Source organism: Sphaerospermopsis sp. LEGE 08334 (genome assembly GCF_015207205.1).
GTDB lineage: Bacteria > Cyanobacteriota > Cyanobacteriia > Cyanobacteriales > Nostocaceae > Sphaerospermopsis.
Genome location: NZ_JADEXH010000020.1, coordinates 1 through 97,602, shown reverse-complemented (window position 1 = coordinate 97,602; position 97,602 = coordinate 1). Strand labels below are relative to the sequence as shown.

Below are 97,602 nucleotides of genomic sequence, written 5' to 3'. Positions count from 1 at the left end.
GGGGTGGGGTGTATTTCATCTGCTTGGGAAAAGCTATAGTCAATTCTTCTCGTTTTAATAAAAAACTATTTCAGACAATACCCGACTTGATCCGACCTGAATACCCGACTTTTCCGACTGTCACACAGCAGAAAATGGTAGTAACTTTAGATAAGAGCAGCAAATACTACTCTAGTCAATAATCGAAACCTTACCAAATAATTAATGGTTAAGTATTTTGATGATGCAAGTATGCAAGGAAACACACTTAAAGAGCTAAGGGTAAGAGATTTTTCTTGCCCTGAACTCTGACCATTAAAGGAAAAAACTTCCCCTTGTCCTGCTTCAAATACCAGCGTAATAGTCCTAATATATATAAATTCATTGGGTATGTCCGTTTACACTTCTTCCTTATTATCGGCCATTGACTATCAAAATATAAACTCCGATTTTTGGCAGTTATGGCAAGAATATCAAGACTATTTACATCGTTGTTGCGTCAAGTGGATGGGTAATGCTATTGATGCGGAAGATGTGCTGAGTCAAGCAATGTTGAAAGCCTGGGATAAGCTACGTAATTCTACGGTGGAAATTAAAAGTTTTAAAAGTTGGGTGACTAAGCTAACTTATAATCTCTGTGTGGATATCCATAGAGAACGTCGTCGGGGTGGAAAGCAGGTTGAAAGTTTGGATACTATAGGTGTTGAATATCAAGAGGAAATAGGTAGTCAGGAAGAAAATCCAGTTCTTGTTGCGTAGCAACAAGAACTGGAAAATTTTTTTGCCATTTTTATAGATGAATTACCTGCTAGACTGCGGGAAACGTTTATTTTGCATTTTAAAGACGAACTTTCATATCAAGAAATTGCTGAGAAACTGAGTATTTCTTATGATAATGTGCGTAAGCGTATTTCTCAAGCGCGGAAGATTTTACAACAGCGATATGATCAGGATTTTATTGGGGTAGAGGATGGATATTCGACAGATTTAGACAAGTGTAAATCTCCGACTTCTTCCCAGTCTCCAAAAAGGCGGAAATCCGAGAATACTGTTCAAACAGAAACCCCTAGTGGTGAGACTTTGGTGTTATCTAATGAATTAGAAACTGTGCAGATAGTGGATAAGGAAGAACCAGAACAAGCGGTTACTGTTTCGCAACTTGTTGTAGTGGATAGTCAATCTGATGGAGAGGTTGAAGACAAATCTGATTTAAATCAGGAGTATTTACAAAAAAATGTAGTTAAGCAGATTGGGTTATTCTTGAATAAGAAAATAGCTTTACTGGATATTTTTGGGTTTTGCGGAATTGGAAAAAATAGATTATCTAATAATTTTAATGGCAGACAAGATGCCTACCCTACAATAATTAATATGTTGTTTTATTTATTTTATTTTCAAGTATTATGGCAATTATGGGCTGATAGTGGAGATTTTCACAACAAGATCCCCGACTTCTTCAAGAAGTCGGGGATTTCAATCTCCACAAACTAAATCCATGCATTACTCACCAGATAATTCTGTGGGCATATTTTCCATTTCCACGTCTTTTCCTACGGGATAAATATTAATTTTATTTTTGCCACCCGTTCAAATTTTAACTCGCGGTTATTTTGACATAACCGATAAAACTGTTCGTCTGTAAAGTGAACAGTGTCTAGATTTAGGTTTAATGAACTTGTAACCATAGAGTTAATCTGAATATTTTTTTACCTCATCTTAAGCTGTTACGCAGCTTAATTTAATATTTTGTAGTCTAGAGAGCTTGCAGTAACGTTTTTTGGCAAAAAAAGTAAATGCGTAACAGCTTAACACTTTTTATGAGATTGAACAATAAAAGAGCGGACAGAAAGAAAAGTTTGATTGAGTCTAGGGAATTTAAAAAATTTGTTTTGCTGAATAATTCACAATTTTGATTTTAGAAACGTCTTACATATACAAGATAAAAAACTTGAGATACTGCAAAAAGCAAGGAGAAAATTATGGGTTGGTTTAGCACTCTAGTAAAAGTTGTTCATACTGCATCAGGTTTGTATTTACAAAATTTTGGAGACAATCTATCTGCAAACGATTCTGGTGGGAGTGGGACATCGCAAGTAACAACACAAATTGGAGCTTTGTCATTTATAAAAAATGTGCAGACAGGAGAGGCAACTGTTACAAACAATGAAAATAAAAGTTATTACATTTACTTTTCAAGGTTAGGTAATGATAATACTTTGGAATGTAAGCACTTAATTATTGAACCTAAACAAACCCTTGATGTTCATCAGCAAATGAAGGAATTCGCTGACGGACACATAAATTATACACCTGTAGAATTAAGTGGTAGTAGCAATGATTCAACGGTTTCCTTCTATGCAGAATATATATTGACTAATAATACAAAATTTTCGGACACTGAGCATATAGACTATACCTATGAACTCACAATGAGTCAAGATAAAAGTGAAATGATTTTCACTGCATCTGAAGAATTTCAGAACTTTGAAATATTATTTATGGATAGGAATGGAATAATATTCAACCTGAGAGATCCGAAAATAGATCAAATCCGAGATCAGATATATGAGGCAAGAGTCAGTATGCCTTCTGGATGTGACATCAGCTATCCATTTAGAGATGTGAAAATCTTAATGACAATATCTGGAGAACACTTAGAGGGATTTAAAAAAGTTCTAAAAAAAGGTGTGAAGGAAGTTGCCTAACAATAGACATATCCCTTGCGTAACTTCCATATTGTCTGATCAGTATCACGGAAAAACACTGTGCAGCGAAGGTTAGTTCGTGATTTTTTGTAATACCTGAAATTTACTACTAACAAATAAGAATGAGCAAAGTCAGCGTTCATAACGAGTGGGATACACTTGAAGAAATTATTGTCGGACGTGCAACTAACGCACAAATTCCTAGTCCCGACTTAGGACTATTTGCCATTGACTACAAAGACTATGGCAGTATTGAAAATATCCCATCTGGTCGCTATAGCGATCGCATTATCGAAGAAACAGAAGAAGATTTGGACGTACTCGTGCAAACACTTCAAAAACTCGGCGTTACTGTTCAGCGTCCTGAAATAGCCGATCATTCTGTCAAGTTTCGTACTCCTGATTGGGAAACAAATAGTCAGTATAACTACTGTCCTAGAGATTTAATGCTGACAATTGGAACATGGATTATTGAAACTCCAATGGTCTTTCGTTCCCGCTTCTTTGAAACTCTATCTTACAAATCAATTCTCATAGATTATTTGCAAAGTGGAGCGAAATGGATTTCATCACCCAAACCTCGATTAGCTGACGATATTTATAATCTTGATGACCCTAATTCTTTTGCCATCAAAAACCATGAACCTGTATTTGATGCTGCTAATATTTTACGGATGGGGCGAGATTTAATTTATTTGGTATCTGATAGCGGAAATCCATTAGGAGCGCAATGGCTTCAGACAGTTTTGGGTGATGAGTATAGAGTACACACCTATAACAACCTATATTCTGGAGTTCATTTAGATTCTACTTTTGCCCTCATTCGCCCTGGTTTAGTAGTAGTTAATGCTGAAAGAGTTGGCGAACAAAACCTGCCTGAACTGTTCAAAAATTGGGATATTATCTATTTAGATAATATTGTTGATATTGGTTATCAAGCCAATACAGCATTAAGCAGTAAATGGGTAGGCATGAACCTATTGATGGTAAATCCTAATTTAGCAATTGTTGATCAAAACCAAATTCCCCTGATCAAAGAGCTTGAGAAACATGGCATAGATGTAATTCCTTTGCAAATTCGCCACGCCCGAACATTAGGCGGGGGTTTTCACTGTGTAACACTGGATATCCGGCGCACAGGTTCTTTAGAAGATTACTATCAATAAAATATCAAAAGAAAGAAAAATGACAAATTTTCAAGCATTACCTATACCTAAAGAAAAACTTTTTGTCTGGGCTTTTATTCCCTATAAAATTACACCCCAAGGATTAATTGGAGAATTTTATGATAATGAAGGTTATCGTCAAGAACTAGCAAACGTTTTTCACGAACTTGGCATTAAATGGAAATGGCAGCCAATTACCCTAGAAAATATGCAATCAGTAGTTAAGGAAGTATTAGCTTCTAATAAAAACTATACTCCTGTTGTGCTGAATTATTGCGATGGCTTTGATGAAGTTGATGGTTATCCTGGTCTTTCTGTAATCAAGTTATTGGAAGAGAAAGGGATTATTTTTACAGGTGCGGATTCTAACTTTGAACATCAGACCATCTCCAAAATTAGAATGAAAAAGGCTTTGCTTAAAGCGGGTGTATCTACTGCACCTCATGAGGTTATTTCTGATGTTAACAACATTGGGGGAATTTGTGAAAAACTGGGAACACCTCTAATTGTTAAACCTGCTATCTCTACTGGAGGAATAGGATTGTCTAGTAAGTCCGTTGTTAATAGTGATGAAGAAATTTATCAGCAAATACAATATTTGTTAAAAGAACAAAAAGAATCTCTATTTACTCTCGAAAATGTTTTTGTGGAACGCTTTATCAATGGGCGAGAATTTACTGTTTTTATTGTTGGTTCTTCTCAACAGCCTGAAAAACTAAAAATTTATCCACCTTTAGAGTTTATTTTTAACTCTAATTTATCTGAATTTGAAAAGTTTAAATCTCACAAAGTTCATCTTGAAGTAGAAAACTTTTTATTGGGAGAATTAGTTGATTATTCTTTGTCTGACAAAATTTGCGAACTTAGTAAACTTGCTTACTGTGCAGTCGGTGGCAATGGATATGGACGGGTGGACATACGGATGGATGACAAATCTCAAGAACTTTTTGTACTTGAAGTGAACGCCAATTGTGCTATATCTTCTCAGCCTATCTCGCCATTATTTCAATATGGTGAAACATCTGTTGGCACGATCATACATCTTGCTAACATTCCGTTTGTGCAGTTGATGTCAGAGATTCTTAGAGCCGCTTTTTCTAAACAGTCTATCTTCTTTCCGAAGATACTCCAAGTAATATAAAACTATATAGTTTTTATTGTCATATAGTTTTTAAACAAATTAAATCACTCTAATACATTGTAAAAAAGGAAGCAAGTTTTATGTTGATCACTGATAACGTACAAAATGAATCTCAAGTTACTAATCTCAATAGTTCAATTGAAACTTTAGATTCTCAATCAATACAACTTTCTCAAACTATCAAGGAAATTGAAAAATGTATGAAATCATTAGAGGAAAATGCCTCAAAATTTCCTTGGGAAAATCGAGTCTGTTATGCTGAATGGTTAGCACAATGTTATTATCAAACTTCCTATACCCCTCGTATGGAAGCTCTGGCACTTTCTCGATACAGTACTAATAGTAAATTATTTCCTTTCTTTATTGAGAGTCTTAAAGGGGAGCTAGGTCATGAAAACTTAGCACTCAGAGACTTACAGTCATTAGGTTATTCTATTGATTCATTTCCAGAACTACCAGCTACATCCAGCTATTACCACAGTATTTTCTACTTGATGGATTACGAAAGTAGCTTATCTATTTTAGGATACAGGATTCCCTTAGAAGGTTTCGCTAGTCAGGATAGTGAGATTCTTTTTTACGAAAAAATGCGAGATATATATGGTGAATCGTCAACATCCTTTCTTAAAGTTCATGCTTTAGAAGATGTTTCTCACCACAAGCAAGGTTTAAAAATGCTTGAGATGTGTGATACCAAAGACCTAATGGCTATCTGTAAAGCCTGTCAACAACTTGCTTATGTTGATGAAGTAATTTTAGAGGCAATCAAAAAGAAACACCTCTAAAATCTGCTAGTCTAATAGTTCTAAATCAGGGACTGTGGTATCTCAGCCAGAGGAAAATAACCAGCTAAGATACTACAGTTTTATTCTGTACTGGTAATGCTACCTTAGCTGACTTGAGGAAATTCTAGTGTATTAGAGCAAGTCACCTTTTAATTTTAAAATTAATGAATCTAATTTGGTTTCTCAAACAACTCAACAAATATCTTGCTTCCTACCGATGGTTAGCTATTCTTCTTATCGCTCGTGGTCTTTTTGAGGCGGCTTTTGAATCCTCAATTAGAATGAGTTTAAAGTTTATTATTGATGGGGCTATCATTCCTCAAAATTACAATCTTTTAATTTTAATTCTGTTATTATTAGGATTGGGAGCAATTTTATTTGTTTTTGTCGGATTGATCGGCGATTTTTGGGCGACAAAATTTAATATTTTTGTGATCAACAATATCCGCAATTCTATGTTTTATCGCCTCCAAAATCTATCTATGGAATTTTTTGGACGACGTTCACCCGGCGATATTGTTAACTGTTTTATAGCTGATACGGAAAAGGTAGAAAATAGTTTACAGTTCGGGTTAATTATGATTTTAGAACTGGGTAGCATCCTATTTTCTGCTATTTTTATGTTTTCCCTCAATTGGCAATTAGGTATAATTAGTTTGATTGGTTTAACTTTTTGTGTTTTTGCTCCCGCAAAAATTGGTGGTATTGCTACTAATCAAACTTATGAATTAAGAGATACTCAAGGTCAAATTGCTAATACAATTCAAGAAAATATTATCTCTCAAAATGTTATTAAATTGTTTGGACTACAACAACGTAATATTCAGGATTTTTCTCGGCAATTACAAGATTTAAAAAAGGTTTATGTAAAAGCTAAATTTTCCTCTTATTTAGTGCAAAGGATTCCTACTTTAGTATTTGTCTTTGTCCAAATCGCTATTATTACTATAGGGGCAATAATGACCTACAAAAACATAATTACCGTGGGAACTCTTGTCTCTTTCCAAGTTTTATTAGTAGGTTTAAATCTGAATATCCTCAGCTTTACTTTTTCCCTTCCTTATATCATCGAAGGAATAGCGGGAATGCAACGCATCTCTGTTTTATTATCTGAAGTTCCCCAAGTCCAAGACGCACCAAAAGCCATTGAACTACCTCATTTTTCCGATACAATTAAATTTAACAATGTTACCTTTAATTATTCATCAGAGAGAAGAGGAATCAACAATCTATCCCTAACCATCAATAAAAATGATTTTATAGTATTTGTAGGACATTCTGGTGCTGGTAAAAGTACCATTGTTAATCTCTTAACCCGACTTTACGACCCAGAACAAGGTAATATTCTTGTTGATAATATTGAATTACGTTCCTGCACTCAAAAATCTTTACGGGAACAAATAGGACTGGTTTCTCAAGAGGTGATTTTATTTAACACTTCCATCCGTGAAAATATTAGAATGGGTTATTTAGAAGCCACTGATAAAGAAGTAGAAACCGCCGCTCAAGATGCAGAAATTCATGATTTTATTCTCACCTTACCCCAAGGTTATGATACCCCAGTAGGTGACAGAGGCGGACAATTATCAGGAGGACAACGCCAAAGAATTGCTTTAGCTAGAGCATTAATCAGAAAACCTGCTATTTTGATATTAGATGAAGCTACATCTGCTCTTGATTTAGCCACAGAAGCAGATATTCTCAACACAATAGATCATATTTCTAAAAAATGTACAGTGATTATGATTACCCACCGTATTACCCATGCTTTACGTGCTAATCAGATTTTTGTATTAGAAAATGGTAGCATTGTGGCATCGGGTAATCATCAAGATTTATTGCAACAAAATGGAGTTTATGCACAACTTTGGCAACAAAGTCATCAAGCACATAATTAACACATAATTGAATATATGGTGTAGATATTTCCCTATATTTACCCCCTAATCTTTCACCTCGCGCACACTCATCGAAAAGCCATCACCTAATTTCATAGCGATCAAGTTATAGCATTTCTTTTGCATATTGGTTTCCAAAAAAAAATCTTGTTCGAGTCTTTCTCCTGTTTCCACTACCTGTACTAACTGTTCAAAAAATCTGGGAATGAGTTGATTTAAGAATTGCTTTTGCATGAAATTATTAGTCAATTCTTCTCGTTTTTTACCCAAGATTTTCGCATAGACAGGATTAACTAATAAATAGCGAAAGTCTTTGATTTCTCCATTTACCATATCCCTCACAGCTTGCATAGCAGCAATTCCATCTCTGGAACTATTCAATAAACTGGCAAGAAGGGCGCGAGATTGATAGAGAATTTCTGCGGTTTGTTGATGTTTCTCAATTTCTTGGCGTAGCTGGCGTTTTTGCTGTTGCAAAGTCAGATGAGTTTGAATGCGGACAATAATTTCTTCCGTTTGAAATGGTTTGGTAATATAATCAACTCCCCCGACTTGAAAGGCTTTGACTTTATCAAAAACTTCGTTTAATGCACTGAGGAAAATAATCGGAATATCTGAAGTTTCTTCCTCAGATTTGAGAATTGAGCAGACTTGATAACCATCAATATCTGGCATTATTATATCAAGTAAAATCACATCTGGGGGGTTGTTGCGGACAGTTCTTAATGCCATGTTACCGTTGGTGACACTGCGAACTTTATACCCCTGTTTAGTTAAAATATCGGATAAAAAATACAGATTTTCGATGATATCATCAACAATTAAAATATTGCCTTTGGGGTCTTCAGTTTGATAAGTTTCCTTTTCGACAATGTTTATATAAGATTGAGTAGAGGCGGCGTTTCGTTGTAAAAGTAAATGGCGAAAGTTACTCTTGGTGACTTTTTCTCCCATTAAGTCGGAAAGGCGTTTCCATAATAATGAGGCTAAATCTTTAATATGCCCCACACTTATGTATAAACTATCTGCAACAGCGTTATAGGTTTCATTTTCCCAAGCAGCTTTGAGGATTCCTTTCTCTGGGAAGGTTAGTTTTTTACCTGTTTTGGATTCTAGGGTTGAGTCTACCCATTGGATTGCTTCTTCAAGATTCATCAGTAGTTAAATGTCATTTTTTAGGGTTTTTGATCATGCTATTTTGTAATTTATTTTACAGATAGATTTGCAATTAGCGATCGCAGCTACCTCTAGTAAGTGTTCATATATGTAAATGTTGGCTACTTTTTCAGTTATATTGACCGTACTTTCTCTTCATTTCTTTCCAAAGTCAAATAGATTTATCTATAGGATTTGTATATCATTACCATTAACTATTCATATTATACATTTCTTTCATCAGACGCTTTACCACTTACTTTTCTGATGAATTATATCCAGCTTTGGTCTCACTATAAATACATTTAAAAGTATTTTAGATAAAACCAGACTTGATCCGACCTCAAGATCCGACTTTTCCGACTAGCACGTAGGATAAAAGGGTATTAAATTTAAATGCAATGACTAAATACTGCTCTAGTCAATGATCAAAACCTGACCAGAATAACTTATGGTTAAGTATTTTGAGAATGGAACTAAGTAAGGAAAAAGACTTCCAGAGACAGGGGTAAGATATTTTTCTTGCCCTGAACTCTGATCATTAGGTATCTTCAGTAATTAAATGTGCATAACCACCAAACCCTTGTAGAGACGTTATATAGAACGTCTCTACAATTATTTTCGGAGAGGTCTATAGGAATAATATAGGAATAATATTTGATATCTGAAATTGTTTGCGTAGTCAGATAAAACGCAAAAGGTAAGATGTAAAAGGGTTTCAGAGAATTTAGGTGTACAGATTTTTCTTAAAAATCAAATATGAGTCCTATATTGGTGATTTACAGAGTCAAGGATGCTAAATCTTTAAAATGATCTGCGATTCTGATTTTTGGTGGTAGCTTCATTTCCTGATCTTCTCTCTTTGTTTTAATTAAGAATACCACTTCACCCTATTTTATTGATTCTTCTGGAAATGAATGTTAGAATATCTAACATGGGCTGTTTCTGGCTTTCGAGTTGTTTTTTTGGAAGATTATAACTCTACTACATCAGCCCTCTTTTCATACTCTTTTTTGGACCCCGCTATTGATTTGTAAATCCAATTATCAACATGAAATATTGGCGTGAAACTATAGCTGTAACTCAGCGCATCTTAATCGAACTGTTACGACGCAGACGCAGCTTAATTTTTTGGAGTATTTTCCCTATCTCAATTTTAATTCTTAACGGATTTATTTTGGCAGAACAGGCAAAATTAACAATGGCTCAAGCTTTAGAAAATGCTGCACCTTCAACTTTGGTAGGTGCTGCACTATTTTTTAGTTGTTTGGGTGGAAGTGTCGCTACTGTAGTCGCAGAAAGAGAACAGCAAACCCTGAAACGGTTGTTTATTTCTCCATTAAGTGGTACATCTTATTTTTTGGGAATTTTTCTCGCTCATAGCTGTATTGGTATTGGACAAACTCTTTTAGTGTATACTATTGCTGCTTTTTGGGGTGCTACTTTTCAAGGTTCGATTTTCTTAGGAATTATCATCATTTTATTAAGCATCATTGCTTATGTTGGCTTGGGATTTATTTTAGGTACACAATTAGCTAGACGCATTGAAGATGTTAATGCTTTGGTGGCAGCTTTTGGTGTACCTTTATTAATTTTAGGGGGCGCATTTTTACCCACTTCTTTATTTCCGAAAACTCTGTTAGATATTGCGAAATTTAATCCCATTTATCACATGAATGAAGCTCTTTTAGGAGTGTGGGCTAAGGGGGCAAATTTTCATGATATCATTTTACATTTGTGGTTTTTATTCTGGTTTGCTATGATTATGTTAGCCTGTGGATGGGTATCTTATCAACGGATGTTGAGAGTGGAAAGGAGACTTTAAAGCAATTGATAATTGATAATTGACAATTGTTTCATTCAATGTTTTTTGAAGAAAAAAAAGAAAAAAATCCGCTATCTAATCTATAAGTATATACAACAACATATTTAAATTCAAAATATGCTCAGAATTAAAAATGTAAATAAGTCCTACAAAAGCCGAAAAGTGCTGCAAAATTTAACATTCAGTATTCAGCCTGGAGAAGTTTATGGTTTACTAGGTGCAAATGGAGCAGGTAAAACAACAACAATCAATATTATTTGTAATTTACTAAATGTTGATAGTGGTTATATTACAATCAATCATCAACCGATTTCCGAAACAACCAAAAAATTAATTGGTATTGCACCTCAAGAAAACCTCTTATATAAAACCCTTTCCTGTGCAGAAAATCTCAAATTTTTCGCTGATATTTACGGTTTAGATCGAGAAACCAAACAACAACAAATAGAAGCAACTCTCAAAGCTGTAAACTTATTAGATAGAGCTAAAAGTCCTGTAGAAACTCTTAGCGGCGGAATGCAAAGACGGTTAAATATTGCTGTTGCTTTGGTACATCAACCCCAGTTAGTCATTCTTGATGAACCAACTACAGGTTTAGATATTGAAGCACGATATGAAATTTGGGAATTAATTCGTAATCTTAAAAATCAAGGAATGACAATTTTATTAACTACCCATTTATTAGATGAAGCAGAAAGACTTTGTAACCGTATTGGCATTTTAAAAGATGGTAAAATCTTAGCAGAGGGTAGTTTATCTGAGTTAAAAACTTTAATTCCCGGACAAGAAATTGTCATGTTACAAACAACACAAGAAGAAGAGGCGATCGCCCTCGCTCAAGAATATGGTTTCATCCCCAGGCGTTATGGTAGCGATTTAGGTTTTTTACTACCAGAAGTATTAGAATTAAAAGAAATCCTTGCTAAATTTGATAGTATACCCATTGATTCTATTTCCCGTCAACCTGTACGATTAGAGCATATTTATGTAGAAATAACCAAAAGTGACTGGTGACTGGTGACTGGTGACAGGTGACAGTTAAGAGGGAATAGGGAATAGGGAATATATAATCATTATTTACCAATCACCAATCACCAATTACCAATTACCAATTACCAATCATGGATATTTTAGAAACACTTAAAGCCGACTATCAAAGATTTCCAGTTAATCAAACTTACAGCATTTATGCAAAGGATGTTTATTTTCAAGATGCTGTATTTAAATTTCGGGGTTTAGAAATTTATAAATGGATGATTAAATTCATTCAAACATTTTTTCTCAATCTCAAAATGGATTTACATAATATTCAACAACAAGAAAACACAATTAAAACCGAGTGGACACTTAGCTGGGATGCTGCATTACCCTGGAAACCAAGGATATCTATTTCTGGTTGGAGTGAACTCCGTCTCAATAATGAAGGTTTAATAATTTCCCACATTGACTATTGGCACTGTTCCCAATTAGATGTACTAAAGCAACACCTATTTTCCAGAAACAAAGGATAATGTAAATAAATGTAAACAAAATTCAGGTAGGACATAATCATCCATGCGAGTAATTTTAATGACTGGTAAGGGTGGAGTGGGTAAAACCTCCGTCGCAGCAGCAACCGGACTTCGTTGTGCAGAACTCGGTTATAAAACATTAGTTTTAAGTACAGATCCTGCTCACTCCCTAGCAGACAGTTTTGATATAGAATTAGGACACGACGCAAAACAAGTGCGCCCAAATTTGTGGGGTGCAGAACTCGATGCACTACAAGAATTAGAAGGTAACTGGGGTGCGGTAAAACGTTACATTACCCAAGTTTTGCAAGCACGGGGTTTAGAAGGAATACAAGCGGAAGAACTGGCAATTTTACCAGGAATGGATGAAATTTTCGGTTTAGTGAGAATGAAACGTCATTATGATGAAGGAGAATTTGACGTTTTAATTATTGATTCTGCCCCCACAGGTACTGCATTACGTCTTCTAAGTTTACCAGAAGTTGGTGGTTGGTATATGCGGCGTTTTTATAAACCTTTTCAAAACATCTCTGTAGCACTCAGACCACTGGTAGAACCAATTTTTAAACCCATTGCTGGTTTTTCTTTACCAGATAAAGAAGTAATGGATGCACCCTATGAATTTTATGAACAAATAGAAGCACTAGAAAAAGTATTAACTGACAATACACAAACCTCAGTTAGACTTGTCACCAACCCAGAAAAAATGGTGATTAAAGAATCGCTCCGCGCTCATGCTTATCTGAGTTTATATAATGTAGCCACAGATTTAGTTGTAGCTAATCGTATTATTCCCAAAGAAGTTGAAGATCCATTTTTCCAACGTTGGAAAGAAAATCAAGAACAATACCGCCAAGAAATTCATGAAAACTTCCTCCCTTTACCTGTGAAGGAAGTACCATTATTTTCTGAAGAAATGTGTGGTTTAGCTGCATTAGAGAGACTGAAAGAAACTCTCTATAAAGATGAAGATCCAACTCAGGTTTATTATAAAGAAACCACTATCAGAGTTGTGCAGGAAAACAACCAATACAGCTTGGAACTTTATTTACCGAATATTCCTAAAAGCCAGATTCAACTGAGCAAAACCGGGGATGAATTAAACATTACCATTGGTAATCATCGCCGTAACTTAGTTTTACCCCAGGCTTTAGCCGCATTGCAACCAGCAGGGGCAAAAATGGATGATGATTATCTGAAAATACGCTTTGCTGATAATGTGAGAGTTTAGGAGATAGTTGATAGTTGATAGTTGATAGTTGATAGTTGATGGTTGATAGTTGATATTTAATATTTATTAACTGTCACTTGTCACCTCTCACCTGTCACCTATTCCTTAACGATAATTATGCGAAAGTTCAGCTTAAATTTAATTAAAAAGAAGAATATAGGAATAATATTTGAATTTTGAACAAAACTCAGTACACCTAAGTCTTATAAAACCCTTTTGCCTCTTGCCTGCCTACACAGATAATTTCAGATATCAAACAGGATTCCTATAGACTATAATTAATGTATAAATGGTTGTATGAAAAATGGTTTCCATCCCTCCACTAGACCTGCGAACAGGCATGGCTCAAGAAAGGTTACTGCGTAGGATTACAAATCGTATCCGTCAATCATTGGAACTAGAAGACATTATTACAGCAACCACAGCCGAGGTGCGTTCTTTGTTGGGAACTGACCGAGTAATGATTTATCAATTTCATGACGATGGTAGTGGTCAAGTTATTGCTGAATCTATTTATGAAAATCGTTTACCGTCATTGTTGGGTTTGAACTTTCCTGCTGATGATATTCCTCCTCATGCACGAGAATTATTTATTAAGTCGCGGGTGCGTTCTGTAGTCAATATTGAATCTAAAGAAATTGGCCAAAGTCCTGTGCGTAACCTAGAAACAGGAGAAATGATTTCTGAGGATCTTCTTTATCGTCCTGTAGATTCATGTCATATAGAATATTTGACAGCTATGGGGGTAAAATCTTCAGTAGTAGCACCAATTATTTATCAAAATCAACTGTGGGGATTATTAACATCTCATCATTCTCAAGCACGTGAAGTAGCAGAATATGAACTAGATGCAATGCAGATGGTAGTTGAGCAATTATCAGTTGCGATCGCTCAAAGTAATCTTCTCACCCAAGCCCGTGCCAAAGCAGAAAGAGAAGCTATTATTAATCGTATTGCTACACTGCTGCATTCCCTACCAACCATTGTTTTACAACCAGCATTAGAAGCTACAGTTGCTGCATTTAACGGTATTGGTGGTAGATTATGTATTAGACATAATGCCTTTGACTTACAACATAGTCACTTTAAATCTTTAACAGAATGTTTAATTCCTGGTAGTAACTCTCTCCAGCTTTATGTATGTGGAGAGCAACCAGTTATTCCCAACCCAAATATATATCCATTGCTAGAACAGTATAGCGTTTGGCAGGAACATTATAAATCTGGAGAATATGAAATTTGGGCAATTAATGATATTTACCAAGATTCTAATTTACGAATTATTCAACTAGCATTTAAACCCACAAAAATTCGCAGTATTTTAATGATTCCCCTGCACTATCGACAAGAATTAGTGGGATATTTAAGCATTTTTCGCAATGAAATAGAAACAGAAACCCTGTGGGCGGGTAAATTTGATCCAGACAATAGACAACTTTATCCCCGTTTATCGTTTGACTTATGGCGTGAATCTAAAAAATCCCAAGCACAAAAATGGACAGATGAAGAAATTGAACTAGCTGGAGAAATTCGCAAACACTTTGCTTCAGCGATTCAACAATATGAACTTTACCAACAAGTCCAAAGTTTCAATGAAAATTTAGAAAAACAAGTCCATAAACGGACATTAGAAATGCAAAGAACAGCAGAACAACAAAAAGCTGTCTTTGGAGTCATCAATAATATTCGGGAATCACTTGATATTGAAACTATTTTTAAAACCACAACTAAGGAAGTTTGTCAATTAATTAAAGCAGACAGAGTTTCTGTTTATAAATTTACAGAAGATTGGGGTGGAGAATTTGTTGGTGACTTTGAAGCTACTAATCCCAACTGGTTTAATGAAACTAAACTAGGAATTAATACAATTTGGAATGATACTTACTTACAAGATACTCAAGGTAGAAGATACCGCAACAATGAAACCCTCGCTGTAGATGATATCTACAAAATGGGATTTACCCCCTGTCATATTGATAATCTTGAACAGTTCCAAATTCACGCTTTTGTATTAGCTCCGATATTTATTAGACAACAACTCTGGGGTTTACTTTGCACCTATCAACACAGTGGTCCCCGGCAATGGAAAACTTCAGAAGTTAATTTTATTAGTCAAATAGCCTCACAGTTGGGAGTAGCTATTCAACAAGCTGAATTATTAGTAAAAACTCAGCAGCAAGCGGATCAACTTACACAAACATTGCATGAATTAAAAGCCACTCAAACCCAACTAATTCAAACAGAAAAAATGTCATCTTTAGGGCAACTTGTAGCTGGTGTTGCTCATGAAATCAATAACCCAGTTAACTTTATTTCTGGAAATCTCATCCATATCAATGAATATGCTGAAGATTTGCTGAATATGCTGGATATATATCAGCAGAAATATCCTGAACCCTGCGAAGAAATTATAGAACTAGCAGCAGAACTAGATTTAGAATTTCTCCTAGAAGATTTACCCAAAACCTTATCTTCTATGAAAATAGGGGTAGATAGAATCCGGCAAATAGTCTTATCTTTGCGGAATTTTTCACGTCTTGATGAGGCAGAAATGAAAGAGGTGAATATTCATGAAGGCATTGATAGCACATTATTAATTTTGCAGCATCGTTTAAAAGCCAGACCTGAATCTCCTGGTATTGAAGTTATTAAAGAATATGGTGATTTACCATTGGTAGAATGTTTTGCCGGACAACTCAATCAAGTCTTTATGAATGTTTTGAGTAATGCTATTGATGCTTTAGAAATTTACATAAAACATACAGCAGAAAGTCCCAAAGAAAATCCCAAGTCAGGAAAAATTACTATTTCTACTACTGTGGGAGTAATGAATGACAATGAAAAAAGTGCAGTCATTCAGATTAGAGATAATGGACCAGGAATGCCAGAAACTATCAGACAAAGAATATTTGATCCATTTTTCACCACTAAACCCATAGGAAAAGGTACAGGTTTAGGTTTATCAATTAGTTATCAAATTGTCGTTGAAAAACACGGTGGGATTTTCAAATGTGATTCCCAACCAGATGTAGGTACAGAATTTTGGATTGAAATTCCTATTAAACATATTAGTCATTAGTCATTAGTCATTAGTTATTAGTTATTAGTTATTAGTTATTAGTTATTAGTTTTCTCGTTCCCATACTCTGTATGGGAATGAATTTTAAAGGCTCTCCCTTGAGTATTAAAAATAGTAGAGGTAGAGCCTCTATATAGTGATTCCCAGTTGGAAACTGGGAACGAGATAACGAGATAACGAGATAAACCCAATCACCAATCACCTATTAATTTCTCAACTGCACAGGCATAGCTAAATAGGTCATTTTTAACCCACCTAAAGGAGTAAAAATAACTGGGGTTAAACTTTGATTTAAGTGCATTTGAATTTCTGTAGAAGGTAATTCTTTTAAACCTTCCATGAGATATTTGACATTAAAAGCAATGTCTATATCTTCCCCAGAAATTTGCGCCGGCATTGACTCTGTACCACTTCCCACGTCTTGCGCTTCACATGATAATGTTATTTCTTGATTTTCGTTATCAATGCTGATTTTGACAATATTATTTTTCTGATCCGCTAATACTGCAATTCTTTCCAAAGTGCTGATAAATTGCTTGCGTTCTAATACTACTTGGCGTTCAAATTGACGGGGAATTAATTGCCGATAGGCGGGATATTGTCCTTCTAAAGTGCGGCTAGTTAAACGTTGATTTTGCCAAGCAAATACTATTTGACCTTGATCTAAATATAAGGATACAGATTCTTCTGAAGAACTATGAGCCAACATCCGTTGTAATTCTCTTAATGCTCTTGCTGGTACTGTAACTTCTAACTGTTCGCTACCTTCTAAGGGACGCTCGTTAGCGGTTTCTAGCACTGCTAAACGGTGTCCATCTGTAGCTGCAAATTCTAAACTGTCTTGTTTAACGGTTAAATGTAAACCTGTGAGGACTTGCTTGGTTTCGTCGGTGCTGGTAGCAAAGAGAGAACCTTTTAAACCTTCAATTAATGCAGCGGTGGTGAGTTGAATTGGTTCTGAGACTTCAATTACAGGTAATTCGGGAAATTCTTCTGCACCCATAGCGCGGACTTGATATTTACCGCTTTTGGGTTTGAGGGTGACTACTATACCTTCTCCGGTGTTGTCTGCTGACTCATCATCTAGGGTAATTTCCCCTTCTGGTAAACGAGAGGTGATATCTAAAAGTAGTTTAGCAGGAAGAGCGATCGCACCCCCTTCAATTACTTCTGCACTAAAACTGGTACGGATACCCAGACTCAAATCAAACGCTGTTAAACTGACTTGGTTGGTTTCCGCATCCGCTTGTAAAAGCACGTTAGCAAGAATAGGGTGAGTCGGTCTTGATGGTACTGCACGACTGACGAGGGAAAGATTGGTACTGAGGTCACTTTGAGAGCAAACTAATTTCATAGCGCAGGGAATAGGGAATAGGGAATGGGGAATAGGGTTGAGTTTGAGGAGATATATTTGTTCTCATCACACTGACAACCGCTATCAATATGGATTTAACAAGCGAAAAACAATGGTAACAAATTTTTGACATGGAAGATATAACTGCTAAAAAGCTGATTACTGATAGCTGATTGCTGATTGCCATATCTGTGGAAAAGCTGTGGAAAAGCTCGCCTATTTTTCCACAAGGTAATTATACTTAATGTATTTTCTTGACAAAATTATTAAGTTTTCCACAACTTTTTCCCCAAATGGTCATATTTTTTCCACAATCGCAGTGAAATTTAACAATTTTTTATACTTGGCTTAATATTAGGTGACAGGTGACAGGTGACAGGTGACAGTGAATGGAGATGGGGAGATGGGGAGATGAAGAAAGCGTGTCATTTTTATGATTTTTACCAAGATTGTTGGAAATTATGCACCCAAATCAATGCCAAATACAAGATACTACTTTTAATAACGACTATTCATATTAATGCGATCGCTCAACTGTCGTAAGGTTTGCATTAAACTTTTATCCGTCTCCTGAAGTTGGGTAATTTTATCACAACTATACATCACCGTTGTATGGTCTTTCCCGCCAAATTCCTCCCCAATTCTTGGTAAACTTAATCCTGTATATTGACGCATTAAATACATTCCAATTTGTCTAGCCCAGCTAATTTCCCGACGGCGAGAACTACCTTTTAAATCTTCACTTGAAAGATTAAAAAACTCAGCTACCACATTTAAAATAACTTCCGGTGTAGCTTCCGGTTTTTGGCTAGAAGTGCTTAAAACTGGGGTGATATTTTCCACAGTCATAGGTAAACCCCAAATAGAAATATAAGCCAAAGCCCGAATTAACGCCCCTTCCAATTCTCTAATATTAGAAGTATAATTATAAGCAATATATTCAACTACATCTCTAGGTAAACGAATATTTTCATATTCAGCTTTTTTCTGTAAAATTGCCATGCGCGTTTCTAAATCCGGTGGTTGAATATCCGCAATTAAACCCATAGAAAACCGCGAACAAAGACGCTCTTGTAAACTCGGAATTTGATAAGGAGGACGATCCGAAGCAATGACAATTTGCTTTCCTGCCTCATGTAAAGTATTAAAAGTATGAAAAAATTCCTCTTGAGTATATTCCTTACCTTCTAAAAATTGAATATCATCAACTAATAAAATATCAGCAGCGCGGTAATGTTCCCGAAAACTCTGCATACTATCATTACGAATTGCAGTAATTAAATCATTAGTAAACTGCTCGGTTGAAACATAAAATATTTTAGAATCAGGATAAATTTCCCAACGATAATTACCAATAGCTTGCATTAAATGAGTTTTTCCCAAACCCACACCACCGCATAAAAATAAAGGATTAAATTCCCTTCCTGGATATTCTGCCACTGCCAAAGAAGCAGCATGAGCCATTCTATTATTAGCGCCAACCACAAATCTAGAAAAAACGTACTTAGAATTTAACTCTGTACTTTTTTGTTGATTTTTGGGAACATTTGATTGAATAGTATTAACTGCTGGAACTTCCCAATTAACATCTTGTTGATTTAATGCAGAAACTTCATCACCTTGAACAGCAGTAATGTAAATTTCTACAGGATAACCTAAAATATCCTGCACCACACGCGCAATAGTATTGATGTAATACTTTTGCAACCAGTTTCTAGCAAATAAATTAGGAGTAGATATAACTAAGCAATTATTTTCTAGCTGTACTGCACTAGCAGTTTTAATCCAAGTTTCAAAGGTAGGACGAGATAACTCTAACTGTAAACGCTCTAACACCTGATGCCACAGATTGTCTAGGGTAAATTCCATCATCTACTACCTTTGCTGCTAATTGCCACAATAGAAGAAGATATGAGCAAACAATTATTGTCCGCATTCAGCTATCAGCAGTCAGAAATCAGCTAAAACTAAGTTTGTGACTGAGTTTTTAGCTTTTTGAATCAAGTAGACTGATACGAAAAGCAATCTGTAATTTAGTCTATCAACGCTGATCATTTATTTATGAATGCTGATAGCTGTTTACTGACGGCTGAATGCTTATTATTTAACTTTAAACTGTAACCATTCTGGTTGAACCCAGGTAGCTAATATCCTAGCACCTAGCGACTAACACGGAGAAAAAATAACATCATGAAGACAAATCATTATCATCTAGCTTCCAAACATATTGATACCAGTGATTTTATCCACCACAGGAAAGCAAAAACCAGAGTTTGGATGTTAATAACTGGGTTAGCCGCAGTAGTTCTTAGTGGCTGCTCTAACTTAAATAGTAGAACCTTAGAAGCACAACAAGGCACAAATCAAGTAGAAAAAACTACAAACACAAATGTGGGAATTGTGCCTCCTGCTATTATCGCATCTTCCGGCGACCCTAATTTTGTTGTTAAAGTAGTACAAAAAGTAGGTGGTGCGGTAGTTCGCATTGATTCCGCTAAAACAGTCACATCTCAAATACCAGCAGAATTTTCCGATCCATTTTTCCGCAGATTTTTTGGTGATAGAATACCCCAGCCAAGGGAAAGAGTAGAAAGGGGTAGTGGTTCTGGATTTATTATTAATTCCTCTGGACAAATTTTAACTAATTCTCATGTCGTAGATGGAGCAGATGAAGTTACGGTAACACTCAAAGATGGGCGAACTTTTGAGGGTAAAGTATTAGGAGAAGACCCAGTTACAGATGTGGCAGTCATTCAAATTGATGCTAATAATTTACCAGCTATAGCTTTAGGTAATTCTAATATATTACAACCAGGTGAAGCGGTAATTGCTATTGGTAATCCTTTAGGTTTAAATAATACAGTTACTTCAGGAATTTTGAGTGCTACAGATCGTTCTAGTAGTGATATTGGTGCTAGTGATAAACGAGTAGATTATTTACAAACAGATGCAGCAATTAATCCTGGTAATTCTGGTGGTCCACTGCTCAATGCTCGTGGTGAAGTCATAGGAATGAATACAGCGATTATTCAAGGCGCTCAAGGTTTAGGCTTTGCCATTCCTATTAATACGGTGCAAAAAATTTCTCAAGAATTAATTAGCAAAGGTAGGGTAGATCATCCTTATTTGGGTGTACAAATGGTGGCGCTGACACCAGAAGTTAAGGAAAGAATAAATACTAGATTTGGTGATAGAGTTTTAGTTGCAGAAAAAGGAGTTTTATTAGTTAGAATTGTTCCAGAATCACCAGCAGCAATTGGTGGACTCAGAGCAGGGGATGTGATTAAAAGTATTAATAATCAACCTGTAACTAAAGTGGAAGAAGTGCAAAAATTAGTAGAAAATAGTCAAGTTGGTAGTCCTCTACAGGTTCAAGTAGAACGCAATGGAACAACTGTTCAATTAATAGTTAAACCTGCACCTTTACCAATTAAAGGTGATAGGTAATAGGTGACAGGTGACAGGTGACAGTAATAAGAGTAGGGGTAATTCATGAATTACCCCTACACAAGAATCAAGTTTTTAGTCTGATTTTACAGGAGTTGGCAAAATGACCGATAAATCATCAATTATTCAATTAGGTAATCCTAAATTACGTGAAAAAGCAGCTTGGGTTGAAAATGTTGAAGATGATAAAATTCAAAAACTCATTGATGATTTAATAGCTACAGTTACTCAAGCTAACGGTGTGGGAATTGCTGCACCCCAGGTAGCTGAATCACTACGTTTATTAATTGTTGCTTCTCGTCCAAATGCGAGATATCCAGATGCACCAGAAATGCAACCAACAGCAATGATTAATCCGCAAATTATTAGTCATTCAAACGAGGTTTGTAAAGGTTGGGAAGGTTGTTTAAGTGTTCCCGGAATTAGGGGTTTAGTTCCCAGATATCAAACAATTAAAATTGAATATACTGATAGAAATGGAAATTTACAACAACAAGAATTAACTGATTTTGTAGCACGTATTTTTCAACATGAGTATGATCATTTAGAAGGAAAGGTATTTTTAGATAGGGTAGAATCTACGGAAGAATTAATGACTGAATTTGAATATCAACAGAGGATAGTTAAAGCAGATAATAGCTTAATGCTCAATACAAACCCTACTACATAAGGTTGAGTCTGAATTATGAAAACATCTACCATTAGCCAGAGGATTTTATGAAAGAAATTAGAGTAAATTAAGAAGCTTATTGTAAGCATTCAGCCGTCAGCTAACAGCCATCAGCAAAATTTACCAAAAATCCAAATAACTGGAGCATATAAATTTTGCCAAAATATAAGTAGGGAACTAAAATTTATAATTTTCCCACCAATTTATATGTGAAGGGTATTAAAAGCTGATTACTGATTACTGATAGCTGATAGCTAAATGCTGACCGCTTATTTAAGATTCTCTAATTTATTGGAGGTGGATTTAATATGGCAAAAATTACTGATTTTTTAGGAGATGCTGGCGCTCCTGGAATTATCGCTGGAATTGGTGCGGTTTTGCTTGCACCTGTAGTAATTCCTGTTGTTGCTGGAGTTGGTAAACCCCTAGTTAAATCAATAGTTAAAGGTGGTCTTGTTGCTTATGAAAAAAGCAAGGGAGCTTTTGCCGAATTGGGTGAAAATTGGGAAGATATCATCGCTGAAGCTAGAGCAGAAATAGCAGAAGAACAACACACACTAGCATTTGAAACTGCTTCGGAAAATCAACATAATTCCTAATAATTCGTAATTCGTAATTCGTAATTGAATTATGAAGTAAGAATTCAGGAGTCAGGAGTCAGGAGTCAGGAGTCAGAAGTCAGAAGTTGTTATTTTGGATTTTGGATGCAAAGATTTTGAATTGTATTGATAAACTCTAATCTAAAATCTAAAATCTAAAATTTTCCTCCTCATCTACCTGTTCCCTATTCCCTGACTCTGATAAAAATTTATAAATCAAGTTGGACGCTATATGTTAAAAATTACAGATAAAGCAAATTTAAATAAATCCTTTAATCCCATTGCTACAAAAATTATCAGTGATACTCCAGGAAGACTGCGGTTGAGAATTGCACCGGAAAATCGTGAAGTTGAGAAAATGCAACATATCGCCAATTTTTTAACAGCACAACCTCACATTAGTCAGGTGAGAACTAATATTCATCATGGTAGTATTTTGATTCATCATGATAATCAAACTGGTACTTTATCAGAAATTTTGGAAACACTGAAAGATATAGGCATAATTTTTGCAGATATTACCCAAGGTCAAACTGAAGCAGCATCGGGAATATCTCATGCAGTGATTGATTTAAACCAACGAGTTGAACGTGCTACAAATGGTACTGTAGATTTGCGTTTTCTGTTTCCCTTGGGACTTGGTACTTTAGCAGTGAGACAGTTAATAATTAAGGGTTTGCAATTAGAAGTAATTCCTTGGTATGTTTTAGCTTGGTACGCTTTTGATAGTTTCTTGAAATTAAATACAGGTGATAGGTGAAGACAATTTTAGATTTTAGATTTTAGATTTTAGATTGGAGTTCAATACTTTTCGGTTAAGCCCAAAACAATGAAACAACGTAGGTTGGGTTGAGGAACGAAACCCAACATTTACAAGGGTTTGTTGGGTTTCACTTTGTTCAACCCAACCTACAAAAATCCTTAACCGAACAGTATTAGATTGGAGTTTATCAATACAATCCAAAATCCAAAATCCAAAATCCAAAATATAATCCCTGTTCCCTGTTTCCTTCTATGAGCAAAAATGCTGAAATTTGGTGCTGTAAAAGTTTATCCTGAATTTTAGCACCTTTGCCAACAGAAATTATGAAAAAGCTGATTAATCAACCAGAAGCATTTGTTAGGGAAAGTTTAGCAGGTATGGCTGCTGCTCATACTGGTTTAATTAAGGTAAATTTGGAGCCAACTTTTGTGTATCGAGCAGATGCACCTGTACAGGGTAAAGTAGCAATTATTTCTGGTGGTGGTAGCGGACATGAACCAATGCACGCGGGTTTTGTGGGGATGGGAATGCTTGATGCTGCTTGTCCTGGTGAGGTTTTCACGTCTCCTACTCCTGATCAAATGTTAGCCGCCGCAGAGCAGGTTGATGGGGGTGCGGGTATTCTTTATATTGTGAAAAATTACAGTGGCGATGTAATGAATTTTGAAATGGCTACGGAGTTAGCTAGAAGTGAGGGTATCCGTACATTAAATATTATTATTGATGATGATGTGGCGGTGAAAGATAGTTTATATACCCAAGGAAGAAGGGGTGTGGGAACAACGGTACTGGCAGAAAAAATTTGTGGTGCGGCGGCAGAAAAAGGTTATGATTTGCAGCAGGTTGCCGATTTATGCAAAAAGGTAAATTTGCATGGTCGTAGTGTGGGGGTAGCGTTAAGTTCTTGTACTGTTCCTGCTAAGGGTACACCAACTTTTGCTTTGGGGGATGATGAGATAGAATTAGGTATTGGCATTCATGGAGAACCAGGAAGAGAAAGGGTTTCTATGATGTCAGGGGATGAAATTACTGAAGTTTTATGGCGTTGGCTTTGCCCGCCGCAGGCATCGCTTTTTGATGATACTGCCTATTGTCGCACGGTGCGGGAGTGGGACGAAACCAAGGAAGAATGGCAGGATGTGGAACTGTTAAATAAACCGTTGCAAAAAGGCGATCGCCTCTTAGCTTTTGTTAATAGTATGGGTGGGACTCCCATTTCTGAACTTTATCTTGTCTACCGCAAACTAGCAGAACTTTGTCAGATGGAAGGACTGGAAATAGTGCGTAATCTAATTGGACCATACATGACATCATTAGAAATGCAAGGTTGCTCCATTACTCTGCTGAAGTTAGACGAGGAAATGTTACAGCTATGGGATGCACCAGTTAAAACCGCAAGTTTACGCTGGGGAGTTTGAAATGGTTACTCAGGTGCAAATTGTTCAATGGTTATATGTATTTGTTTCTGTTATTGAGAAACATAAAGAAGAATTGACGGAATTAGATGCAGCCATTGGTGATGCTGATCATGGTATCAATATGGATAGAGGTTTTAAAAAGATCAGCAGTATCTTACCGAGTATTGAAGGGAAGGACATCAGCAGTATTTTGAAAACTGTCAGCATGACTTTAATATCTAGTGTGGGGGGTGCAAGTGGTCCTTTATATGGAACGTGGTTTTTAAGAGCGAGTGCTGTAACTGCGGGTAAGCAAGAATTGACAGTCAAGGATATGTTAGATGTACTCCAAGCAGGTTTAGCAGGAGTGATTGAACGTGGTAAGGCACAGTTAGGAGATAAAACAATGGTAGATGTGTTATCCCCGGCTGTAATTGCTTTTGAACAAGCGGTTAATGAAGGTAAGGGTAGTGTGGAAGCTTTGCGGATGGCTGTAACTGCGGCGGAACAAGGGTTAAAGGATACTATACCGATGTTAGCAAAGAAAGGCAGAGCAAGTTATTTAGGCGATCGCAGTATCGGACATCAAGATCCGGGAGGAACTTCTGCTTATTGGATGTTGCGGAGTTTGTTGGAAGTGGTGGAAGGTTCGAGGGCTAAAAAATAAAGTTAGTGCCATTATTGGCATTTTTCTCTTGACCTTTAAAATATATATGCTATGATAAAAATCGCTTTTGTTAAGGACGTATAGCTCAGTTGGTTAGAGTACATCGTTGACATCGATGGGGTCACTGGTTCGAATCCAGTTACGTCCATGTTTTTTATTTTACTTTAATTATATCTGCCCTTTGCTAGATTATTTTTCCGCTTTGACAAATTAATGATCCTTTTAGTTCGGTTAATCAATCTGTCAAGTAGTCAAATAATTTGGCAATTTGGCAATCAACCCCCACCATGAACACAATCATATTTCACCTCGCCTTCCCTGTCACCAACATCGCCCAAACCAAAGAATTTTATGTTGATGGTTTAGGCTGCATCCCCGGAAGAGAAAGCCCCCATGCTTTAATTCTCAACCTTTATGGACATCAATTAGTTGCCCACATCACTAAAGAACCTTTAACACCCCAAAAAGGCATTTATCCCCGACATTTCGGTTTAATTTTCACCCAAGAAAAAGACTGGCAAGAATTACTAGAAAAAGCAAAAATTAAACAATTAACTTTTAGAGAACAACCTAAAAGCCGTTTCGTTGGTTCTCCCCTAGAACATCACACTTTCTTTTTAGAAGATCCTTTTTATAATTTGATGGAATTTAAATATTATCGTTATCCAGAAGCAATTTTTGGCAGTTCTGAATATACAGAAATTGGTGATAGGTAATTAGTGATTGGTGATAGGTAAAAATAACCAGTGACTAAGGGAGCATCCCAAATGTGTACATTTATTTTGAGCTAACGGAAAAAATGATCCAAGGGACTGATATGATTGAACCGCAAAGGACGCAAAGGACACAAAGGTAAGAGAGTTTAAGAGATGTTTTGGTGTTGCTGCGGTTATTTTTTATTGCATTGGTATGCTCCCGTGACTAATGACTAATGACTAATGACTAATTGGTTCATCTAATGCTGCTGCTACTACTTCAAAAGTCCTTTTATCTGTTAACATCCAAGGATGCAGAGCAACTGTTAAAATAACTTCTTTACCAACAGGTATTCTTGAACTATCCGCAGGTACAATCATTAAATCATAAGGTGTCCAAATAGATGTAAAATTTAACTTCTTCAACATTTCTATATCAGAATTTAAGTCATTTAAAAAATCACTATTAGGTTGCATTTGTAAAGCACCCTTTAACCAAGTTAAATATGCAATATTTGTTCCATTATGAGGTGAGGAAATGGTAATAAACCTCTTTACCTTTTCTATTCCTCCCAATCTTTGAATATAATAACGGCTCACTATTCCCCCCATACTAAAACCCACTATATCTAATGGTTGTTCTGGTGTAAAGTTAATGTTTACATAATCTGCTACTTGTTGTGCTAATTTGCCTAAAAGCTCAGAACCGTTATTAGGAATTAAATCAAGTGTACAAACTACCCTACCTTGCTTTCCCAGGTAACGCGCCATTTTGTTGAAAACCGCCCCAGTATCGTTAATTCCGTGTACTAATAAAACAGGATTGTGCTTTTGTGTTTTGATTTCCATAGTGATACTTTTGAAATAAATCTGTAAAAAATTGTCAGTATTCATCAAATCTGATTTGATGTGATTATGTAAAAAATATAAACAAGTATCAGAGCTATCAACCCAAAAGCTATGACAGTTTTTGCAATTAACCAATGTTGTTAAATTTTGTTAAGGAATATCTCAGAATCTTGCTTATAGATACGGTAAGATTTAATAATGATTTCGCTGGTATTCATAAGTCGCTAATGGTTGTAATGAAGTCATAACAATTGGCCTATAGAATGACTACAAGGCGATTTAGTAAAAATCCCTAAAGTTATTACAGCTTATTACCGCAATGATTATGGCAACAAAATGTAAAATTATGTTGAAATAATTTACAATTACGGTGATATGACAAAAATTTAAAAACAGGAGAAATTGTCATGTTTGGATTTATCAAAAATTTAATCGGTGGTATTCTTGGTTTCATCGGTGGGTTATTTGGCAAAAAAGATGAATACTACTTGGAACTAAAAGAAGAAGTTGGAGAAACTACACCAGCAGCAGCACCCGTAGCACCAGCAGCAGCAGCAAAAGTAGAACCCGCTCAAGCGCCAACCCCCAAAGCAGAACCCGCTCAAGCACCAACCCCCAAAGCAGAACCCGCGAAACCCGCAGTAGCAACTGAAACAAATTTTGCAACCAAATATTTAATGGGACAATCTTTTGGTGGTCGTCGTCGTCCAGGTGCGAACATGAATATTTTTCTGGATATGGCCCGTCAAGTAAAAACTCCTGAATAAGTAAAGTTTGGATTTTAGATTTTGGATTTTAGATTTTGGATTAATTAACTTGTTTAATATAGAATATATTGCTCGTAGTGAGGACTTTAGTCCTCAAAATCAGGGCTAAAGCCCCAACTGCAAACACAAAGACAAATCCTATCTTTAATCCAAAATCTCAAACTTACTGATTTATTAATTACTTGAACAGTTTTTCACAAACACAATTCCACTGTATAACTGAAAAGCTGCATCCCAATTAGTATTTTCCCTCCTAAATAATTGAATATGAGAGGGAATTTGATTTAGCACTTCTGTTTGATCTAAAACTGTTTCTCCAAAAGGTTGAAAATCTGACGAAGTTTTAACTTGAGGTATTTTTTGCTCAACCCAACTCATCAAACTATTCCAATTAATTCTAATTGTGTTTTGTGTAGCTTGGGGAGTGATTTCTAAACCTTTTTGAAATTCATAGCCATTGTCATAAATTCTTAAAATACTACGTCTTGCTGGTAGGTGTAAATCACAAAATTGGTAATAGTCTTGAGTTTGGGTTTTCCGTTCTAATTTACCACGAATATTAATATCTACTACCTGTTCAAAAATAGGTAAAAGTCCCACAACTTTGGCTGTGACTTCTGACCAATCAAAACTCAAAGAACCAAGTTGATTTTCTGAACTGACACATACAACTTTTGGGTTAGGTGATGATTCAGAAAAATATTGGACTTGATGTACTTGAATTTGTTGAATTTGGGATATTTTTAACCAAAAACAGGGAATCCCAGCTTGTTGTAATTGTTTGCCATAAAATTGCATTTCGCCTATTTTTCCTGTGCGGTATACTCGCCAACTACGACTAGGTAACATGAGTCTAGCTGAGTAAGTATCAATTTGCATAATTTGGGCAAATTTGGGTGCAGCTACGGTTTTTAGTTGATTATTAATCGGTTCTAAAACTAAAATTCCCGGTTCATGATTACTTGGTTCTGCTATTGCTTGAGCAATGGCTTTTTGTCTTTCTGTTTGTTCAAAATCTTTGATTCTTTGTATACCTTGACGTGCTTGGGAAATGATTTTATTATTGATGGTCACTTTCAAAAGTTGACGATAAATTTTTTCTGCTTCCTGTCGCTTTCCATAAACTTCCTGTAACCGTGCAAAATAAAATTGCACCCCAGGATCTTCCGGTGATTGTTTGAGTAATGGTTTAATTAATGTAACTGCGGTTTGGTAGTCTTTGCGTTCAAAGGCGGCGATCACTTCTTCCAACATGACTTTATATAAACTTAAATGAATTTCTCACCCCTAGAAGTAAAGACGCAAACAGCGTTATCTTTATCTTGGTGCGTGAGATATATCATTTATACCCACATTCCGCAAATTACATTCACTTCCGAATAATTATCACAAAAGACATATCCGGTAATTAGGGTTTGCATAACCAGAAACCCGTTCTAGGGACAATTCATGAATTGTCCCTACCATTATTTTCACCAGATGTCTAAAGTATTGCGGTTTATGCTTCACAAGCAGCGGCAATCAAGGATAATGCTACAATTGGGGCAGTGACAGCGCGGAGAATGCGACAACCCAGGGAAACAGGCTGAAATTTGGCTTTTATAGCCATTTCAATTTCCTTATCTGTCCATCCTCCTTCTGGTCCTGTGGCAATGACAATTTCACCTATATTTTCACCTATATTTTCACCTACAATTTCACCAGAGAGGTTATTTAGGACTTTTATTAAATGTGGATAATTTCCCCGCGCTTCACAAATATAACGCTTATAACGCTGATTTGCTGCACGTTCATTTAAAGCAGTGTTAAAAGCTACAGGTTCTAAAATGATAGGGACAAAAGCACGCTCTGACTGTTCCGCAGCTTCAGCAGCTATGCGCTGCCAACGTTCTAATTTTTGGGGACTGGGATTTAATAAGGTGCGATCGCTCAAAACTGGTACAATACAAGTTACACCTAACTCCGTACAACAACGGACAACATCATCAAAACCATTTCCTTTTGGTAAAGCTACCATCAAAGTAATAGATATCGGTAACTCGGTTTTCACTTCCAGTAATTCTAAAATCTCTCCTGTTTCTCCTGTTAACTGGGTTAACCACCATTTACCCATACCATCCATTGCGATAAATTTATCCCCATCTTGTAATCGCAAAACTCGCAATAAATAATGTTGTTGTTGGGGTGTTAATAAAATTTTTGTCTCTTGAAGTTGGGAAATTTGAATTGTGATCCTTTGCATTTTTAATTATATTTTATTGAGGTATAGATTTGAGTAGGATGAAACTAATCTGGAAAATAAAAAACCTTTTGTTTCTAAATCTTATAGTAATTGTAGTATTTTTAATAGGATTAATAGCTGTATTTCCTAAACCAGTCATAGCTGAGGAAAATACACCAGAATGGAGCTATGCAGGTGCAGCAAATCCTACTCATTGGGGAGAAATCAGTCCTGATTTTGCGCTTTGTGAACTAGGGAAAAATCAATCTCCTATCAATATAAATAATGCAGTAGAAGCAACTCCTGTACAAATAGAGTTTAACTATCAACCCACACCTTTATTAGTTGTTAATAATGGTTATACTGTCCAAGTCAATTACCACCCAGGTAGCACTATGAAAATTAACGATGAGGAATATGAACTCATCCAGTTTCATTTTCATATACCCAGTGAACATACTATTAATAATAAAGCATCTGCTCTGGAAATGCACTTAGTACATCGCAATGCTAAAAACCAATTAGCAGTTGTGGGAGTGATGATGAATAAAGGTTCAGCTAATCCCTTCATCGATCAGATTTGGCAGCATATTCCCGCAGTGGGAAAAATCAATGACATTGAAAATTATACGATTAACGCTGCTAATTTACTACCTAAAAATAAAGCTTTTTTCAGTTATATCGGTTCACTAACTACACCACCATGCAGCGAAAATGTAAAATGGAATGTACTGACACAAGCAACTCAAGTTTCTGAAAAACAAATTGCAGCTTTCCAAAAGTTATATCAAGTAAATGCTCGTCCAGTACAACCAATAAACACTAGAAAAATAGAATTTCACCCCTCATAGGTTAATTTTTATTTGTTGATTTTATTTGTGGATTTTTAGGGTTAATAATTCAGGAGTCAGGCGGGAAATTCCCACCTGTTCAGAAATCAGAATGTGTGAGTAATGTGTGAGTAATCTGGAGATGATTAAAATTTTCTTAACCAAAGTAATTAGGTTCGTTCCCAGGTTTCCATTTAATATTACAACCCACACTGGGAATTTGTTCACTGGTGACAGCTTGATCAACTAAAACGGCTTCAATTGCTGCGCGTAAATCTGCACCTGTGACTGGTTTATTATTACTAGGACGGCTATCATCTAATTGTCCGCGATAAACTAATTTTCTTTCTTGATCAAATAGGAAAAAATCAGGTGTACAAGCTGCTGTGTAAGCTTTTGCTGTTTCCTGGGTTTCGTCGTAGCACAAAGGAAACTTAAATCCCAACTCTGTGGACATTTCTTTTAATGATTCAGGTGCATCATTTGGGTAGTTTTGAGCATCGTTAGCACTAATAGCAACTATTCCCAAATCACTATTAAAGTAATCTTTTCCTAAATTGGCTAATTCTGTTTGAATATGCTTTACAAATGGACAATGCCGACAAATAAACATCACTAATAATGCTTTTTTATCGGCAAGATTAGCCAGTGAAATATTTTCTCCAGATACTACTTCTGGTAGATGAAATTCTGGTGCTTTAGTACCTAGTGGTAACATTGTTGAAGCAGTTAAAACCATAGATTCCCCTTTGCTTAATGCTGACAACATACCATAAATTTTTTTCCCATATTCCCAAATTAAAAAGACGAGAATTTTCCCGTCTCTCTAGTTTATCAATTGTTATTTATGTAAGCAGATTTTAATTATTTTCTACAGGCTTCTCAAAATTCCTAACACACCATGTCCTGTGAATACTTCTAATGCTATCAGTGAAATGAAACCAATCATTGCTAAACGACCATTGAGTAATTCTGCATAAGGTGTAAAACCTGTGCGATCGCCTTGTTCGTCTATATATACTTTTGGTTCAACTGCAAAGTTATTCATTTTGCCTTGATCATCAACCATAGAACCGTTTGTAGCCATTATGTTATCTCCTTAACTTTTCTCTATGTTAAGAACTGTAACAGATAAATTAATTTTTGTAAAGTATCTGAATATCTGGGATATATGTATGATCATCCAGAGAGTTTGATTTCTCTCCCTTCTCATCAATCAACTTGCTAACTGGTTAATTGCTATCTTTATTAAAAACCTTAATTTTGAGTAGTTATGGATAAATTTAGAGTAGAAGTTATTGCCAAAACACCAAACCCCCAACAAGTCATTTATGCTGCGATGCACCAAGACTATACAGACGGGTTTGTATATGATCAGCGAGACAAATGGCCTACCGAGTCCAAATGTGGTGAAATCATTGTTAAGCAACTCCTAGCAGGAGAAAGAGGACATTACGGACCATTAGAACATCCACAAATAGTCTTTAACTGTGGTTTCTTTCCCCATAGTGTGATGCAGCAAGCACGCACTCACAGAGTAGGTGTATCATTTGATGTACAGTGTTTGGCTTATGATACTGAAATTACTTTTGTGAACTGTGAAGGGGAAAGTAATCAGAAACTCAAAAAAACTATTGGTGAATTATACGACTTGTGGACAAATGGAGAAAAAGCAGTTCGTCACAGGTCTATTAAGGGTAGAAATGGAGAACCACCAGGTGAATATCACCGTGACTGTAAACAACGCATCCGTAAAATGCGTTTGCGAGTCCTAAACGAAGAAACTGGATTATTTGAATTTGGTAACATTAAAGACGTGATGTGTAGCGGTATTCAACCCGTATACAGAGTAACTTTAGAAGACGGCAAAACCTTAGATTGTACTGTTAATCACCGCCTATTTACCTCAGAAGGTTGGTTAACAATGGGTGATGCAGTTGGTTTAGTTACTCAAGATGATGGTACTGTCATCAAAATGACACAGCCTTGTTATTTAATGTGTAATGGCTTGACAGTAGAATTTTCTCAACCATACCAACCCATATTACCCCCTTCCCGATCTAAGATCACCTATAATTCTTCTCTTCTTCCTTCGTGTCCTTCGTACCTTCGTGGTTCATTCAATAAGTATTCTTGTGATGACAAGGGAGTAGAACCCCAAAACTGGCAAGAAAAACCAAAACCACCCAGCAGAAAGCTTAAAGCACATCCAGTCAAAGTAAAAAGTGTAGAATACCTGGGTCTGCAAATGACTTATGATTTAGAAGTTGAAGGTAATTGGCATAATTTTATTGCCAATGGTATTGTGGTTCATAATTCTTTTAGGTACACCGGAAACCAATTTATTGAAGTGGTGGAAGGTAAAAAAGACATAGAAGATGTTTTCTACCTGCGTCCTGTGGGGTATTACACAGATAGACAAGGTAAAAAATATTATTATTCACCAGAAAAAAGAGCAGCAGATTTACAATGGTGTTTAGAAGCTGCAAAACAATACAAAATTGATTTTGAAGCGGGAATGTCTGAGGAACATATCAGGGGTAAAATGCCTTTTGATTATCGTCAGCATTTTGTTGTGAGTTTTAATGTTAGGTCTTTCTTACATTTTTGTGATTTGAGAAATAAGAAAGATGCACAGTTAGAAATTCAAAAGTTATGCGAATTAATGTGGCCGCATTTTGAAGAATGGATTCCTGGAATAGCAGAATGGTACAAAAAATCTCGCTTGGGTAAAGGCAGATTAGCACCTTAAAATCAAAGATGGATAGATCCCCGACTTCTTCAAGAATTCGGGTATCTGATTATTTACTAACTATAGCAACTAAAATCCTAACCAAATCAGTTAATTCTTCAGGAACTCGATACAATTTTAAATCCTCAATTATTTCTTTTTCTTGACGTTTGTAAATAGCAAAACGCCAATCTTCACCTGTAGTTACAGCACCATAAAGTATAGGGTTTTCAGAATTTATCCATTGATCAAGTGCAATCAATTCTACAGCTAATTGTGTAAAACCTTTACTCAAATCAGCTTGTTTAGCTTCAATAACTAATAAACCTTTCCCTTTATTAATGTAATAATCTAAACTACCTTTTAATTGATCGCTAACATTAATCGGATATTCAATATTCAATTGAGTTTCTGTGATTTCACAAACCTCTAAAAGAATAGGTGATATTATGACTTGTTTTCTTGCATCTTCTGTTAATAATTTAACTCGGCGTAAATTACGATCAATAACTCGTTCTAATTCTGGAAGATGATCAATATTAAATTCTACCTTTGGTAGTTGTAACCTTTGACGTTGATAAACACAACCCAGTTCAGCAAGAATATCTTCTGGAGAAAATGGTAAATCAAAGTATTTACTAAATGTATAACTTTGTCCAGGTTGAATAATTCGCGGGCGATTCATAATATCATGTTTGTTGATTATGATTTATTATTCAATTTTCAACAGACTGCAAATATTCTAACAATAATGTCAAACCCTAGCCAGAGTTACAACATCTAACTGATCTTGATACTTACCCTGACGTGACGCATAACTAACCCCACAGGGTTCACCTTCTAAAAACATTAACTGGACAATACCTTCATTAGCATAAATACGACAGTCAGCACTGGAAGCATTGGAAAATTCCAGAGTTAAATAACCACGCCATGCTGCTTCAGCGGGAGTAAGATTTGCAATAATGCCGCAACGCGCATAAGTGCTTTTGCCAATACATATTACTGTAATATTATCTGGTATTTCCAGCTTTTCCAGAGCCACACCAAGTCCATAGGAATGTGCAGGAAGGATGAAATAACTACCATTTTCGTCAGTGTGTAGTTTTGTGGGTTCTAAATTTTCAGGATTAAAATTCTTAGGATCAACTACAGTACCGGGAATATGTCTAAAAATACGGAAATCATTGGGCGATAGCCTGATATCATAACCAAAGCTACTCAAACCATAGGAAATTACAGGTAAATCTTCAGCATGGCGTATTAAACTAGGTTCAAAAGGCGAAATCATACCTTTTTGAGCCATTTCGGTAATCCAGATATCGTTTTTAATCATAAGCTTCACGAATAATTCAAACTAAGTTAATAGAATATCGTGAATTGGTATCTTCTTTCCGTCTGATGATTTCTGATGATTATGGATATTTTTGGTAAAATTAATACATTCTCATACTTAATTAAATGTTATTCGCTAAAGCATAAAGAAAAATTATATGTCTATGGTGTAGCACATAACTTGTTCAATTAAGACTAATTAACCACAACCTCTGGCTCATAGTTACAAGCATTGAGGATGAATATTGAATTAAAACGAGCGCGGCAGGGTTCGAACCTGCGGCCGATTGCTTAGAAGGCAATTGCTCTATCCACTGAGCTACGCGCCCAAAACCAAAGTTTTTGTTTTTCAACAGATTACCATAAACCATTATATATATTTTTTCTAGTAAAAAGCAAGAGCAAATTAAAAATTTCCCAATATCAAGACAGATATCCAAGTAATGAATCAGTCGATGTAAACTAAGAAACGAAACAAAGGGGATATTTCCGATATATTGTGATGTCAAGGGGGAATTTACTCATAAATGCCGATAAACTCTAAAGCGTATGCTAGTAAAGTATTTGGCAACAGCCTAATTCTCCTACATCATATTATAAATAATTATACTTTTGGTAATGAAGCCCAAATTTATGATACATCCCCAGTCAAAACAGCCCCTGTGAGGAGTTAGTTGCTAGTGCCATGTTTATTCTTAAACGCCAGGATGTTGAAATATCTACCGTTCAGCACCCAACGCGGGATCAGAAGGTGCCGATCCTCCATTATCAGGGGCAAACCTTTCGCCTGATAAGTGTTTTTAAAGCTAGTCAAGAGGTTGAAGCTAAAACTCTGTGGCGATCGCTGACTGACAATAGAGGTAAAGCCTGTGTCTTACTGGAAGAACCGGAACGCTTTAGCGTCTGGGGCAAAATTCGCTGGGAACAGCTAGACAGTGATACAGGTAGCCATAGCAATATTGAGATTTTGACATTGGCGAGTATTTTGCTCCTGCAAGCCGTTTATATGGATATTGAAGATTTATTAGGTAATCGACAAGCAGGTTTATTTGAAAAAGATATCACAGGGATATTACAGCAAAAACAATTTCCCCAAGTATCTTCCCCAGAGTCAGCCAAAGCTCTGCTAACTGTTGAACCCTCACAAATGCCCAAACTGCCTCTTTGGCAAGAAACTCATGTAATTATTCTCCTGGAAGAACTGCACCGACTAGGAAAAACATATTTTGGTGATACAAACTTTGCTCATCAATTAGAGGATAGGCTACAAGATATGCCAGAAGAAGAACTATTAATATTTATCGGTTGGTTAAATCAATCTCCACTGAGTAAACTTTGGCAGTAGGATGGATATTATTTGCTCACAAGTTATTTCAGTATTACCCAACTTCAGGTATCGCATTGAGCAATTAATACTATCTCAAGTACACAAGACTTTAATTATGTCAAAAATAGTAGTAAAGTGCATTTACCTAGTGAAAACCTATGAGTAAATCCTACGACGATTCTTACAAAGCGAAAACCATTTTCACGACTCAAAGAATCACTTTGATTAGTATTGGCTGGGCAATGTTAGCCCTGTTATACTTCTTGTTGTTCAGCGCCAAAATACCTGGTGGTCCCAACGGCGAAGAAATTCGTGAAGCTTGGTATTTACTAGGAACCAATATCTTTGAAGCTTCAGCTTACTTGGGTTCTGCTGTTCTCTGTTGGCGAAACTGGCAAAGTACCCAAATTATCGGCAGCCGAAAGGTTTGGCTGTTTATCGGCTTAGGTATGCTGGCTTATTTTATCGGTGGGATAGTTTTTGGCTATATAGAAATAGGTTTAGGCGAAGAACCGGATGTGTCTATAGCAGATGTGTTTTTTGTCATGACTTATATCTTCCTGGGTGCAGGTATGGCTCTAGCTTTGTTCTCCCGACGCATCAACTTAGAAAAATGGCAATGGTTAATTGTGTTTGCTGTTGGTGCATTAGGAAGTTTTGTGGCTTGGTTCATTTCTCAGCAAAATGCAACACCATCCGCTCAAACAAGTGGTATTTTGATGCAAATAAAACTGATTTTAGATTGGTTTTATGTAATTAGTGATGTGTTGTTGTTAATTATCGCTACAATCATGTTGTTAGCGTTTTGGGGCGGGAAAGTTTCCCTTTCTTGGAGAATGATTGCAGCCGCAGCATTTTCGCTCTACATTGCAGATATGTGGTTTAAATATGCCACTAACTATCTTCCAAATTATCAAAGTGGAGACATACTAGAAGTGTTCTGGGTGTTTAGTGGAGTGTTATTTGGTATGGGCGCTGCTCTGGAATACGAAGCATCATTGAGCCTCAAGCGGCGTACCAGTGGACGCAAACGCAGTTAACAAATTTTGGTGTCTACCGTGAGAAAATTAACAGATTCAGACAAACAAGAAATTCTCAAGCTATATAGAGAAACTGCCGAAACTACCTCGACTTTGGCAGAACGCTATGGAGTAAGCAACTCAACCATTAGCCGACTGCTTAAAAGTACCTTACCCGAAGAAGATTACGAATATCTTGTTTCTTTAAAACGCGCTGCCAGAACCCCTGAAGGCAGAGCGCAGGTAAGTTACGAGCAGTTACCCCTGTTGAGTCAACCACCAAAAATCGAAACAGCACCTGTAAGCAGTGATCAACCTAGCTTAGAGTTGCCCAAGGTTGAACCACCTAAAACGGTCATCAAAGAGGTGAAAGAGGCTCCTAAGTCTGAACAAATTCCACCTCCTATCCCGGCTATTAGAAGGGTGAAAACACGCTCTTCTGCGACGGAAAAACCAGAATTGCCGGTAGCTAGGGAAATAGAAATCGTCCGACATCGGCCACCTGAAATACCGAGCATCCCCAGAACCATACTAGAGGATGAGGAGCCAGAAGAAAACGTCATCAGCAATATGTTCGATGATGATTTACTGGATGAGTCTGATGATTTGGATGATTTAGACGATGATTTATTTGAAGATGAGGAGGATTTTGAAGACGAAGATTTTGAGGAACCTACACCCCTAGTTACCAGACGTAGACCAGGAGAAGGAGCAGTTCAAGTTTTACCCTTGTCGGTGGCATCTTTGCCGAAAACTTGTTATCTGGTAATTGATCGCTCTGCGGAATTAATTACTAGACCACTCAAGGATTTTGGGGACTTGGGAGCTATTCCTACTATTGAAACCCAGCAGAAAACTCTGCCAGTGTTTGATAATCATCGCGTGGCCAAACGCTTTTCTACCAAACGCGATCGCGTGATTAAAGTCCCTGACAGTAGAATGCTGCAAAAGGCTAGTAACCATCTCCAAGCCAAAGGTATCACTCGCTTGTTAATTGATGGTCAAGTCTACTCTCTGTCTCTGGTTTAGCAATGTTGCAGCAACCAACTGGTTATGGTGTAGTTATGGTGACAACTGCCACGGAAGAGGAAGCTAAGGCGATCGCTCAAACTGTGATCGAAGCTAAACTCGCAGCTGCTGTCAGTCTGTCACCCACCTACTCTATTTACAGATGGCAAGGAGAAATTCACAAAAAAAATGAATGGCAGTTAATGATCAAGACTAATTTGGCGCTATTCTCTACATTAGCAGCTAAAGTCAGAGAAATTCATTCCTATCAACTGCCAGAAATTATCGCTCTACCTATTCTCCTTGCTGGTTCTGACTACCAACAATGGATCAATGAACAGGTGCAAATAGAATAGTCTTTTCGTTATGTACAGGAGTCAGGAGTTATTAATTTTGGATTTTGGATTTTGGATTTTGGAATGTTTTTCTTGACTCCAATCTAAAATCTAAAATCTAAAATCTAAAATCTTCCTCATCTGGAATACTCAAAGATGGCAGTGTAACCATAACCAAGGATGCAAAAGTTTACTAAATACCGATAAGTTCAACATATTGCATTAATAGTAACAATGAATTTAGTAAATTTTCAAATCATCTGGAACATTTCAACTTCCGATTCGACTTAGAATTTAACAGTAAAACTTCTAAATTGTGGTAAAACTTATGAAACGCTTACTCAAGTCTTTAGTGACAATTTCTGCTTTATCTTCCTTAGTAATTACTCCTGCATTTTTATCTGTTGGTAAAGCTGCCGCCGAAACTCAAAAAGGCACAGATGCTAGTTATATTGGTGTTGGTGTAGCTGCTGGTGTTACCAGTGGTGGACAAGGTAACGATGATGCTACCTTTGGTGGAAATGTCACAGGTCGTTTAAAATTAGGAAATACTCCTTTTTCCGCACGGGGTAACGTCCTCTGGGGTGATGAAACAGCTGCTATCATCCCTGAAGTTTCTGTAGATTTACCCATTGCTAATAAAACCAATGTCTTTATCACTGGTGGCTATTCTTTCGTAGAAAATGACGGTAAACCCACACCTTTGGGTAATAGAGATTCTGTAGTTGTCGGTGCTGGGGTAGAATCTGAAGTTACTAAGAATTTCCTGGTTTACACTAACGCTAAAGTAGGTCTCGGTGCTTATCAAAATAGTGATGCTTCTGCTGTGAGCATTAATGGTGGTATCGGTTATCGTTTTAGATAAGTAGATGACTTGTGACTGGGGACTGGTAATTGGTGATTGGTGACTGGTGGCTGGGGACAACTGAGGAGATACTTGTTGACACAACACATATTTATGGTTATATGTCAATAAGTGATAATAAAAACATTTAGTATTGATTTACATCTAAAATACTGAAATTGCTGGTTTTGTTAAGTGTTACATCACTAATGAAGCCGGCTTTTCACTGTGTTAAAATTAAGTTATTATTCATAATTCCAACCGGATTTTTGGTGTTATAACTATTCATAGTTTTTATCATCAAAAATGGTAAAATATAGACAAATCTCCCAGAGCTAATGACTATCAAACCGAGGGGTGAAAGTCCGGCTACTACAAGCTTCCTGCGTATATCGCTATAAAAGGAGTCAAGCCTAGGTGCAAGAGCAAGAAAACGCGGTTGATACGAGGCAATCAAAACAATTAGGAGAAGTGAAAAAGTAGTCCCAGCGGCTTTTAGCTTAGGGATAGAGGGTATTGCAGTTTGCCCATTCCGGATAACACCGGGAAAAGTAGTTTGAAGACATTTGTCCATAAAATTACTAACTGTTCTACCAGCAGAAAAGGTATACCTAAATTTTTAATTAGTCTTTAACTGCTGCATTATTTACAAACATACTACTGTAATGGTTAACTCTGCGCCTTCTCCCGTTAGTACCCGTAAACCTTCCAAAGTCGAAGGTATCAAAGAAAATAGTAATTTTTTGCGTGAACCTGTAGCGACTGAAATACTTCAGGATACAACCCATTTTAGTGAAGATGCTATACAGATTCTGAAGTTTCACGGATCTTATCAACAGGATAACCGTGATAATCGTGTTAAGGGACAGGAAAAAGATTATCAAATGATGCTGCGGACAAAAAATCCTGGTGGGTTAGTACCACCGCAGCTATATTTGGCTTTGGATCAATTGGCGGATGAATATGGTAATCATACGTTAAGAGCTACTACCCGCCAAGGTTTTCAATTACATGGGATTTTGAAAAAGAATCTCAAAGCAGCGATCGCTACTATTGTCAAAAATCTGGGTTCTACTTTGGGTGCTTGTGGTGACATCAACCGCAACGTTATGGCTCCCCCCGCACCCTTTAAAAATCGCCCAGATTATCAGTATGCTTGGGAATATGCCCAAAATATCGCTGATTTACTCTCTCCCCAAACCGGTGCTTATTATGAAATTTGGTTGGATGGTGAAAAAGCTATTAGTGCGGAAGAACACCCAGATGTTATAGCAGCACGACAAAAGAATGGCACTGGGACAATTGTTCATGATTCCGTAGAACCAATCTATGGTACTCATTATATGCCACGCAAATTTAAAGTTTGCGTAACTGTTCCCGGTGATAATTCCGTAGATTTGTATTCCCAAGATTTAACATTGGTAGTAATGACCAATAAAAAAGGGGAACTCCAAGGTTTTAATGTCTTTGCTGGTGGTGGTTTAGGAAGAACCCACAATAAAGAAGAAACCTTTGCGCGAGTCGCTGATCCAATTTGCTATGTAGGCAAAGATGATGTTTATGATATCGTCAAGGCAATTGTTGCCACTCAAAGAGATTATGGCGATCGCACCGACAGAAGACACGCCAGATTAAAATATTTAATCAATGATTGGGGTGTAGACAAATTCCGCAGCAAGGTGGAAGAATACTTTGGTAAAGCTGTCGAACCTTTTAAACAATTACCCAAATTCAAATATCAAGATTATCTGGGATGGAATGAACAAGGAGATGGTAAACTTTTCTTGGGTATTTCCATTGATAATGGTCGGGTAAAAGATGAAGGTTCTTTTCAACTCAAAACTGCTTTGCGGACAATTGTTGAACAGTTTAATTTACCTATTCGTCTCACACCAAATCAAAACCTGATTTTCTACGATATTGCACCAGAAGACAAAGAAGCAATTCAAGCAATTTTAGATAAATGCGGTATTATTGCTGATCCTAGTCAAATTGCCGCCTTAACCCGCTATGCTATGGCTTGTCCCGCTTTACCAACTTGCGGTTTAGCGATCACAGAATCAGAAAGAGCAATACCTGGTATTTTAGAAAGAATTCGGACTTTATTAGATCAAGTGGGTTTACAAAAAGACCATTTTGTGGTAAGGATGACCGGTTGCCCCAATGGTTGCGCTCGTCCTTATATGGCAGAATTAGGATTTGTGGGTAGTGCGCCGGAATCTTATCAAGTGTGGTTAGGTGGTTCACCAGATCAAACGCGGTTAGCGCAACCGATCATTGAAAAATTGCACCACAACGACATTGAAAGCTTTTTAGAGCCGATTTTTGTCTTCTTTAAAAAATCACGGAAAGGAAAAGAAAGCTTTGGAGATTTTTGCGATCGCATTGGTTTTGATGCTATCCGTGAATTTTCAGCCACTTACACACCAGGAGAACCCACCAGCAGCGGAAAATCACGTCATCGGGTGAGTTTACGAGATGATGTTTATTCCCAACTCAAAGAAACCGCAGAAAAACTCAATAAACCCATGACAGAGTTAGTACACGAAGCTTTGGATAAATATTTCCAAAGTCTGTAGAACCATATTCTCACGCAAAAGCTTTCTCTCGCTCTCTCGTTCCTAGTCTCCGACTGGGAATGCCATCCTAGAGGCTCTGCTTTTACTTTAATAGAAGGCAGAGCCTTCTAGAATTCATTCCCATACAGAGTATGGGAACGAGAAAAGAGAAACAAGAGCAGAATGTTGCACATCAAAAAGACTGCTATATAAAACCTAGACAAAGCTAGACTTTACTTTCTACTTCAACGGGAGCATGGGAGCGGTTATCCCTCTGTAGACCTTCACGCTGTAGCCCAACGCGATTGTGTTCCAATTAAGTTTCTGAAAAAGACTACCACCATCATTGCTTGGTTTTCGCGTCGGCAATAGTCTCAATTCAATACTTGATATCACCGTATTATATATCAAGTAGTTGATTTTTTCCGGAAAATATATTGATTTTTGTCAATATAAGTATAGTTTTGTCTATGAAATTGTCAACTTAGGACAAGCTCAATTTGAGGATGAAATATGAAAAAATTTGTTACCAACAGATAGCCCTTTCCTCTTGCCTGCCCCACGAAAAGACTTTTTCATCAAACCCTAATTAGTTATCAATTTCCAAATTGAGTATATAGCGTCCTAGTTGTACCTTTTCTGACCACAATTCATAGTCAAGTCGCAGATGTTCTGGTAATTTTTGTCCGGTAAGATTTAAGCTATTAGTAAAGTTACGTAAACGAATAGGCTTGTGTGGTTGCAAAGATTCATTAGGCAACCAATAACGACTAATGCCATAAACGCCCTGTTCCCAGAAATGTCGGTAACTTACTTGAGTGTTACCTTGCATAGTCATAATGATTCGGTAGGGGGAAATTTCCAACCACAAAATTCTGGGACTTGTGGGGATTTCAACATTTTTTTTAGTTTGAGGAACAGGATTTTCTCGACTGCTTAAATTTCCTACTTCACAACTGATTAAAGGTGGTGCAGTCAATAGTAAGTGAAATCTGTCAGTATCTTTTTGATATAATGTTCCAGAAGTTTCCACTACGGACCAAACTGGTAAGTCAGTGGAAATAATGGATAAACAAACAGGTTTGCGGTGGTGAGTGAGCATGGGAACGATAAGTGATAGAAGCGGTTGAATAAAATCAAACCAACACTAGGTGTTTTAAAAAGTTAGTTTAAACAACTAAATAGTAAAACCTGATTCATATTAACCGAATCTACTAATTTGTTAATCTATACAAATCGAGATGCAAACGGCTAGGATTGAAAGCTAAAACCCGAAAACAATGTTTTTTCTGGCTATCATCAGTTTGTACATTAAAGTTGTGAATATTTTTATCAATTTTTATCAATTTTTATCAATATTGAAAATTTTTCATCATCATACGCTGTACCCCACCGGCACAGATACAGCAAATTTTGTCGAAGTCCGATCAACAGAATTTTGGGCTTCTCATCTTACTTTGATAAAAAGCGGTAGGATACTAGGAAGGAATTGACCAGTGGCAGCATCTGAAGTCACTGCCAGATTTCCGGCCTATTCAAAAGCTAGTGTATCATAATGTCGGCTGCTATTATAACTTTAAAAACTCAAGAAAACGCTTCTCAAAACTTAATTATTCAGCGTCCTCCCTCTGGACTGTCTCTACAAGGTCGTATCAGTATTCCTGGTGATAAATCTATTTCCCATCGGGCTTTGATGTTAGGTGCGATCGCGGAAGGTGAAACGGAAATTCAAGGACTGCTGTTAGGTGAAGATCCCCGCAGCACTGCTAACTGTTTCCGGGCGCTTGGTGCGGAAATTTCCGAATTAAATACCCAGTTGGTGCGGGTTAAAGGTATTGGTTTGGGTAATTTTCAAGAACCTGTAGATGTGTTGAACGCGGGTAACTCTGGTACAACTATCCGGTTAATGTTGGGGTTGTTAGCTTCCCATCCAGGGCGGTTTTTTACAGTTACAGGTGATGACTCGTTGCGATCGCGTCCTATGTCCCGTGTTGTCAAACCTTTACAACAAATGGCCGCTGAAATTTGGGGACGCAAAGGTAACACATTAGCACCTTTAGCAGTTCAAGGACAAGCACTCAAACCGATTCATTATCATTCACCCATCGCCTCAGCACAAGTCAAGTCTTGTATTTTACTTGCAGGTTTAAACACCGAAGGGAAAACAACAGTCACCGAACCCGCTTTATCACGGGATCACAGTGAACGGATGTTAAAGGCGTTTGGGGCAGAATTAAGTATAGACCCGGAAACCAACAGCGTGACTGTGACAGGAAATGCGAAATTATACGGTCAAAAAGTTGTTGTTCCTGGTGATATTAGTTCTGCGGCCTTTTGGTTAGTTGCGGGTTCTATTGTTCCCGGTTCTGAGTTAGTGGTGGAAAATGTCGGTGTTAACCCCACCCGCACGGGAATTTTAGAAGCTTTGGCAATGATGGGTGCAGATATCCAGCTAGAAAACCAGCGAGAAGTTGCAGGAGAACCGGTTGCAGATTTGCGGGTGCGTTCTAGTCAGTTAAAAAGCTGTACTATTGCTGGGGATATTATACCGAGATTAATTGATGAAATTCCCATTTTAGCAGTAGCTGCCACCTTTGCGGAAGGGACAACCATTATTAGAGATGCGGCAGAATTGCGAGTTAAAGAGAGCGATCGCATTACCGTAATGGCGCAACAATTAAATAAAATGGGCGGTAAAATTACAGAATTACCTGATGGGATGGAAATTACTGGTGGTAATGCTTTGGTGGGTGCTGAGGTAGACAGTCATACAGATCATAGAATAGGTATGAGTTTAGCGATCGCTGCTTTAAATGCTAGTGGTACTACGACTATTCACCGTGCTGAAGCTGCGGCTATTTCTTATCCTAATTTCACTAATACTTTGGTAGAAGTTTGTCGGTAAAGGTGACAGGGGATTTTCGATTTTCCCCTGTTTTTTAGCATAGCTCACGCAGAGACGCAGAGGCGCAGAGAGGAAGATTGAGGTTTTTGATTACTCGTCTGTAAAATAGTCTGAATCTATTTTTTTAATCTCGTAAATAGAGACAGTTGATACACCCACATGATTATCAATCATTAATTGAGCTAATTCTTGTCCATCTATTAAAACAATCTTACTATCTATTATAGATACATATTCTCTAGCATCTTGAGAGAATTTAGAAGTGGTGATAAAAACACCTTTTCTTGCTCTTTGTCCATGTAAAGCACCGACAAATTTTTGAATTTCCGGTCTACCAACAACTGTATTATCCCATTTTTTAGCTTGAATGTAAACAATATCTAAACCTAATTTATCTTCTTTAATTATTCCATCAATTCCCCCATCTCCAGCTTTACCAATTGCTCTCCCTGCATCACGTCTTGAACCACCATAACCCATTTTCACCAATAAATCTACTACCAACCTTTCAAAAAAGTCAGGTGAACAACTTTTTATCCTCTCCTCTGCGCCTCTGCGTCTCTGCGTGAAATAAAATCTATAATATAGACAATAAAAAACCTACAATATAACTTACAACCTTATGACTACCCCCCATCGTCCGCAAATTCTCAAACCCAGTGAAACCTACACCTTTCGTAAATACTTTGATTTAAGATTTGCACCTGCGGATATTTTACAAGAACTAGGAGCAACCTTAATCAAAAGTAATATTAATTTTCCAACAACTAACAATCAAATTACTAGATTAACTGATTTAAAAGAAAGATTAGAAGAAGCAATTCAAAGAGTAAGTCTCACCAGCGAAGCTGCACGCAGAGAAGTATTAATTGCTCCTATTTTATTAGAAATTGCCCACATTACCCAAGCAACAATTAATATTGAATATCCCATTGAAATCAACCAATTTTTACGAGGTGACTTAGATTATTACTTGCAAACTCAACATCAAATATTAGTTGTAGAAGCAAAACAAGCAGATTTAACACGCGGTTTTACTCAACTTGCAGTAGAATTAATTGCTGTAAATGAATGGATATCAGGAAACGAACCAATATTATATGGTGCTGTAACCACAGGAGATATATGGCAATTTGGCAGTTTTCAACGTGATGAAAGAATCATAACTCAAGACTTAATGTTATATCGAGTTCCTACGGATTTAGAGATATTAATGAAAATTTTAGTAGGGATTTTAAATTAAAATTAATCAAAATATCCAGATACCCGACTTCTTAATTTAATCATCTTCATCAAATATGATTTATTTACAGAAGTCGGGGATCTTTAACCTTACTCTTTAACCTTCGGTTTCACAGTCGAAGCAACATGAAGTTCTTTCAACTGTTTCCCATCCACACCAGCAGGTGCATCTGTTAATAAACAGCGTGCTTGTTGTGTCTTGGGAAAAGCAATTACATCACGAATTGATTCTTCTCCAGCTAACAACATTACCAACCGATCTAAACCATAGGCAATACCACCATGAGGAGGTGTACCATATTCAAAAGCTTCTAATAAAAAGCCGAATTTATTTTGTGCTTCTTCGGTAGATAAACCAATAGTTTCAAATACCTGTGATTGCACTTCTCTTTGATAAATTCGCAGACTACCACCACCAATTTCAAAGCCGTTTAAAACCAAGTCGTAAGCTTGAGCGCGGGCGGTTTTCAAGTCATGTAAATCATCGGGATGGGGTGCGGTAAATGGGTGATGTAATGCTTCTAATCTTTTCTCATCTGCATTCCATTCAAACATTGGGAAATCTGTCACCCAAAGGAAGTTATTTTTCCCTTCTGGAATTAAATTAAATTCCCTAGCCACAAACTGACGCAACCTATCCAATGTTTTATTTACTGTTCCTGCATCCGCAGCAGCAAATAATAATAAATGACCATCTTTTGCACCAGTTCTAGTTAAAATTTCCTGTTTTTGTTCCGGTGTCAAATTATCTTTAATCGCGCCAATGGTGTCAATTTCTCCATTATCCCGCACGCGAATATAAGCTAAACCTTTAGCTCCTGCTTCTGTTGCTTCTTTGAAAATATCTCCACCGGGTTTAATGCGAACATTGGAAATAGCATCATTACCGTTAGGAATGGGGAGAATTTTCACAATTCCACCTTTAGAAATGGCATCTTTAAAAACTTTAAAACCCGAATCTTTTAAAACATCGGAAACATCAACTAATTCTAAATCATAGCGGGTATCTGGTTTATCACTGCCATATTTATTCATCGCATCTTTATAAGTTAGACGCGGAAAAGGACGGGGTAAGTCAATATTTTTGACTATTTTGAAGATATGACAAACTAATTTTTCATTGAGTTCTATTATTTCCTCTTGGGACATGAAACTCATTTCCATGTCTAACTGGGTAAACTCTGGTTGTCTGTCTGCACGCAAGTCTTCATCACGGAAACATCTAGCAATTTGATAGTATCTATCCATCCCGGATACCATCAATATTTGTTTGAATAGTTGCGGTGACTGGGGTAAAGCAAACCATTCCCCTTCATTAACGCGACTGGGAAGAATATAATCTCTTGCACCTTCGGGGGTGGAACGGGTAAGTACAGGGGTTTCTATTTCTATGAAACCTTCATTATCTTCTAAATAACGCCGCATTGCTTTAACGACTTGGTGACGCAACTGCATATTTTGCGCCATGCGATCGCGTCGTAAGTCTAAATAACGATATTTTAACCGCAAGTCTTCCCGCACGTTTTCCGTGTCTGCGGTGGAAACCTGAAAAGGTAACTGTTTACGAACAGCGTTGAGGATGTGAATTTTATCAGCGTAAATTTCTACTTCACCGGTCGGGATGCGGGGATTAAGTGATTCTGCGGGGCGTTGGGTAACTCTACCAGTGATTTCTACAACGTATTCATTACGTATGGTGTTAGCCAGTTCGTAGGAGTCTGGGGTGCGTTGGGGATCGCTAACAATTTGCACAATACCAGAGCGATCGCGTAAATCCAAGAATATCACACCCCCATGATCGCGGCGACGGTCCACCCAACCGTATAATGTTACAGTTTCTCCAATATGCTCTTGTCGGAGTTCGCCGCAATAGTGAGTTCGCATAATGATTATTACTTCTTTTCCGGGCTGTTAGTAAATGTTAAGGCTTTCCTATTATCTAGCATTAACAGTCATTGTATTCATTTCTGGTGAAGAAAAAACGGCAAAAATAGCAAACTGGTTATTTGAGGTAAGGATTGATCATGTCCGAACTATTATGGTTACAGCTTTACCTCTTAAAAACTGACGACACCACCGTAATTATCGTAGCGCTGGCAATCAAACCGAAAGCCAAATTAACCAGTGACTGCGTAGCTTGCCTGTATACCTCAAATTTCTCATTTGATTTTGCCACATCAGTTTTTAATTCTTCGAGTGAATTTAAGATTTTTTGTTGAAACTCTTCTTGTGACATTTTATTTATCTCCTTCTTAGTATGTAGGTTGAGTTGAGGAACGAAACCCAACATTTACAAGGTTTGGTTGGGTTGAACAAAGTGAACCCCAACCTACGAAAATCTAAACCCTTACTGTTACCTGTTACCTGTCACCTTTCACCTCAAACAGCTACCGCTTCCCGCACTTCTACAGGTTCACCACTTAAACTAAAAGCGCGAACTTCGGTAATTTTTACCTTGACTATTTTTCCTTTCAGTTCTTTGATATCTCCTGTAAAGAAAGTCAACCGGTTTCCTCCTGTTCTTCCCATCACCTGAGTTGGATCTTTGCTGTTTTGATCTTCAACTAACACTTCTTCAATTCTGCCAAAATAACGCTGCGATCGCTCGGCTGCTTTAATCGCCACTAAATGATTTAATCTTTGTAGGCGATCGCTCTTCACTTCCTCGCTTAACTGATTATCCCACAACGCCGCAGGTGTACCCGGACGGGGTGAATAAGCAGCAGTATTCAACTGATCAAAACCAATATCAGCCACCAACTTCAAGGTATTCTCAAACTGTTCTTCAGTTTCCCCAGGAAAACCAACTATCGCATCCGCACTAATAGACGCATCCGGCATATACTTACGAATAGTATCAATAATTCTTCTGTATTTATCCTGAGTATATCCCCGTGACATTGCTTTCAATACTTCATTATCCCCAGATTGAAAAGGAATGTGGAAATGTTCGCAAACCTTGGGCAATTCTGCACAGGCTTTAATTAACCTTTCCGTAAAATAACGGGGGTGACTGGTAGCAAATCTAATTCTTTCAATTCCTGGAACATCATGGACATAATAAAGTAAATCTGTCAAAGTGTGCAAATGACGACCTTCGGGAGTTGAACCGGGTAAATCCCGTCCATAAGCGTCAATATTTTGACCTAAAAGGGTAATTTCTTTGTAACCTTGTTTTCCTAAAGTTTCAATTTCCGCACGGATAGCTTCAGGAGTGCGCGACTGTTCCACACCCCGCACATTAGGAACTACACAATAAGTACAACGTTCATTACAACCATAAATCACATTTACCCAAGCAGTCACTTTACTATCTCGCCTTGGTTGGGTAATATCTTCTAAAATATGTACCTCTTCCGTAGCAACAACTTGATTACCTTCAAAAACCGACTCTAGCAAATCTTTAAGACGGTTAGCGTGTTGGGGTCCCATTACTAAATCTAACTCAGGAACACGACGCAGTAAAGCTTCACCTTCCTGTTGTGCTACACACCCAGCAACTACCAAAGTTAAATCAGGTTCTTTATGTTTGCGTTTTGCTTGTCTACCCAAATAAGAATAAACTTTTTGTTCTGCATTATCTCTAATCGTGCAAGTATTATAAAGAATCACATTAGCATCATTAGGATCTTCTGACCATTCAAAGCCCATATCTTCCAGAATGCCAGCCATGCGCTCTGAATCGGCCTTATTCATTTGGCAGCCAAAAGTAGTAATGTGATAACGACGGGAAGAAGTGGTCATGGGAAATTACGCTTAATAAATATCATGTATTTTAAGTCTATTCACCATTTTATCAAAAGCCGTAGCCTTTGTAGGTTATAAAACTCTGCGTTATTTATTTCTCTGAGTTCTCTGCTTCATTTCTGAACTCTAGTCATCCAAAGCATTTTATCATACTTGTTATGATACTTGTCAATAAATGACTTTATCTGTATTTTCAAGTTGTGCAATAAACCATGAGTGATTCTACAAACTTAAAAACTATTCTCTCCGATTCCGTAATTGCAGATGTACTACCACACATTGCTCAACTCAACTTACCCAACTGGTGGTTAGCAGGAGGAGCAGTACGCAATACCGTATGGTCTAACCTATTTGGTGAAAAATGTCAATTATTCATCAAAGATTTTGATATTGCTTTTTTTGATTTACAGGGAACACGAGAACAAGAACAACAAGCAAAATCAATTCTCACTACACAATTTCCTCAGTATGAATTTGATGTTAAAAATCAAGCTAGTTTTGGTAGATGGCGGACAGGTAGAACTATATATTACAGTACAGAAGATGGAATTAAAGATTGGTTACACACTGCAACCGCTGTTGGTGTGCGGATGGATCAAAAAGGAGAATGGCAATTTTTCACACCCTATGGTTTAGATGATTTATTTAGTGGTATTATTAAACCAACGCTCACACATATTAATAATGTGAATGCTAAAAATAAAGCATCTGAATTTATGCAAAAGTGTCCTTGTCTGCGGTTGTCTGTATAGTCTAAATTTCTAGTTAAAAATTCAAAATCAATTCAAAAAAACTGTTTCATATCATATAACCTGAATATTGGTCAATATTTACTAGGGTAGATTTTGACTATTTCTCTAGATAGATGAGGTATGGGAGAAATAAGTTATATCTTCAATCAAGAGGTATTGATAGGATTTCCTAGAAAGGAAACTACGTTGTTGTTAAGGCTTTTCCTTGCACAATTGCAGCTTACCTATTGTTCAATTTCTCTGCTCCATCCCCCTCTCCTTGCAAGAGACATTAATGACTTCAAATTACCCCTTTATAGCTTCTAATTTGTGTAGAAACTATGCAGGGGTATTTTTAATTTCTCATGACTAACTCTGAATTAATTGTTGGAAGCTTTGCTCTTTATTAATATCATCAAAATCTATATCTGTAGCTGCATCTTCCTTATAACTAGGTTTAAGTTCAATTGCTTTTTGCAAATTCTCTACTGCTAGTTCCACTTCTCTTTGTAGTGCATAACAAGCAGCTTTATTATAGTAAGCACTTGCATAGTCTGGTTTAATTTCTAGTGCTTTATCGAAATTAGTAATTGCTTCGTCATCTTTGCCTAATCTTACCAAGGTGTAACCGCGTTTATCCCAAATCTTAGGGGAGTTGGGTTGAAATTTTAAAGCTTGATCAAAAGAAGCGATCGCATCTTCATAACGTTCCAATTCTACCAAAGACAAACCACGATTTAACCAAGCTACACTATCATCTGGTTTGATCTGAGTAGCTTTATCAAAACAATTGAATGCTTCCCTGTGTTTACCTAAATTACCACAAGCTACACCAATGTCACACCAAGCTTGATGATATTCAGGGTTAATTTTAATGGCTTTATTGTAAGACATTATCGCATCTTTATATCGTTTCAAACGACTAAGAATTAAACCTCGTTTTAACCAAAGTTCTGCATTATCAGGTTGAATGTTAACGATTTGTTCATAAATTGCTAAAGCATCCTCATAACGTTTTTCTGTAAACAGCGTTTCCGCTTCTTTGATATAATCATCAACAGCAACTTCTGGTTGTGTGGTTTCTGGTATCGTTTGTGGTATTGTTTCGGTTGCGGGTTCTTGTACTTGTATATTTACTTGTGTATTTTCAGGTTCAGCTATAAATTGAGGTTGAATAGTTGCTAACTCTTGTAAAATAGACTCTTTCCGAGTTTGAGCATCTAACTGTAATTCTGCAAGTTGTTTAACAAATTCAGCTTCTAATTTTTCTAACTGTTCTAACTTCTCCAAAATGCTCAACTTCTGTTGTTCAAAATTACTTTGAATATCAACAAACTGAGAAATAAATTCATCACCAGATTTCTCTAAATTATCAACTATTTGCTGTTGACGCACTTCAGCGACATTTTGTAAAACCTTAATTTGGTTGATAGATTCAGATTCTAACTTTTGTAAATTCTGTAAAATCTGTGATTTTTGTTTTTGAATATCAGTTTGAATATCAGCAAACTGAGAAAGAAACTCATCACCTGATTTTTGCAATTTCTCAACTATTTGCTGTTGACGCACTTCCGCAACATTAGGTAAAATACTGAGTTGATCCATAGACTCAGATTCTAACTTTTGTAAATTCTGTAAAATCTGTGATTTCTGATGTTGAATATCAGTTTGAATATCAGCAAACTGAGAAATAAATTCATCACCGGATTTTGCTAAATTATCAACTATTTGCTGTTGACGTACTTCCGCAACATTTTGTAATTCTCTAATTTGTTTAAGAGATGCAGATTCTAGATTTTGTAAATTCTGTAAAATTTGTGATTTCTGATGTTGAATATCAGTTTGAATATCAGCAAACTGAGAAATAAATTCATCACCGGATTTTGCTAAATTATCAACTATGTGTTGTTGACGCACTTCTGCAACATTTTGTAATTCTCTAATTTGTTTAAGAGATGCAGATTCTAGATTTTGTAAATTCTGTAAAATCTGTGATTTCTGTTGTTCAATATCTTCCTGTACATCACTGTAAACATCAGACAACTGAGAGATAAACTCATTACCTGATTTTGCTAAATTATCAATAATTTCCTGTTGACGAACTTGAGCAGAATTTTGTAATAATGATAGTTGTTGAGAAAACTCAAGCTGTAATTTATTTAAATTATCAAATAAACTACCTTGTTGGTTTTCAGCATCAATTTGTAATTCAGAAAGTTGGGATTTAAACAGATTATTTAATTTTTCTAAATTCTCAATAAAAATATCTGTTTGATGTTGAGCATCTGACTGAAAGTGAAATAACTGATCAGTAAAATCTGAGCGTGATTGTGCTATACTTTCAAAAGTATCTTCTTTTTGTTGTAAAGTTGCCGATTCCAAATCCTGAAGTTGAGATATTAATTGAGAACGAGTTGTTTCAATATCATTAATAGCAGCATCTTTTTGATTTTCTACTGCTGACTTCATTTGCTTATATTGAGAAACTAACTCAGCTTCTAATTTTCTGACATTTTCAATGGTAATTTTTTGTTGTTGAGCAGATAAAGTAACTTGTTCTAATTGAGTATTTAACCTAAATTCTAAATCGCTGATATTCTCTTGAGCAGATTCAACTTCTCTTTCTAAAGCTGTGAGAAATTCCTGTTTTGATTTTGGTAAATCTGATAAAAGAATAGATAAATTTTCCTCTTCACCTTGAATTGCGGTTTTTAGTCTATTAACTTCCTGTGCTAATTCCTGAGTGAGAATTTGAGAATTTTTAATCAAATTTTCCCCATCTTGATTAACATTAATCAATTGAGTTTGCAGCTTTTCAATTCCTTGTATTTGCTGCATTGAACGGTCAACAATATCCTTAATTATAGCTTTTCTTAATAACCATAATGTAGCAATTAAAACCACCGGAAATAAACTTAAAATAGTCAACCAAATATTAAGCAGGGTATTCGTGCGAGTAAAAGCACGCTCAAAGTCTGACTGTAATTGCTTTTGGGCGGTGTTTTCCTGTCGTAGTCGGTTTAATTCTTCCCGTTCCTGATTTGATAATACCTGAGCAGTAGCGGAAAGTTGCAGTTTTCCACCCAGAAAACCTGTAGATAACAGTAACGGTGATAATAAAATGGCGATTTTTAAAGCTTTTTTTGAAAAAATGGGGTTTTTGCTGTTCATGGCACTTTCCCTATCTGTAAGGTGGTTTTTTGCAGTGGTATGTCTATGATAGATTATCAATGTGGGGTTACTGGTTTTCGGGGTGGTTGTTTGATATTAGCAGATTAAGGGAAAACAAGGTATCTATCAATCAGCTTGGTGTTTGATGGAAGTGTATAAAAAGTGTATAAAAGTATAAAAATTGTGATTATAGTTGATTAATAAATATTTGAGGTGTGATAATTTTTGTATTATTAGCATATCTTACAAATATGTATTTATTCGTCATTTAGTAAATCCTCTAAAATTTCAGAAGTTAATCCCCTCGCTTCTGCTTTTGTGCCGATTTCATCCATTAATTGACTCAGAGACATAGGAGGTTTATCTAATAATTCTCTCATGCGTAAGGCTAAGAGAAATTGTATCTTTATTTGTTCTTCTTCAGAAGATTTTGTGTAAGCCTGTGCTATGGCAGCATCTACAGGAATAGAAATTGTGGTGTTTTCCATGTTGATCATGCAGTTTGGTTTACATTTCTGCTATCTTACTTTACCATAATTATGTCACACCAGTAATATCATCAGGATAGAAATATGAAAAAATCAAAGCAGGAACTTCTGGAAGCTAAAGGTTGGAAAGTGGGAACAGTTGCAGAATTTTTAGAACTAACTCCAGAGGAAGCAGCGTTAGTAGAAGTTAAATTAGCAGTTATTTGCAGTAACAAGACAAGGGAAAAATCTTAGTTTTATTTTCAGAGCATCACTTTTTTCTAATACCACTTTTTTCAACTAATTCTGGAATAATGACTCGGATATCTTGAGCGAATTGATCAATGTCATTACGACTAGCTGTAAAGTAGATATTGTGTGCTGACTCACAGAAAATCTCTCTCTTACCCTCTCCTCTTCGTGTCCTTCGCTTCTTCGTGGTTCATTTATTCCTACCTATACTTAACTCCCACTGACAAAGAACCTTTCCCCCACAACCACCGTCTACAAAATGACATAGTAGACATATTGCATCAACCATGAAACGTCTCATCAGCATCACCCTACTAACCACCTTCCTCACACCGTATTCCGTTACCGCAACCCCACCCAGAAACCCAGATAAAACAGTCAACTGTGAAATTTTAATTGTCGGTGGTGGACTTTCTGGAGTTGCAACAGCTTACGAAAGTTTACTTGCAGGAAACACCGTTTGTTTAACAGAAATAACCGACTGGTTAGGGGGACAAATTTCCTCTCAAGGTACATCTGCGTTAGATGAAAGACCAACTCAACGCGCAAAACTATTTTTTTCTCGCGGATATTTAGAATTAAGAAACCGCATACAACAAAAATATAATCAACTTAACCCCGGTGACTGTTGGGTAAGTGACTCTTGTTTTCTTCCCCGTGATGCTCATAATATCATTTCCCAAATGTTAAAAGATGCAGAAAAACAGGGTCGAGGAAAATTACATTTATTCCCAAATACCGTAATTAAAGATTTACAAATTAGTGCAGATGGTAAAATTATAAATAGTGCGATCGCCATTCAACATCAACCAGCAAAAAACGCCCCACCTTTAAACACCTTCACCCTCTCCCAAACCATAGAAGACGCTTACAATTATCAAAATTCCTCCCGTTTTAATAAAAATATCATTCGTTTTTTACCCAAACAATCACAGAAAAATAATAATAAATGGTATGTTATAGATGCAAGTGAAACTGGGGAAATTATCGCTTTAGCAGATGTACCTTATCGTTTAGGAATTGATCCCCTTTCCTATCTCGAACCTTCATCTTCTAGCACTACAAATGATCCCTATTGTACCCAAGGTTTTACATATACTTTTGCAATGGAGGCAACTCAAGAACCACAACCTCAAATCATGCCCCCATTTTATCATCAATATGCCCCATATTTTAGTTATGAACTATCAAGATTAGCCAATTTTGATTTAGTTTTTACCTATCGTCGTATTTGGAGTCCCCAAAAAGGTAAACAAACTAAATTCGGTGGTATTAATTTTACAACTCCCACCCCTGGGGACATATCTATGCAAAACTGGACTTGGGGTAATGACTACCGACCAGGAACAGCACAGGATAATTTAATTTATACACAAAAACAATTACAAGCGACCGGTCAATTACAACCCGGTGGCTGGAAAGGAGGACTAAGAACCGAAACCCTCCGTAAAGGAGAAGAAAAAGCTCTCGCTTATTATTACTGGTTAGTAGCGGGAACTACTGACTCTCAACTCGGTGCAAATGTGAAAACACCCCAACCAAATAACCGTTTGTTAACTGGTATAAATTCACCAATGGGAACTGCATCTGGTTTATCAAAATATCCATATATGCGTGAAGGAAGACGCATTATTGGCCGTCCCAGTTGGGGACAACCCCTAGGGTTTGGTATTTGGGAAGTTGATATTTCTCGCCATAATTATAATGATGAATATTACCGGAAAACTCTGCCCGCAGATATGTACCGTCAGTTAAAAGCGACACTAGCAGGTATAGAAGCAATATTAGTAATTAGGGGTGAAGTCAGTCCAAATAAGGCAAGAAAGCGTCGCCGTTCCACTATTTTCCCGGATGCTGTGGGTATCGGTCACTACGCTATAGACTTTCACCCCTGTATGTTGAACAGTCCACCAGAAGCACCTGGTAATATAGAACGTCCGGGAGAAAGACGGGGTGGAGGTAACGCTTATCCTTTTCAAATTGCCCTGAGAGCAATGATTCCCCAAAAAATTGATAATTTATTAGTAGGAGGTAAAAGTATTGCTACCAGTCACATAGCTGCTGCTGCTTATCGCGTGCATTCTTTTGAATGGTCTGCTGGTGCTGCTGCGGGAACTGTCGCTAGTTTTGCACTCAAGGAAAATATTCCACCCTATCAGTTAGTTGATGATTTACCAAGATTAGAACCAAAATTGCAGGTTTTAAAAGGTATTTTAGAGAAAAACGGTAATCCTACTGCTTTTCCTGATACTTCTATTTTTAATCAAAATTGGCAAGATTGGAAGTAAAACAGAAGTCAGAAGTCAGGATAAAGAATACTCCTATTCTCTATTCCCTCTTCACTGTCACCTGTCACCTGTCACCTATTCTGGTAAAAATTCCGAGTTTAGGGTTTGTTCACAAGTGTAAGGACATATTTCGGGAAATATTTTTTCACCGAGTTGAGTTTCTCTTATTGCTAATGCTAAACCTAGTTCATAAGCTGTGAGAAACATTTCCTCCAAATAGGGTTTTAAGCTAGGACTATCTTCTAAAAGTAGTTTAATTTGAATACGTTGTTCTTTAATTGTACTCAACCAACTGTTAGTACGTTTTTCTGCTTGAAATTGCCATTTTAATAGATGTCCTAACAACACTGCTAGTCTATTTCTCAATTCTTGTCTTTCTTTTCTTCCCAAGGTTTCCAGTTCTTCAATGAGGTTAACGGTGTCTAATGTATGCCATTGTTGAGTTTTGAGTAAATTAACTTGTTCTTGAGTCCAAGCATGAAAGTCTGTTGTATATAATTCAAAGGTGTTCATTTTTCACCTGTTATTAGTTTATATATTCTTTATTGTAGTCTTGCTTAAGTGCTGTCAATTCTCAACCCAACCATAAAGTAAACTAGATATTTGAAGTATTTTTTTTGTAAAACGTCAGCAATGTTAATAGATTACATTCACAAAGCAATGCACAAAGCAACTTATGAGTTGTTGGAAGATGGGACTTTTTACGCAGAAATTCCCGAATGTTCTGGTGTATGGGCAAATAGTACAACTTTAGAGAATTGTAGGGAAGAGTTACAAAATACTCTGGAAGGTTGGATAATTTTAGGGTTGCGTCTAGGTCATACTTTACCAATTTTAGATGATATTGATATTAATATTAATCAGGAGGTGGCTTAATGCCTCCTTGGGGTCCAGTTAAGTGACGTGATCTCATTAATTATCTCAAAATTTTAGGTTTTGATGGACCATTTCCTGGTGGCAAACATCAATATATGATTAAAGGTGACTTTAAACTCACAATTCCCAACCCTCATCAAGCTGATATCAGTCCTAGTTTATTGAGTCGAATTTTACGTCAAGCTAATATTACCAGGGAAGAATGGGAATCTCTGTGAAAAGCTGATCATTTTCTTTACTGTCACCTGTCACCTGTTACCTGTCACCTGTCACCTCTTTCCAATTAAACTAGATATTTGAAGTGTTTTTTTGGAAAATGTAGTTTATTTATGGAGACAAGACTTGCAGCTATTTATGGAATGGCTTCCGCACCAACTGTAACACCGGATCGGGTGAGTCAAGTTACTCGGAAAACCTATCCTAATTATAAGGTGATTGTTCTCAATGATGATTTCAATACTTTTCAGCACGTGGCTGAATGTTTAGTGAAGTATATTCCGGGAATGTCGAGCGATCGCGCCTGGGAACTGACTAACCAAGTACATTATGAAGGACAAGCCATAGTTTGGGTAGGTCCCCAAGAACCAGCAGAACTATATCACCAACAGTTGCGCCGCGCTGGGTTAACAATGGCACCTCTGGAAGCTGCATAAACCATCATGAGTAAACCCACTGATGGCAGACTTGTTTGGAATCATTCTACCCACCTTCCCGGACTCATTCCTATTTTAGAGCGTTTGTGTCAACAGCATGGGGTCACTACTGTCACACCTGCTGTAATTGGTAGAGTTAAAGGTCATGCGCCACAAATGAAATTGCGCGTGTCTGTACCCATTCGTGGGGGTTATAAAGTTATTGCACGCCAGGGTAAAACGGTGCAAGAGGTTTTTGTTCTCACTCAGTTATCACAGGATCAATTAGAAAATGCGATCGCTGTGGCTATGAAAATTTCATGAAGATCACAAATAATCAGGAGAGGAGTTTAAAAAGCTCCTCTTTTGATGTTTGACTATTCTTCAACTTCATGTACAGCAAATTTATGTAATGGCAAACTTAAAATACAAGAAAATGTTAAAAAATATGACAAAGCTGTAGTAATTTTTAGAGTCATGGTTAAACCATCCCAATGGGGTAAAACCATTTTCTCAATGCCAAAAGCAAGACAGTAAACTAACCAATAACTAAAACTCATTCTTAATAGCGTTTCTTCTGTTACTTGTGCTTCATTGGTTTCTTGTTTCGTATCCCACAGTAACAACAAACCTACCATACAAGCTACGGCAGAAACAGCAACTACAAACTCATGACAAAAGAAGTTTACTAAACACATTTGCCTTTATTCCCGTCTGAATGATGTCCATATCGTCATTAGTCTAAAGGCATATTCCTTGAGGTTACACAAAATAGTTACAAACTGAAATAATGTAAATGATTGCAACAAAAAGCTCTCTACTTGTTAAGATACTTCACAAAATCTTTTGCTAATTATAACAGGTGACAGTTTTAGACAGTGGGTAATACCGTTTCTTTGTGTTCTTTGTGTTCTTTGCGGTTCGTTAGATAATTTGGCGCATCTTCATACAGAATTGGTATAAGTTTTAATTTTTATCTCCAGTGCCAGGTTTTTTAGTTCTTACCCTCAAAACTCTGACATTTTTTGAAAGTCAAAATAGCTCAAATTCTTTAACTGTAATGTTTTCCCATTTATTCAGCAAACCCTTATTAGATTTTTTGGGCTTAACCGAAAAAACCTCAACATTCTTGTTCACAAGCACCAATACTTACCCAGGAACTAGAACCATCTTGCCAATGTTCTTTTTTCCAAATTGGTGCATTGTGTTTAAGAGTATCAATAGCATACTGACAAGCTGCAAACGCCTCACTGCGATGGGGACATCCCACGGCTACTAAAACACTAATTTCCCCAATTTTTAACCGCCCGATCCGATGATATATGACTACGCGATTCACATCCGGCCATTGGCTGCGAATATCAGCGGCAATTTGATAAAATACCTGTAAAGCCATCGGTTCATAAGCTTGATACTCTAAAGCTACCACAGCTTTACCATCTGTTTGATTACGAACCATCCCACTCATTACTACTACTGCACCATTAGCTGGATCATCAGCTTTGGTATATATTTCCTCAAGAAATAATGGAGCCAAGGTAATGCCAAAACTATCTTCAGCTTTGGGTTTGGTCAGAAGACATGGAGTTTTCATAACTAATTTTTATGCAATTTTACGTAAGTAGTTGTTAAAAATTGTCGTTATTACAAAGCGATCGGCTGCTTACTGGCAATGGAGAAGGGATTTTCAATGACTAAAAAAATACCAGGACAAAGTGAGCAAGTGCATCACTGGGAAACACAAATTAAGATGGTATTAGAAGCAACTGGCATCAGCATCTGGACTTTCGATATCCCAACCAATAAAATTACTATATCGGATAATCTGGAAAGTCTTTTGGGTTTGGAGAAAGTTAATTATCACCACACATATCAAACTATTTTAAACTGCATTCATAGCCAAGATCGAGAATTGGTGAACCGCACTTATCAACAAGTTATTGAAGACGGAGAAACATTTGAAATTGAATTTCGTGTGGTTTTGGCTGATGGTAGTATTCGCTGGTTAGCTAGTAAAGGTTCAGTTTATTGCAACTCATTAGGAGTACCCTTACAAATATGTGGGGTATCTATGGATATTACTCAGCGTAAACAAATTGAGCATCAAAGAATAGAAGAAGCAATCAAAAAAAGTGAAGAAAGATTTAAAATAGTTGCCCTGGCTACTAATGATGTATTAAGGGATTGGGATTTACTCACCAATCAGGTATGGTGGAATCAATCAGTACAGTCACTTTTTGGTTATAGATCCGAAGAAGTGTATTTAGATGTTAATTGGTGGCGTGAGAGAATACACCCAGATGATAGACAACGAATTAATTCTGATCTACGTGGTGTAATTGATAGTAATAAACAATTCTGGTCGAATGAATACCGCTTTTTGCGTAGAGATGGTACTTATGCCTATATTTTTGACCGTGGTTATATTGTTCAAGACCAAACAAATAAACCAGTGCGGATGATTGGGTTCATGATGGATATGACTGATCGCAAACGAGCCGAAGCAGAATTACAAAGACAAAACTTGCGATCGCAATTATTCGCCAATATCACCCTGAAAATTCGGCAATCTTTACAAATAGAGGACATCCTCCAAACCAGCGTTACCGAAGTACAAAAGCTACTCCAAGCAGATCGGGTATTAATTTTACAACTGAATGGAAATGGTTCTTTCCTCGCAGTCAAAGAAGCTGTAGTTCCCGGTTTACCTGTTGTTCTCGGACAAAACATCAATGATCCTTGTTTCAGTAAAAATTATATCCAACAATACAGTCAAGGGCGAATTAGTGCTATTAGCGACATCGAGAAAGCAGAGATTCAACCTTGTCATGTAGAATTTCTGCAACAATTTGCAGTTAAAGCTAACCTTGTCGTTCCTATTTTTCGGCAAAATCAAATGTGGGGTTTGCTAGTTGCCCATCAATGTTTACATACCCGTAAATGGACAAACTGGGAAATTGGACTCTTGCGACAACTTGCAGATCAAATTGGTATAGCTTTAGCACAAAGTTTGATTTTAGAACAAGAAACCAAACAACGACAAGAACTAGCTCGTTCTAACGAAGAACTACAACAATTTGCTTTTATTGCTTCTCACGATTTACAAGAACCACTGCGGAAAATTAAAACATTTTGCGAAAGGTTGCAAGTCACTTGTGGAGACTTTTTAAGTGAACAAGGAAGGGATTATTTACAACGAATGCAAAATGCAGCCTTGAGAATGGAAACATTAATTGAAGGATTATTAACACTTTCACGAGTCACAACTAGAGCGCAGCCTTATGTAGCAGTAAATTTAACACAAATTGCCCAAGAAGTATTATCTGATTTAGAAGTAAGTATCCAGCAAACTGGAGGACAAATTGAAATAGGGGAATTACCTATTATTCAGGCCGATCCTCTACAAATGCGTCAATTACTGCAAAATATCATTGGTAATGCCCTCAAGTTTCATCGTCCAAATCAACCACCTGTGATCAAAATATATGGTCAATTTTTCAACAATGATATTGATGATTTATCCGTTGGTAACACCTATTATCAAATTATTGTTGAAGATAATGGTATTGGGTTTGCAGAAAAATATCTTGACCGCATTTTCAATGTTTTTCAAAGGTTGCATAGTCGCAGTGAATACGAAGGTACGGGCATCGGTTTAGCAATCTGTCGCAAAATTACTGAACGCCATCACGGTACTATTACAGCAAAAAGTCAACCAGGACAAGGAGCAAAATTTATTATTACCTTACCAATTAATTATCATCTCTAATTTTTCCTCCCAGAGATGGATTACTACTACACCCCAAAATGATGTTAATTGTACAAATGTGGACAGCAGTTGCAGGCAATTCAATAATTGTCAGCATTCAACCCAGGGCAGTCAGTCCTCAGCAAGCGGCTGAAAAATACAAATACCAGCCTGTAAATTTATTTAATTAGCACTTGCTGAATGCTTAGGAATAATTGAATAATTAATTAATACTTGTAATGAGTAAAAAGGAGACATTAGGAGTGAAAGATCGGCAACCAAACGTCACCATTTTAATGGCTGATGACGACGATGATGATAGCTTATTAGTTCATGATGCTTTGCTAGAAAGCCGATTGCCTATCAAACTACATATCGTCAGGGATGGTGAAGAATTGATGGATTATCTATCTCATCGGGGCTTGTATACTGATGTGAATAAAGCACCGCGACCAGGTTTAATTTTCCTGGATTTAAATATGCCGAAAAAACATGGATTGGAGGTACTAAAAGAACTGAAAAATCACCCCCAACACCGGATAATTCCCGTTATAGTCATGACAAGTTCTAACACAGAAGAAGATATATATAATACATACAATTTAGGTGCAAATTCCTTTATTCAAAAACCTAGAAATTTCACATCCTTAGTTGAGGTGATGAAAACTATAGGAAAATACTGGTTTGAAATTGTAGAACTGCCCCTATAAGCAGTAAGAGGCGATCATGAATGACAGACTCATTAAAGTTTTGTTAATTGATGATGATGAAGATGATTATATTCTAACTCGTGATTGGTTTCGGGAATTTCAAGTAACTGGTTGTGAGTTAGAATGGGTGGAGAGTTATCAATTAGCTAGGGAAGCGATCGCTCGACACCAACATGATATCTATTTAGTAGATTATCGTTTAGGGGCAGATAATGGTTTAGAACTGTTGCGTGAAGCTATTAATAATGGTTGTAATTGTCCTTTTATTTTACTCACAGGTCAAGGAGATCGACACATAGACTTGGAAGCTATGAAAACCGGAGCAGTCGATTATTTAGAAAAAAGTCAATTAACTGCACCTTTATTAGAACGTTCGATCCGCTACGCCATTGAACGCAAACAAACAGAACACAAAATTCGCCAACAAGCAGCTTTACTTGATGTCGCTACAGACGCTATTTTTGTAGGGGATTTAGATGACAAAATTTTATTTTGGAACAAAGCGGCTGAACATCTATATGGTTGGAGTCAAGAAGAAGCCCTAACAAAAAAAATCCAGCATCTTTGTCCAGAAAAAAAATTTTCCCAAATTTCAGAAGCATTAAAAATACTCCTGAAACATGGTTCTTGGGAAGGAGAATTGGAGCAAATTAGCAAATGTGGTAAAACAATAATCGTTGCTAGTCGTTGTACTTTAGTACCCGCATTTGGAAACAAGCCCCAATCTATTTTAGTTGTTAACACTGATATTACCCAAAAAAAGCAATTAGAACAGCAATTTCTCCGCACCCAAAGACTAGAAAGTATAGGCACTTTAGCTAGTGGTATTGCCCACGATTTAAATAATGTCCTCGCACCTATTTTAATGACAGCGCAAATTTTGGAAACTCAAGTGAAGGACGAACGCGCTCGACGACTAATACCTATATTAATTAGCAATGCTAAACGCGGTGCAAATTTAGTTAAACAAGTATTATCTTTTGCTAAGGGAATGGATGGCGATCGCACTCTTTTACAATTAAAACATTTACTCATTGAAATTCAGCAAATTATTCAAGAAACATTTCCTAAAAACATGGAAGTTATCACCCAAATTCCCCAAAATCTTTGGACTGTATCTGGTGATGCTACTCAATTACATCAAGTGTTAATGAATTTATGTGTTAATGCCCGTGATGCTATGCCCAACGGTGGTACATTAACAATCACTGCCGAAAATCTTTTAGTTGATGAAAATTACGCCCAAATCCACATTGATGCTCAAGCTAAACCTTATGTTGTCATTACTGTGACTGATACAGGAATTGGGATTAAATCTACGATTATAGACCGGATATTTGAACCATTTTTTACTACCAAAGAATTTGGTCAAGGTACTGGGTTAGGTCTTTCCACAGTATTGGGAATTGTCAAAAGTCATGGTGGTTTTATCAATGTTTATAGTGAAGAAAAAAAAGGCAGTCAATTTAAAATTTATTTACCTGCACAAGATACCAACGAAATTTTAGAAGAAACTGAAATATCTTTACCGCAAGGTAATGGAGAAATGATCTTAGTTGTCGATGATGAATCTGCAATTTGTGAAATTACAAAAACATCACTTGAAAGCTATAATTATCAAGTAATTACCGCCCGTGATGGCATTGAAGCTATTGCCCTATATGTAGAACATCGTGATCAAATAGCCTTAGTTTTAACTGATATATTCATGCCATCAATGGATGGACTCACCAGCATCCGTACCCTGAAAAAAATTAATCCCAATATCAAAATTATTGCTGTTAGTGGACTAGCACCCAGCGATAAAGTCAACGCAGTTTATGATATGGGTGTTAACGCTTTTTTGTGCAAACCTTTTACATCAACCCAATTATTACAAACTATTAGCGCAGTTAACAGTTAATAGGTAATGGGTAATGGGTAATGGGTAATGGGTAATGGGTAATGGGTAATGGGTAATGGATAATAAATATTATTCCCAATCACCAATCACCAATCACCAATCACCAATCAAATTCAATTACCAATTAACTCCACTGCATCCCTTCCATCCTCATCTTGTAAATAAACTTTGACAATTTCTTCCTTAGCAGTAGGCAATTTTTTACCCAAAAAATCAGGATGAATAGGTAATTCCCGATGACCCCTATCTACTAATACAGCTAAACGAATCACCTCTGGTCTACCATACTCATTAACCGCATTTAAAGCAGCGCGAATTGTCCTACCTTTAAAAATGACATCATCTACCAAAACAACAGTTTTCCCTGTCAAGTCAAAAGGAATATCAGTTTTGGCTGGAGTTCTTAAACCAATTTTATCTAAATCATCACGATAAAATGTAATATCTAATGCTCCAACATCCACACTGATACCTTCAAGAGTTTCTATTTGACGTGCCAATAAATTGGCTAACGGCACACCTCTAGTATGAATACCCAAAAGTACCAATTGTGACAAATCTCGCGTCCTTTCCACAATTTGAGACGCAAGACGGTTTAAAGTACGACGCAGTTCTTCTGATGAGAGAATTTCAACGACTTTGGTAGACATGGTGATTGGTGATTGGTGATTGGTGATTGGTGATTGGTGATTGGTGATTGGTAAGAAATAAATTCAAAATTCAATCTACCTATTCCCTATTCCCTGTTCCCTATTCTCTTCTTTACGAATTATGAATTATGAATTAAAAATATTCCTACTCCCAACCATAATAAAAACGAATATCGAGTTAATTGTAAAGCTTGGAAAATCGAAGTTGGGGTAATGGGATAAATAGCATCTCCCAAGAGTGGTTTATGTTTAGCTACTCCACGATACCAGTTTATACCTCCCATCTGCACACCTAAAATAGCAGCATAGGCGCACTCACTCCAACCAGAATTAGGACTCGGATCTTGAATAGCATCCCGACGACAAATACGCCAAACATATAAAGGTTTAATTGATAACAGCCCTAAAGTCATCACTGTTAACCGACAAGGAACCCAAGTTAAACAGTCTTCTAACTTAGCACTGAACCAACCAATATAAGTATAAGGTGCTTCTCGATAACCTACCATTGAATCTAAGGTACTACTGGCTTTATATGCTAGTGCTAAAGGCACAGGTCCAACCAATGGTATTAATGCACCCACAATTGCATAAAACAAAGGAGCCATGACCCCATCAGTAGCATTTTCCGTCACCGTTTCCAGAATTGCTCGCAAAACTTCTGTTTCTGAGAGATTTTCTGTATCCCGACCTACATAATTACTTAAAATCTGTCGTGCTGATTCTAAGTTACCTTTTGTTAAAGGTTGGATAACATCCACAGCAGCTTTTCGCAAACTATGAAGAGCAAAACAACTAGCTAAAAAAATGCTCTCCACCACAATTCCTAACAATGGATGTAACCATCTGGCAATTTGAACTATTAACCAACCAGATAAACCGCTGCCAATAATGAGGATAATAGCAAGTACAATTCCAGCTAGACGTTGTATTTGAGAACTTTGACAGTGTTTAAGCAAAAATGTACTTAAACCAGAAATTAACCACCCCATCACTCGCACTGGATGAGGCCAACCCCAAGGATCACCAATTAGGTAATCTAACAAAGCCGCAATAATTAATATATAGATGTTATTAGTCATTAGTTATTAGTCAGGAGTCAGGAGTTCAAGGAGTCAGGAGTGATTTATTTTGGATTTTGGATTTTGGATTGTTTTTGTCAATTCCAATCTAAAATCTAAAATCTAAAATCTAAAATCTAAAATCTAAAATCTAAAATTTTCTTTCCCAGTCACCAGTCACCAGTCACCAGTCACCAGTGAACTGACTAAACTACAAAACTTGCTTCTTCCCCTAGAGATGCTTGCCAACTGCGGGCATCATAATAAAGGTCTGCCAGAGTAATACTATACAAAGCTTCTTTTAACTTTTGGTTCAGTCTTTGCCACAGGGTAAAAGTTACCCAATCTTCCGCTTGAGCAGGTGGTGGACTGTTCAGAGGTATGTGAGTCATATTTTCCCCAGCAGCCTCTAAAATTTGTCCTATAGAAATTTGTGCAGGTTCTCTTGCTAATTGATAGCCACCAACACTGCCACGAATTGAGTTGACTAACCCAGCGCGGCGCATTTCTATTAGCAGCTTTTCCAAATAGGGAGCCGGAATATCTTGACGTTTAGCGATCGCTCTGACAGATACAGGTCCATATTTCGGCTGTAAACTTAAATCCAGCAACGCCTTAACACTATAGTGTCCTCTCGTGGTTAATTTCATTGATCAGGGAATAGGTGACTGGGGACTGGGGACTGGTGACTGGTGACTGGTCACTGGTGACTGGGAATACAATGAAAGGATTTTGGATGCAAGGATTTTGGATTGTTCTTGTCAACTCCAATCTAAAATCTAAAATCTAAAATCTAAAATTATTCTGACTCCTGACTCCTTGAACTCCTGACTAATGACTAATGACCAATAACCAATGACTAATAACTAATGACTAAAGACTTTAGAATCATCTTCCTTTAGCAAACCACTTTTTTACGTTACTTTAAAAAACTTAAACAAATACAGTTTACCAGTAATTCACAAACTATATATATCTCTCTCTGAGCATGATCAGAATTTTATTTTAGAAAATATCTTGACAAGATTGATAATTGTGCAACAATTTCTCATAAGAGTGTAATATACTTGGCTATGCTGAGATAAAAAAATAAAGGATTCCGTTCCTGTTAGCTCAGTATCAGTTAAAATAAAATCGATTCAACCACTTCAATCATTTAATTCCGACCAAAGTTGATGCCTAAACAGAAAAAAAATGACCCCCTTGTTGGTGAAGAACTGCTCCAAAAAGTTAAGGAGCTAGAGAACGAAAGCAAGGAAGAGAAAGCTAAACAGTGTGGCTACTATACTGTTACCAAAAATGGTATAGAGCGCGTGAATATGATGAAATTCTTGAATGCCTTAATTGATGCCGAGGGCATTGAGTTGGACAGTACACCAGGTGCTAATGGACGTGGTGGACGCAGTGCCAGCTATAGAATTAGCGTGCAGTCTAACAACAATTTACTCATAGGTTCAGCTTATACAAAACAGATGAATCTTAAACCTGGAGATGAATTTATCATTACCTTAGGCAAGAAGCATATTCGACTACGCCAAGTAGATCCAGAAGACAGAGAAGATGGTGAAGTAGAAGAAGCTACAGCTTAATCAAAATTTAGTTGTAGAGGTTTTCAGCTAGAACATCAGTTGTCAGTTGTAGGGGTTTAGCAATGCTAAACCCAGACTTTCGGTTATTGATTTTTGTGTACTAACCAATCGGTTATCAGTTGTCAGCAGTTAAAAACCTCTTCCCCAATCACCAATCACCAATCACTAATCGCCAAAGACTAATGACCAATAACTATATCGGTTGTTGGCAACATTGGTAAATAGTGCTGTAAAGCTTTGCGCGTAGCTGCTAAATTGCAAGTTAAAGCGATTTGCTCTTTTTCGAGTAAACCTAAAATGCAGTCGGGGTTGTTTCTTGCTACCACTGGTAGCTGATGCAAACCTCGCAGCGCCATACGATCTAAAGCTTCAGATAAAGGTTCATCTTGCCAAGCATAGAGAATGTCAGTGGTACAGATATCTATGAGTGTTTGACTAGAAAAATTAGGCTGTATTTCACCAGGAGAATGTTGGTAATTTTCCCAAAGAGAAAGAGTGCGGTTAATATCGTCCAGAGAAATAATACCGACTAATTGTTCATTGGCATCAATGACTAAAGCACTGGGTGAGCGATCGCGGATCATTTCCATAGCAGCTTCTAAAACCCCAAGATTTGCCGGCATTTTTTTAGGATAAGAGTGCATAGCATCTGCCACAGAAATTTGCTGTACAATTTCCACCTGCTCATCTTTTAATTCTGAAAGACCAATCTGTTGTAGATTGGAATTAGAATTAACAGTCGGTTTAATTCTTTCTACTAACCAGACACTTAAACCCACCGCAGCCATCAAAGGTAAAACAATTCGGTAGTCACGAGTTAATTCAAACAACATTAAAATAGCTGTTAAAGGCGCTCTCACACTACCCGCCAAAACAGCAGCCATACCCACCATTGCATAAGCTGGAGGAGCAGCCATATATTCAGCAACTCCGGGAACTATCAAAGCCAAAACTTTAGCATAGGCAGATCCAAAGGATGCACCTAAAAACATGGCAGGCGCAAACAAACCACCCACAAAACCACTAGCAGAACTAACTGCCGTCATCAACACTTTCAGCCCCATCAGTACAAGTAACAAATTCAAGGAAAACTCTTGATCTTGCAACATTGCTTGTACAGTTTCATAACCAATTCCTAAAATTTGTGGGTATTGCAAAGCCACTAAACCAACTATTGCACCACCAATAATTGGTTGAATAGGTTTAGGAATCTTTGCTAAAAATTCAAATCCTTTAAACCGTCCTGACAACAACTCTTTAGCTAAACGAATAGATTGTTTATAAGTCAAAGCAACCAAACTTGCGCCCAAACCTAAACCCAGATAAAGCGGTAATTCCAAAGGACTACGGACTTGGTAAGCAGGTAAAGCAAAAGCAGGTTGAGAACCCAAACCAATTTGAGCAATTAAAGCTGCTACTACCGCTGCAAGTAACACCACACTCACAGCAGAAGTAGCAAAAGATGTAGCTCCCATAACTACTTCTAAAGCAAAAAATACCCCAGCAATGGGAGCATTAAACCCAGCTGCTAAACCAGCCGCCGCACCAGCACCCAATAATAACCGCTGTCTCTCTTGAGAAACTTGCAGTACATCTGATAACAACACCCCAAAATTAGTACCAATTTCCACACTTGGACCTTCTGGACCCAAAGATGCACCACTACCTAAAGAAACAGCAGCAGCTATCATCTTAGTAACAGGTCGTAATTGTTGCTTAACTTCTCCACCCTGAGATAAAGCAATTAAAGATGAAAGTCCAGGTCCAAAATCTTGAGTACGCCAACGCATTAAACCTACAATTAATCCGCCCAGGGTAGGAACACAAGCTAAAGTCCAAGCACCCCAGACTCCTATCTGTCCCATGAAATTTTCCAGCATCAAGTGATGAATCAACTGGATGAGATAATGAAAAGTGACCACACCCATACCCGTACCACCACCAATGAGCATGGCTAAAAACAGCACCACTGTTTCAGGGGATGGCTGAAGACGATTGATCAGATGAGTTAAACGAGCAGAAGATGTGGGAAAGGAAACGGGTTGAGTTACTTTCCTCAGTTGTGTAGGAGGCAAGAGAGTCATGGAAAAACGGGGTAAATGTAAGAAAAAATTTATTTTTTTATTGGTTAATTATTATTGTGAGCCATGATTAAGCAACCAGACAAGTATGGTTGATATCCTTCATTTACACAGTTTTCATCAACTCAGACAAGCAGTTAAAATTTTTATGATCAGAATAGTTGAAATAGGAGAGAATTATTAGTTAATACAAGTTGTTAGTTATCACAGTGAGTAGTTGTGATGGGGAGATAGATTGAGTATTCACTATCAGCTATCAGATGGAACAGAGAACAGGTAATATTTTTCGTTTTCCTGCCTCTTACCTCCTACTTCCTGCCCCTACTACCAGCCATACTTCTTAGTGAATATAGCTATTGTTATAGAAAGAGTAAATGGACTAAACGGACGATCTAGATGAATATACACACCTTTGATAATAATTATGTTACTTGTCCGATTTGCCACAGAAATAACAGGACTAAACCTGTTAAAACTTATATCGGCTTATTTACTTGTCCTTATTGTCAGGAAAAACTCGTAGTTTGTAAAAGTGGTCACTACGTCCGTGATCCGTTTACTTGGAAAAAAATTCTGATCTCTTCGGCTTTGCGTCGTCAAAGCCGACCTTTAGCCAGGATGATTAGAGATTTGCCGCTTTCAAAACGTTTTTTGTTGGCTTTAGCTATGGGAAGTGCAATTTTATTTACTACAATTGCTATTACTCAGGAGATCACAAACTATAAACAGGAACTGCTTCCAGAAAGTGAGAAAGTGACAGGTGACAGGTGATACAATTTTGGATTTTGGATTTTGGATTTTGGATTGTTTTTGTCAACTCCAATCTAAAATCTAAAATCTAAAATCTAAAATTCTCCTGCCTCCTGTCTGGATGATTTACTGAGTGTCTTTTGTAATCAATTGCCAACCGGCGGATTTTCCCACTACTTGAATAGATGGGAATTTAAGATTTTCTAAAGCAGAAGCATTCACAAGCAAATAGGGATGCACATCATACTGCCAATGATATTGTAGGTCGCCGGGGGAGGCAGGAATAATGGTGCGATCGCTATAAAAATTCAAGGATGAACGAGGGTAAGGAAAAGATGTGTAGATTTGCTGTACTGCCGGATTGGCACGTGCTATCATTGCGGCCACAGGTTTGACTGGATAGGCTTCTCCTAGTTCCCACATCCAGTAGTCAGATTTGATCAACAACAACAGAGAAATATAACTGCCCCAAATTAAAATTTGCCAAAATTGCCGATCGCCTCGTTCTGCCAAAATTGCTGCTAAAGTCATAGTCAAAGCTACGGCGGCCAAAATCATCTGTAAGTCTGTTGTACCTGCACTACCCCAACTCAGATAAATACTAGCCGCAGATGCTACCAAAGCCAAGACTGCAAAACTGGATATCCAAGCACGGGGATAGGATGAGAATAAACGCCAATTCTCAGTCTGAGTTAAAAAGAAACCACAGGCCAAAGCAAAGCTGGGATAAATTGGTAAAATATACCAGGGCTGTTTGACGCTAACCAGAGAAATAAGTAGTAAATACACACTAATCCAAACTAGGATGAGTTTCGCCCAGCTAAAATTGCGATTTTCCCAGGTAAAACCCAGAGTTTGCGGTAAAAATACCAGCCAAGGCCATGTCCATTTAAGAATTTCTAGGAAATAATACCAAATAGGTTCAGGCTGACCATGAGCAGCAGCAATCTGCTTCCAGGCTTGATCGTCTAAATCAATTTGAGAGAAAGGATAACCATAGCGCAGTAGTTGGGCAACATACCAACCCAATACTGGTAAAATACCGATGAAGATTCCTGTCCACAGATAGTAACTGGTAAGTAATCTTGGTGTATCCCAAAAGAGAAAGACTACAGCAATAGCACCTAAAAATATGCCTACCATGCCTTTAGTTAGGCAAATCAGCCCAAAACTGATACCGACACCAAGACAATAACGCAAGTCCCGGCGCGATCGCAACACACACAAAATCATCAGCATTAACAACGTTACCACTACCCCATCTAGGGTTGCTAATCTGCCATGACGCACCACTGGTAACATCGTCAGATAAATCAAGGCGCTATAAACCGCAGCCCAACGGAGGCGAAATATTTCTCTACTAATACAATACAGCAAAGGCACAGAAATGGCTGTCAGCATAGCTCCAGGTAGGCGAGTTGTCCATTCATTAACACCGCCCAGGGAGTAAGCCCAAGCAATTAGCCAGTGCATGAGGGGAGGCTTGTTATAGTATGGTTCACCTCCCAAGGTAGGGTAAAGCCAGTGCATAGAACCTGCTTTGGCACGCCAAATTTCTTTAGCAACTTGTGCCACAGTGCCTTCATCCCAATCTCTGAGCGGCAATCCGCCAAGATTGATGCTAAACAGCAATATTGCCACCAACAGCAATAATATTAGCCATAGTCCATCCATCCATCTGCCAGAGGTGCGATGCTGTTTTTCTAGATGCGTTCCAATATAGCGTCCTTCTTGCATATTCTATGCTAATCATTTTACTCACTGGTTTGATTTCGTAGAGACCAGAGCGAATCTCCAATTTTGCCATACCTTCACAAACTATTTTCACAAGCAATGGCTAGATCCCAAATTACCTCAGTTTTCTCTGAAAAATAATAATTTTTTGCATAAAAATTTTTTAGTTATTTTTTAAACAATTTAACAAGATTTTTGCCAATTAAATGATATAAAGAATACAACGCTAAATTGGTCAATTACGCTGAAGGAGTTTGGGAAATGCGCCTACCTGTCATTTTAGATATCGCCCTGGGTTTAATTTTTATTTACCTGATTTTAAGCTTGTTAGCTTCCGAAATTCAAGAATTGATTGCTACAGTCCTGCAATGGCGTGCTGTACATTTAAAAAAATCCATCGAAATTTTCTTGGCTGGAGATGTGAAAAATTCAGATGCCAAGGATATAATTGACATGGTCAACAAAATTTATAGCAATCCTTTAATTAAAAGTATTAACCAAGAAGCCAAAGGCATTTTATCTCAGTTACCAAGAAAATTAACTTGGTTTATGGGTGATATAACGAGTAAGATGGGAAGAACAATCACTAAATCACAGGTAAATCATAAGACTTTTCATCAAGATAAAAGTGCGCCTTCTTATATTCAGAGTGATACTTTCGCTACCAGTCTTTTAGAAGAATTACAACTGCCACAAATCATCCATAGTCTAACAGAAGTAAGACTAGAAAAATTTAAAAACCAAAGGTTACAAGAAGTACAAACAATATTAACTCGCTCACTCAGACAAATCCAAGAAATAGAATTACCAAATTATATTGCCCAGGATATTAAAGATGATTTAGCAACTCTCACTTCAGAATATACAGAAATTGTTGAAGATTTTAAAAAGTACAAGTTTGATATAGATACAAGCGTTAGTCAGATGCAGGATAGCTTGGATAAATACATCAATAACTTTCAGGCGAATATAGAAAATGAAAATCCCATACTAATAGAAACTTGGAAGCGACTGCAAGCTTTACAGAGACACATTTTTCCCAGTGTTGAAGAAGCAATTATCATCGGTGGTTTAAAACCTAACATGAACGAAATTGTCCAATTACTAGATACAAGTAATACTGTTGTTGAGGAAATTCAAATCACTCTTAAAGATAAAAATAGTCAAACCCATAAAACCATTAAAGAATTAATAGATACCTTACCAGATGGCATGAAGAGAAATATTGCTAACATAGCCAAGCGAGCGCAATACAAGGCTAAAAGTACAGAGGAAGGTATTGAAATATTACGGAGAGAAATTGAGAATTCTTTTGATAGTTCTATGCAAAGAGCAGGTGGTGTTTACAAACGAAATGCCAAAGGAGTCGCCATTTTAATCGGTATTATCCTCGCTTTTGGTGCTAATGCAGATACATTTCATATTATTGATCGCTTATCGAAAGATACAGTTTTGCGAGAAGCAATTGTTTATAAAGCTGTGCAAACTATAGATCAACAATCTGATCCTTCCAACCTCAAAAATCTTGACACTAAGGAGATTTTAGAGGAAATTAGTTTACCAATAGGTTGGACAAATGAAAACTTAGAAGATCAAATTGGTTGGAATCCAACGAAGATCAATGGCGTACCTATAATCAGTTTATTAACGATGTTATCTGGTTGGATAGTCAGTGGTGTAGCTATTGCAATGGGAGCGCCCTTTTGGTTTGATTTACTGAGTAAAGTTATGAATGTTCGCAATGCTGGTGGTAAATCAACAAAATCAGCTAGAAATCGAGATGCAGATTAATTGATATCATTCCGGCGCTGCCCGCCTGGTTTTAGGTGCTATGATCCTCAAAAAGCTTGCACTTTGTGATAGCGAAGCGTGGCGTAGCCATGTGTTTGCAGAATTTCAAAATAAAAAAAACTCCTTGATAGCGAAGCGTGGCGTAGCCATACTCCTTGAACTCCTGACTCCTTGATAGCGAAGCGTGGCGTTAGCCATACTCCTGGACCCTCACAGATAACTTTTTCAGCAAACCCTACTTACAACCTGAAAAAAATTTTAAAAGCTGACTCCGCTATGGCGGAGTCAGCTTTGTCAAGGCAAGGATAAAGGAAAGAAGGGTAAAGGGCAAAAGGGCAAGAGTATAAAGGGCTACAAAGTCCACGCAGCACCATACACAACACGAAAACCGAGGTCGCTGCCGCCGAAGCCCGCATCAAGATAGTTGCGACGCGCCGAACGGCAAAGCCCAGGATAGTCGAGCCAAGAACCACCGCGCAGCACCTTTTCATTGTTATTAGACTCGTCGCTTATCCATGCGCTACCATCTGTAGGTGCATTTTCATAATTATTATGCCAATCATCTTCACACCACTCCCACACATTGCCGTGCATATCATATAACCCAAATTCATTTGCTACTTGAAAACTGCCTACTTCTGTGGTTTCTTTTCTATAAACTCCTTTTGTTCCCTTACCATAAGTTTTGTTACCACCATAATTTGCCAAATCCGTTGTTATTGTCTCGCCAAAATGAAAGGGTGTGGTTGTTCCTGCACGACAAGCATATTCCCATTCCGCTTCGCTGGGCAGTCTGTAGGGTCTTTTGGTGTAGTTTGATAGTCTAGCGCAAAACTCCACCACATCATGCCAAGAAACACTTTCTACAGGGCGGTTTGCTCCTTTAAATCTCGATGGGTCTGGTTTTAGTTCTTGGTTGACTTGAGGTAACTGTGCTACCGCTTGCCATTGTGCCTGGGTAATGGGATATTTACCCATTGAAAAGGGCTTGATGGTGACTTCGTGTTGCGGTCTTTCCCTGCTATGACTTCCCTTTTCATTTTCTGGTGAACCCATGATGAAAGTTCCCCCAGGAATTAGCACCATTTCTAATTCAATGCCGTTTCCTAAGTTTTCTATAAAATATCGGGCGGTTTTTTTATGGCGATTAATAATAGTTTTGGGCATGATTTTTGCTTATTTTTTATTTAATTGTTTCTGCTTTAATTTCCTGCATAATTTGAGAAACTGCTTCTTCTGATTGCAGATGACGGGATAAAACCTGTGCAGTTGTATTTAATAATCTTTCATTGAATAATTTAGCTATATCTTCTCTTAAACCTTGCCCAATATAAAATTTTAACAAGGCTTCTATAGACATATCTTTATCCGCAGCTATTTCTTCAAGAGAAGCTAAAGTATCTACAGGTATTTTGAGAGAAACAACCTCTGTAGCACGGGGACGTAGTTGTAATTTTATTTCTTCATGATTGCTCATATAATCTCCTTTCGCTTTTTGTGGCTAGACGTGCAGAAATAATTCTGTTTCGGGTTTTTCGTTCTACATAAACAACTAACAATAATCGTTGTGATAATGAATAACCCAAAATGAAATCTCGTTTTTCATTATTATCACTGGCATCTCCTTCTTGATAAAAGGGGTCAAAGAATACTTCTACTGCTTCTTCAAATCTCACACCATGTTTAATAAAATTGCTCTCAGCTTTATTTATATCCCATTCAAATTCAATTCCCTGATTTTGGTAAACAAAAGTCATTAGTTATCTAATTTTACTATATTTATTTTTGTCTGAATCAGGATGTCCAGGATTAAAGGATTAACAGGATAATACTTGATTTTCAAGCATGATTAATCTGAATTATACTAAATCCGGTTCTCATACCCCTTAAAAAAATACTGGATTTTCACCCATGATGATAATGTTTCGTCTTTATTATAAGTGGATTTTGACAACCGCATTTGGTATTATTCAAAATTATCAACCCATCCTGTAAATCCTTTAATCCTGGACATCCTGATTCAGACACTCGCTAAGGGTAGAGGAAAGAAGGGTAAAGGGCAAAAGGGCAAGAGTATAAAGGGCTACAAAGTCCACGCAGCACCATACACAACACGAAAACCGTCGACGTCGTCGGTGTCGTCGTCGAAGCCCGCATCAGCATAGCCGCGACGCGCCGAACGGCAACCCCCAGGAGGGCTGTACCAAGAACCACCGCGCAGCACCTTTTCATTGTTATTAGACTCGTCGCTTATCCATGCGCTACCATCTGTAGGTGCATTTTCATAATTATCATGCCAATCATCTTCACACCACTCCCACACATTGCCGTGCATATCATATAACCCACATTCATTTGCTACTTGAAAACTGCCTACTTCTGTGGTTTCTTTTCTATAAACTCCTTTTGTTCCCTTACCATAAGTTTTGTTACCATCATAATTTGCCAAATCCGTTGTTATTGTCTCGCCAAAATGAAAGGGTCTGGTTGTTCCTGCACGACAAGCATATTCCCATTCCGCTTCGCTGGGCAGTCTGTAGGGTCTTTTGGTGTAGTTTGATAGTCTAGCGCAAAATTCCACCGCATCATGCCAAGAAACACTTTCTACAGGGCGGTTTGCTCCTTTAAATTCCGATGGGTCTGGTTTTAGTTCTTGGTTGACTTGAGGTAACTGTGCTACCGCTTGCCATTGCGCCTGGGTAATGGGATATTTACCCATTGAAAAGGGCTTGATGGTGACTTCGTGTTGCGGTCTTTCATCATTTGTACTTTTGTCTTCTGTTTCTGGTGAACCCATGATGAAAGTTCCCCCAGGAATGGCTACCATTTCTAATTTAATGCCGTTTCCTAAGTCTTCTATAAATTGCTGTGCTTGTTTTTGGTACTTGTTAACACTTAATTCTGTTTTCTGTGTTAGCCCAAACGACTGTGATTTTTTGATTAATTCAATTTTGGCAAATGTAAAAGTAAAAGGTTGTAGTACATCATCTTTAATAGTAACAGTGGCACATTCAAATTCAAAGGTTTTGATTTCTGGTAGGGGTAATTCATGAATTACCCCTACCGGTTCTAACTGTTGTGCTAAACGCGCATAATCTCCCCCTAAATTTTGCAATACTTCCTTAGTAATCTCCGCAAAGGGAAGAATTTCTGCTTTGGTGTTTTCATCCCAGTCAGAGTTAGCAAATAACAAAGCTTGAAAATTCTTGATTTGGATGCCAGCTTTCTGAGCTATATATTGAGAAACTGCCGCAAGTACAGCATCAAATTCTGTTTTTCTAATAGAACGAAGTAAAACTTCTCTCACTCCTTTTACAAATTCATATCGCCATATTTCTGGTTGATTTTCTTCGCTCACTAACTTTAATTCTAACAACCCACTCATAAAAATTTCCGCCAAAATAATTGGCTTTCGTGGTGATGGCAACATTTTTTCCTGAATCAAATGAATTACAGGCATACTTACCGGAGCAGATGCCATATAAATTGCCAATTTTCTCGCTAGAGGGGAAGCGCTATGATAAAATGTATTAACTAATTTATTAACTAATAATTCTGGTTCTTCTATTGTTTGTGAACTGGATAATTTATCTGTAGGTATTAATTCTTTCCAGTTAGGCATAAATACAATACCCACAGTGTCCATAGTACCTGTACCAGCCATCACTTTTGCCCAATATTTTAAAGATTCAGGTTCTAAAATCACAATAGGTAACTTTAATGCTTGATTGGGTTTTTCTTCTAACCAGATAGGGAAATCATGAACAGTCAATTGAGAATTGAGTGAACCTGGTTCAATCGCACTTAATGAAACTAAAATACCCAAATCTAAAACTGTGCGTTCCCATAATTGTTCGGGTAATAATTGTAGAACAGTTACCGGAACTTGTTTAGACCATAATTCTAATAATTGGTGTATTTCTCCTTGCCACCATAAAGAGGAAACACAGTCACTAATTAATAATATTAACCGTCTACCATTAGGTTCTAATAATTCTTTGGGACTGCGGGAACGTTGTTTTTTTGTAGCTTTTCTCTGCTGGTGAAAAAATTGCGGTTTACCATCATTTGCGTGTAAACTCCAAGTATAAACATTTCTAAAAGCTCCATGTCTTTCCATTAATTTACGGAACTCATTGATAGTTTCTTCCCAAACAACCGTAGCGCGGTTTTCTTCAACAACTATCACCAAATCTAACCAACGTTCTCGCGCAGGTTTTAAAACTGGTATCCAAACATCATTTTCTGCTATTTGTTGAACAGTATTTTCTTCATCTAAAACAAATTGTATCCGAGATGGAACTTTTCGCATCAATGGCCGCAATGACCTACCAATTTCTAAAGCATTAGGTAAAGCAGCAACCGCAGGAGCTTTAAAAGGTACTCCTGATGATGAAGGTGTTGGTTTTTCAGGGGTTGGTTTTTCAGGAGAATTAGAGGATAACTTAGAATCTATATCATCTTTAGTATAAGCTTTAGCTTTGGGTGCTTCTGGTTTTTCTTCTGTAGAAGAACCTGAATTTTCAAATGTTGCAGATGTTGAAGGTTTTGTTTTATTAGGTAGTATATTAGCGGTAGTCTGAGAACTCTGATTTGATGGCGGAACTTTATCAACAGATGCAATTGCTGATTGTAATTTTATCTGATTTGCTAACCAGAGAGCATCAGCAATATCCTCTGCGCTCATGTCCAGTTCTAACTGTTCTAGAAGTCGAATCAATCTGTTAATCATGAGTCCTCTTAGCTATCTCGTTAGCTATCTAAATATTTTAATATTTCTGCAATCAACTTTTCTTTAGTTGTACCTGTGGGGGATTTTTCATTAGTGACTAAATAGATAGCATTGAGAAGTTGGTCTGTTGCTAATTCTCCATCTTTCCGTTTGTCTAAGAATTGCTTAATTAATTTATTTGCTTCTTGTGATAAATTAGCATCTAAATTTAGATGTGCTTTAACTATCCGTTCTAATTCTTTTTCATCAGGTTCTTGAATATCCAATCTAATACAACGCCTTAAAAAAGGAGGGGGAAAATCTCTTTCACCATTACTGGTTAAAATCACAAAAGGAAAAGATGTACAGCGAACCCTACCTTGTTTAATAGTAGCTTTTCCATCTTTATATGCTGTTTGTACTTCTACCTGTTCTATTTTATCAGCTATACGTCTTAGTTCCGGTATTTCAAACTCTCCCTCTTCAAAAATATGCAATAAATCATTAGGTAAATCAATGTCACTTTTATCAATTTCATCAATTAATAAAACTCTGGGTTTCTCAGATGGTAGTAAAGCTGTTCCTAGTGAACCCAAATTAATATATTTACCAATGTCTGCTAGATTATTTTGCTCTTGTTCTTTATCCTTATCTTTTGCATCTTGTAATCTGCCTATGGCATCATAATTATAAAGACCATCTTTTAATATGGTGCGTGTGGTAATTGGCCAATGTAACACTTCTCCTAATCCTAGTTCATAAGCGACAGCATAGGCTAAAGAAGTTTTACCTGTTCCTGGTTTACCTGTTACTAATAAAGGTCGTCGTAAATATAAAGCAGCATTAACTAATTCTACCTCTTCTGGACGGGCTTGAAATGTCTCAGCGCGTCTTTTTTTGGGGTCACTTTCACTATTATTAAAATCTCGCCAACTTGGTGCTGTTGGAAGTTTCCAGTTTTGATTTACTTGATTGTTTCCTTTAAATATTTTCCAGTCGTTAGTCATAGTTAGTACCTAATTGTTGATAATGATTGGGTTAGATTCAGGTGTTAAAATATGAGGATTTTCACAAATGAGAATAACATCATTTCCTAATAGATGATTATCACTCCTAATTCGTGATTCTAAGCGGTTTATTCTCACATTTTCTAGTAATTCATAAATACAGCAGTTTAAATCATGATTTTCTCTATTTTGATAATCTGTTAAAGAAATTTTATTTCTATGACAAATGGCTAAAGGAATTACATTACTCTGTAATGAACCAAAAATTTTAGAAATTTTATCAGCATCATTTTTGATATGGTCATCAAATATATTTAAAATAATACCAATTGCTTGATTTACAAAAGCAGAAAAATTGTTAGCATCATATTCATGTATTTTTTGAAAATTATTACACTTTATATTCTGTATATTCTGTAATTTATCCCATTTGTCAATCCACTGTTGTTTTTTGATTCTCAAATATTGTTTGTCTAACCGTTCCACATCTCGAACAATTACTCTGTACTTCTCACCAATATGACTAGTTTCACCAAAATCATCTATTTTCCATTGTTCAACAGGATGAATAAGATGTTCTTTAGGTAGAAAAAATACTATATTTATATGTTTTTCTAGAGAAAAATTGATTTTTTTGGTCAAGAGAGACTTTAAAATTTTGGGGATATCCTCAATTTTAAAACTTTGATCATGAGAATCAGAAATATCAATTGTATGATAGTATGGGCTATCTATTATATAATTTTGAATATTAGGAATAACCCAACCACTAATTTTAAATTTTGGATTTTTTGCTCTTGATTTTGTTTGTAATGGTTCTATTTTAATTAATATGTATGATTCTGGTGTAATATTTGGGTTTAGCTCATCCTTAATGTGTGCATATGTTGAATCAAAATTTTCTATATATTGTTGACCCCATGTTTTTAATTTTTCAGATATATCATGAGGAACATTATTATCATTGATTAAAAATTGCAAAAACTTTGCTGTATGTCCGTTAGGATTAAATTTGACTTTACGATCTAAATTGATTTTATCTAGATCATATAAATCTTGAACAATGGCTTCTATTGTAGTGGGTATCTTTTCCGCTGGGTTTTGTGAGCATCCAGTCTGATAAGCTGTTTGAATAGCTGAAGTGATAGCTGAATCAGAATTAGTAGTTAAAATATTAATCAGATTTAAAAAACTCCAAGCTTCAACTAACACAGTTGTCGGTATCATAAATGCCGCTTTCACACCCTCTCGCTTTTTCTCTGCGGCCACGGCCATTCCCACAACTCCCTGTAATGTTTCATCCCAAATAGGAGAACCACTAAAACCCCGTTCAATTTGATATCCAGTAACTTTAATTGCTTCTATCTGTATCCAGCTATTAGCTTGAACATCACGCAGTTCACCATCAGCCCAAACACCAGTATCATGTCCTTGGGGAAAGCCAAAAATGCGGAATTTATGCTGCCAATAATCTGATGTAGTGACAAGTTTTATAGGACTTACGCCCATTGGTAAAGTTTCCTCTATCTGTAACCCAGCAATATCTAACCCAGCAATATCTTCCTTACTTTGTCCTTGGTTCACAGGTTGCCAAAATACAACTTTAGCTTTTAATTTTTGTCCAGGTGCAATCAGGGGAAAATCAAGTTCTATAATGCCATCTGGTGATTCTTGTATGTTATTCTTAATATCCAAAGCGGTTTTCACCACATGATCGCAGGTAAGCAGATGGTACTGACTCACCAAAAAACCAGCACCGATAACTTTACCGTTTTTATGATAAATGCGAGCGATCGCATTTTTAAAATCTTCGTATCTCTTTTCTAATTGCTCAAGTTTAATATCATCAGGTTTTGCCATATTACAAAAAATCTCCATATCATAATTTATAGTCAAAATTGTTTAATTATTTGATTAGATGGGTAGGGATTTATCATTGCTAAACCCCTACAAATAGATGAGAATTTTTCATAGGAAATTATTTACTTTCCTTTTTGATTGCTTGTCTCACCACTTCTATATCTAACTCAAGGATACGAGCAATTTGTTCTATAGTTAGCCCCTCATGTAACAGTTTAGGAATTATTTCTAACTTAGTCTCTTCCTTAACCTCTTCCCTAAGTTCTTCCTTCACTTCTTGATAAAATCGAGTTTGTTGCCATTCTGTTAATCCAAACATTGCCTCTAACTCCTGACGGCTATAGGATGAAAATTTGTAAATCAGCATTCTCTCTACTAATTCTAAAAGATCACGACTGTTTTCTGCATCTGCTTTTTTTACCAGATTAATCAAACTTCGTGCCTCTTGTATAGCCTCATCTTCAGGAGAAACCACTAATTTAATAATTCCTAAACCAATTGAAGATGATGTATCAGCTATTTCATCTAAATAAACTACATGAATTTGTCCAGGAGCTAGTGAAGTTTGATATGCTAAGGGTACACCAGGATCAAGATCCCGATTTGCCCACAATACTACAGTTTGCCATGATTTTTGGGGTTTATACTGGTTTAAATAAAGAAACGCTTCTGTAATTAATCTCCAGTATAAATTATCATCGCTCTGAAATTGTACTTCTACAAAATAAATCGGGTCTTCTGGGTACTCTGGTTTGGGCAAGAATAAGCCATCAATTCGACGTGCTAACTCTTTGATTTCTACAGAAGAAAACTCGTAGTGTGAAGCCAGTGCGGGTGACTTTTCTAAAACTTCAAATAAAACGCTGGGGAGATTTTGAAGCAGGGTGTAAAATATGGTATCTGTTTTCATTTTATCATTTTAAAATGGTGATCACCCGATCATTTTTAACTGTTCAACGACATCATTCATATCCTTTTCAATCCTGTTTAATTGTCGTTGCAAGTTATTACGACTTTCGGCATTTTCTGTATAATTCAATTGGTTATAAACGGCTTCATAATCGCCTTCTAAAATTACTAATCTTTTGTTCAATTCCCTAGCTTTAATTTCTTGGACTCGACTCAAAGAGGGAGAAGAATTTATTGATGGTTGCTGAATAGATTGATTTAAAAAACTCCAAGCTTCAACTAACACAGTTGTAGGTATCATAAATGCCGCTTTCACACCCTCTCGCTTTTTCTCTGCGGCCACGGTCATTCCCACAACTCCCTGTAATGTTTCATCCCAAATAGGAGAACCACTAAAACCCGGTTCAATTTGATATCCAGTAACTTTAATTGCTTCTATCTGTATCCAGCGAGTAGCTTGAACATCACGCAGTTCACCATCAGCCCAAACACCAGTATCATGTCCTTGGGGAAAGCCAAAAATGCGGAATTTATGCTGCCAATAATCTGATGTAGTGACAAGTTTTATAGGACTTACGCCCATTGGTAAAGTTTCCTCTATCTGTAACCCAGCAATATCTTCCTTACTTTGTCCTGGGTTCACAGGTTGCCAAAATACAACTTTAGCTTTTAATTTTTGTCCAGATGCAATCAGGGGAAAATCAAGTTCTATAATGCCATCTGGTGATTCTTGTATGTTATTCTTAATATCCAAAGCGGTTTTCACCACATGATCGCAGGTAAGCAGATGGTACTGACTCACCAAAAAACCAGCACCGATAACTTTACCGTTTTTATTATAAATGCGAGCGATCGCATTTTTAAAGGTTATAAAATAATTTGCTGTTGACATGGAAGCTGTAAATCTTAGTCTTTACTCCACTTAACAGTTACTTCAAAGGTAATTTCCCCACCCACAGAAGTTAATATAGCACCAGCATCAGCACTGAGTTTGACACCAAACTTCACTTCCATTTCTTTCGGACCTAAATCTTTAAATTTATTATTCAGACTAGCCACCACAGGCTTAATATTATCTATCGCTTCCGAAAATGTTTTTTGCGCTTTGGCAATTTCCTTACCAGAAGGTAGTGCCACTTTCTCAATAGCAGTAGATGTATCTTCTGATTCTTCCACCTCTACCAAAAATTTGCTGCCATCTTCTAACTCAAATTCGACTAATTGTTTGTCTGTCATATATCTGCTGTTAATTTAGCCATGCAACCCCAAATATACAACATTGTCCGCATAGTTTAACAGTAGAAAGACTTATTAACACTAATTAAGGCGACAGGCGGATTCGAACCGCCGGATAAAGGTTTTGCAGACCTCTGCCTTACCACTTGGCTATGTCGCCGCACTCACAATTACTTATATTATCACCTTTATTCCAAAATTGCATCACCTTGGGAAAAAATTTTTTGGTGATTGGTGATTGGTGATTGGTGATTGGGTTATTAACTTCCCCTACCTCCCCTATTCCCTATTCCCTTTTAACTTCTTAACTGTCACCTGTCACCTCATCAGCAAAATTACCCCAGCGGACAAAGTGAAATGGACCTGCGACAGAACCCCAAAGATGCTCATCGGTGTCTGGATCTCGTCCTTTGTCCCAACTGATGAACTTATCTCCATCAATTTCAAATTTACTATCTAGGTAAGTTCTTTGTCCTTTGCGGACGACGATGCAACCTTTACCTGGTTCAACGTGACCTCTAAAACAGTTACCAGTCCACTCTACAATCATGTTACAGCCAGAGAGTTTTTCTAGGCGATCGCTCGTTAACTGATACAACCTTCCTAAATCACGGGATGCACCAAAAAAGTCTTTTTCTTCTTTCACGGTGTAGTTTTCAATCAGGATTTTCTCACCTTCTGTCACCAACTTCAACACCCGCAACCGATAAGGGTCATTGAGCATATAATCATAAGCCTGTTCTACAAAAAAACTCACCCCCGATAACAACGAATATGGGAGGGGACGCATACAAACACGAATATGGGCATAAAAAGCCGGATTTTCAAACACTTGCGCTTGGTTACTAAAATCAGCGGCCATCCAACGGGCTAAGGTAAGAATATCAGTAGAATGAGTCATGACAATTTTGGATTTTGGATTTTGGATTTTGGATGCTGGTTTTGGTATACAGGCTCAAAACTCCTTGACACACATTGCTTTATTTTAAAGCTTGGTGCGTCACATTAATTAATTGGGAAATCAAAATTCAAAATTAACTGCCGAAAATTAACAGTCTTGATGGCGGGTTTCTGTTGGATGAGAATAGGTAATCAGAAAACTCAGATAAAAATCTCACCCAGATTCTCTGTAATATTTCCCAATCCAAAATCTAAAATCTAAAATCTAAAATCCCATTAACCAAAGCGTCCTGCAACATAATCACGGGTACGCTCATCTAATGGATTACGAAAGATTTGACCTGTAGCACCAAATTCTACCATTTGCCCGATCCTACTTTCATCGGTGCTAAAGAAAGCTGTAAAATCAGAAACGCGGGTTGCTTGCTGCATATTATGAGTCACAATCACTATTGTTAACTCAGATCGCAAGCTGTGAATCAATTCTTCCACTTTCAATGTAGCAATAGGGTCTAATGCGGAACAAGGTTCATCCATCAATAAGATTTTTGGTTTCACTGCTAAAGCACGCGCAATACATAAACGTTGTTGCTGTCCACCAGAAAGACCTAATGCAGATGTGTTAAGTTTATCTTTCACTTCATCCCAAAGTGCTGCACCTTTGAGCGCCGATTCCACTATTTCATCTAATTTAAATTTGGGACATTTACCAGCAATCCTCACACCATAAGCAACATTTTCATAAATACTCATAGGGAAAGGATTTGGCTTTTGAAATACCATGCCAATTTCTCGTCGCAAACGATTAATATTAATGCGGGGGTCATAGATATTTTGTCCATAAAATTCTATGCTTCCTTCAACCTTGACTTTACCTTCTAATTCACTAATCCGGTTTAAGGTTTTAATGAAGGTCGATTTTCCACAACCACTCGGTCCAATGAGTGCAGTTACTTGGTTTTTATAAATATCTAATGATATACCTTCGATAGCTTTGTAACTACCATAATAAAAACTTAGGCTTTTAATTTTGATGGCTGGAATTAGGTTACTCATGATTATTTTAGTGATAAAAAACGGTGAAAAGTATTGGTGAAAAAAATTAACAATTACTTGAATCTGCTTTTACTACTTAATAAACGAGAGATGAGACTAAAGAACAAAACTAAAGTCAATAAAATTATAGAAGTTGTCCAAACTAATTTGTTAATTTCTGGGTCAGGATTATTGTAAAGATTGAAAATTAATACAGGTAAAGAAGCAGTCGGACTCATTAAACTATCAGACCAGTTTTGACTAAATAAAGCTGTGAAAAGTAATGGTGCTGTTTCACCTGATGCACGGGCGATCGCTAATGCAATACCTGTAGTAATTCCGGGAACTGCTGCTTTCACAACAATTCTAAATGTAGTTTGAAATCTCGTTCCACCTAATGCAGCAGAAGCTAAACGTTGTTGAGTGGGAATCAGTTTTAATGCTTCCTCTGTTGTTAAGGCAATTATTGGTAACATAATTACAGATAAAGCAAAACCACCAGCAAAAGCGCTAAATTTTTTAGTAATTAAAACAACGACTCCATAGGCAAACATTCCTACAACAATTGAAGGTACACCTGTGAGAATAGAAGTTAGAAACCGCACAAAATTAGTAATTTTATTAGTTGTACTAAATTCTGCTAAAAATATGCCAGTCATTATCCCTATGGGAATGCTTAATAATGCCCCAAAACTAACCATAATAATAGTACCAATAATGGCATTAGCAAAACCATTTTCAATCAGTGGAAGGTAAAACATTTCTGATTTTAACCCAGAAATTCCCCTTGATATAATTTCCCACAAAATTGATGCTAGTGGAAACAATGCCAACAAACTCAATATGAATGATAAACCATTCATGGCATAGCTAAACAAACGCCTCTGAGTTGGTAGCGGGTTGAGTAATTCTTGAGATAAAGATTCAATATTTTCTGGATTTATATAGCTACTCATGGGATTTTGGATTTTGGATTTTCTGAGATTATTCTGAATTGATGATCACTCTATTTATCTATCTTTGAAAACTGAAAGCTGACTAAGAATTTTTCTTGCGTACCCATTGGACTAATAGCACAGCACCAATATTAACAGCAAGAGTTAAAGCAAACAAAATTAAACCTAAATAACTCAATGCTCCAATATGTAACCCAGGTTCAGCTTCCGCAAATTCATTAGCTAAAACCGCAGGAATTGTGTATGCTGGATCAAGCAAAGAAAGACTAATTTGAGCTGAGTTACCAATTACCATTGTTACTGCCATTGTTTCACCGAGTGCGCGCCCTAAAGCTAACATTGCTGCACTCACCATTCCTGAAAAACCTGCTGGTAATAACACCCGAAAAATCGTTTCCCAACGAGTGCTACCTAAAGCCATAGACGCACTACGTAATTCTTTAGGAACAACCATCAAAACATCACGAGAAATAGCTGCCATTGTCGGTAAAATCATAATTGAAAGAATAATTCCCGCAGTTAATATATTATTACCTACAGGATATTCAGTATTAAACAAGGGGATAAAATTAAAAGTTTTTCCTAACCATTGTTCAAAGGGTTCAATAATGGGAATGAAGATAAAAATGCCCCATAGACCGATAATTACACTGGGAATTGCCGCTATTAATTCTACTACAAAAGCAATAGTGTTTCTCAATGCTACTGGTAAAAAATCTTCACTTGTTACCAAAGCCACTGATATCCCAATAGGAACTGTTAACAGAATAGCGATCGCACTACTAACTAAAGTTCCATAAATATAAGGTAATGCTCCAAAGGTTTCGTTAGCTGTATCCCATTCTTGACTCCATAAAAATCCTAAACCAAACCTAGAAACGGCTGGTTCAGCTTCTTTATAAATGATAAAAGTCATTACAAACAAAATGGCTACAGTCACGGCAGAAAATAGATAAACCAAAAATGTAAATCCTTGATCAAATCTAAAATTAATGCCTCCTGTGGATGTTAAATTAATTGTTTCATCATTTAATTTTAAGTATGATGATTGATGGTGATCTTCATTTTCAAAGGAATTTGGCATAATTAATCAAAACAGTTAAAGTGAAATATTAGTGATCCAAAGTTAAATAGTTAATTGAGAAAGGATACAGAATACAGGATGCAGAATGGAAGGAACTGGGAATTGGGCAAAATCAAGTCACAAATTCAAATTAAATAACTCTTTTCTCCCCTGCACCCTGCCCCCTGCACCCCTGCTTCTTCTGACTCCTGAATCCTTACCTGGTTTTGATTATTTAACGGTAGTATTTACTGTTTGTAAAACCCGGTTGACAACATCACTGGGAATTCTGGTGTAATTGAGATCATCATTAAATTGTTGACCATCTTTCAATACCCAGTTAATCCATTTCTTAATCGCATCTGCTTTAGCTGGAGTGGGATAATTTTTATAAACCATCATCCAAGTCAAGCCCACAATAGGATAACCCTGATTAGGATCACCTATAAATACACGAAAATTATCTGGGAAAGTTACACCTGATAAAGCTGCATTAGCAGTTGCTAAGGAAGGTGCAACAAATTCTCCTTTCTTGTTTTGTAATTCTGCTGATCTTAATTTGTTTCTGGTAGCATAGTCATATTCAACATAACCAATAGCTCCAGGAGTACGAGCAACTAAAGCAGCTACACCAGGATTACCTTTACCTTTCAAAACGTTGGGTAAATTCCATCTTGGTGCAGTATTAGCGCCAATTCTACCTTTAAAATAACCACTAATGGAACTCAAGTGATTAGTGAAAATGAAAGTTGTACCGCTACCATCAGCACGCACTGCAAATCTAATCGGTTGGTTTGGTAAGTTTACACCAGGATTATCAGCTTGAATTTGTGCGTCATTCCAGTTAGTAATTTGTCCAGAAAAAATCGCTGGTAGGGTTTTACGAGATAATCTGAGTCTGTTTACCCCTGGTAGGTTGTAAACTACAGAAACCGCACCACCAGCAGTAGGTACTAAAATTACACCATTTTTAACTCTAGCCATATCTGCATCTGTCATGGCTGCATCACTAGCACCAAAATCTACAGTACCAGCTATAGTTTGACGAATACCACCACCACTACCAATTGCTTGATAGTTAACTCTTAATTCGGGATGTTTTTTTCTAACTTCACGTGCATAAAGTTCATACAGAGGAGCAGGAAAAGTTGCTCCTGCACCGTTCAAAGTTTGAGCTTGAGCAACTGCTGTGAAAATAGGACCAAATGCTACGGCCGCTGTTACTACAGAAGTAGTGAATGCACGGCTAAAAATGGTGGTTGAAATGTTCATAATGCCTCATTTTGAAGGATGTTTTACCTGATGGAATTACAGCCTTAAATAAATTTCATACTTGCTGATTAACTAGAAATTAATAACCGTCAAAGAATAGATTAAACTATGTTTAAATTTCTTCCTAAAGGAGTAGTGATAGTAATTTTGTTCACCAAGTTGTGTAAAGCCGAATCATAATTTTTATGATTTTATGCAATTAAATGTATATTTACGTTTGTAAAAGTTGCGTGTTGCACCATAAATAAACCCAGCAGGGTCATACCACGATACTACCTGCTAGGAAATTAGTTTATGTTTGTGCCATGTTTGCGCGGATCAGCGTTTATTTTTCCTAAATAATGCCTACCCCTACTTAAAATAACTATATATAGTATGTAAATAGGTTAAGAACAATCATATAATAGGTTAAAATGCTGTTAAAGTTATGTTTCTGTGACTTTGCTTTTCTGATACCCTTCTTTATACCCAAACTTTTGAAATTACCAAGTTAAAAATATAAATGTCGGTTTGTGGTTCCCTGATTCTGATATTTTAGTAATCTAAATTAATGCTAAATTTTCAAGACTTCCCGACGGGAGTATTGATCGTAGCTCAAACAATTTGAATATTCAAACATCTACAGTTATGGCGCTCATAGTTCAGAAATACGGTGGTACATCTGTTGGTTCGGTGGAACGTATCCAAGCGGTTGCACAGCGGGTTTACAAAACTGTACAAGCAGGAAATTCCGTTGTTGTCGTCGTTTCCGCAATGGGAAAAACCACCGATGGATTAGTTAAACTAGCTAATGAAATCTCTACAAGTCCTAACCGTCGGGAAATGGATATGCTGCTTTCCACGGGGGAGCAAGTGACTATTGCTTTACTGAGTATGGCTTTGCAGGAAATTGGACAACCTGCTATTTCTATGACTGGCGCTCAGGTAGGTATTGTTACGGAAGCTGAACACACCCGCGCTCGCATTTTGCATATTGAAACAGAGCGTTTAATGGGGCAGATTAATTTAGGTAAGGTGGTTGTTGTAGCTGGATTTCAAGGCATTTCTCATAACTCAGCAATGGAAATTACCACCTTGGGGCGTGGTGGTTCTGATACTTCCGCCGTGGCTTTAGCAGCAGCTTTGGGAGCAAACTTTTGTGAAATTTATACCGACGTTCCAGGGATTTTAACTACAGATCCGCGTCTTGTACCGGAAGCACAGTTAATGACAGAAATCACCTGTGATGAAATGCTGGAATTAGCTAGTTTGGGTGCAAAGGTATTACATCCCCGTGCGGTGGAAATTGCCAAAAATTATGGTGTGCCTTTGGTGGTAAGATCCAGTTGGACAGATCAACCGGGTACTTGGGTAACATCGCCAAAAGTGCAAGAACGGGCGTTAGTGAATTTAGAATTAGCTCGTCCTGTGGATGCGGTAGAATTTGATATTGATCAGGCTAAGGTGTCTTTGTTGCGTGTACCTGATAAACCAGGGGTAGCAGCGCGGTTATTTAATGAAATTGCCCATCAACAAGTAGATGTGGATTTAATTATTCAATCAATTCATGAAGGTAATAGTAATGATATTGCCTTTACTGTAAATACACCTATTCTGAAAAGGGCGGAAGCTGTGGCAGCGGCTATTGCACCAGCTTTGAGAAATCAACCCCATTCAGATGAGGCGGAAGTTTTAGTAGAAAATAATACTGCAAAGGTGAGTATTTCCGGGGCGGGAATGATTGGCCGTCCTGGTGTGGCTGCTAAAATGTTTGCAACCTTAGCGGAAGCGGGTGTAAATATTCAAATGATTTCTACCAGTGAAGTTAAGGTGAGTTGTTTGGTAGATGCGGGAGATTGCGATCGCGCTATTGCTGCACTTTGCAACGCTTTTGAAATCAATGCTTACCCTGGTTTCCTCAGTTCCCCTACTCCCGAATCTCCCGCAGTGCGTGGTGTTGCTTTAGACATGAATCAATCGCGGTTAGCTATTCGGCAAGTTCCCGATCAACCAGGAATGGCGGCGAAATTGTTTGGTTTACTGGCAGAATATAACATCAGTGTGGATATGATTATTCAATCACAACGCTGTCGGGTGGTTGATGGGGTTGCGCGTCGGGATATTGCTTTTACTGTAGCGCGGATGGATGCAGAAAACGCCCAAAAGAAATTAACCCAAGTTGCGGATCAGTTAGGATGGGGTGAAGTAGTTTTGGATAATGCGATCGCAAAAGTCAGTATAGTTGGTTCTGGGATGGTTGGACAACCAGGAATAGCGGCGAAAATGTTTACAGCTTTAGCTCAAAATAAAATTAACATCCAAATGATTGCAACTTCAGAAATTAAAATTAGTTGTGTTGTGGGACAGGATGAAGGTGTGAAAGCTTTGCAAGTTATTCATGCAGCTTTTGATCTAGCTGGAAGTGAAAAATTTGTAGTACCAGCGTGAAAATAGCCAACCTTGTTTTTCTCTTAATAGCTGCACTGGGAGAAATTGCAGGTTGTTTTAGTTTTTGGGCATGGTTAAGATTAGGAAAAAGCATTTTTTGGATTATTCCGGGAATTTGTTCTTTAATAATCTTTGCCATTTCCTTAACTAAAGTTGATCTACCTAATGCTGCTAGAGTTTATGCTGCTTATGGGGGAATTTATTTACTTTCCTCTTTATTGTGGTTATGGTTAGTTGAAGGTGTAAAACCAAATAGATGGGATTTTTTAGGGGTGGGAATTTCTCTATTGGGAACATTGGTGATTTTGTTTGGTTCACATCGGTGAAATCATTTAAAATAGTATTATAGGAATTACGATTGCAGTGAGGTACAAGCATTAATAATTAAACGCAGATGGACGCAGATAAACGCAGATGATTTTGAGTATCCATTTATGGAGGTTGAATTTATGATAGAAACAAACCTATCTTCTCTGCATCAAAATTCCCAGTCTATTTACGATGTTGACTATCTAAAATGGATAGAAACTACAGTTGAAAAATTGAGAGATAAAAAATATTCTACTGTAGATTGGGAGAATTTGATTGAGGAAATTGAGGATATGGGTAGAAGCGAAAGGAGAAGTTTAGAAAGTAATTTAATTGTCATTTTATTGCATTTATTGAAATGGCAATTTCAGCCAGAAAAAAGAACTGGTAGCTGGGAAAGAAGTATTATTGAACATCGTCGTCTAGTTAATAAAGCAATTAAAGAATCTCCTAGTTTGCTATCATATTTAGAAAGTATTTTTGCGGAGTCTTATCCAGAAGCAGTGAAACAAGCAAAAGCTGAAACTGGTTTATCTAGAGAAATATTTCCTCCAGAATGTCCATACAGTTTAGCAGATGTCATGGATGATGATTTTTTACCTGAGTAATACGATTTTGGATTTTGGATTTTGGATTTTAGATTGTACAAGACTTACTGGATAAGGTTTTCATATTTCAACTTTCAACCCCTATCACCGTGGCGTAGCACCTGTCACCTACACTAACTATGAATTCTCGGTTCTGGGTGTAAAGTTGCTAATATTTCACTTTCCACAATTGCTAATTCATCGAGTCTTTGCATCACCATTTCCCTATCAAAATAGGTATCTGCTAAAACCCAATATGTGCCAAAATGTCGCGCTTCTGATGCCATTAAACCACGATAAAATTTAGCTAATTCTGGTTCTGGACAGTTCGCTGCTAAAAGTCCTAAACGTTCGTGACTGCGTGCTTCTATTAAACCAGTAACTAATAAATTATCTAAAAATTGTTCTGGTTCTTTTTTTCTAACTTGTGCTTTTAAACCTGCACCATAGGGAGGTGGTGAAAGGGGTGCAAGGGGAATATTTCGACGTTCTAACCATTGGTTAACGAGTTCAAAATGTTCTAGTTCTTCTTTGGCGATCGCTGTTAATTCTCTCACCAGTTTTGTATTAGAAGGGTAACGAAACATAAAATTTAACGCTACACCGGCAGCTTTGCGTTCACAGTGGGAATGATCGAGTAAAATAATATCTAAATTGGCGATCGCTTGTTCTATCCAAGCATCACTTGTAGGTTGTTTGAGAGCGTTGATAGTTGGTAAAGGTGAACTTAGCACAGAAATAAAAACTCCAAATAGAAAAATTTAAAATTTACAACTAAGAATATTTAACACATAGTATTATAACATAATATATACTATAAAAGGAAGCCTTACAAAAATGGAATGGAAATCTTGGTCGAGTATACCATTAGCACAACGCCAACAATTACCTAATCAATCAGGAATTTACGTGATTGTAGATGCAGAAGCAGAAGTTTGGTATGTTGGAAAATCCATAAATCTCAACGCTCGTTGGAATGGTAGAGGACACCATAGGTATCAACAATTAAGCCGCACAAATAATAAACGTTCATACAAAATTTACTGGAAATTATTTCCATCCGATCAACTTCATGAAAAAGAACAACTATATATTAATCTCTTCAAACCACATCTCAATTACAGCCGAGTGAAAACTTATGCTAGAAAGGCTATACAACCAAATCAAGAAATAATTCGTCTTCTTAAGGTTATCAACAAAAAGACCACGTTATTTCCTGATGTGAGGTCTGTTGTTATTGGCTATTATACGGAAATTTTAGAAGTTGAAGAAGGAGATTTAAAGGAATATGTCTGCATAGTTATAATTGTCAACGTCAATGATCATGATGGACCCATTTTTAACTCGTGTAAAAAGTCAACTAGCCGAAAAGGAAATAATCTGAAGGGATGCTGGAAAATTTATAATAGTGATTGCGGTAGTGATGACACTGATATACAACCAGCAATTATTCCTGTCTTTGTCGTGGAAAATATGATTTACGAATTTGTGTGTTACCCTAGTTTGATAGATAAGTTAGAGCAGAACAGATCAAGTCTTCACAACATAGAGATTGCAAAACAATCTGTTCTGGCTTTGAGAGATATAGATATTCTTCCCTCATTAATTGTTAATAACAGTCATTCCACAACTAGAAACGAAGATTATTTACATTATAGAATATCAGACATCCAATCTCTTGTAGAGTTATTTCCAGAAATACCAGAAGTCTAAAAAGCTAATTTTTACATTCTGCGATTTACTAAAGTTGCACTAGCTTGATCAACGGGCATGAGGATGATTTCATTAATATTAACGTGAGCCGGTCGGGTAGCACAGAAAAATACTACATCAGCGATATCATCAGCAGTTAGGGGTTGCAGTCCTTGATAAACTTTTTTCGCTCGTTCTGTATCTCCGTGAAACCGCACTTCACTAAATTCTGTTTCTACCATTCCCGGATCAACGGAAGTCACCCGCACAGGAGTACCCAGCAAATCTAATTTTAATCCTTCGGAAATAGCTTTAACTGCGGCTTTTGTGCCACAATAAACGTTACCACCGGGATAAGTTTGATGTCCCGCAATAGAACCAATGTTAATTACATGACCTCTATTCCGTTGCACCATACCAGGAACTACGTAGCGGGTAAGGTAGAGTAAACCTTTGATATTAGTATCAATCATTTCTTCCCAGTCTTGGAAGTCGCCTTCATATAATTTATCTAAACCGCGACTTAAACCGGCGTTGTTGATGAGGATATCAATTTCTGACCATTCGGGGGGTAAATTATTTATAGCAGATTCTACGGCCGAGCGATCGCACACATCCAACTGAAGTAAATGAATTTCTGCACCATATAATTTATTAAGTTCCTGTGCTTTTTCTTCCAACTTTTCCAAGCGTCGCGCTGCTAAAATCAGTTTTGCATTTTCACGCGCAAAGAGTTTAGCACAAGCAGCACCTATTCCGCTACTTGCACCAGTGATTAATATAGTTTGGGTGTTGAGAGCAATCATTTTTAATAGTGTTGTTGTCTATCTTTTTTATATCATGTAGTGGTGTAAGATTGATAGAGGGATATTTTACACAATATTTTGCCATTCACGAGCATCTACAAATAATGATAAATGTTTAACATTAGTAGTAGCAATAATAACTTGATTTCCATACTAATCATCTGCTAAAGTTTCCAACTCATCAGAAATCAAATTTTGCCAATCTTGATCACAATGGGAATGTAAATGAATTGATGCTACTAATAATTCTGAAAGTATTTTACCCTTTTGTCTATCGCTTAATTCAGAAAGTTGTAATTGATTAACTAAAGAAATTACATTTTGGTATTCTTCTTGTAATTCCATTAGTAGCTGATTAAATGTAGAATTTTCACTGCTGATGTTTTGATTTGCGAGTTTCATTAGTTTTTCCCGAATCTGATAAAATCAAGGTGAGTCTATCCAAACCCACCCTAACTTCAATTATACCAACAAATTCGTTCTCTATTAAGCCACAGCAAACTCTGTAAACTTCCGAGTTTCTGGATCATGAAAAGCTAAAACAATATCTTCTTTTGGTACACCTTCCCTTAATAACTCATTTGCAATACCTTCCTCTGTCCAGTCTTCCTCAATATAAATTTTATTGTTTTTAATTCTTACATGAACATGAGTTGATTTGAGTCGTTTATCTTCTTTCCAATCAACTGTTAACCAAAGATAATGATCATGGTTTTCATCAAATACTAAACAGGTTTCAGAATTATAATCAGGTGATTGATGAACTAATTGATCATATTCTGTAAGGATTTTCTTGATTAATTCTCGGTATTTTATAATTTTATCCATGATACAATTTCCTCCTTTTTATCATTAAAAACAATAAAATTCATTTGATGACGTTGAATCACTGCTTGAATTGATTTCCTTTGAAAGAAAGTATTAAATACTGACGTTTTGACCGCTAAATAAAGTTCATAATCTTTATGAGAAAGTTCAAGAAAGTCACGATAGAGAAGATATTGACCTAAAGCATTTTGAAAATCATTCATTGGTGAAGGATTGATAAAACTTTTGATTTCAACAACAATTCTCCGATTTTGTTGTTCTGCTAATAAAGTTTTTTCTGCCAATAAATCAGCATAAAGGTTATCATCTTCATATTCAAGTGTATAAGAATCAGCTAAAATTGTCCAACCATCTTTGATTAAGGCATTTTTAACTACATCATGGTAGATATCTTTCGCTGGCATTTTTACCCTGTTTGTTAAGTGGTTATTTGGGCTAATTAATATAATTATACTAATTTAATAGGCGATCGCCATCTCATCATCTCCAAACAAGCGATACCTTCGGTGAGCTTCGCTATCGCACTTAATTCTACCTACATCAAAAAGGCGATACCTTCGGTCAGCTTCGCTATCGCTAATGAATAATCAAACTATCTCTAGTCATTTCCAAGAAATCATGATTCATAAATAATTCGACTATTTGAGTAATATTTTGTAGAAAAAGCTGTTCAATTTGTTTATTACTAATATTACCTGTGGTGATTAATAGTAGTTTATAAGGTTCTTGTTTGATTAAAAAGGAATCTAAAAAATCTTTATCTTTAGTAATGACAATTCTCTGTTCTAGGATTGATAATTTGTTAATTTCTGAATCTGGGGTTGCATTTTGTAAAGGAAGATTTTTGGTATGTATAACATCATAACCTAAGTTCTCCAATAAATTGGCAATTCGCATTGGTAATTGAGCATCAATTAAGAATTTCATGAAACTAATTGGAGGATACTTTTAACTTGAGTGAGTCGAGTAGCAAAGTTGAGAACTGCTAAAATATCTTCATATTCTAAATCATCATAGTCTTCTAAAATATCATCAATGGACATTCCTGAACTCAAAAGTTCTAAGATCATTTCTACTGGATAGCGTAATCCGCGAATACATGGTTTACCATGACAAATATCATGGTTTATTGTTATTCTATTTAATAGGGGATTATTCATGATTTTAGATGTTATATTGATACTGAATTAATTATATCTGATTTTTTTAGTTTTATGAAAATAGAAACAAAGCGATACCTTCGGTAAGCTACCGCTAACGCACCCCATCCTACCTACATCAAAAAGGCGATACCTTCGGTAAGCTATCGCTAACGCACTTCATCCTACCTACATTAAACAGCGATCGCTCTTTTATCCTAATGAAACAGCGATCGCCATCTCATCATCTCCAAACAAGCGATACCTTCGGTGAGCTTCGCTATCGCACTTCATCCTACCTACATCAAAAAGGCGATCTTGACCTCTCCTCTCCCCCAGTTCCTTCCCTGCCAGGGAAGGGGGTTAGGTCGGTTTGGGATATTGGAATAATTTTATTCTCTAGGCCAAACTTTAATAGCTATCTCAGCCAAGTATTCCGCACGCTTTTTAATTTCTTCTTCATTCCAAGAATCTACTCTTGCTAACCATCTATTCAAAGATAAATTACTGTCTTTGAAATAAGTAAGTCGGCGTGAGAAAACCAAACTATGTAAAGATAAGTAAATACGGAGAAGACATCTACCAAGGTGATAGAGATATGGGTGCTCGTTTGAGGGTATTTTTAACTCGTAAGCAAGACGAAATG

General features: G+C 36.9%; 94 protein-coding genes, 3 tRNA genes and 2 pseudogenes. 50 read left to right on the top strand and 49 right to left on the bottom strand.

Going from position 1 to position 97,602, the window contains the following annotated elements; all coding sequences use genetic code 11:
• The 8 genes from IQ237_RS26305 to IQ237_RS13175 form a co-directional block, all read left to right on the top strand.
• Nucleotides 1–182 (top strand): hypothetical protein (locus tag IQ237_RS26305; RefSeq protein WP_228020188.1); only part of this gene is annotated, 182 nt, incomplete at its 5' end.
• Between the two features lie 187 nt (nucleotides 183–369).
• Entirely contained in the window at nucleotides 370–738 is a 369-nt protein-coding gene (locus IQ237_RS13205; RefSeq protein ID WP_194055810.1) for an RNA polymerase sigma factor, read from the top strand.
• A 9-nt stretch (nucleotides 739–747) separates the two neighbouring features.
• Nucleotides 748–1,470 (top strand): RNA polymerase sigma factor, encoded by a 723-nt coding sequence (locus IQ237_RS13200; RefSeq protein WP_228020202.1) that lies wholly within the window; start codon nucleotides 748–750, stop codon nucleotides 1,468–1,470.
• Between the two features lie 488 nt (nucleotides 1,471–1,958).
• Complete coding sequence (locus IQ237_RS13195; protein ID WP_194055808.1) at nucleotides 1,959–2,684, top strand: hypothetical protein; 726 nt, start codon at nucleotides 1,959–1,961, stop codon at nucleotides 2,682–2,684.
• 122 nt (nucleotides 2,685–2,806) lie between these two features.
• On the top strand, nucleotides 2,807–3,850 hold the full coding sequence (locus tag IQ237_RS13190; RefSeq protein ID WP_194055806.1) for an inosamine-phosphate amidinotransferase 1: 1,044 nt from the start codon (nucleotides 2,807–2,809) through the stop codon (nucleotides 3,848–3,850).
• Between the two features lie 19 nt (nucleotides 3,851–3,869).
• On the top strand, nucleotides 3,870–4,991 hold the full coding sequence (locus IQ237_RS13185; RefSeq protein ID WP_194055804.1) for an ATP-grasp domain-containing protein: 1,122 nt from the start codon (nucleotides 3,870–3,872) through the stop codon (nucleotides 4,989–4,991).
• A gap of 80 nt (nucleotides 4,992–5,071) precedes the next feature.
• Entirely contained in the window at nucleotides 5,072–5,776 is a 705-nt protein-coding gene (locus IQ237_RS13180) for an iron-containing redox enzyme family protein (RefSeq protein WP_194055802.1), read from the top strand.
• Between the two features lie 164 nt (nucleotides 5,777–5,940).
• Entirely contained in the window at nucleotides 5,941–7,674 is a 1,734-nt protein-coding gene (locus IQ237_RS13175; protein ID WP_194055800.1) for an ABC transporter ATP-binding protein, read from the top strand.
• Between the two features lie 45 nt (nucleotides 7,675–7,719).
• Here the strand turns inward: IQ237_RS13175 and IQ237_RS13170 are convergent, their stop codons facing one another.
• Nucleotides 7,720–8,829: a response regulator gene (locus IQ237_RS13170; RefSeq protein WP_194055798.1), complete on the bottom strand. Its 1,110-nt coding sequence runs from the start codon at nucleotides 8,827–8,829 to the stop codon at nucleotides 7,720–7,722.
• A gap of 1,051 nt (nucleotides 8,830–9,880) precedes the next feature.
• Here IQ237_RS13170 and IQ237_RS13165 point away from each other — a divergent pair.
• The 5 genes from IQ237_RS13165 (at nucleotide 9,881) to IQ237_RS13145 (ending at nucleotide 16,475) form a co-directional block, all read left to right on the top strand.
• On the top strand, nucleotides 9,881–10,654 hold the full coding sequence (locus tag IQ237_RS13165; RefSeq protein ID WP_194055796.1) for an ABC transporter permease: 774 nt from the start codon (nucleotides 9,881–9,883) through the stop codon (nucleotides 10,652–10,654).
• A gap of 117 nt (nucleotides 10,655–10,771) precedes the next feature.
• Complete coding sequence (locus IQ237_RS13160) at nucleotides 10,772–11,668, top strand: ABC transporter ATP-binding protein (RefSeq protein ID WP_194055794.1); 897 nt, start codon at nucleotides 10,772–10,774, stop codon at nucleotides 11,666–11,668.
• A 107-nt stretch (nucleotides 11,669–11,775) separates the two neighbouring features.
• A complete protein-coding gene (locus IQ237_RS13155; protein WP_194055792.1) occupies nucleotides 11,776–12,165 on the top strand; it encodes a DUF2358 domain-containing protein in 390 nt (129 codons plus the stop codon).
• Nucleotides 12,166–12,208: 43 nt separating this feature from the next.
• Entirely contained in the window at nucleotides 12,209–13,396 is a 1,188-nt protein-coding gene (locus IQ237_RS13150) for a TRC40/GET3/ArsA family transport-energizing ATPase (protein ID WP_194055790.1), read from the top strand.
• A gap of 304 nt (nucleotides 13,397–13,700) precedes the next feature.
• A complete protein-coding gene (locus tag IQ237_RS13145; protein ID WP_228020186.1) occupies nucleotides 13,701–16,475 on the top strand; it encodes a GAF domain-containing protein in 2,775 nt (924 codons plus the stop codon).
• A gap of 205 nt (nucleotides 16,476–16,680) precedes the next feature.
• Here the strand turns inward: IQ237_RS13145 and dnaN are convergent, their stop codons facing one another.
• Both dnaN and dnaA read right to left on the bottom strand, forming a co-directional pair.
• A complete protein-coding gene (gene dnaN / locus IQ237_RS13140; protein WP_194055788.1) occupies nucleotides 16,681–17,829 on the bottom strand; it encodes a DNA polymerase III subunit beta in 1,149 nt (382 codons plus the stop codon).
• A gap of 498 nt (nucleotides 17,830–18,327) precedes the next feature.
• Nucleotides 18,328–19,698 (bottom strand): chromosomal replication initiator protein DnaA, encoded by a 1,371-nt coding sequence (gene dnaA, locus IQ237_RS13135; protein WP_194055786.1) that lies wholly within the window; start codon nucleotides 19,696–19,698, stop codon nucleotides 18,328–18,330.
• 321 nt (nucleotides 19,699–20,019) lie between these two features.
• On the opposite strand from dnaA, the gene IQ237_RS13130 reads away from it, so the two are divergent.
• The 8 genes from IQ237_RS13130 (at nucleotide 20,020) to IQ237_RS13095 (ending at nucleotide 26,088) form a co-directional block, all read left to right on the top strand.
• Entirely contained in the window at nucleotides 20,020–21,276 is a 1,257-nt protein-coding gene (locus tag IQ237_RS13130) for an HhoA/HhoB/HtrA family serine endopeptidase (protein WP_194055784.1), read from the top strand.
• Between the two features lie 103 nt (nucleotides 21,277–21,379).
• Nucleotides 21,380–21,946, top strand: coding sequence for a peptide deformylase (gene def, locus IQ237_RS13125; protein WP_194055782.1), 567 nt, complete (start codon nucleotides 21,380–21,382; stop codon nucleotides 21,944–21,946).
• Nucleotides 21,947–22,254: 308 nt separating this feature from the next.
• Nucleotides 22,255–22,545 (top strand): DUF5132 domain-containing protein, encoded by a 291-nt coding sequence (locus tag IQ237_RS13120; protein WP_194055780.1) that lies wholly within the window; start codon nucleotides 22,255–22,257, stop codon nucleotides 22,543–22,545.
• Between the two features lie 232 nt (nucleotides 22,546–22,777).
• The gene (locus tag IQ237_RS13115) at nucleotides 22,778–23,305 is read left to right on the top strand and encodes an HMA2 domain-containing protein (protein ID WP_194055778.1); all 528 of its coding nucleotides are present in this window, start codon (nucleotides 22,778–22,780) and stop codon (nucleotides 23,303–23,305) included.
• 326 nt (nucleotides 23,306–23,631) lie between these two features.
• Nucleotides 23,632–24,726, top strand: coding sequence for a dihydroxyacetone kinase subunit DhaK (gene dhaK / locus IQ237_RS13110; RefSeq protein ID WP_194055776.1), 1,095 nt, complete (start codon nucleotides 23,632–23,634; stop codon nucleotides 24,724–24,726).
• A gap of 1 nt (nucleotide 24,727) precedes the next feature.
• On the top strand, nucleotides 24,728–25,372 hold the full coding sequence (dhaL, locus tag IQ237_RS13105) for a dihydroxyacetone kinase subunit DhaL (RefSeq protein ID WP_194055774.1): 645 nt from the start codon (nucleotides 24,728–24,730) through the stop codon (nucleotides 25,370–25,372).
• Nucleotides 25,373–25,446: 74 nt separating this feature from the next.
• Nucleotides 25,447–25,520 (top strand) — tRNA-Val (locus IQ237_RS13100).
• A 139-nt stretch (nucleotides 25,521–25,659) separates the two neighbouring features.
• Entirely contained in the window at nucleotides 25,660–26,088 is a 429-nt protein-coding gene (locus tag IQ237_RS13095) for a VOC family protein (protein WP_194055772.1), read from the top strand.
• Nucleotides 26,089–26,307: 219 nt separating this feature from the next.
• On the opposite strand, the gene IQ237_RS13090 is transcribed toward IQ237_RS13095, so the two are convergent.
• Entirely contained in the window at nucleotides 26,308–26,916 is a 609-nt protein-coding gene (locus tag IQ237_RS13090) for a triacylglycerol lipase (RefSeq protein WP_194055770.1), read from the bottom strand.
• Nucleotides 26,917–27,323: 407 nt separating this feature from the next.
• Here IQ237_RS13090 and IQ237_RS13085 point away from each other — a divergent pair, with 407 nt between their 5' ends.
• Complete coding sequence (locus tag IQ237_RS13085) at nucleotides 27,324–27,683, top strand: hypothetical protein (protein ID WP_194055767.1); 360 nt, start codon at nucleotides 27,324–27,326, stop codon at nucleotides 27,681–27,683.
• A 174-nt stretch (nucleotides 27,684–27,857) separates the two neighbouring features.
• Here the strand turns inward: IQ237_RS13085 and IQ237_RS13080 are convergent, their stop codons facing one another.
• Entirely contained in the window at nucleotides 27,858–28,937 is a 1,080-nt protein-coding gene (locus IQ237_RS13080; protein WP_194055765.1) for a tetratricopeptide repeat protein, read from the bottom strand.
• 244 nt (nucleotides 28,938–29,181) lie between these two features.
• Complete coding sequence (locus IQ237_RS13075) at nucleotides 29,182–29,925, bottom strand: 16S rRNA (uracil(1498)-N(3))-methyltransferase (RefSeq protein ID WP_194055763.1); 744 nt, start codon at nucleotides 29,923–29,925, stop codon at nucleotides 29,182–29,184.
• 68 nt (nucleotides 29,926–29,993) lie between these two features.
• On the opposite strand from IQ237_RS13075, the gene IQ237_RS13070 reads away from it, so the two are divergent.
• Nucleotides 29,994–30,755, top strand: coding sequence for a carbonic anhydrase (locus IQ237_RS13070; protein WP_228020180.1), 762 nt, complete (start codon nucleotides 29,994–29,996; stop codon nucleotides 30,753–30,755).
• Nucleotides 30,756–30,891: 136 nt separating this feature from the next.
• Here the strand turns inward: IQ237_RS13070 and IQ237_RS13065 are convergent, their stop codons facing one another.
• Complete coding sequence (locus IQ237_RS13065) at nucleotides 30,892–31,473, bottom strand: thioredoxin family protein (RefSeq protein ID WP_194055759.1); 582 nt, start codon at nucleotides 31,471–31,473, stop codon at nucleotides 30,892–30,894.
• A 132-nt stretch (nucleotides 31,474–31,605) separates the two neighbouring features.
• The gene (locus IQ237_RS13060) at nucleotides 31,606–31,821 is read right to left on the bottom strand and encodes a chlorophyll a/b-binding protein (protein ID WP_194055757.1); all 216 of its coding nucleotides are present in this window, start codon (nucleotides 31,819–31,821) and stop codon (nucleotides 31,606–31,608) included.
• A gap of 186 nt (nucleotides 31,822–32,007) precedes the next feature.
• Here IQ237_RS13060 and IQ237_RS13055 point away from each other — a divergent pair.
• Nucleotides 32,008–33,048: pseudogene (locus tag IQ237_RS13055) on the top strand (FAD-dependent thymidylate synthase); the annotation flags it as partial.
• A gap of 3 nt (nucleotides 33,049–33,051) precedes the next feature.
• Nucleotides 33,052–33,486: pseudogene (locus IQ237_RS26300) on the top strand (FAD-dependent thymidylate synthase); the annotation flags it as partial.
• A gap of 49 nt (nucleotides 33,487–33,535) precedes the next feature.
• Here IQ237_RS26300 and IQ237_RS13050 read toward each other — a convergent pair.
• The 3 genes from IQ237_RS13050 to IQ237_RS13040 form a co-directional block, all read right to left on the bottom strand.
• A complete protein-coding gene (locus IQ237_RS13050) occupies nucleotides 33,536–34,150 on the bottom strand; it encodes a hypothetical protein (RefSeq protein ID WP_194055746.1) in 615 nt (204 codons plus the stop codon).
• Nucleotides 34,151–34,219: 69 nt separating this feature from the next.
• On the bottom strand, nucleotides 34,220–34,801 hold the full coding sequence (gene dcd, locus IQ237_RS13045; RefSeq protein ID WP_194055744.1) for a dCTP deaminase: 582 nt from the start codon (nucleotides 34,799–34,801) through the stop codon (nucleotides 34,220–34,222).
• Nucleotides 34,802–35,056: 255 nt separating this feature from the next.
• A tRNA-Arg gene (locus IQ237_RS13040) sits at nucleotides 35,057–35,129 on the bottom strand.
• Between the two features lie 356 nt (nucleotides 35,130–35,485).
• Between IQ237_RS13040 and IQ237_RS13035 the strand changes: the two genes are divergently transcribed.
• The 6 genes from IQ237_RS13035 to sir all read left to right on the top strand — a co-directional run bounded on the left by IQ237_RS13035 (nucleotide 35,486) and on the right by sir (nucleotide 41,912).
• The gene (locus IQ237_RS13035; protein WP_194055742.1) at nucleotides 35,486–36,145 is read left to right on the top strand and encodes an Npun_F0813 family protein; all 660 of its coding nucleotides are present in this window, start codon (nucleotides 35,486–35,488) and stop codon (nucleotides 36,143–36,145) included.
• A 140-nt stretch (nucleotides 36,146–36,285) separates the two neighbouring features.
• The gene (locus tag IQ237_RS13030) at nucleotides 36,286–37,167 is read left to right on the top strand and encodes a hypothetical protein (protein WP_194055740.1); all 882 of its coding nucleotides are present in this window, start codon (nucleotides 36,286–36,288) and stop codon (nucleotides 37,165–37,167) included.
• Nucleotides 37,168–37,185: 18 nt separating this feature from the next.
• On the top strand, nucleotides 37,186–38,175 hold the full coding sequence (locus IQ237_RS13025; RefSeq protein WP_194055738.1) for a transposase: 990 nt from the start codon (nucleotides 37,186–37,188) through the stop codon (nucleotides 38,173–38,175).
• Nucleotides 38,176–38,177: 2 nt separating this feature from the next.
• On the top strand, nucleotides 38,178–38,510 hold the full coding sequence (cutA, locus tag IQ237_RS13020; RefSeq protein ID WP_194055736.1) for a divalent-cation tolerance protein CutA: 333 nt from the start codon (nucleotides 38,178–38,180) through the stop codon (nucleotides 38,508–38,510).
• A gap of 307 nt (nucleotides 38,511–38,817) precedes the next feature.
• A complete protein-coding gene (locus IQ237_RS13015) occupies nucleotides 38,818–39,354 on the top strand; it encodes an outer membrane beta-barrel protein (RefSeq protein ID WP_194055734.1) in 537 nt (178 codons plus the stop codon).
• 644 nt (nucleotides 39,355–39,998) lie between these two features.
• Nucleotides 39,999–41,912, top strand: a complete 1,914-nt coding sequence (sir, locus tag IQ237_RS13010; protein ID WP_194055732.1) for a sulfite reductase, ferredoxin dependent — start codon at nucleotides 39,999–40,001, stop codon at nucleotides 41,910–41,912.
• A gap of 568 nt (nucleotides 41,913–42,480) precedes the next feature.
• Here sir and IQ237_RS13005 read toward each other — a convergent pair.
• Nucleotides 42,481–42,993, bottom strand: a complete 513-nt coding sequence (locus IQ237_RS13005; protein WP_194055730.1) for a hypothetical protein — start codon at nucleotides 42,991–42,993, stop codon at nucleotides 42,481–42,483.
• A gap of 453 nt (nucleotides 42,994–43,446) precedes the next feature.
• Between IQ237_RS13005 and aroA the strand changes: the two genes are divergently transcribed.
• The gene (gene aroA / locus IQ237_RS13000) at nucleotides 43,447–44,796 is read left to right on the top strand and encodes a 3-phosphoshikimate 1-carboxyvinyltransferase (RefSeq protein WP_194055728.1); all 1,350 of its coding nucleotides are present in this window, start codon (nucleotides 43,447–43,449) and stop codon (nucleotides 44,794–44,796) included.
• A 90-nt stretch (nucleotides 44,797–44,886) separates the two neighbouring features.
• Here aroA and IQ237_RS12995 read toward each other — a convergent pair whose 3' ends face one another.
• Entirely contained in the window at nucleotides 44,887–45,333 is a 447-nt protein-coding gene (locus IQ237_RS12995) for a restriction endonuclease (protein ID WP_302850076.1), read from the bottom strand.
• An 85-nt stretch (nucleotides 45,334–45,418) separates the two neighbouring features.
• Between IQ237_RS12995 and IQ237_RS12990 the strand changes: the two genes are divergently transcribed.
• On the top strand, nucleotides 45,419–46,039 hold the full coding sequence (locus tag IQ237_RS12990; protein WP_194055726.1) for a hypothetical protein: 621 nt from the start codon (nucleotides 45,419–45,421) through the stop codon (nucleotides 46,037–46,039).
• 89 nt (nucleotides 46,040–46,128) lie between these two features.
• Here the strand turns inward: IQ237_RS12990 and aspS are convergent, their stop codons facing one another.
• The 3 genes from aspS to miaB form a co-directional block, all read right to left on the bottom strand.
• Nucleotides 46,129–47,922, bottom strand: coding sequence for an aspartate--tRNA ligase (aspS, locus tag IQ237_RS12985; RefSeq protein WP_194055724.1), 1,794 nt, complete (start codon nucleotides 47,920–47,922; stop codon nucleotides 46,129–46,131).
• A 166-nt stretch (nucleotides 47,923–48,088) separates the two neighbouring features.
• Nucleotides 48,089–48,274: a hypothetical protein gene (locus IQ237_RS12980; protein WP_194055722.1), complete on the bottom strand. Its 186-nt coding sequence runs from the start codon at nucleotides 48,272–48,274 to the stop codon at nucleotides 48,089–48,091.
• A gap of 143 nt (nucleotides 48,275–48,417) precedes the next feature.
• The gene (gene miaB, locus IQ237_RS12975) at nucleotides 48,418–49,782 is read right to left on the bottom strand and encodes a tRNA (N6-isopentenyl adenosine(37)-C2)-methylthiotransferase MiaB (RefSeq protein ID WP_194055720.1); all 1,365 of its coding nucleotides are present in this window, start codon (nucleotides 49,780–49,782) and stop codon (nucleotides 48,418–48,420) included.
• Nucleotides 49,783–49,997: 215 nt separating this feature from the next.
• Here miaB and IQ237_RS12970 point away from each other — a divergent pair, with 215 nt between their 5' ends.
• The gene (locus IQ237_RS12970; protein ID WP_194055718.1) at nucleotides 49,998–50,537 is read left to right on the top strand and encodes a nucleotidyltransferase family protein; all 540 of its coding nucleotides are present in this window, start codon (nucleotides 49,998–50,000) and stop codon (nucleotides 50,535–50,537) included.
• A gap of 348 nt (nucleotides 50,538–50,885) precedes the next feature.
• On the opposite strand, the gene IQ237_RS12965 is transcribed toward IQ237_RS12970, so the two are convergent.
• Nucleotides 50,886–53,687, bottom strand: coding sequence for a tetratricopeptide repeat protein (locus tag IQ237_RS12965; RefSeq protein ID WP_194055716.1), 2,802 nt, complete (start codon nucleotides 53,685–53,687; stop codon nucleotides 50,886–50,888).
• Between the two features lie 257 nt (nucleotides 53,688–53,944).
• Nucleotides 53,945–54,184, bottom strand: coding sequence for a hypothetical protein (locus IQ237_RS12960; protein WP_228020177.1), 240 nt, complete (start codon nucleotides 54,182–54,184; stop codon nucleotides 53,945–53,947).
• A 75-nt stretch (nucleotides 54,185–54,259) separates the two neighbouring features.
• On the opposite strand from IQ237_RS12960, the gene IQ237_RS12955 reads away from it, so the two are divergent.
• On the top strand, nucleotides 54,260–54,409 hold the full coding sequence (locus tag IQ237_RS12955) for a hypothetical protein (protein WP_194055712.1): 150 nt from the start codon (nucleotides 54,260–54,262) through the stop codon (nucleotides 54,407–54,409).
• Between the two features lie 284 nt (nucleotides 54,410–54,693).
• Nucleotides 54,694–56,694, top strand: coding sequence for an FAD-dependent oxidoreductase (locus IQ237_RS12950; RefSeq protein ID WP_194055710.1), 2,001 nt, complete (start codon nucleotides 54,694–54,696; stop codon nucleotides 56,692–56,694).
• A gap of 75 nt (nucleotides 56,695–56,769) precedes the next feature.
• Here IQ237_RS12950 and IQ237_RS12945 read toward each other — a convergent pair whose 3' ends face one another.
• On the bottom strand, nucleotides 56,770–57,207 hold the full coding sequence (locus tag IQ237_RS12945; RefSeq protein WP_194055708.1) for a DUF29 domain-containing protein: 438 nt from the start codon (nucleotides 57,205–57,207) through the stop codon (nucleotides 56,770–56,772).
• Between the two features lie 120 nt (nucleotides 57,208–57,327).
• Here IQ237_RS12945 and IQ237_RS12940 point away from each other — a divergent pair, with 120 nt between their 5' ends.
• From IQ237_RS12940 to IQ237_RS12925, 4 genes are all read left to right on the top strand, one after another.
• Nucleotides 57,328–57,570 (top strand): type II toxin-antitoxin system HicB family antitoxin, encoded by a 243-nt coding sequence (locus tag IQ237_RS12940; RefSeq protein WP_194055706.1) that lies wholly within the window; start codon nucleotides 57,328–57,330, stop codon nucleotides 57,568–57,570.
• 35 nt (nucleotides 57,571–57,605) lie between these two features.
• Nucleotides 57,606–57,788 carry a type II toxin-antitoxin system HicA family toxin gene (locus IQ237_RS12935; protein WP_309225758.1) on the top strand — a complete coding sequence of 61 codons (183 nt, stop codon included), beginning with the start codon at nucleotides 57,606–57,608 and terminating at the stop codon, nucleotides 57,786–57,788.
• 111 nt (nucleotides 57,789–57,899) lie between these two features.
• The gene (clpS, locus tag IQ237_RS12930) at nucleotides 57,900–58,223 is read left to right on the top strand and encodes an ATP-dependent Clp protease adapter ClpS (RefSeq protein WP_194055704.1); all 324 of its coding nucleotides are present in this window, start codon (nucleotides 57,900–57,902) and stop codon (nucleotides 58,221–58,223) included.
• A gap of 6 nt (nucleotides 58,224–58,229) precedes the next feature.
• The gene (locus IQ237_RS12925; protein ID WP_096571500.1) at nucleotides 58,230–58,526 is read left to right on the top strand and encodes a DUF2103 domain-containing protein; all 297 of its coding nucleotides are present in this window, start codon (nucleotides 58,230–58,232) and stop codon (nucleotides 58,524–58,526) included.
• Nucleotides 58,527–58,579: 53 nt separating this feature from the next.
• Here IQ237_RS12925 and IQ237_RS12920 read toward each other — a convergent pair whose 3' ends face one another.
• Nucleotides 58,580–58,900, bottom strand: coding sequence for a hypothetical protein (locus tag IQ237_RS12920; protein ID WP_194055703.1), 321 nt, complete (start codon nucleotides 58,898–58,900; stop codon nucleotides 58,580–58,582).
• A 422-nt stretch (nucleotides 58,901–59,322) separates the two neighbouring features.
• The gene (locus tag IQ237_RS12915; RefSeq protein WP_194055701.1) at nucleotides 59,323–59,796 is read right to left on the bottom strand and encodes a molybdenum cofactor biosynthesis protein MoaE; all 474 of its coding nucleotides are present in this window, start codon (nucleotides 59,794–59,796) and stop codon (nucleotides 59,323–59,325) included.
• A 96-nt stretch (nucleotides 59,797–59,892) separates the two neighbouring features.
• Here IQ237_RS12915 and IQ237_RS12910 point away from each other — a divergent pair, with 96 nt between their 5' ends.
• The 3 genes from IQ237_RS12910 to IQ237_RS12900 all read left to right on the top strand — a co-directional run bounded on the left by IQ237_RS12910 (nucleotide 59,893) and on the right by IQ237_RS12900 (nucleotide 64,563).
• A complete protein-coding gene (locus tag IQ237_RS12910) occupies nucleotides 59,893–61,971 on the top strand; it encodes a PAS domain-containing protein (protein WP_194055699.1) in 2,079 nt (692 codons plus the stop codon).
• A gap of 242 nt (nucleotides 61,972–62,213) precedes the next feature.
• Complete coding sequence (locus tag IQ237_RS12905; protein ID WP_194055816.1) at nucleotides 62,214–62,660, top strand: response regulator; 447 nt, start codon at nucleotides 62,214–62,216, stop codon at nucleotides 62,658–62,660.
• Nucleotides 62,661–62,676: 16 nt separating this feature from the next.
• Entirely contained in the window at nucleotides 62,677–64,563 is a 1,887-nt protein-coding gene (locus IQ237_RS12900; protein WP_194055697.1) for a response regulator, read from the top strand.
• 113 nt (nucleotides 64,564–64,676) lie between these two features.
• Here IQ237_RS12900 and pyrR read toward each other — a convergent pair whose 3' ends face one another.
• From pyrR to IQ237_RS12885, 3 genes are all read right to left on the bottom strand, one after another.
• On the bottom strand, nucleotides 64,677–65,213 hold the full coding sequence (pyrR, locus tag IQ237_RS12895) for a bifunctional pyr operon transcriptional regulator/uracil phosphoribosyltransferase PyrR (RefSeq protein WP_194055695.1): 537 nt from the start codon (nucleotides 65,211–65,213) through the stop codon (nucleotides 64,677–64,679).
• Nucleotides 65,214–65,332: 119 nt separating this feature from the next.
• Nucleotides 65,333–66,295, bottom strand: coding sequence for an adenosylcobinamide-phosphate synthase CbiB (cbiB, locus tag IQ237_RS12890; protein WP_194055693.1), 963 nt, complete (start codon nucleotides 66,293–66,295; stop codon nucleotides 65,333–65,335).
• A 185-nt stretch (nucleotides 66,296–66,480) separates the two neighbouring features.
• On the bottom strand, nucleotides 66,481–66,924 hold the full coding sequence (locus IQ237_RS12885; protein ID WP_096571486.1) for an Rrf2 family transcriptional regulator: 444 nt from the start codon (nucleotides 66,922–66,924) through the stop codon (nucleotides 66,481–66,483).
• A gap of 525 nt (nucleotides 66,925–67,449) precedes the next feature.
• Here IQ237_RS12885 and IQ237_RS12880 point away from each other — a divergent pair.
• A complete protein-coding gene (locus IQ237_RS12880) occupies nucleotides 67,450–67,863 on the top strand; it encodes an AbrB family transcriptional regulator (RefSeq protein WP_194055691.1) in 414 nt (137 codons plus the stop codon).
• Between the two features lie 179 nt (nucleotides 67,864–68,042).
• On the opposite strand, the gene IQ237_RS12875 is transcribed toward IQ237_RS12880, so the two are convergent.
• The gene (locus tag IQ237_RS12875; RefSeq protein ID WP_194055689.1) at nucleotides 68,043–69,947 is read right to left on the bottom strand and encodes a chloride channel protein; all 1,905 of its coding nucleotides are present in this window, start codon (nucleotides 69,945–69,947) and stop codon (nucleotides 68,043–68,045) included.
• A gap of 393 nt (nucleotides 69,948–70,340) precedes the next feature.
• On the opposite strand from IQ237_RS12875, the gene IQ237_RS12870 reads away from it, so the two are divergent.
• On the top strand, nucleotides 70,341–70,715 hold the full coding sequence (locus IQ237_RS12870; RefSeq protein ID WP_194055687.1) for a hypothetical protein: 375 nt from the start codon (nucleotides 70,341–70,343) through the stop codon (nucleotides 70,713–70,715).
• A 105-nt stretch (nucleotides 70,716–70,820) separates the two neighbouring features.
• Here the strand turns inward: IQ237_RS12870 and IQ237_RS12865 are convergent, their stop codons facing one another.
• A complete protein-coding gene (locus IQ237_RS12865) occupies nucleotides 70,821–72,431 on the bottom strand; it encodes a glycosyltransferase family 39 protein (RefSeq protein WP_194055685.1) in 1,611 nt (536 codons plus the stop codon).
• Between the two features lie 258 nt (nucleotides 72,432–72,689).
• Between IQ237_RS12865 and IQ237_RS12860 the strand changes: the two genes are divergently transcribed.
• The gene (locus IQ237_RS12860; RefSeq protein ID WP_194055684.1) at nucleotides 72,690–74,219 is read left to right on the top strand and encodes a hypothetical protein; all 1,530 of its coding nucleotides are present in this window, start codon (nucleotides 72,690–72,692) and stop codon (nucleotides 74,217–74,219) included.
• Between the two features lie 351 nt (nucleotides 74,220–74,570).
• On the opposite strand, the gene IQ237_RS12855 is transcribed toward IQ237_RS12860, so the two are convergent.
• The 15 genes from IQ237_RS12855 to pstS form a co-directional block, all read right to left on the bottom strand.
• The gene (locus IQ237_RS12855) at nucleotides 74,571–75,386 is read right to left on the bottom strand and encodes a formylglycine-generating enzyme family protein (RefSeq protein WP_194055682.1); all 816 of its coding nucleotides are present in this window, start codon (nucleotides 75,384–75,386) and stop codon (nucleotides 74,571–74,573) included.
• Nucleotides 75,387–75,402: 16 nt separating this feature from the next.
• A complete protein-coding gene (locus tag IQ237_RS12850; protein ID WP_194055680.1) occupies nucleotides 75,403–75,696 on the bottom strand; it encodes a hypothetical protein in 294 nt (97 codons plus the stop codon).
• A complete protein-coding gene (locus IQ237_RS12845) occupies nucleotides 75,683–75,976 on the bottom strand; it encodes a BrnT family toxin (RefSeq protein WP_190649343.1) in 294 nt (97 codons plus the stop codon). Before IQ237_RS12845 ends, IQ237_RS12850 begins: the two co-directional genes overlap by 14 nt.
• A 326-nt stretch (nucleotides 75,977–76,302) precedes the next feature.
• A complete protein-coding gene (locus IQ237_RS12840; RefSeq protein ID WP_194055678.1) occupies nucleotides 76,303–78,951 on the bottom strand; it encodes a formylglycine-generating enzyme family protein in 2,649 nt (882 codons plus the stop codon).
• Between the two features lie 20 nt (nucleotides 78,952–78,971).
• Nucleotides 78,972–79,937: a MoxR family ATPase gene (locus tag IQ237_RS12835; RefSeq protein WP_194055676.1), complete on the bottom strand. Its 966-nt coding sequence runs from the start codon at nucleotides 79,935–79,937 to the stop codon at nucleotides 78,972–78,974.
• Between the two features lie 9 nt (nucleotides 79,938–79,946).
• Nucleotides 79,947–81,797, bottom strand: a complete 1,851-nt coding sequence (locus IQ237_RS12830) for a trypsin-like peptidase domain-containing protein (RefSeq protein WP_194055674.1) — start codon at nucleotides 81,795–81,797, stop codon at nucleotides 79,947–79,949.
• A 118-nt stretch (nucleotides 81,798–81,915) separates the two neighbouring features.
• Complete coding sequence (locus IQ237_RS12825; protein WP_194055672.1) at nucleotides 81,916–82,707, bottom strand: Rpn family recombination-promoting nuclease/putative transposase; 792 nt, start codon at nucleotides 82,705–82,707, stop codon at nucleotides 81,916–81,918.
• Nucleotides 82,708–82,728: 21 nt separating this feature from the next.
• Complete coding sequence (locus IQ237_RS12820; RefSeq protein WP_194055670.1) at nucleotides 82,729–83,598, bottom strand: trypsin-like peptidase domain-containing protein; 870 nt, start codon at nucleotides 83,596–83,598, stop codon at nucleotides 82,729–82,731.
• A gap of 14 nt (nucleotides 83,599–83,612) precedes the next feature.
• Nucleotides 83,613–83,942 (bottom strand): CU044_2847 family protein, encoded by a 330-nt coding sequence (locus IQ237_RS12815; protein WP_194055668.1) that lies wholly within the window; start codon nucleotides 83,940–83,942, stop codon nucleotides 83,613–83,615.
• Nucleotides 83,943–84,030: 88 nt separating this feature from the next.
• A tRNA-Cys gene (locus tag IQ237_RS12810) sits at nucleotides 84,031–84,102 on the bottom strand.
• A gap of 144 nt (nucleotides 84,103–84,246) precedes the next feature.
• Entirely contained in the window at nucleotides 84,247–84,843 is a 597-nt protein-coding gene (locus IQ237_RS12805) for a chromophore lyase CpcT/CpeT (protein WP_194055667.1), read from the bottom strand.
• Between the two features lie 275 nt (nucleotides 84,844–85,118).
• Nucleotides 85,119–85,898 (bottom strand): phosphate ABC transporter ATP-binding protein PstB, encoded by a 780-nt coding sequence (gene pstB / locus IQ237_RS12800; protein WP_228020174.1) that lies wholly within the window; start codon nucleotides 85,896–85,898, stop codon nucleotides 85,119–85,121.
• Nucleotides 85,899–85,951: 53 nt separating this feature from the next.
• On the bottom strand, nucleotides 85,952–86,833 hold the full coding sequence (gene pstA, locus IQ237_RS12795) for a phosphate ABC transporter permease PstA (RefSeq protein ID WP_194055665.1): 882 nt from the start codon (nucleotides 86,831–86,833) through the stop codon (nucleotides 85,952–85,954).
• A gap of 82 nt (nucleotides 86,834–86,915) precedes the next feature.
• Entirely contained in the window at nucleotides 86,916–87,917 is a 1,002-nt protein-coding gene (gene pstC / locus IQ237_RS12790; RefSeq protein WP_194055663.1) for a phosphate ABC transporter permease subunit PstC, read from the bottom strand.
• Between the two features lie 210 nt (nucleotides 87,918–88,127).
• Nucleotides 88,128–89,168: a phosphate ABC transporter substrate-binding protein PstS gene (pstS, locus tag IQ237_RS12785; protein WP_194055661.1), complete on the bottom strand. Its 1,041-nt coding sequence runs from the start codon at nucleotides 89,166–89,168 to the stop codon at nucleotides 88,128–88,130.
• 627 nt (nucleotides 89,169–89,795) lie between these two features.
• Between pstS and IQ237_RS12780 the strand changes: the two genes are divergently transcribed.
• From IQ237_RS12780 to IQ237_RS12770, 3 genes are all read left to right on the top strand, one after another.
• Complete coding sequence (locus tag IQ237_RS12780) at nucleotides 89,796–91,595, top strand: aspartate kinase (RefSeq protein WP_194055659.1); 1,800 nt, start codon at nucleotides 89,796–89,798, stop codon at nucleotides 91,593–91,595.
• Nucleotides 91,592–91,921, top strand: a complete 330-nt coding sequence (locus tag IQ237_RS12775; RefSeq protein WP_309225757.1) for a YnfA family protein — start codon at nucleotides 91,592–91,594, stop codon at nucleotides 91,919–91,921. The genes IQ237_RS12780 and IQ237_RS12775 overlap by 4 nt, the downstream gene beginning before the upstream one ends.
• 123 nt (nucleotides 91,922–92,044) lie before the next feature.
• Complete coding sequence (locus tag IQ237_RS12770; protein WP_194055656.1) at nucleotides 92,045–92,512, top strand: DUF29 domain-containing protein; 468 nt, start codon at nucleotides 92,045–92,047, stop codon at nucleotides 92,510–92,512.
• A gap of 113 nt (nucleotides 92,513–92,625) precedes the next feature.
• Here IQ237_RS12770 and IQ237_RS12765 read toward each other — a convergent pair whose 3' ends face one another.
• Entirely contained in the window at nucleotides 92,626–93,225 is a 600-nt protein-coding gene (locus tag IQ237_RS12765; RefSeq protein ID WP_194055654.1) for a tRNA isopentenyl-2-thiomethyl-A-37 hydroxylase MiaE, read from the bottom strand.
• A gap of 103 nt (nucleotides 93,226–93,328) precedes the next feature.
• Between IQ237_RS12765 and IQ237_RS12760 the strand changes: the two genes are divergently transcribed.
• Nucleotides 93,329–94,204 carry a GIY-YIG nuclease family protein gene (locus IQ237_RS12760; protein ID WP_194055652.1) on the top strand — a complete coding sequence of 292 codons (876 nt, stop codon included), beginning with the start codon at nucleotides 93,329–93,331 and terminating at the stop codon, nucleotides 94,202–94,204.
• A gap of 11 nt (nucleotides 94,205–94,215) precedes the next feature.
• Here the strand turns inward: IQ237_RS12760 and IQ237_RS12755 are convergent, their stop codons facing one another.
• The 7 genes from IQ237_RS12755 to IQ237_RS12725 form a co-directional block, all read right to left on the bottom strand.
• Nucleotides 94,216–94,989 carry an SDR family oxidoreductase gene (locus tag IQ237_RS12755; RefSeq protein ID WP_194055650.1) on the bottom strand — a complete coding sequence of 258 codons (774 nt, stop codon included), beginning with the start codon at nucleotides 94,987–94,989 and terminating at the stop codon, nucleotides 94,216–94,218.
• A 153-nt stretch (nucleotides 94,990–95,142) separates the two neighbouring features.
• The gene (locus IQ237_RS12750) at nucleotides 95,143–95,391 is read right to left on the bottom strand and encodes a hypothetical protein (protein WP_194055647.1); all 249 of its coding nucleotides are present in this window, start codon (nucleotides 95,389–95,391) and stop codon (nucleotides 95,143–95,145) included.
• Nucleotides 95,392–95,475: 84 nt separating this feature from the next.
• Nucleotides 95,476–95,817, bottom strand: coding sequence for a XisI protein (locus tag IQ237_RS12745; RefSeq protein WP_096571743.1), 342 nt, complete (start codon nucleotides 95,815–95,817; stop codon nucleotides 95,476–95,478).
• Nucleotides 95,802–96,221, bottom strand: a complete 420-nt coding sequence (locus IQ237_RS12740) for a XisH family protein (RefSeq protein ID WP_194055645.1) — start codon at nucleotides 96,219–96,221, stop codon at nucleotides 95,802–95,804. Before IQ237_RS12740 ends, IQ237_RS12745 begins: the two co-directional genes overlap by 16 nt.
• A 172-nt stretch (nucleotides 96,222–96,393) precedes the next feature.
• Nucleotides 96,394–96,744, bottom strand: a complete 351-nt coding sequence (locus IQ237_RS12735) for a DUF5615 family PIN-like protein (RefSeq protein ID WP_194055643.1) — start codon at nucleotides 96,742–96,744, stop codon at nucleotides 96,394–96,396.
• Nucleotides 96,741–96,977: a DUF433 domain-containing protein gene (locus tag IQ237_RS12730; RefSeq protein WP_194055641.1), complete on the bottom strand. Its 237-nt coding sequence runs from the start codon at nucleotides 96,975–96,977 to the stop codon at nucleotides 96,741–96,743. Before IQ237_RS12730 ends, IQ237_RS12735 begins: the two co-directional genes overlap by 4 nt.
• A gap of 371 nt (nucleotides 96,978–97,348) precedes the next feature.
• Nucleotides 97,349–97,602, bottom strand: a 254-nt coding sequence (locus tag IQ237_RS12725) for a DUF1524 domain-containing protein (RefSeq protein WP_194055639.1), incomplete at its 5' end; no start/stop codon positions are given.

Bases quoted from the DNA above. Each gene is read 5' to 3' on its own strand.
- IQ237_RS12855 (WP_194055682.1), bottom strand. From the start codon at position 75,386: ATGCCCAAAACTATTATTAATCGCCATAAAAAAACCGCCCGATATTTT.
- cutA (WP_194055736.1), top strand. From the start codon at position 38,178: ATGTTGCAGCAACCAACTGGTTATGGTGTAGTTATGGTGACAACTGCC.
- pyrR (WP_194055695.1), bottom strand. From the start codon at position 65,213: ATGTCTACCAAAGTCGTTGAAATTCTCTCATCAGAAGAACTGCGTCGT.
- IQ237_RS12970 (WP_194055718.1), top strand. From the start codon at position 49,998: ATGAGTGATTCTACAAACTTAAAAACTATTCTCTCCGATTCCGTAATT.
- IQ237_RS13075 (WP_194055763.1), bottom strand. From the start codon at position 29,925: ATGCAAAGGATCACAATTCAAATTTCCCAACTTCAAGAGACAAAAATT.
- IQ237_RS12815 (WP_194055668.1), bottom strand. From the start codon at position 83,942: ATGACAGACAAACAATTAGTCGAATTTGAGTTAGAAGATGGCAGCAAA.
- IQ237_RS12880 (WP_194055691.1), top strand. From the start codon at position 67,450: ATGCCTAAACAGAAAAAAAATGACCCCCTTGTTGGTGAAGAACTGCTC.
- IQ237_RS12830 (WP_194055674.1), bottom strand. From the start codon at position 81,797: ATGGCAAAACCTGATGATATTAAACTTGAGCAATTAGAAAAGAGATAC.
- miaB (WP_194055720.1), bottom strand. From the start codon at position 49,782: ATGACCACTTCTTCCCGTCGTTATCACATTACTACTTTTGGCTGCCAA.
- IQ237_RS12945 (WP_194055708.1), bottom strand. From the start codon at position 57,207: ATGAACACCTTTGAATTATATACAACAGACTTTCATGCTTGGACTCAA.
- IQ237_RS12780 (WP_194055659.1), top strand. From the start codon at position 89,796: ATGGCGCTCATAGTTCAGAAATACGGTGGTACATCTGTTGGTTCGGTG.
- IQ237_RS13120 (WP_194055780.1), top strand. From the start codon at position 22,255: ATGGCAAAAATTACTGATTTTTTAGGAGATGCTGGCGCTCCTGGAATT.
- IQ237_RS12885 (WP_096571486.1), bottom strand. From the start codon at position 66,924: ATGAAATTAACCACGAGAGGACACTATAGTGTTAAGGCGTTGCTGGAT.
- IQ237_RS12850 (WP_194055680.1), bottom strand. From the start codon at position 75,696: ATGAGCAATCATGAAGAAATAAAATTACAACTACGTCCCCGTGCTACA.
- IQ237_RS13085 (WP_194055767.1), top strand. From the start codon at position 27,324: ATGTTTGGATTTATCAAAAATTTAATCGGTGGTATTCTTGGTTTCATC.
- IQ237_RS13060 (WP_194055757.1), bottom strand. From the start codon at position 31,821: ATGGCTACAAACGGTTCTATGGTTGATGATCAAGGCAAAATGAATAAC.
- IQ237_RS12840 (WP_194055678.1), bottom strand. From the start codon at position 78,951: ATGATTAACAGATTGATTCGACTTCTAGAACAGTTAGAACTGGACATG.
- IQ237_RS13090 (WP_194055770.1), bottom strand. From the start codon at position 26,916: ATGGAAATCAAAACACAAAAGCACAATCCTGTTTTATTAGTACACGGA.
- clpS (WP_194055704.1), top strand. From the start codon at position 57,900: ATGGAGACAAGACTTGCAGCTATTTATGGAATGGCTTCCGCACCAACT.
- dhaL (WP_194055774.1), top strand. From the start codon at position 24,728: ATGGTTACTCAGGTGCAAATTGTTCAATGGTTATATGTATTTGTTTCT.
- IQ237_RS12805 (WP_194055667.1), bottom strand. From the start codon at position 84,843: ATGACTCATTCTACTGATATTCTTACCTTAGCCCGTTGGATGGCCGCT.
- IQ237_RS13050 (WP_194055746.1), bottom strand. From the start codon at position 34,150: ATGAATCGCCCGCGAATTATTCAACCTGGACAAAGTTATACATTTAGT.
- IQ237_RS12770 (WP_194055656.1), top strand. From the start codon at position 92,045: ATGATAGAAACAAACCTATCTTCTCTGCATCAAAATTCCCAGTCTATT.
- IQ237_RS12960 (WP_228020177.1), bottom strand. From the start codon at position 54,184: ATGATCAACATGGAAAACACCACAATTTCTATTCCTGTAGATGCTGCC.
- IQ237_RS13170 (WP_194055798.1), bottom strand. From the start codon at position 8,829: ATGAATCTTGAAGAAGCAATCCAATGGGTAGACTCAACCCTAGAATCC.
- IQ237_RS13150 (WP_194055790.1), top strand. From the start codon at position 12,209: ATGCGAGTAATTTTAATGACTGGTAAGGGTGGAGTGGGTAAAACCTCC.
- IQ237_RS13175 (WP_194055800.1), top strand. From the start codon at position 5,941: ATGAATCTAATTTGGTTTCTCAAACAACTCAACAAATATCTTGCTTCC.
- IQ237_RS13185 (WP_194055804.1), top strand. From the start codon at position 3,870: ATGACAAATTTTCAAGCATTACCTATACCTAAAGAAAAACTTTTTGTC.
- IQ237_RS12750 (WP_194055647.1), bottom strand. From the start codon at position 95,391: ATGAAACTCGCAAATCAAAACATCAGCAGTGAAAATTCTACATTTAAT.
- sir (WP_194055732.1), top strand. From the start codon at position 39,999: ATGGTTAACTCTGCGCCTTCTCCCGTTAGTACCCGTAAACCTTCCAAA.
- IQ237_RS12920 (WP_194055703.1), bottom strand. From the start codon at position 58,900: ATGTGTTTAGTAAACTTCTTTTGTCATGAGTTTGTAGTTGCTGTTTCT.
- IQ237_RS13180 (WP_194055802.1), top strand. From the start codon at position 5,072: ATGTTGATCACTGATAACGTACAAAATGAATCTCAAGTTACTAATCTC.
- pstC (WP_194055663.1), bottom strand. From the start codon at position 87,917: ATGCCAAATTCCTTTGAAAATGAAGATCACCATCAATCATCATACTTA.
- IQ237_RS13165 (WP_194055796.1), top strand. From the start codon at position 9,881: ATGAAATATTGGCGTGAAACTATAGCTGTAACTCAGCGCATCTTAATC.
- IQ237_RS13015 (WP_194055734.1), top strand. From the start codon at position 38,818: ATGAAACGCTTACTCAAGTCTTTAGTGACAATTTCTGCTTTATCTTCC.
- IQ237_RS12760 (WP_194055652.1), top strand. From the start codon at position 93,329: ATGGAATGGAAATCTTGGTCGAGTATACCATTAGCACAACGCCAACAA.
- pstS (WP_194055661.1), bottom strand. From the start codon at position 89,168: ATGAACATTTCAACCACCATTTTTAGCCGTGCATTCACTACTTCTGTA.
- IQ237_RS12865 (WP_194055685.1), bottom strand. From the start codon at position 72,431: ATGCAAGAAGGACGCTATATTGGAACGCATCTAGAAAAACAGCATCGC.
- pstB (WP_228020174.1), bottom strand. From the start codon at position 85,898: ATGAGTAACCTAATTCCAGCCATCAAAATTAAAAGCCTAAGTTTTTAT.
- IQ237_RS13130 (WP_194055784.1), top strand. From the start codon at position 20,020: ATGAAGACAAATCATTATCATCTAGCTTCCAAACATATTGATACCAGT.
- IQ237_RS12955 (WP_194055712.1), top strand. From the start codon at position 54,260: ATGAAAAAATCAAAGCAGGAACTTCTGGAAGCTAAAGGTTGGAAAGTG.
- IQ237_RS13005 (WP_194055730.1), bottom strand. From the start codon at position 42,993: ATGCTCACTCACCACCGCAAACCTGTTTGTTTATCCATTATTTCCACT.
- dnaA (WP_194055786.1), bottom strand. From the start codon at position 19,698: ATGGAATTTACCCTAGACAATCTGTGGCATCAGGTGTTAGAGCGTTTA.
- IQ237_RS12860 (WP_194055684.1), top strand. From the start codon at position 72,690: ATGCGCCTACCTGTCATTTTAGATATCGCCCTGGGTTTAATTTTTATT.
- def (WP_194055782.1), top strand. From the start codon at position 21,380: ATGACCGATAAATCATCAATTATTCAATTAGGTAATCCTAAATTACGT.
- IQ237_RS12980 (WP_194055722.1), bottom strand. From the start codon at position 48,274: ATGTCACAAGAAGAGTTTCAACAAAAAATCTTAAATTCACTCGAAGAA.
- IQ237_RS13195 (WP_194055808.1), top strand. From the start codon at position 1,959: ATGGGTTGGTTTAGCACTCTAGTAAAAGTTGTTCATACTGCATCAGGT.
- IQ237_RS13095 (WP_194055772.1), top strand. From the start codon at position 25,660: ATGAACACAATCATATTTCACCTCGCCTTCCCTGTCACCAACATCGCC.
- IQ237_RS13080 (WP_194055765.1), bottom strand. From the start codon at position 28,937: ATGTTGGAAGAAGTGATCGCCGCCTTTGAACGCAAAGACTACCAAACC.
- IQ237_RS13065 (WP_194055759.1), bottom strand. From the start codon at position 31,473: ATGGTTTTAACTGCTTCAACAATGTTACCACTAGGTACTAAAGCACCA.
- IQ237_RS12870 (WP_194055687.1), top strand. From the start codon at position 70,341: ATGAATATACACACCTTTGATAATAATTATGTTACTTGTCCGATTTGC.
- IQ237_RS12910 (WP_194055699.1), top strand. From the start codon at position 59,893: ATGACTAAAAAAATACCAGGACAAAGTGAGCAAGTGCATCACTGGGAA.
- IQ237_RS13035 (WP_194055742.1), top strand. From the start codon at position 35,486: ATGTTTATTCTTAAACGCCAGGATGTTGAAATATCTACCGTTCAGCAC.
- IQ237_RS13155 (WP_194055792.1), top strand. From the start codon at position 11,776: ATGGATATTTTAGAAACACTTAAAGCCGACTATCAAAGATTTCCAGTT.
- IQ237_RS13205 (WP_194055810.1), top strand. From the start codon at position 370: ATGTCCGTTTACACTTCTTCCTTATTATCGGCCATTGACTATCAAAAT.
- IQ237_RS13160 (WP_194055794.1), top strand. From the start codon at position 10,772: ATGCTCAGAATTAAAAATGTAAATAAGTCCTACAAAAGCCGAAAAGTG.
- IQ237_RS12915 (WP_194055701.1), bottom strand. From the start codon at position 59,796: ATGAAAACTCCATGTCTTCTGACCAAACCCAAAGCTGAAGATAGTTTT.
- IQ237_RS12965 (WP_194055716.1), bottom strand. From the start codon at position 53,687: ATGAACAGCAAAAACCCCATTTTTTCAAAAAAAGCTTTAAAAATCGCC.
- cbiB (WP_194055693.1), bottom strand. From the start codon at position 66,295: ATGACTAATAACATCTATATATTAATTATTGCGGCTTTGTTAGATTAC.
- IQ237_RS12900 (WP_194055697.1), top strand. From the start codon at position 62,677: ATGAATGACAGACTCATTAAAGTTTTGTTAATTGATGATGATGAAGAT.
- IQ237_RS12940 (WP_194055706.1), top strand. From the start codon at position 57,328: ATGTTAATAGATTACATTCACAAAGCAATGCACAAAGCAACTTATGAG.
- dcd (WP_194055744.1), bottom strand. From the start codon at position 34,801: ATGATTAAAAACGATATCTGGATTACCGAAATGGCTCAAAAAGGTATG.
- IQ237_RS12745 (WP_096571743.1), bottom strand. From the start codon at position 95,817: ATGGATAAAATTATAAAATACCGAGAATTAATCAAGAAAATCCTTACA.
- IQ237_RS13145 (WP_228020186.1), top strand. From the start codon at position 13,701: ATGGTTTCCATCCCTCCACTAGACCTGCGAACAGGCATGGCTCAAGAA.
- aspS (WP_194055724.1), bottom strand. From the start codon at position 47,922: ATGCGAACTCACTATTGCGGCGAACTCCGACAAGAGCATATTGGAGAA.
- IQ237_RS12950 (WP_194055710.1), top strand. From the start codon at position 54,694: ATGAAACGTCTCATCAGCATCACCCTACTAACCACCTTCCTCACACCG.
- IQ237_RS12875 (WP_194055689.1), bottom strand. From the start codon at position 69,947: ATGACTCTCTTGCCTCCTACACAACTGAGGAAAGTAACTCAACCCGTT.
- IQ237_RS12990 (WP_194055726.1), top strand. From the start codon at position 45,419: ATGACTACCCCCCATCGTCCGCAAATTCTCAAACCCAGTGAAACCTAC.
- IQ237_RS12755 (WP_194055650.1), bottom strand. From the start codon at position 94,989: ATGATTGCTCTCAACACCCAAACTATATTAATCACTGGTGCAAGTAGC.
- dnaN (WP_194055788.1), bottom strand. From the start codon at position 17,829: ATGAAATTAGTTTGCTCTCAAAGTGACCTCAGTACCAATCTTTCCCTC.
- IQ237_RS13115 (WP_194055778.1), top strand. From the start codon at position 22,778: ATGTTAAAAATTACAGATAAAGCAAATTTAAATAAATCCTTTAATCCC.
- IQ237_RS13190 (WP_194055806.1), top strand. From the start codon at position 2,807: ATGAGCAAAGTCAGCGTTCATAACGAGTGGGATACACTTGAAGAAATT.
- IQ237_RS12825 (WP_194055672.1), bottom strand. From the start codon at position 82,707: ATGAAAACAGATACCATATTTTACACCCTGCTTCAAAATCTCCCCAGC.
- IQ237_RS12730 (WP_194055641.1), bottom strand. From the start codon at position 96,977: ATGAATAATCCCCTATTAAATAGAATAACAATAAACCATGATATTTGT.
- IQ237_RS12925 (WP_096571500.1), top strand. From the start codon at position 58,230: ATGAGTAAACCCACTGATGGCAGACTTGTTTGGAATCATTCTACCCAC.
- IQ237_RS13030 (WP_194055740.1), top strand. From the start codon at position 36,286: ATGAGTAAATCCTACGACGATTCTTACAAAGCGAAAACCATTTTCACG.
- IQ237_RS12820 (WP_194055670.1), bottom strand. From the start codon at position 83,598: ATGTCAACAGCAAATTATTTTATAACCTTTAAAAATGCGATCGCTCGC.
- IQ237_RS12845 (WP_190649343.1), bottom strand. From the start codon at position 75,976: ATGACTTTTGTTTACCAAAATCAGGGAATTGAATTTGAATGGGATATA.
- IQ237_RS12835 (WP_194055676.1), bottom strand. From the start codon at position 79,937: ATGACTAACGACTGGAAAATATTTAAAGGAAACAATCAAGTAAATCAA.
- aroA (WP_194055728.1), top strand. From the start codon at position 43,447: ATGTCGGCTGCTATTATAACTTTAAAAACTCAAGAAAACGCTTCTCAA.
- dhaK (WP_194055776.1), top strand. From the start codon at position 23,632: ATGAAAAAGCTGATTAATCAACCAGAAGCATTTGTTAGGGAAAGTTTA.
- pstA (WP_194055665.1), bottom strand. From the start codon at position 86,833: ATGAGTAGCTATATAAATCCAGAAAATATTGAATCTTTATCTCAAGAA.
- IQ237_RS12735 (WP_194055643.1), bottom strand. From the start codon at position 96,744: ATGAAATTCTTAATTGATGCTCAATTACCAATGCGAATTGCCAATTTA.
- IQ237_RS12740 (WP_194055645.1), bottom strand. From the start codon at position 96,221: ATGCCAGCGAAAGATATCTACCATGATGTAGTTAAAAATGCCTTAATC.